This is a genomic window from Holophaga foetida DSM 6591 (genome assembly GCF_000242615.2).
Classification (GTDB): domain Bacteria; phylum Acidobacteriota; class Holophagae; order Holophagales; family Holophagaceae; genus Holophaga; species Holophaga foetida.
Genome location: NZ_KI912268.1, coordinates 999581 through 1114923, shown reverse-complemented (window position 1 = coordinate 1114923; position 115343 = coordinate 999581). Strand labels below are relative to the sequence as shown.

Genomic DNA, 115343 nt, shown 5'->3' with positions numbered 1-115343 from the left:
GGTCGAAGTCCTGTTCAGACCTGAACGAGCTGGAAACGGACATGCTCTAACTCCATGGAGAAGTCCTCTCCGAATTCACGGATCACATCATCGTCTTCTGTGAAGAGCCAGCGGATGGCCACCTTTGTGCCGGAACGGGCGGCGGATTCCAGTATCTGGACCATGTTCATCAGGGCCTTGGCGCTGCTGGTGTTGAAGTAGGCCATCTGGAAGGCTATCAACAGCTCCTGACCCTGGATCGTCTCGCAGTAGGCGGCCAGATCCTTCAGGAGGGGGCCGAAGAAGGCGGCTGCATCCTCGGGGTAGGCCTCCCCCCTCATGGCGAGGTGGTTCTGGTCGTAGCGGAAATCGACTTCGGGGGAGCGCTCTCCGGCAGGGATGAACTTGTTTTCCATGGGAAGCTCCGCTGTCAGATGAATGCTTTCATGCAATAAAAGGTGGTCGATTCGTCAATATCCAGGAAATCGAATTGGATGGGCTCGCTGGAACGACGGGCGATCTCGATGAGCCCCAGATTGGCTCCCTTGCTGGAGGATTCCTCCGGGTCCCTGATCCGTTCCATGTAGTAGGCCTTGATGCCTGCCTGGTCGAGATTCCGGATCTTCTCCAGGCGCTGCTGGAGCGGCGAGGCGTTCTCGCGGTTCATGACATTGCCGCAGATTACGAAGAATCGGCCGTTCTCATTTCCGACGGAGAGGAGTCCGGAGCTGATGCGGTTGGCTTCCTGGCCGTCCTGGACCAGGGTTTCGGCGGAGTATCGGATGATGTTCTGGGCCTGTTCCACGAACACGGAAAAGACCCGCTTCATGGTGCTGACATCGGTTTCTTCGATGGAGAGTTTCTTCTTCAGCGCATCCCCAAGCGCGAAGAGGATGCCTTCCGAGATGAAACCGTTGAAAGAGAAAATGGTCCCCTGCTGGTTGTTCTCGGTTTTCATCCGGTAGTGATTGGCAGCGAGCATTGGGACACTCCAGGAGGCGGCGAGCCTGACTCTCCCAGGCTAGGCGGATCCCGTACCCAGCTCGTGCCTCCCGTGTAACATCCTCCTCAAGTCTTCTGCCGCATCCGCCAGACGATGGAATCCGGTGCCCCCCCGAGGCCCTCCATGAGGGCTTGGTGCGCCCTTTCGATGGCGGGATCAAGGCTGGGGCGGTCCCCTTCCAGGTCTGTCTCCGGATCGCAGAGGGTCGCACCCATGGGTACGGGCGTTCCCAGCAGGGTGCGGACCCGCTTCATCAGGCCCTCCAGGAGCTGGTGGTTGGAGCCGGGCGCCGCCAGGAGGATGTGGTGGTTGCCCAGGTCCACTAGGAGGTCCTCCCCCCGCAGGTGCTGGGTCAGGCTCTCCAAGGCCTGGGCCTCCCCGGGGATCCGACGGCTCTCGAAGATTGCCACGCCGATCTTTTCACTGGATCTCCGTGCCCTGGAAAGGTTCGCCCGGACCCAGATATCAAGGTAGCGGCGGGTGGGGAGCTGGGTCTTGGGATGCTCAAGGGCGTGGTCGTCGGCTACGGCGTTGTGGAGGGCCAGGACCTCGTCCTTGCGGCGCAGCTCCTCCCGGGACTGCTCCACTTCAAGGATTCGTGCAAACAGGGAGGCGATCCCTTCCGCCAGGAGGACCTCCATGGGCTGAAATTCCCTGGGGCTGGCTGATTGCAGGGAGAGGACGCCCAGGGGGTGGCGTCCGACGGGAAGCCCCAGATAGGCGCGGATGCCCAATTCCTGGTGGGCGGGGTGAGCCAGCCAGGCCGGGTCCTGGGTCGCGTCCTGGATGACCAGCCGGGGAGAAGAAGCGCCAAGGGCTGCCTGGCAGTAGGACGTGGCGGGCATGGGACTGTAATCCGGGGCTGTGACTCCCTCCGGGGTGGCCCAGTAAAGGGTTTCCAGGCCATAGGGGGTCTTGGCCGCCAGCATGGCCCGGTCGACTCCGGTATACCGCACGAGCAGGGCGAGCCCCTCCTGGAAGAGATGGCCGGGGTCTGGGCTTCCATCAGCGAAGTACGCCAGGATTTCTTGCAGGGAGTTGGATTCATCTAGCATCATTACCATCCACTACCATCATCCATCGGATCGCGGATCCCGGGCTGACAGTTCCGCGCCTATTTGGAGACAGACGGCTGGCTGTGGTTCGCGATACGCTGGTTTCTGCATTTCGACCCCCCCCACCGACGCTCCGCGTCCAGCTCCCAGGGAGAGCCATAATGTCCGACTCGCAGAAGCCATCCGTTCGTGGATGGGTTGTCGTCCTTGCAGGACTCGGTGTGAATCTCCTGCTGGGTACCCTCTACGCCTGGGGTGTGATGGGGAAGGCCCTGGCCATGCAATGGCACTGGACGAAGACCCAGGCGGCCATGCCCTTTGCGATTTCCACCGCCTCCTTCGCCATCATGATGGTGTTCGCCGGTCGGGCGCAGGACAAGCTTGGACCCCGCCGTGTGGCCTCCCTCGGGGGCCTGCTCTTTGGCCTGGGGATTGCCGCCTCTTCTTTCTCCACCTCCCCCATGCTCATCCTGCTGAGCTTCGGTCTGGTGGGGGGGGCGGGCATCGGTCTGGCCTACTCCGCCACCACGCCTGCGGCAGTGAAGTGGTTCCCCCCGGCACGCAAGGGCCTCATCACGGGCATCGTGGTCAGCGGCGTGGGCCTGGCGGCGGTCTTCATGTCGCCCCTGACCCAGTTCCTGCTGGCGAAGACCTCGATTCCCACGACCTTCCTGATCCTCGGAATCGGCTCTGCCGTGATCATCCTCATCCTGGCCCAGTTCCTCACCGATCCCCCCAAGGGTTTCGTGCCTGCGGGTGCCGCTTCCGGGCCTGCCCGGAACCTTCCCCAGCGCCCGGATGTGGAGTGGCACGAGATGCTGCGCACTCCCCAGTTCTATCTGCTCTGGCTGATGTATGTGCTCACGGCCTCGGCTGGCCTGATGATCATTGCGAACGCTCCGATCATCGCCAAGGGGCAGGCCCACTGGGAGGCCGGCTTCGTGCTCGTGATGCTCCTGGCGGTCTTCAACACCCTGGGGCGCTTCATCAGCGGCGCTGTGTCCGACCGCCTCGGACGCACGACCACGATGCTGATCGCCTTCGGTGCACAGGCCATCAACCTGTTCTTCTTCGCGCGCTATACGGATCCCATGAGCCTCGCTCTGGGAACCTCCCTCCTGGGGCTTTGCTACGGCACGGTCTTCACCCTGATGCCGGCCATCACCGCCGACTACTACGGCCTGCGCAACATGGGCGTGAATTACGGCCTGGTGTTCACGGGGTTCGGCGTGGCGGGTGTGTTCGGTTCCCTCCTGGGAGGAAGGGTGCGGGACCTCTTCGGGTCCTACGACAAGGCCTATCTGATCTGCGGTGTGATGCTTGTGGCCGCCGCCATCCTGGCCTGGTTCCTGCGCGCGCCCAAGGTGGAAACCGCATCAAAGTAGTTCTTTCCTATGGGATTTCCTTGATTTCTCGCTGAGATCCCTTGGATGGGAAGTCCGGAACTAGTGTGGTGGCCCTGAATAACTGGGACCACCCCCTTGGGGGGCCGCCACACTTCCATCGGGGCATGGCCCCTTTGGCGAAAAGCACGCGGTGCGTGCTTTTCTGTCACCCCCTTGGGGGCACTGCCGTGCCCCCAAACCCCTGCCAAGTGTGCTGTCAGAGCCGCTTTGAATGGTTCGCATTTCAACGGGACACCACACTAGCTGTTCACGCGGAGGCGGGGAGGGCGCGGAGAAGAGCCATCAATGGGCTTGCTTTCCTCCGCTTCTCCGCGACTCCGCGTGAGCGCTCTTCCTATGCGAATGCGTTTCCGTTCCACACCCAGCTCAGCTTGTCGGCAAAGATGCTGCCGGAGATTTCCGAGGCGGTGTAGATGCGGGCCAATTCGTCCCCCAGGAGGGTGACCCCCGGCACCAGACTGGTGACGTTGGCCAAGCGGGTCCAGGCGATGTCCTGGTTCGAGGCTGGAAGAGGCAGCGGGATAGGCGAGTAGAAGCCAGCTGTGGCCAGGACCGGGGCCAAAGGCACGTAGAAGGCTCCGGCCACCGTCTGGGGCGAACAGGATGCGGCATCGGCCTTCAATACCTCCCAGTCCGCTGGGGGTACGGCCACGCTGCCGGGGCTCAGGACCCGGGCCACGATGCCGTAGGCTCCGGTGCTGCCCGATGGGCGGGCCAGGGCCAGGGGATCGGTGGCCGGATCCGCGAGGGCTGCGGCGGGGACGAGGGCCAGACCCCTGCCCAAGCAGGGCAGGGGGGTCGTCGGCACGGTGGAGGGTAGTCCGGCATAAGCCGAAAGGAGGGGCAAAGCGCATCCCCTTGCATGGAGGTAGTCTTGGGCGGCCTGGAGACCGGCCAGGAAATCGCTTCGGACTGCTACGGTGAGGGGCGTCATGGGCTGAGCTGCCCCTTCGGGACGGTCGTTGGGCACGGAGACCATGTGCAGGGCCGGCCTGCTTGTGGACCATCCGAGGGGCGGATTGGGTCCCGCTACGCCCAGGATGCCCGCCAGTGTCTGGGAACGCATCTCGCCCTGTCCCAGCTCGCTGAGGAGGTTGATGTAGCCACCGATCTCCGAAATGTTCCTGGGGGCTGGGACCCGGGAGCCCACCACGTCGCCCTGGAGGGCCAGACGGCGCATGAGGATGTTCTGGGCATCCCAGGCCTCCTGGCTTCCGACCTGCTGGATGATGCCCATCAGGGCCTGGAGGGTTCCTTCCTCGGTGAGGGTGGTGCTGGTTGTTTCATCGCTCATATCGACTCCTGTTGGGATGTGGCTGGCTCACTAGTGTCCGCCCGTGGCGCCGCTGGCACCTGTAGCACCGCTGGCGCCTGTCGCACCGGTTGCACCGCTGGCACCCGTCGCGCCCGTGGCTGGCTTGGCGGCGGCGCTTCCGCTTGGCGAGGCGTCGCTCTTGGTTCCGTATACGGCGCTGGCGGCGGTGGAGCCTGCGGTCGGATTGCCCATCTTGCCGCCGATGAGGTTGCCCGCGGTGGCGATGGTCTGGGCGCTGAGGTCCCGGGTGGTCTTGAGGGCATCGGCCCGGGCGCTGTTGGCATTGCTCTGGTCGCCCAGGATGAGCTTGGCAAGCTGTTCAGAGCCCGTGAGGCTGGTGTCGAAGCCCCTCTGGGCCGAGGCCTCCTTGGCCAGGGCCTGGAGGAGCGCCCCGTCGGAACCGGGGATGGTGGGCGTGGCGTTGATATTGTTGATGAGCGGGGTGAGACCCGTGAGGGCGCTGGGGGCCTGGAGTCCGCTGGTGAGGGAGGCCTGGGTGGTGGGCATGGTGACCGCCGAGATTTCGGGGGCGGTGTCCGAGGGGCTGTCGGCCCAGTTCCAGAACCGCGTGAGGTCGATCTTCTCGGCCGAGGGGCAGCTGCCCAGCACCGCTTCGCCCAGGACGCCTCGGGTTGGAAGGGCGACGACGGACTTCTTGGGCGTGAAGCTCCGCTTGTGGAACTCCATCAAGGTGCCTTGCACCTGAGCGTTGTCGAAGTCCATTGAATCAGTGACCTGCTTGGGGATGAAGAAGGGCATGATCATGGAGTTTCCGAAGAAGCCCAGAACCCTGTTTTCCACACAGTTGAGGAGGGGGACCGTCTGGGTTTCGTCCTGGATGCCACCCTCGGGAACGCCGATGGTGAAGCCTTCCAGCATGATGGCCCGCTCCTCTGGGGTGACGGACTGCCATACGGCCTTGGAGTAGAGCACGGTGTTCTGGACCACATGCTGGAGCATCCGCTCGATTTCCAGGAGCTGCGAGTAGCGGAGCACCGGGGCGAGCTGGAGGGCAGGGATGGGGTAGGCGTTGGGCGGGAGAATCTGGGGAGAGGAACTGGAGATGTAGCCGCTTACGTAGGTCTCTTCCCCGCTTCCCCCAAGGGCCTTGATCTTGGCGTCGAATTCCCAGGCCAAGGGGCCTCCCAGAATCGATTCCAGTTTCTGGGGCGTGAGATGGACCGTGCCTGCCACCAGATGGTCGGGTGGATTGTCCGGCATGGCGAACTGGGCCCCGAAGATGGCGTTCAGGAAGACCAGGGACTGGGCTGCGGGGTTGACCAGGTCGTAGTCGAACTGCCGGAATCGGCGTGTCACCTCGAAGCCGACGATCTCGTTGCGGGCCAGGGTGGGTGGCACGGCCATGTCCCCCTGGAGGGTGTACCGGCCTTCGGCTCGACGTCGCCTCAGTTCGCCCACCAGGGCATCCTCCGTGGCGAAGGAATGCTCGTAGTCGCCCATGACGTCGGGGATCGCGTCCACTGTCCCGGTCAGGCGCACTGGACCCAGGCGGGTGCCGCGCTTGGTGACGGCTGAGACGTATATCTCCTCGAAGGGCAGGAAACTCCCCTTGAGCTGGATATGGATGACGTCCTCGGCGGCCCCGCCAGCGACCGAAAAGGTGGCGGTGGGGTCGGCGGCGAACTGGCGCAATAGGGTGAGGCCGTAACGTAAGGCCCGGGGCAGTCGCTGTTCGAGGATGTCAGCGTGCTTGAGGATCTGGCGATAGCGTTCCAGGATCTCTGAGCGGGTATCCACCGGCGTGGTGGAGGCCAGGTGCAGGGTCTGGCCCGCAGCCAGGAAGCGCACCACCTCCAGGGGGACTAGGCAGACCAGGCTCACCCCCTCGACATTGGAGGAGATCTCGTAGAGGCGCTGGACCTCCCAGTACTGCAGGGTCAGGGCCCGGGTGTGGTTGTGGTTGGTGATGACCCGGGTGGTGACATCCATGGACTCGGAGGACGCCGCCAGCCGCATGCCTGTGCGCGTGGCGCGTCGTCGGTCCGAAGCGGCCCGTTCGACGCTGGTATGGACGTTCTCGGCGGCCCGGGAGGCATAGTCCCGCTGTCCTTGGAGCCAGCTGGAGGAACTGCCGCTGGATGAGGAGCTGCCGCCTCCACCGCTGGCGATGATGATGCTCCAGCCTCCCCCGCCCGACTTGGATTTGCTGGAGAAGTTGCTGCCCCCGGATTCCACTTCGCTGAAGGCGGAATCGAAGGTGGCTGCGGTGGAGGCGTCCGTGTCCTGGCTGAATGAGGCGGATTCTTCGACCGACAGGCTTTCGGATTCCGTGACGTAACTCGTGTCCCGGCGCTCGAAGATGGCCACCTTCTGCTGCTCTCCCGGGGCAAGGGGCAGGGAATAGACCAGGTTCCCCAGGCAGAGGCCCTTGGGCGTCCACTGCTGGGCCATGTGGACGAGGTAGCCCAGTCCCAGCGTTCCGGCCATGGCCACGGTCTCATAGGACCCGACGGTGTTGTCGTCCCCCACACCGATCAGCTGGTCGCGGAACCCGTCCACGCTGATCGGCTGGTCCACAGGCACTCGGTCCACGTAGGTCACGTTGACATCGTTGTTCTCGGAGAGGGGATAGTAGTCCGCCACCAGCGTGAAGGTTTCTTTCCCGAACTTGAGGGCAGGAGTGACGATGCTGGTGCGGGGTTCCACGAGCCGGATGAATATGGAATAGGGGAAACGGTCCACGGAGGTATTGGGTCTGTAGACGAGGTTGGCACCCTCCTCGCCCATGCCCACGGTGGGTTGGGTGGCGGCCTCTCCGGAGGAAGCACTCTCGGCGCCACTCGGACTGGATCCAGCAGGGAGGATGGCCTCCAGCTGGGCCACGATGCTGAGGGGCAGAGGGGTCAGGACATGCTTGATTACCAAGTCCCCCACCAGTCCGTTGGTGGCCACATCCTTTTGGGCGAGGGTGAGGCTGAGGGCGGTGTTGGCCCCCCGGATTTCTAGGACCAGTCCGTCCTTGGGGAAGCCCTGGGAAGCTGGGAGGGGAAGGTCAAAGGCGCCTTCGTTGTTGGTGATGATACTCCGGTGGTCCCAGGCCCCGAGGGTGACATTGATCTGGACCCGGGCCGAACTGCTGCCGTCGGGATGGAGGAGTCTTCCTATGAGATGGGCCGGGAGGTTCTTGGGCTTGAGAAGTTCCCCGATTTGCAAAAGGTGTTTCCGGGCTTCCGTGAGTTCGAGGTGGAACCTTGTAGCGGCCTTGACCCGGGCATCCAGGACCGCGGTCTTGGAAATGGCTGAATCCGGGTTCAGGAAGTCGGTACCCCGCACGATGCGGCGAGCGGTTTTCGATGTGAGGGTCACCTTTCTTCCTGCGGCGGGGGCCGCAGTGTTGGCCTGGGTTTTTTGTGGTGCGCGCTTGCTTGGCATATGACTCCTTTCCTGCGGTTGAAGAACCGCAATGCCTGGTTTTCGGATTTGTGGCGCATCAATATTGGGTTTATTTAAATTATTTACAAGCCGTAATTTTCATGTGTGGCATCTTTTTTATCATGAGATAGGCTTGATTGTTTTGAGGTGCTACCCGTCTGATTCGCGGGGCTTTTTGGGTTTTGAAGGCTTTATGGTTATTAATCAAAAATGGTTTAGGCCCAAAATGTAGGGCGTTGTCGCTGCGATTTGGGGGAATCCTCTTCCTTTACGCCCCGGAAGTGAACTGACTTGGCCGAGTCCCAGATGGCCCTCTGCGCTAACCTGGGGGCATGGCTATGCAGAACTGGAAGTTCATTGTGGAACCCGCCCAGGCCGGGCTGAGGCTGGATCAGTTGGTCTCGGTGTGCACGGGGCTCAGTCGGCGCCATGCCCGGGAGGTGCTCAAGCTGGGCGGCGTCCAGGTGGCCCAGAAGCGCGTGCGGGTGGCCAGCCGCACCGTCGCTCCCGGAGTGGAAGTTCGGGTGGCCGTGGACGATTCCCTGGGGGCTCTGCCGGACTTTGAAGTCCCGGTGGTTTACGAGGACGAATGGCTGCTGGTGGTCAACAAGCCCGCCGGGATGCCGACACAGGGAACCCAGGCCTCGGACAGGCACGACCTCCTGGCCCTTCTGGGCCGCCAGAGACCGGGGCAGAAGCTCATCCTCTGCCATCGCCTGGACCAGGGCACCAGTGGTGTGCTGGTGCTGGCCAAGGACAAGGCCGGGGATCTGGGGCGGCACTTCCAGGAGCGGACCTTGCGGAAGGTGTACCTGGCCCGCGTGGACAGGCCCGTGGAAGCGGTGGAGGTCGATCGTCCCATCGGACGGTTGCGGCTGGCCAAGCCCGCCCGCTTCGGGTGTGAGGGGGATCTCCTGGAACCCAAGCCCTCCCAGACGCTTCTCCGCCCTGCCGCGCCCCAAGAAGTCGCCGGTCTCACACCGGGATATTGGGTGGTGGCGGAGCCCAGGACTGGGCGCACCCACCAGATCCGGGTCCATCTGGCTTCCCTCGGGGCTCCCGTGGTCGGAGATGGCCTCTACGGCGGGGCCTCCTCGGAGCAGCTCTGGCTCCACGCCTGGAAGCTGGTGCTGAACCATCCCGTGACTGGCCAGTCCCTGGAACTGGTGGCGGAACCCGCGCGCTTCCTGGAGAAGGCGTGAGTCCCAAGCTCCCCCTGGTCTACAACCCCAGATCCGGCCCACGCGGGAAGGATCCCGACGCGCTGATGTCCCGGCTTTCTCCGGAGTTGCGGGAGCGCATCGAGCCCGCGCCCTTCGGGCCTCCCTGGGACTTTGGGCCCCTCATCGCCCAGGCTCAGGCTGCGGGGGGCCCTCTCCTGGTCTGGGGGGGGGATGGGACGCTCCACCATGCGGGCCGCGCCCTGGTGGCGGCCGGTTGTCCGGTGCCCCTGGCTGCCATTCCCGGGGGGTCTGGCAACGGGCTGGTCCGGGGGCTCCGGACGCCCCTGGAGCCTGCAGGGGCCGTGATGAACCTTCTGCAGGGCCGGGAACTGGTCATGGATCTGCCCAGGCTGGACGGAGTGCCCTTCCTGAATCTCTGCGGCACCGGCTTCGAGGCTGCTGTGGCCCATGCCTTCGAGGCGGTGGAAGGGCGGGGCTTCACCAACTACGCCAAGCTTTGTCTGAGGCTGTGGCGGGACTACCCGGAAACGGAATTCCAGTGGGAGGCCTCCCAGCCGGAATCGCAGGAGCCGGGCCGGTCCCTGGATCGCTTGAGGGCGGCCTGGCGGGGAGCTGAGCCTTCGCTGCCTGACCGCGCCTGGAGCCTCTGCTTCGCCAACCTCCCCCAGTTCGGTTCAGGCTTCTGGATCGCCCCAGGGGCCGATCCTACGGACGGCATCCTGCAGTGGGCCCGCCTCAAGCGTCCCTCTGTCTTTGACCTGCTCTCCGAGGTGCCCCAGTTCTTCCGGGAAGGGGGCCGGACCAGCCTCCGCCAGGAGGGGCGCCTGCTGAGAGCCACCTTGCGCCTGGAGCGTTCTACGTTTTGGCATCTGGACGGCGAGGCCGCCCCGGCCCGGGACCGGGCCGAGCTGACTCTGGAGCGGCGGGCCTTCCGGATGCAGGTCACTTCGAGCTGCCCCTGGTGAAGCGCATGCCCCCGTTGGGAGGGGTCGGGTTGCCGTTCGTCGGGTCGATTCCCACTCTTCGGCGGGAACCTGAATGCAAACATGGTTGGTTGATCTCTTTCGAATGTGCGTCAATAATTGACGCAAGGTGTCTGTTTACCTTGGTTTATGTTTAAATCATATCAAGCAAGGGGAGTTGTGTCTGAAATCTTCGATATCGCCGTGCTGGGAGAGGACGAATCCTCTGAACTGCACCAACTTCTGAATCTCTGTGGTGATGTGGAGCCCCTGCGATATGGCGATGGGGAGTACCTGATCCGCCAGGATGAATCTGATCAGGACCTCTTCATCGTGCTGAAGGGCGTGTATTCGGTGGAACAGCCGCCCTTGATCTCTGGGGCGCGCTCGGTGATCCTCGCTTCGGTGATCTGCGACCCCCAGCGGGTGGCAGTCGTCGGGGAAATGGCCTATTTCGGAGATCTTAGACGCACGGCTTCGGTGCGGAGTTGCGGCGTCACCTATGCCCTCAGGCTCAAGCCCGCCCACATCGATGTGATCATCGGGTGCTTTCCCACGCTCACCAAGGTGATTTGCCAACAGTTCGCGCGGCGCCTCAAGGAGGCCAACGACTCCATCCGGGCCTTCCAGGGCCGTTTCGCCCTGGTGAGCACCAAACGGATGGTCTCGGCGGGAGAACTCCTCTTTTCCGAGGGGGATGAAGCGCCGTATGTCCTGCAGGTGGTGGCGGGGCAGGTGGAGCTGTGCCGGGGAGAGCACCGGACCCTCCGGGAGGCGGAGGATGACTGCTCGGGTTTCCTGGAGCCGGATGCCTACTTCAGAAGGCAGCTCCACCAGGCTTCAGCCATCGCCGTCACCGACAGCATCCTCGTATCCGTGGACCGGGAACACGCCGATACGCTGATCCGCTGCTACCCGGAACTGGCCTCGCGGCTCGGATAAAGCGGAGCTGAAGGGCTCCCCCTTTTCCTGGTGAGAACCGCAAGCGGAAGGGCACAGAGAAAAGCAGGGTCGGTTCCGCTTTTCTCTGTGCCCTCTCTTTTAAAACTCCGTGCCCTCTGCGTTGACTCTTTTAGAGCCCCAGCCCTCAATCCATGCGGTAGTTGGGGGCTTCCTTGGTGATCATCACATCGTGGGCATGGCTCTCCCGCAGCCCGGGGCTGGTGATCTGGACGAAGGTGGCCTTCTGCTGGAAGTCGGGGATGCTGGCGCCGCCCACCAGGCCGATGCCGGCGCGCAGGCCGCCCATGAGCTGGGTCACCAGGTCCGCCACCCGGCCCTTGTAGGGCACCTGGCCTTCGATGCCCTCGGGCACCAGCTTGGTGTCGTCCTTGCCTTCCTGGAAGTAGCGGTCCTTGGAGCCCTCCTTCATGGCTCCGATGGAGCCCATGCCGCGGTAGGACTTGAAGGTGCGGCCCTGATAGAAGATGGTCTCGCCGGGGGCCTCTTCGGTGCCTGCCAGCAGGCCGCCGATCATGACCACGTCAGCACCCGCCGCAATGGCCTTGGCCACGTCGCCGGAGAACTTGATGCCGCCGTCGGCGATGCAGGGCACGCCATGCTCACGGCAGGCCCGGGAGGCCTCGGAGACGGCGGTGATCTGGGGCATGCCGGCCCCGGTGACGATGCGGGTGGTGCAGATGGAGCCGGGGCCGATGCCGACCTTGACGGCGCTGGCGCCCGCCAGGATCAGGTCCTTGGCGCCCTGGTAGGTGGCGACGTTGCCAGCGATGATGCCCACCTCGGGGAAGGCCTCCCGCAGCTTGCGCAACCCGTCGATCACGCCCTTGCTGTGGCCGTGGCTGCTGTCGAGGCAGAGCACGTCCACCTTGGCGTCGACCAGGGCCTTGGCCCGATCCAGCATGTCCTTGCCGACGCCGAGGGCGGCGCCGACACGGAGGCGGCCCATGGCATCCTTGGCGGCGTTGGGGTAGTTGATGGACTTCTCGATGTCCTTGACGGTGATCAGGCCGCGAAGGGCGCCGTTGTCATCCACCACCAGGAGCTTCTCCACCCGGTGCTGCTGGAGCTTGACCTTGGCCTGCTCCAGGGTGGTGCCCACGGGCACGGTCACCAGGGGTTGACGGGTCATGCGCTCGCTCACCAGGAGGTCGAGGTTGGTCTCAAAGCGCAGATCACGATTGGTGAGGATGCCCACCAGTTTGCTGTTCTCGACCACCGGCACACCGCTGATCTTGAACTTGGCCATCAGGGCCTCGGCCTCATGGATCGGCGCGTCGGGCCGGATGGTGATGGGGTTGGTGATCATGCCGCTCTCGGAGCGCTTCACCTTGTCCACTTCCTCGGCCTGGCGCTCGATGCTCAGGTTCTTGTGGATGATGCCCATGCCGCCCTGCTGGGCCAGTGCGATGGCCAGACGCCCTTCGGTCACGGTGTCCATGGCAGCGGAAAGGATGGGGATGGTCAAGTTGACGTTCCGGGTCACGCGGGTCGCCAGATCAACCTGATTCGGATGAACCTCCGAAGGTCCGGGGACCAGGAGTACGTCGTCGAAGGTCAGGGCCTGAACAAGGGGCAAGGTCAGCATGTGTTCCTCGGAAAAAACCGGGCTCCGCATATGCGGAACCTTGCAAGCCATGATTACATGCCGGGCCATTTGATGCCAGGGGCGGAGGGGGGACATGAGGGGCCTTTTCCCTGGAATGTGACGCTTGAACAGCCTGCCCTCTTCCCGCATCCAAAGGTGCATACGAGGCGTATCCGTGCTTCCTTCCCGGTTATTCGCTGTGCTGTTGCTGGCAGGTCTGATTTTCCTGGGACTGGTCTATTCGGATGGCCGGACACATCCACCCCTGAACGAGGGTTCCATGACATCCCCCATTGACCACTCTGCGCTGAAATCCAGGCTCAGCCCCAGGCAGTTCCATGTCACCCAGCAGAATGGCACCGAGCCGCCCTTCGAGAATGAATACTGGAACGAAAAGCGGGAAGGCCTTTACGTGGATGTGGTGGACGGCAGGCCGCTCTTCAGCTCCAGGGACAAGTTCGATGCCGGATGTGGATGGCCCAGCTTTACCCAAGCCCTTCCGGGGGTGCCCCTTACCGAAAGGCGGGACCTGGGCTATGGCATGGTGCGCATCGAGGTGCGCTCTCCCGGGGCCGACTCCCACCTGGGACATCTATTCACCGACGGCCCGGGGCCCACGGGACTGCGCTACTGCATCAACAGCGCCTCCCTTCGCTTTGTGCCCCTGGATGATCTGGAGCGGGAGGGATACGGGGCCTTTCTCGGGCTCTTTGGCAGGGGGGATGGTTCCGAGGTGGCCACCCTGGCTGGGGGCTGCTTCTGGGGGATGCAGGAGCTGATCCGCCAGCAACCGGGCGTGATTTTGACGCGGGTCGGCTACACGGGGGGCAGCTTCCCCTCACCCCGCTACGAGGATGTAAAGACCGGACGGACTGGGCACGCCGAGTCTGTCGAGATCCGCTTCAATCCCAGGGTCACCAGCTACGAGGCCATCCTCAGGTTCTTCTTCCGGATGCACGACCCCACGACCCTGGACCGCCAGGGCAACGATATCGGCAGTCAGTACCGCAGCGCCATCTTCACCTACGGGGAGGAGCAGCGGAAGGTTGCCGAGCGGGTGCGGGCCGAGGTCGAGCGCAGCGGGAAGTGGAAGAAACCCCTGGTGACAGTGCTTGCACCCGCGGGTGCGTTCTACGGGGCCGAGGATTATCACCAGGACTATCTGCAGAAACACCCCAATGGCTATACCTGCCACTGGGTGAGGGACTGAACTACTTGGACACCTGCTCCACCAGCCAATCCAGGGCCTCTCCCCGGGTTTCGGCGAAGCACTGGCCCTTATGCATGGCGTTGGCCAGGATCTTCTGGATGCCACGGATGCCCAGGATGGCCGTGTACGTCTGGCCGAGCACCGCCTCGATCTGGGCATGGGATTCCCCGGCGGCCTTCTTGATGCTGTCATCGGTGGTCGTGTTGGTCACATCCATCACTGTGAGGAGGAGCTTATTGTCCAAGCTCATCTTTGTGATGATGGGGAAGTTGGCCACGATTTCGGCAGGCTTGAGGTTCGAGTTGTCCACAGAAAGGATCTTATGACCTTTGTGGACAATGATCTGGATGCGGTCGGACATGGCTTCCTCCACGGGGATGGGCCCAGAGCCAGATGGTATGGGTGGGCTGATTTGGTTTGGGTGGTGCCCGTAGGGTAGCAGTAATTACTTTGGTTGTCACGACATCTTGATTGGGGAGTCCATTACGTCATGGGCTTGATTCTCAATGCATCCCAGCGTTCGCAGGGATGGAAGCGCCACCGCCAACCCGTCCAGCTCACCCGCTGGAAGCTGATCGCGCCCGGCCAGGGGACGCGGTCGAGGTAGTTCCGCAGCCCGCCCTGGAGGCGAAGTCGCTGGGGGTAAGAAAGGGCCGTGTCCGCAGCCACCCAGGCCCCCTGTCTGCGGGCCTTGACCTCCAGAAGGCGCAGTTCCTCCCCCCGGGTCACGAGCAGATCCAGTTCGCTCTTGCCGAGCTTCAGGTTGGAGGCCACCAGATCCCATCCACGGAGCCACAACAGCCAGAGGGTTGCCCGCTCCGCCAGGCGTCCATAGCGCCTGGCCAGGGTGGCACGGCGGTTTTTTGATTGTCCGTTCATGCTTGTCATTGTAAACGCGTCCCTGGGCTTTGGTGGATAGAATCGAGAATATGGGCATGAATACCGGGGCGATGAGGTTTCCGTGGGTGGGATGGCGGGATGTTCGCCTGGGCGCGCGACTGGCCGTCGTCTCGGTTGCCGCTATGGTTGCCGCCCGGCTCCTGGGGTTGCAGGCCTTCTACTGGGCAGGCATCTCGGCCCTCATCGTCAGCACCGGCAGTCCCGGGGGCAGCCTTGCGGCCGGGCTATCCCGCATGGGGGGGACCGTGGTGGGGTTGGGGGTCGGTGTGGGGACGGCCGCTCTCCTGGGACATACGCTCCTGGCGGCGGGGGTGGGCGTTGCCGTGGCCATCCTGGTCTGCCAGGGGATTGGCCTCAAGGGCGCTGCCAGGGTGGGGGCCCTCACGACCCTCTTTCCCATCAGTGCGGTTTCGGGCCCCCACGCGCTGGGCATGACCCTCAATACCTCTTTCAGCCGGGGAGAGAACGTCCTCGTGGGCTGCGCCGTGGCCCTCCTTCTGGACTGGGTTCTGTGGCCCGAGCGCCCTGCGGAGCGTCTGACGGCGCGGCTACGACAGGATGTGTCCCTGGCGGGGGTTCAGGCCGCAGGTTGGTTGAGGGCCTATGTCCTGGGGGCGGAGCCCCCAGCCGAGCCCAGCCTCCAGGAGCTTTTGGAGGCCCACGCCGTCCATGCCGGGCTTCTGAACGCTCTGGCGGCGGAACCGGAGGAGCGGGAGGCTCCCAGGGCGCACTTCATGGCCCAGATGGAGGCGGTCCACGCCATGGTCGAGCACTGCCACTCCCTGAAGGAGCTGGTGCTTCAGGCTGGGGACGACAGGGTCCAGCACCTTCTCAGGGACGAACTGAAGGAGATGGCTGGTCGTCTGGACGACTGCGGAAAGGCCTTCGGGGTGGGGCGGGATTTCCAGGTGGCCCTGTGGTTCCTCGGAGATGCCCGCCATCGACTGGATGGGGCCTACGCCAAGGTGCGAGGGGATCAGGGCACCCAGGCCTACCCCGTGCAGGAAGTCTTCCACCTCGTGGGGGTCATCGCCGCCTGCCACGGCCTGGAGCGGGCCATGCGCCGTCTGGAATCAGCGTGAGCCGCTCGAACCTGGACCGCAGTCCGACCCTGGCCCGCAAGCTGGGGGATCTCCCCATCCGCCCCGGGGTCTATCTCTACCGGGACGAAGCTGGGAACCTGCTCTACGTGGGCAAGGCCAAGGTGCTGCGCAACCGGGTCAAGAGCTACTTCCAGAACAAGCACCATGACGCCAAGACCCGCCGCCTGGTTGCCAGGATCTGGGATCTTGAGCTCATCGTCTGCGAGACGGAGCTGGAGGCCCTGGTCCTGGAAAACAACCTCATCAAGGAGCACACGCCGCCCTTCAATATCCTCCTCAGGGACGACAAGACCTACCCTTACGTCAAGCTCACTTGGCGGAACGCCTTTCCCCAGGTCTTTGTGACCCGGAAGGTGAAGAAGGATGGCTCCCTCTACTTCGGTCCCTTCTTCCCCGCCAGCACCGCCTACCGGACCGCCGAACTGGTCTATCGCTTCTTCCAGATCCGGGACTGCGATATCGACATCGATGGCAAGCGTGGACGGGCCTGCATGAAGTTCCAGGTCCACCGCTGCACGGGGCCCTGCATCGGCGCAGTCTCTGAAGAGGCTTACCGGGAACAGGCCAAGGAGGCTCGCCTCTTCCTGGAGGGCAAGCGGGACGAACTGAAGTCCCGCCTGGAAGCAGCCATGTGGCAGGCTGCGGAGCATAGCGCCTTCGAGCTGGCGGCCCGCTATCGGGACAGTCTCCAGCAGCTCGACGCCTGGTTCACCAAGCAGAAGGCCGCCACGGTGGACCAGGAGGATACGGATCTATACGGCAGCGCCGTACTGGACGGAAGGGCCTGCGTCCACCGGCTGGTGATGCGGGCTGGGCGCATGGTGGGACGCCACGAATATGTTCTGGAGGAGGTGGAGGCCTTCGATGGCGTTGTGCTGGCCGAAGTGCTCCAGCGGGTCTACACCGAGGATTCCGTGCCCGCCCGCATCCTGGTGGAGTTGGAACCGGAGAATGCGGATCTACTGAGGGATTGGCTGGGATCCATGCGGGGTTCCAAGCCCTTCCTGCACGTGCCCCAGCGGGGCGACAAGGTGGAGCTGCTCCAGATGGCCCAGGAGAACGCCCGTCTGGCTCTGGAGCGCAAGTTCGAACCTGCCCGGCTCAACCAGGCGGTGCTGGAGGGGCTCCAGGCCTTTCTGGGGCTGGCTCACCTGCCACGGCGCATCGAGTGCTTCGACATCAGCCACGGTCAGGGCCGGGAGGTGGTGGCCTCCTGCGTGGTCTTCACCGATGGCGTTCCGGATCGCCAGGCCTACCGCCGTTTCAAAATGACCAATGAGCAGAACGATGACTTCGCCAACATGCACGAGGCCATCACCCGCCGCTTTTCCAGGCTCCAGCGGGAGGGGAAGGAGATGCCGGACCTGCTCCTCATCGATGGGGGCCTGGGTCAGCTCCACGCCGCCGAGGCCGCATTGCTGGCTCTGGGTCTGGACCAGCAGGAACGGGCCTCCCTGGCCAAGAAGGAGGAGCTTGTCTATCGGCCCGGGGCTTCGGAGCCCCTGCGCATCCCGAAATCGAGCCCCGTCCTTCAGCTCCTCCAGCGCATCCGGGACGAGGCCCACCGCTTCGCCATCACCTACCACCGCGCCCTGCGGGCCAAGCGCACCCTCCAGACCGAATTGACCCAGATCCCTGGTGTGGGCGAGGCCACTGCGAAGAAACTGCTACAGGCCTTCGGCAGTGTCCAGGCCGTCCGGGAAGCGGAGATGGAAAAAATCACCGCAGCAGTCGGGGCTGCTGCGGCGAAAAAGATCGAGGCGTGGAGGGGCGGGCAGGGCGCCAGCGTTGAGGGCTGATTCTTCCCACGCCGTTCCTATCCCACCCAGGCCGCCTCTTCCCGTAGGCTCTCCCACAGCCCCGCATGGTTCACCAGGATGTCCTTCAGCCCCGCCTGGACCAGCTTCGAATAGGGTGTGGGCATCCAGGGACTCGATGATGGCGTTCACCAGCTCCTTGGTCAGGTCCGGGGAGTTGGCAGACGGGATTCCCAGGTAAACGAAGAAAGGCACCGGCCTTGTTCCGCCGGCGCCTTTCTTCCGTGGGTTGCTGCCTACTGCTGCCCCGACTTCCCTTCCAGGTTCGCCAGTTCCTTCTGGGCACTGACGCTGCCGGCGTCGGCGGCCTTGTGGTACCAGCGGAGGCCCTCCTTCCGGTTCTGGGGGACGTTCAGGCCGTAGTAATAGAAGTAGCCAAGCATCTGCATGGCGGTGGCGTCCCCGGCGGCGGCCCGTTCCAGGTAGGGCTGGATGGCGGGGGTGGTCTGGGCTTTGGTGCCCTCCTCCGGTGCCCCATCCGCATAGGACGGAGGGGCAGGGCGTTCTCCGAACCAGCCTGCGCGGTAGCCGAAGAAGCCCGCAGCGGCCAGGATGATGACGGCGACACCGGCTCCCACCAGGACACCGGCCCAGAGGCCGGAGCGTTTGGGGGTGACAGGCGCCGGTGCTGGCGCAGCAAGGCGATCAGCCATGGGGATTTCCGGAAGGTGCCCCAGGGTCACTGTCTTGGTGGGGTCGGGGAACAGCACCGGGAGATCCTGGGTGGAGGCTGAGGGGTGGGGCGCCTCGGGAATCGGTCCTTCCTGGGGGAAGGGATGGGTGCTGGCTGCGGATCCCATCATGACTGTCTTGTTGGATTCGGGGCGGGTGGGTTCTCCGGCCTGAAGACGGACCGTCTGGTCGATAGGGTCTTCAGGGGGAGGTGGCCCTTGGGGGGTCACAGGCATCGGTCCGGTCGCAGGCTGTTCGCTCATGTTTTTTTCCTGATCTGGACCTTCAGCATAACCCTTATGGACTGGAATGCCGAGTACCATGAATGACATCTTTCTGGAGCCGTTCATGTCCATCTCTCTCCCTTTCCAGTCTGGCCAGCTTGTGGTGGTGGTGCTCCGGGAGCCCCGGGAGCGGGTCTGGGGGCGCCTGCTTGGGCTTGAGGGGGCTGGGGTGGCTATCCGCGGGGTGGACCTGCATCCCTGGGAGGAGATTCTTTCACTGGTGCGCCGAGGGGAGTCGGATCAAGTCTCCCTGTCCACCCGCTTCATCCCCATGCACCGCCTGGAGACGCTCTACCTGGATGAGCCCAGTTCCGGGGTGCCCAGCCTGGAGGAGGACTTCCGCCGCCGCACGGGGCAGGAGGCTCAGGCCTTCCTGGGTTAACCTGTAGGGCCTGTGTTGTGGGAGTCACATGCGTCGCCTTGCCTTTTTCATCTCCGGGACCGGCGGCAACGCCCTGAACCTGCTGACAGCCTGCCGCGAGGGGCGCATTCCCGGCAAGCCTGTGCTGGGGATTGCTTCCAGTGCCAAGGCCGGGGGCGTGGAGCGCCTGAGGGCCCAGGATCTGGAAGTGGCGGTCCTTGAGCGGAGCGCCTTCGCGGATGACGCGGCTTACTCCGAGGCCTGCTTTCAGCGGGCGGAGCAGGCTGGGGCGGAGGTCATAGCCCTGTGCGGTTGGCTGAAGAAGCTGGTGGTGCCTCCCCGATGGGAAGGGCGGATCCTGAACATCCACCCAGGCCCCCTGCCGCGTTTCGGAGGTGCCGGGATGTTCGGCATGAAGGTCCACCAAGCCGTGATCGCTGCCGGGGCTTCCGAGTCGGCCGTGACCATCCATCTTGTGGACAACGAATACGACCACGGCCGACACCTCGCCGTCCAGACCGTGCCGGTACTGCCCGGTGACACCCCGGAGACTCTCCAGAAGCGGGTCTACGAACAGGAGATGCGGCTCTATCCCGAGGCGTTGGCGGCGTTCCTTCGCACACTCTGACAAAGGAGCCAACGCAGAGGGCGCAGAATTCTAAAAGAGAGGGCGCGGAGGAAAGGCTGGCCGATAATCGGGATCGGTTACCACTTTTCCTCTGCGCCCTTTCTTTTTTCTTCTCCGCGCCCTCTGCGTTGGCCCTTTTCCTTTTCCTTCACGGCTTCAGAACAGTCTCGACACCAGCGCCGCCACGGCGGTCTCGACCCGCAGGATCCTCGGTCCCAGTTCCACGGCCTGGAAGCCGGCCCGGCCAAAGAGTTCCACCTCCTGGGGCAGGAAGCCGCCTTCGGGTCCGATGGCCAGGGTCACCGGGGCTTCCACTGCCCTGGGGCAGGGCGTTCCAGAGCCGGGGTGGGCCATGAGGGGTAAGGTGCCCTGGGCCAGGCTTGGGAGTTCGTCCTCGACGAAGGGGCGCAGGAGCCGCCGGGTGAGCAACTCCGGCAGGATCGTATCCCGGGCCTGTTCCAGGCCCAGGATACGCTGGTGGCGAAGGTTCTCTTCCTCCATCCGGGGGCTCTTCCAGTAGCTCTTCTCCACCTTCCACGCATTCACGAGGACGATTCTCGCCACACCGAGGCTGGTGGCCGAGGCCAGGACCCGGTTGAGAACCTTGGGGCGGGGCAGGGCGAGGATGAGGGTCAGGGGGAGTTTAGGGGGTGGGGGGGTGTCCAGGGCAACCTCCAGTTCCAAGAAACCCTCGTCCATTTGCAGGATCCGACCACTTCCGCACTGGCCTCCCAGAAGGCCCACCTTCAGGTCATCCCCTGTCTTCAATCGATGGATATTCCGGACGTGCTCCATGCGCCGCCCGCTGAGGCGAGCGCGGGTGGGGCTCAGAAAGTCCGTGTCGAACAGGAGAAGCAGATTCATGGTGGATTTCCGTGTAGGAGGCTTTGAAAACTGGGTTTACAGTATGGTCTGCCCTCCTTCCCGACCGACAGTGAGTTTCCAGTTGATCAATCATCCCGCAATAGACTCTGAGGCGCTCCTGGAAGCGTGTCATGTCGTGTCGAAGGGGGCTGCGCTCCTCTTCGACCGGAGCACCCGAGCCTGCGAGTGGGTGGAGGCGGATTATGGTCGGCTTATTGGGTATTCCTCCGCCGAGATCATGGAAGGGGGCCTGGAGGTGCTCCTCAACCGGGTCCACCCCGAGGATCTGCCGACCCTGGGCTGGGTCGGGGATGGGGCGCCTTCTCCCTGCACCCTGCAGGGCCGCGCCATGGTGGCGGTGCAGGAATACCGGGTGCGCCATCGGAATGGCGATTGGCGCTGGCTCCTGACGAACTGGGTTCCCCTGCCGACCGGGGACGCTCCTCGGATCCTTGCGCTGTCCTGGGATATCACGGCACGGAAGATCTCGGAGGAGGAACTCCATCGGAGCCGGGCCCTGCTGGCTGAGGCTCAGAAACTGGTGGGTCTCGGCTGTTTCGAGTTCTATCCCGGGATGGGGGACCACGCCTGGTCCGAAAGCCTCTACGAACTCGTCCAGCGTGAGCCTGCCGAAGGGCCCATGTCCCTTGAGGAGGCTCTGGCGTCCGTGCACCCGGAGGACCGGCAGCGTTTCCTGGAGTGGCGGACTTTCCTGCCCCAGGGGGGATCCCAGGATCTGGAGTATCGCCTGATGCGCAGGGACGGGTCGCAGCGTCAGGTGCACAGCCGTGCCCAGTGGGTGCCCCATCCGGATGGTCGTCATGGAAGGGTCTTCGGTGTCATCCAGGATCTGACTGAGCAGAAGTGCCGGGAAACGGAACTCCAGGAGAGCGTAGAGCGGTTTCATGAGCTGGCCGGACGGCTTCCCCAGACGGTCTTCGAAACGGATCGCAACGGGTTCTTCACCTATGTGAATCATTGCGGGGCCCAGGTTTCCGGGTATCCCGAGGAGGAGCTCCTGGGCAAGGTCGCCACCTCGGTGCTGGCGATTCCGGATCGCTCCCAGGCCGTCCAGGATTTCCTGGAGGTGCTGGGGGGTGGGGTTTCTGGCCACGAATACACCGCCATCCGCAAGGATGGGAGCACCTTCCCCGTGGTGGTCCATTCGGCTCCCATCCTTCGGAATGGGCAGGTGGAAGGCTTGAGGGGCATCCTGGTGGACCTCTCGGAGCAGAAGCGCACCCGGGAGGAAAAGCGGAACCTCCAGGAGCGCCTGGTGCAGGCCGAGAAGATGGAGGCCATCGGCCAACTCGCCGGGGGGGTCGCCCACGATTTCAACAACCACCTCAGCGCCATCATGGGCTTTGCGGAAATGCTCCAGGAACGGCTTAAGGACTCTCCCTTCTGCCGCTACGCCACCAATATCCTCAAGTCCAGCCAGCGATCCGCAGAACTCACGAAGCAGCTCCTCGCCTTCGCCCGGAAGGGGAAATACCTCACGGTACCGGTGGATGTCCACGAGATCGTCGGCGAGGTCCTTCAGATCCTGGAGCACAGCATCGATCGTCGCATCCGCCTCCGGACGGTGCTGAAGGCCTCTCCTGCCAAGATCATGGGGGATCCAACTCAGATCCAGAACGCCCTCATGAATCTGGCCCTCAATGCCCGGGATGCCATGCCGGAGGGGGGGGAGCTTTTCATCCAGACGGATCTGAAGAACCTTGATGAAGACTACTGCGCCACCCTCCCCTACCAGCTCACGCCGGGGAAGTTCCTGGAACTCTCTGTCAGCGACAGTGGTGTGGGCATGGATCGGGAGACCCAGAAACGGATTTTCGATCCCTTCTTCACCACCAAGGAGATGGGCAAGGGCACAGGGCTCGGCCTGGCCTCGGTCTACGGCATCGTCAAGCACCATCGCGGGGCCATCGAGGTGCTCAGCGAGGTGGGCATGGGCTCCAGCTTCACCCTCTACCTGCCCCTGGATGAGGCCGAGGATGAGGCCGCGGTTGCCGAGGATGCCCTGCTCTATGCCTCGGATCGCCGGACGATCCTGGTGGTCGAGGACGAGCCGATGGTGGGCGAGATGCTCCTGGAGATGCTCCAGCAACTCGGGTACTCCGCCACCCTGGTACGGGATGGGCAGGAGGCCGTGGAATACTACCAGCACCACTGGAAGGGCATTGATCTCGTCATCCTGGACATGGTGATGCCCCGCCTCAGCGGCAAGGATACCTTCCGCCTGCTTCGCAGGATCAACCCGGCAGCTCAGGTGCTCCTGTCCTCGGGCTTCAGTGTCGAGGGAGAGGCCCAGATCCTCCTCGAGGAAGGGGCCGTGGGATTCCTCCAGAAACCCTACTACCTTCTGGAACTGAGCCAGTCCCTGTCCCGTCTGTTCTTGCTGAAGGCAGGGGAACCTCCCGTGTTTCCCTGACACTCGTCTTGCTAAACTGATCGTTTGGGCCCCTCCGGGACCCTTTCCTGGAGACGCTCGTGAAGATTCTCATCCTTGGCGTAAATGGTTTCATCGGCTCCCACCTGACTGACCGCATCCTACGGGATACCAGCTGGGAGATCTACGGAATGGATCTGGGCAGCCACAAGGTCGCCGAGCACCTGGACAATCCCCGCTTCCACTTCGTGGAGGGGGATATTTCCATCAGCAAGGAGTGGATCGAATACCACGTCAAGAAGTGCGATGTGGTGCTGCCCCTGGTGGCCATCGCCACCCCCAAGGTCTATGTGACCGATCCCCTGCGGGTCTTCGAGCTGGACTTCGAGGAGAACCTCCGGATCATCCGACAGTGTGTCAAATACAAGAAACGAGTGGTCTTCCCCAGCACTTCCGAGGTCTACGGGATGTGCGAGGACAGCGAATTCGACGAGGAGAACTCCCCGCTGGTCACCGGCCCCGTGCCCATGAACCGCTGGATCTACAGCACCTCCAAACAGCTCCTGGACCGCGTGATCTGGGCCTACGGCTTCCAGCAGGGCCTGGCGTTCACCCTCTTCCGCCCCTTCAACTTCATGGGCCCCAAGCTGGACAGCCTCAACACCGCCAAGGAAGGGAGTTCCCGACTGGTGACCCAGTTCGCATGGAATCTCTTCAACGGTGAGCCCCTGAATCTGGTGGACGGCGGTGTGGCCCACCGCTGCTTCTGCGACATCGAGGATGCCCTCGATGGCCTCATGGCGATCATCGGGAACGAGGGTGGCAAGGCGGATGGCAAGATCTTCAATATCGGCAACCCCGGCAACGACGCCAGCGTCCGTGAGATCGCCGAGATGATGATCGAGATCTGGAAGGAGCACCCCTTCCGCAAGGAGCGGGGTATTGCCGAGGGCTCTGTGGTGGAAACCTCCAGCGGCGACTTCTATGGCAAGGGCTACCAGGACGTGATGCGTCGGACCCCGAGCATCAAGCGCCTCCAGGAGACTTTCGGCTACAGCCCCAAGATCGGCATCCAGGAATCCCTGCGCCGCACCATCGACTTCTTCATCGAGGAGCACAAGGCCCTGGAGAAGGTTGTCGAGACTGAAGCCTAGTCCGGCCCACTCATGACCCGCACCGAACGCTGGCAGTACCTCGGGATCTGGTTCTTCCTGGGCTTCGTCCCTCTGTTGATGCGCTCCCTGTGGCAGCCTGACGAGGCCCGCTATGCCGAGATCCCCCGGGAGATGCTGGCGAGTGGGGACTGGCTGACGCCGCGTCTGAACTACGTCCTCTACTTCGAGAAACCGCCCTTCCAATACTGGCTATCGGCTCTTTCCATGAAGTCCTTCGGCCTGAATGCTGCGGCAGCCCGTCTGCCCCTGGCCCTGGCCACGGCCATCTCCCTCTGGTGCGCCTGGCGACTGGCTCGGCGCCTGGGGGCCAGGCAGCCCATCTGGGCGGTCTTCATGGCCGCCACGGCCCTGATCGCCTACGCGTGCGGCCAGATCCTCACCCTGGACGCCCTCTTCTCCGCCTTTATGGTCCTGGCCCTCACGGCGGGGATCGAGGCGGTGGTGGCCCGCTGCCAGGAACGATCGGCCCTGGGCTGGACTCTGCTCGCCTTCGGCTCGCTGGCCCTGGCGGTGCTGACCAAGGGGCTGGCGGCGCCAGTGCTGCTCGGGGGAACGTTCATCTGCACCCTCCCCTGGGCATGGAAGGAACGGCCCCTGCGTCGGGCCCTCCTCAGAACCTTTTTCCACCCCCTGGGATGGATCCTCCTTCTGCTGATCTCCGTGCCATGGTTCGTGGTGGTGGATCGGGCCAATCCCGGGCACGCCCAGTTCTTCTTCGTACACGAGCACTTCAAGCGCTTCACGACCCACGAGCACGCCAGGCAGGGCTCCAAGAATCCGGTCCTGGACAAGCTCTACTTCGTCCTCCTCCTGGTTCCCGGCCTGATGCCCTGGCTCACCACCTGTCTGAGCGGCCTGGGGCGAAGCCTTGGCTTCCTGCGGCGCAATACCGGTCCCCAATCCGAGGATGCGCCCCTCCATCGCTGGGTGGTTGCGGCTCTGCTGATGGGCATCCTGGTGCCCCTGGCCTTCTTTTCGCTTTCCGGTTCCAAGCTCCCTCCCTACATCCTGCCGGTGGTGGTGCCCTTCGTTGCCTTGGCGGTGGGCTTTGCCCGGGAGGCCAGGGGATGGAGTGCCCGGATGGGCTGGGAGACTCTGGCTCTCGGATTGGCTTTTCTTGTGGCGGCCCTCCTGCCCAGGCTGATCAAGGATAAGAGCCAGGTGGAATGGGTGTTCGTCCTGGCCCTTGCCTACATCGCCCTGGGGCTCTGGGCCCTTCGCCCCCGTGGGTTGACGCCCCCTCGCCTCATGGCTGCCCTTGGGGCCCTCTGCCTACTGCTCACCTGGACGGTCAACCACGCCCTGGGCTCCTCCAAGGCCCTCGACCGCCTGACCCGCCGGGCCCCTGCCAACGCCCAGTGGATCAGTGCCGGCAACTACTTCCAGATCCTGCCCTTCATCAGCCGAAGTCCCGTCACCATCGTGTCCGGAACCGGTGAGCTGGAATACGGAATGCAGCGCCTTGAACCGGAGGAGCGGGATCGACGCTTCTACCGTCGGCCGCGTGAACTGAACAAGGCAGCCCTTCGGATGCAGGCGGAGCAGCCCGATCGACCGGTCTGGGCCCTGCTCTCGGTGGACATCTGGACGTACATTCCCGAGAATCAACGAAGTGCGTGGGAGCTGGTGGACCAGAGTCCCGCTGCCCTCCTTTTGCGTCTTCGCTGATGATATACCTCGACAACAACGCCACCACCAAACCCGCTCCCGAAGTCGTGGGGCTCATGCTGCCCTGTCTCCAGGAATTCTTCGGCAACCCCAGCTCTGGCCATCTCCTGGGCATCGAGGCCGACGGGGCCCTGGTGGTGGCCCGGGAGCGGGTGGCCACCCTCTTGAACGCCTCTCCAGCGGAGATCGTCTTTAACAGCGGTGGGACCGAAGGGCTCAATCATGCCTTCCGGGGGGTCTTCGAGGCCTTCCCGAAGAAGCGGCACTTCGTCACCACCGCTGTGGAGCACAGTGCCACCCTGGCCCTGGGCCGCTGGCTGCGCCGACAGGGGGCGGAGGTGACCATTCTGGGGGTGGATTCCGAAGGCAGGCTGGACTTGGCTGAACTGGAGCGGGCGATCCGTCCGGACACGGCCCTGGTCTCGATCATGGCGGCCAACAACGAGACTGGGGTCATCTTTCCGGTGGAAGAGGCCGGGGCGCTTGTCAAGTCCAAGGGGGTCCTTTTTCACGTGGATGCCACCCAGGCTGTGGGAAGGCTTCCCCTGGATCTGGCGGCGCTGCCGGTGGATCTCCTGAACATCAGTGCCCACAAGTTTCACGGTCCCAAGGGGGCTGGGGCCCTCTTCATCCGCCGAGGTCTACGCATCAGTCCCTTCATGATCGGGGGACACCAGGAACGGGATCGCAGGGCTGGGACGGAAAACCTGCCTGCTCTGGTGGGAATGGGGCTGGCCGCTGAGATGGCTCAGGCTGCGCTGGATGGACTGGCTCTCGTTGAGACCCTCCGGAACCGCCTGGAAGCCGCCATCCTGTCCAAGGTCCCGGAAACCCGCGTCTTCGGGGCGAACGCGCCTCGCCTGCCCAACACCAGCCTCGTGGGCTTCGGGGGCCTGGATGGGGAAGCCCTCCAACTCCGCCTCAGCGAGCGTGGGATCTGCTGCTCCACGGGCAGTGCCTGCACCACCGGCCAGAAGGAGCCCAGTCATGTCCTTCAGGCCATGGGCGTGGGCGCTCCGGCCAAGGGGGCACTGCGCTTTTCCCTCAGCCGGTACACCACCGAGGGGGAGATCGATTCCATGGGATCACTGCTTCCCGGGATGGTTGCGGAAATCCGAGGACTGGGCGGCGGGCTGCGCTGAGTCCTTTTCCCGCCGAGCGCGTCCTGCCTGATCGTGCGGGATCCCTGGAGTGCGAACGCGCCGTCACGCATGGAGACTCTGGGGATCTACAACCGGCATTGGACTACCTTCTTCTGAATGGGATACCAGACGAAAATCCGCGGTAGACTCTCTCCTTATCTAGGTTCCACTCCATGATCGATCACCTCGGCAAATACGAAATCATCCGTTCCCTTGGCAACGGGGCCATGGGCGAGGTCTACCTGGCCCACCATCCGGTGATCGGGCGGGAGGTGGCCATCAAGACCATCCTGCCTGGGGTGGCCAAGGGCGAGGATGCCGAGGCCCGTTTCCGCCGGGAGGCAACGGCTGCCGGAAAGCTCAATCATCCCAACCTGGTGACGATCTATGACTTTGACAAGGACCAGGGGATCCTATACCTGGTGATGGAATTCGTGAAGGGGGATGACCTGGAGGATCTGATCCGGGGCCGGGTCCTTTCCCAGTCCCAGTTCCTGGAGGTGTTGGCCCAGGTATGCGATGGACTGGGCTTTGCCCACCGCAACGGCATCATCCACCGGGACATCAAGCCCGCCAATGTGCGGGTTGTGCGAGACGGCAAGCGTCTCCAGGCCAAGGTCATGGACTTCGGGATCGCCCGGGTCGAGGACAGCAATATGACCTCCACCGGCATCGTCATGGGCACCGTCAGCTACATGGCCCCGGAGTACATCCAGAGCGGGAAGGCCAGCAATCTCACGGATCTCTTTGCTGTGGGGGTGATGCTCTACGAGTGCATCACGGGCATCAAGCCCTTTCCTGGCGACAACACGACGACGGTGCTCTTCAAGATCGTCTCCGAGAACCCCAAGCCTATCGATACGGAGGCTATCCAGGGCATCAGTCACAGCGTCCGGGACATCCTGGACCGCGCCCTCTCCAAGGATCCTGCCCGGCGCTACCAGAGCGCCGAGGAGCTGGCCAAGGCTCTGCGGGCATGCAAGGACCCCAGTTGGGCGGGCACCCTGGAGGAGTTGACTTCGGCCTTGGACCGTCGTCAGACCGCCGTCCTTGACCAGGGCGCAGACCAGGGCACCGTTGTCCTGGGGGCCAGCCCGGCTCAGCCCACCGCCGTCATGGGAGCTCAGCCAACGGCCGCCATGATCCCTCAGGGAATGGTGGCGTCCCCCCCCGCGAAGAATCGAACCGGTATTTACGCTGGTGCTGGCTTGGTGGTACTGGCGCTCCTTGGAGCGGGTGCCTACTTCGGATTGCGGAAGCCTCGGGCTGCGCCCGAATCCCTGGCCCCCGCCCTTCCCGGGGGCACTGCCAGTCCATCCTCGACCCCGCTGCTCCCGCCGACTCGGGGCGCAGAAGCGAAGCCCTCAGGTCCAGAGTCACCCCAGGGGGGCAGGCCCGCCGTGCCGCCATCGGCTGCGCAGGCTCAGGCACCAGAGTCCAGTGCCCAGAGCGGGTCGAAGCCGACTTCGCCCCAGCCCCCCATTGCAACTCCCCCCAAGCCCCCAGCCGAGGACCCTGCGGCCAAGCTGGCCAGGGGGGTGGCCCTGATCCCGTCCGATCCCCGTCAGGCTGCGGCCATCCTGCGGCCCCTGGCCTATGCCCAGCCCGGCGATGCCCAGCTCCAGGGGAACTATCTGGCTGCCCTCTACCGGGGGCGCAACATCGCCGAATTCGAGCGGGTGATGGCAAATGCCAAGAGCAACGGCATCCCCCCGCTCAAGTTGCTCCAGTCCTCTCCGGCCTTCAAGCAGGCCTACCTGGATGAACGGACGGCCCAGAAGGCCCGGAACGGCACCAGCGTCTGGTCCGTCGAGGCCTTCACCAAGCTCATGATGTAGCGTTGGCGGATTTTCAGGGCAGTTCATTACCCTTCTGTTTTTATCCTGCATCCTGTTGGCAAAGACTGGTGAAAAGGCCTTCGCAAACAAAAGAACACCCAATTATCGGCTTGTTTCAGCCAATACCGAAGGGTTGGGAGGACTTTTGGCAGGCACCGAAAAACAATGAATTAGCTGGGATGCAAAAGATGAACAGGATAAAGCAATCAGCGGGCAACGATGGTTCACATAGGCGAACCTGGCCAGAGCGCCGAGCCTCCTATCAGCTGCTTTTCATCCCTTTCATCCTGGGCATCCCAGCTCATGTCTTTTTTGGCTGAGCAAAGTCGATAATCGGGAAAGAACAAATTCCACCAGCAAAGCATGATGCGCTGAACAGGGCCCTCAGGCTTTGGCCCACAACTGGAGGCAATCCACGAGGACTCGCTGCATCTCCTTGATGTGGTAGGGCTTCTGGATGAATCCCGCGGGACCCTCCCCCGTGAACGTGTGGCGGATATCCTGCTCGCTATAGCCGCTGCTCAGGATGACGCAGGCCCTGGGATCGATGGATCGGATCTGGTGGAAGGCCTCCTTGCCGTCCACACGGGGCATGGTCAGATCCATGAGAATGGCCCGGATTTCGTTCCGATAGTTCTGGAAGACTTCCACGGCCTCCTGCCCATCCGCCGCCGTGAGCACCGTGAATCCCAGGGTCTCCAGGGCGATGCAGGCGGTCTCCCGGATGTCCGGTTCGTCGTCCACAACCAGGATCGTTCCCTCCGCCATGATGGGAAGTGAGGGGGAAATGTAGTCCAGCGGAAGGACAGCGTCCTTGGCCGCAGGGAAGAAGAGCTTGAATACCGTGCCACGGTCCACTTCGCTGTAGATCTTGATCCCGGCCCGGTGTCCCCTCAGGATGCCCAGCATGGCCGAGAGTCCCAGCCCCTTGCCATTGCTCTTGGTCGTGAAGAAGGGATCGAAGATGTGGTCCAGGACCTTCCGGCTCATGCCGCATCCATTGTCGCTGACTTCCAGGATCACGAAGAGGCCCGGTTCGATGGCCTGATCTGGGAAGGTTGCGGAGATGAAGCCTTCTGATACTTCGGAGCAGCGGGTTGTGATGCTGATGAAGCCTTCCCGGTCGCCGATGGCGTCGCTGGCGTTGGTCACCAGGTTCATGACGACCTGCTGTATCTGGGCGAAGTCGGCCTCGATGGGGGGGAGATGCTGTGCAAAGCGGTAGTCCAGCCCGATCTTCTTCGGAATGGAGACCTCCAGCAGGTGGGTCATCTCCCCCACCACTGTATTCAGGTCCAGGGGCTTGACCACGAAGTGCCCCCGACCGGAGTAGGCAAGAAGCTGCCGGGTGAGATCCGATGCCCTCAGGACCGTGCGTTCTATATTCTCCAGGAAGTTGGCGGCCGGGCCGTTTTCCCCGAGCTTGATCTGGGCCAGGTTGAGGTTCCCCAGCATGGCCGTGAGGAGGTTGTTGAAATCGTGGGCGATGCCGCCTGCCAGGATTCCCAGGCTCTTGAGTTTCTGGCTCTGCCGGATGGCTTCCTCGGTGGCTCGGGCGTCGGTGATATCCCGGCAGAATCCCACCATGTGCTTGATGCGGCCCGAGGCGCTTCCCAGGGGGATGAGCTGCATCTCCAGGGTGCGTTGGGTTTCACCCTTCCTCATGCTGACCTGGACGGTGCTGGGCTGGCCGGTGGCCATGCACTGCCGGTAGTGGGCCAGGGCGCCTTCCGCATCCTCCGGGGGCAGGACCTCGCCGGGGCGCCGTCCCTGCATGTCCGACTTCCGTGTGCAGTTGATGCGCTCGAAGGCCGGATTCACGTCCTCGTACACGTAGTCGTCTTCCGAAAGGGCTCTGATCCAGAAGACCCCGTCCGGGCTGTACTGCTCCAGGTTCTGAAAACGCTTGGCGATTTCATCCGATTCCGCCTTGGCCTTGTGGAGTTGGCGCTCCCGGATGTCCAGGCGGACGCCGAGGCGTTCGAAGGCCCGGGCGAGGCGGCTGACTTCGTTGGTGCCTTCGGCCAGGCCGGTCTTGACCGTGAAGGCCCCCTGGGCCATTCGCTGGGCGACGACGATGAGGCGGTCGATGGGGCCTGCGATGAGAGATGCGCCGATCCACCATGCCAGGGCGATCAGGGCCAGCGTCAGGGCACCCATGAGGCCCAGATTCCGGTAGAGGCTGGCCCGGGCTTTCTGGAGCAGGGGCTTTTCCGGCATGATGACCCGCAGCCAAGCGGCTTCCTGTCCATCCGGATTCAGATCCAGGCGTCTGACGCGATGGAGGAACACCTCTCCATTCTGAAGATGCCTGAGAGACGCATCGCGTCCTCCCTGGCGGAGGTGGAGCATGTAGGCGGGAGCCTCCTGCTGCCCCCGGAAGCGGGGTGGCCCCTGGGAGCTGTAAAGGAGGCGTCCCTCGTGATCCAGGATCTCCAGGGTCGCATCCTCCACCCAGGTTTCCACCGGGATGGGGTCCTTCAGGGCCTCAAGGGCGATTCCGGCCGCCAGGACACCGATGGGGCGACCCAGATGGTCGTTGACCGGATAGGCGACGGGGAGGACTTGACGCTGGCTTCCCCGGGCCACCATGTAGCCGCCTGCGAAGGGGTGGTGCTGGGTCTGGACATGCTGGAAGTAGGGGCGGTCTCCGATGTTGGAGGGGCCGCCTGGATTGGCTGCGATGATGACATTTCCCTGGGCATCGGCGAAAACGATGTTTTCGAGGTGGGGATTCTGCTGGAGGATCTGGTGGAAGAGGAGTTGGTAGCGTTTCTTGTCAAAGCCCTCCAGCCCCGGAAGCTGTGCCATGGCGTGGAGAATCTGGCGGGTGTTGCTTACCAGGGCTTCTTCCCGGAGTCCCACCGATTCCGCGGTGGTCTGCATTCTGCGCTGGGCGGTCTGCAGAATGTCTCTCTGCTGCTGCATCTCGCCATGGATGATCAGCCCCAGGGATGGGAGAATCACCAGGGCAACGAACACGAGCAGGTGAGTCCGGATGGACCATGAGGTAAAGGACTTCAAGGATGGCTCCGGGGTGGTTGGAAATTCCATTGGAATGTCTAGATATTATCCTAATCCGATGGGGCCCGATCGCCAAGGAGAGAGGTTGGATGTAGGGTGGTTTTATGGTGATTAACTCATATGTTCCCTTGGCAGAACGGATGCGTCCCAGGCGTCTGGAGGATGTCGTGGGCCAGTCCCACCTCCTGGGACCCAAGGGGGCCTTGCGTCGTCTTACTGGAGGTGGTCGCCTGCCTTCCATGGTCCTGTGGGGGCCCCCGGGAACGGGGAAGACAACCCTGGCGAGACTCATGGCCCAGGCCACGGGCCATGAATTCATCGAGTTCTCAGGGGTCACCGGGAGCGCGGCGGAGCTCAAGAAGTTCCTGTTGGACCACCGTGATCTGCCCCTCTTCCAGCGGATGCCGCCGGTGGTCTTTCTTGACGAGATCCATCGATTCAACCGGAGCCAGCAGGACATCCTTCTCCCCTTTCTGGAGCGGGGGGACGCGATTCTGGTGGGGGCCACCACCGAGAACCCGGCCTTCTACCTCAACCCGGCCCTCCGGAGTCGCTGTCAGCTTGTCGCTCTCAAGCCCCTGGCTCCGGAGGCCATCCGCAAGGTGATGGCCCGGGCCTGGGCTGCGGAGCGTCCGGATGTGCCTGAGGAAACCGAGATCCTTGACTGGCTTTCACAGTGGGCCGGGGGGGATCTGCGGGCGGCTCTCACGGGGCTTGAGACCTGGATGAACCTGGAGGATGGGCACCGGGATCTGGCGAGCCTCCAGGAGACCCTGGGGGGCCGGGTCATGTACGACCGGGCCGACGGGCACTACGATCTGGCCAGCGCCTTCCAGAAGAGCATGCGGGGTTCGGACCCCGACGCGGCCCTCTACTATCTCTCCCGGATGATCCGGGGGGGGGAGGATCCCCGCTTCATCGCCCGCCGTCTTATGGTCTGTGCCTCAGAGGATGTGGGGAATGCCGATCCCACCGCCTTCATCCTGGCAGAGGCCGCCAGCCGCGCTGTGGAGCAGATCGGCTGGCCCGAGGCCCGGATCCCCCTGGCCCAGGCGGTGGTGTACGTGGCCCAGGCTCCAAAGTCTAACGCTTCATATTTTGCCATGGACGCGGCCCTCGAGGCTCCCGATGCTCCGGTGCCGGAGTCCCTGCGGGATGCCCACACCAGCACCAGCCGTCAGGCCGGGCGGGGGAAGGGGTACTTCTACTCCCATGACGACTATGAACGGCCCCAGGATTTCCTGCCGGATGCCTTGAGGGGGCGGCGTTTCTTCGAGCCCCGGCGTCCCCAGGAGCGGAACTGGCGGGACCGTCAGGAGCCCGATGCCCAGGCATTCCTCCGGGTGTGGGAGCCATGGCTGGAGGATCATCCAGAGGGAGGGGAACCCCCGATGGAGGTGTGGTGCACATCCCTGGCTTGCAGTCGGGAGGCATTGGCCCGGGTCGTGGCCAAGGCCTGTGGCACCCGCTTTCGCCTCCGGCGGACGGTCATCGTCCAGGCCTTGCCGGAGGGGTGATGCCGGTTCCCGAGGCCGCTTCTTCAGGTCGAAGATGGTCGTTTCAGGCCGGATACAGGAGGGCCACCCGGGTCCCCTGGGTCAGCAGGGTGTGGTGGAGCATCCTCATCCGGACACGGTCCATGTGAAGGGCTTCCAGGCTCCGTCGAGTCTGTTCCAGGTCGGTCGTGTCGCCCCCCTCGCCCATCAGGCGCCCCAGTCCATCCACCAAGCGCAGGACGTGGGTTTCGGTGCAGTCCTCCCCCTCTGGGAGAAGAACCTCGTGCTGGCGTCGGCACAGATCCACCAGGCGAGAGGGGAGGCCCCAGATGCCCAGGGCCTCGCAGCCGATTTCGGTGTGGACCTCTTCGAGCAGAGCGTCCACCTCGGCGCTCGGGAGTTCCGGATTCACCTGGCCTGCCATGATCAACCGGGCCAGGGAACGCAGGGCCAGGGTCTTCCCGATATCCACGAACATGCCCCCCAGGAAGATCCTGTCCGGGCGTCCGTGGTGCTGCTCGAAGGAGAACTGGCTGGCGGCGAAGGCCGTGGTCATGGTGGCGAGGAAGAGCTTCTGCCAGCGATCAGGAAAGGTCTCGTATTCCACCCGCACCGCGACATCGAAGAGAGAGCGTCCCGCCACCCCGGCGGCGATCTCCCCCACGCCCCGGACTCCGATCTTCATGACCGCGGTGCGAAGGTCCAGTACATCCTGACCCCGGTGGTAGAGGGCTGAGTTGGCCACTCGCATGAGATGGGCTGAGATCGCTGGGTCGGGACCGATGGTCTTCAGGAGTTCATGGATCTCTACCTCGGGCTGGGAGACCAAGTCCATGATCTGGATGGCCAGGGCTGGGAAGGACGAGGGGGCGGGCTTGTTCCGGGTGAAGTGGGCCCTCACCCGGTCCGCCAGGGGGCTTTGCTTTTCTGGGGGTGCCTGGGTTGTCCCGATTTCAGGGCCGATGAGCTGGGCCCAGATGGCGTCGAAAGGGCTCTCGCCCCCCTGGGGGCTCTCCGGTCCAGGCAACGGGGCGCTCATCTGGGGAGGCGCAGATGGAGCCTGCCCCGCGGGGACGGGATGGCCTCGGAAAATAGAGTGGAGCCAGGAGAACACCCGTCGAGCTTAGCCGGGTACCGCAAGGCAAGCTACCTGGACTGTTGAACCTACTCGTATTCGATGGTCGCAGGGGGCTTGCTGGTGATGTCGAAGACCACGCGGTTGATGCCCTTGACCTCGTTGACGATGCGCTGGGCCACCTTTTCCAGGAGTTCATGGGGCAGGCGGGCCCAGTCGGCGGTCATGAAGTCCTCGCTGGTGACGGCCCGGATGGCGCACATGTTCTCGTAGGTGCGCTCGTCGCCCATGATGCCCACGGTCTGAACCGGCAGGAGGACGGCAAAGGCCTGGCTGCTGAGCTTGTACCAGCCGCTCAGCTTAAGCTCCTCGATGAAGATGTCGTCGGCGTTCTGGAGGATCTTCACCCGATCGGCACTGATGGGGCCGGGGATACGGACCGCCAGGCCGGGGCCGGGGAAGGGGTGGCGCCAGACCATGTCCTCGGGGAGGCCCAGGGCCAGACCGGCGCGGCGGACCTCATCCTTGAAGAGCTCCCGCAGGGGCTCCACCAGCTGCATGTTCATGCGCTCCGGCAGGCCGCCCACGTTGTGGTGGGACTTCACCAGCACGGCCCCGCCGATGCCGCTGGATTCGATGACATCGGGGTAGAGGGTGCCCTGGCCCAGGAACTTGGCGTTGGTGGCCTTGGCTTCCTTCTCGAAGGTCTCGACGAAGAGTCGGCCGATGATCTTGCGCTTCTGCTCGGGGTCACTGACGCCGTGCAGCTCCTTCAGGAAGAGCTCCGAGGCGTCCACCCACTTCACCTTGAGGTCGAAGGGGGCGAAGGCTTCCTGGACGTGCTTCATCTCATCCTTGCGCATTAGGCCTGTGTCCACGAAAACGCAGGTCAGGCGGTCGCCGATGGCCTTGTGCAGCAGGAGGGCAGCCACGCTGGAATCCACGCCGCCGGAGAGGCCCAGCACCACGGTGCCGTTCCCCACCTGCTTGCGGATGGATTCGATCTTCTGTTCGATGAAGTGGCCTGCGTTCCAGTCCAGCTTCATGCTGCAGACGTGCAGGAAGTTGAGCAACAGGGCATTGCCGTGGACGGTGTGGGTGACCTCGGGGTGGAACTGGATGCCGAAGCGACGCCGGGCTCGGTCCTCCATGGCGGCCACGGGCACGCCGTGGGTCCTGGCAACGGTCTTGAAGCCTTCGGGGGCCTCCTCAACGTGGTCGCCGTGGCTCATCCAGACGACCTGCTCGGAGTTCATGCCCTGGAAGAGCACGCTGTCGGCATCGGTCACCTCGATGGTGGCCTTGCCGTACTCACGCTTGGCGGCGCGGTGGATCTGGCCGCCGAAGTCGCGGCTCATGAGCTGGAGGCCGTAGCAGACGCCCAGGACGGGGACACCCAGCTCGAAGATCCTGGGATCGACACCGGGGGCGCCGTCCTCCAGAACAGAATTGGGACCGCCGGAGAGGATCACACCCCGCAGGTCGGCGCCACCGATCTCCTCGGCAGTAGCGTTGGGGCCATAGACGAGGCCGAATGCACCCAGTTCGCGCAACCTACGGGTGATGAGCCGGGTGTACTGGCTGCCGTAGTCGAGAATCGCGATCCGCTCGTGGTGCATGGGGGCTCCTTCTAGAACCATCCAGCATAACGGAATGAGCGGTGAAGGAGGAGGGGCGCTCTGGATGGAGGATTCCCGGTCGGCGCTTCTGCTTTTGCAACCGGTCCATGGTCCATTGTGGGGGGGGTGGATGTCTATAAGTTTTGTTATGAATATAGATGGGATTGTTGGTGGGCCTAGCACCTGTGCTTGTCCGATAGGCATCAAGATAGTGTCAATATTTCATCAAGTTTTCGTCAAGATTGCTCTGACGGTGTGGAATGGCGGGTCTGGGCCTGGATAATTCGAGGTTCAACTTGTGTAAGGTGTCCATGCTCGACCTCAGACGTGCCCTCCTCGGTCGCCGCCTCGCCAGCGACGAATCCCAACACACCAAGGTCAACAACTTCGTTGGCCTTTCCGTGTTCAGCTCGGATGCCCTCTCCTCCGTGGCCTACGCCACCCAGGAGATCATGGCGAGCCTCTCCAGCAATGTGCATATGGCTGGAGCCGCAGCGGGCGGAGCGGCCCTCGCCCTCTTCGGGCTCTCCATCCCGGTGGCCCTGGGCATCGTGGGACTCCTGCTGATCCTGGGCATCGGCTATCGTCAGACGGTACTGGCCTACCCCGGCGGGGGCGGGGCCTACATCGTGGCCAAGGAGAATCTGGGGGAACTCGCCGCCCTCACGGCGGGTTCGGCGCTTCTCACGGACTACATCCTGACGGTGGCGGCCTCCGTCTCCTCGGGCGTCGCCGCCATCACCTCGGCCTTTCCCGCCATGGCGGGCTGGAACGTGACCATCACCATCGCCTGCATCATCTTCATCGCCATGGCGAACCTCCGCGGCGTGAAGGAGTCCGGGGCCCTCTTCGCGGTGCCCACCTATGGCTTCATCGCCCTCATGCTGCTCCTGCTCGCCACGGGCTTTGTGAAGGTGATGCTGACGGGCGGTCCCTCACCGGTCCAGGTCCACGAATCCGTGAGGACCGCCACCCATGCCTCGGCCTTCGGGGTCGTGTGGATCTTCATGCGGGCCTACAGCGCCGGATGCACCGCCCTGACCGGCGTGGAGGCCATCTCCAACGGGGTGCAGGCCTTCAAGGAGCCCTCCTCCAAGAATGCCGCCAAGACCATGGTCTACATGATCGGCCTCCTGGGGGTCATGTTCCTGGGGATCACCCTCCTGGCCCACAAGTTCGGGGTCACCTACTCCCACAGCACCGACGCCTCCCATGTGGCGGAGACCCTCCTCTCCAAGCTCATCAAGGCCATCTACGGGGCCCCCGTGGCGGGTATCCCCAAGCTGCTCTACTACATCACCCAGGGCTTCACCTTCGCGATCCTGGTGGTGGCCGCCAACACGGCCTACGCTGACTTCCCGCGCCTGGCCGCCATCCAGGCCAGGGACGGATTCCTCCCCAAGCAGCTGGCCAGCCAGGGGGACCGTCTGGTCTTCAGCAACGGCATCATCTTCCTGACCGTGGTGAGCTGCCTCCTGGTGTGGGCCTGCCACGCCAATACGGACCTGTTGCTGCCCCTCTACGCCCTGGGCGTGTTCATCGGCTTCACCATCAGCCAGACCGGCATGGTGATGCACTGGATCAACTACCGCCTCACGGAGAAGTCCTGGCGCCTCAAGGCCATCATCAATGCCGTCGGCGCGGTGGCAGCAGGCATCGTGATGCTGGACATCGGGCTCACCAAGTTCGTCCACGGGGCCTGGATCGTGGTGGTGCTCATCCCTGCCATGGTGATCCTCTTCTTCCGCATCCATCGCCACTACATCTCTGTGCGCTCCCGTCTGGCCGCCAGCCGCACGGAAGAGATCCACCCGAGGCCTAACCGAGTGGTGATCTTCGTCTCCAAGATCCATCGTGGGACCTTGGAATCCCTCCGCTACGCCAAGGCCATCGCAGGCGATCGCGAGGTCGAGGCCCTCACGGTGGACTTCCCCGATGAGCATGGGCGCCCCAGCGCCGAGCGGGGCAAGCTGGAGGCCGATTGGCACAAGTACTGTGAGGACATCCCTCTGCGGGTCCTGAACAGCCCCTTCCGCAAGGTGGTGGAACCCATCGTTGAGGAACTGGACCGCATGTCCAGGCTGGATCCGGAATACACAACCACCATCCTGCTCCCCGAATTCGTGCCGGACCGCTGGTGGGGGAACCTCCTGCACAATCAGACCGCCTGGAGGCTCAAGGCTGTGCTCCTCACCCGGCCCCGCACGGTCGTGGTTTCCATCCCCTACCAGCTGGATGCGCCGGGGGAATGACCGGCTGTTTCGCCTATCCCAGCAAGTCTTGAAGGGCTCCTCCCAGGTTGGGGTATCGGAACTCGAAACCCTGGGCCAGCAGGCGGGTGGGTCGCACAAAGGCACCCCCCAGAAGCATCTCTTCGGCCAGGGAGCCCAGGACCAAGCGCAGTGCCGAGGCTGTGACCCAGCCCGGCACTGGCAGGATGGGGCGGTGCAGGACCCGCCCCAGGGTTTCGGTGAAGGCAGCGTTGCTCACCGGATTCGGGCTCACGGCGTTGTAGGCACCTTCAAAGCTCGGATCCAGAGCCGCATCGACGAGAAGGCGCACCAGATCCTCGATGTGGATCCAGCTCATGCCCTGGGTGCCGGGGCCCAGCCTGGCGCCGAGCCCCCAGCGGACTGTGCGGGCCAGGCGGGGCAGGGCGCCCCCCTCTCGGGCCAGCACCATCCCCAGGCGCAATCTGACCACGCGAATTCCCCGGGCCGCATCGGCTTCGGCCTCCCAGGCCCGGCAGACTTCCGCCAGGAAGCCTTCTCCGGAGGGACTGCCCTCGTCCATGGGGTTCCGGCTCCGGTAGCCGTAGTAGCCGATGGCGCTGGTGTTCACCAGGGCGCAGGAGCCGCGGCTTCGTCCCAGGGCCTCTACGATGCGCCGGGTGCTCAGGGTGCGGCTCTCCAGGATGCGAAGCCGCTGGCTGGGGGTCCATCGATGATCTGCGATGCCCTCTCCCGCAAGGTTGATGACCGCTGCCGCGCCTTCCAGGGCTGCATCCAGTTCCGTCCAGGGCTGCGGGGAGACCCCGGGCGGGAAGTCGAGTCGGGTGCTCCGGACGAGCAGCGCCACCTCGTGTCCCTTCTCCCTCATCGCCTGCCATAGGGCCGTTCCCACCAAGCCTGTCCCCCCGGCAATGACGATCTTCGCGGGGGGGACAAGCATGGGGTGCCTCGCGGATGGTTTGGTCAGGCACACTCTATCGCGTTTGATGCGGTGCTGCTTCACGGTGATGCGGTGAGTGGCTTCGTATCGATTCAGGGGACGATGGCCGAGTCCTGATGTGACAATAATGCTGGTCTCCGCATCGAAACCGTCATAAGTAATTGTCTGGTCTATCCCCTGGAGGGCCCTGCATGCACGGACTGGATCGCGCGCTTCGCTTTGTCCTGCCCCTTGGGATCCTGGCGCTGCTTGCCACGGTGCTTCTGGTGGGATGGTTCGTCCAGCCTGACCGCTATGCCCAGGGGCGAAGCGTCCCCCAGCCAATTCCATATTCCCATGCTCTTCACGCCGGGACTCTTAAGATCCCCTGTCTCCACTGCCACTCCGGGGCCACCCGCTCCCGGATGGCGGGCGTACCGGCGGTTTCGGTCTGTATGAGCTGCCACCAGGTGACCCGCACGGAGCGCCCGGCCATCCAGCTCCTGGCTGAACTCCAGCGCACGGGAAAGGTGCTGGCATGGAACCGTGTCCACTCCCTGCCGGATCACGTCTACTTCGATCACCGTCCCCATGCGGGTGCCGGGATCGCCTGCCAGACCTGCCACGGAGAGATCCAGACCCTGAGCGTGGTCTCCCTGAGGATGTCCATGAGGATGGGCAATTGCCTGGGCTGCCACCGGGATCCCAGGACGGCGCTCCCCAAGGAGTCCCCGATCCGCAGGGGCCCCGAACACTGCAATGCCTGTCACCGGTGAAGGACGGAGCGAGACCATGGACCCCAATCCCATCGATCCCACCCCGCGTCCCTGGCGTTCCCTGGAGGAACGGGCAGGCCTTCCGGGCGAACCGGAAGAGTTCCCCGCCGGGGCCTCCGAAGCACCCGCCGGGCTCGGTCGTCGCCGCTTCCTTCAGTTGCTTGGCGCTTCCGCTGCCCTGGCCGCTACCGTGGCCTGCGACCGCAAGGGGGTGCCCCTGGTGCCTTACACGAGACGGCCCACGGAAGGGGTGCCGGGGGTCACGAACTTCTATGCCAGCGCCTTCCCGGAGGCGGGAAAGGCCCATCCGGTCCTGGTGAGGACCCGGGAAGGCCGTCCGGTCCATGTCTCTGGCCACGACCTGGGGGGCAAGGCGCCCCTCAGGGCCACGGCGGATCTTCTGGGGCTCTACGATCCGGATCGCCTGCGGGGACCGCTGGCCGACGGGAAGCCCATCTCCTGGGATCAGGCTCTGGAGCGCCTGGCTCGGGGGTTTAGCAATGGAAGGCCCGTGCTCCTGGTGACCGGGGCTTCCGCTTCTCCCACGAGGGAGTGCCTCCTCCGGGATCTGGGCGAGGCCGTACCCGGCCTTGAGTGGCTCTCCTGCGAAGGTCTGCCGGGTGCGCCAGTGGATCTGCGGGGCTGGAAACCCCGTCTTGAGCCGGTCAAGGTGCTGCTCTCTCTGGGCTCGGATTTCCTGGCGGGAGACGATCCCTCCCTCGTCGAGGCCTATGCCAGGCGGCGGGAGCCCGGCGAAGGGATGCTGCGCCTCTGGGCGGCCGAAGGCTCCATGAGCCTCACCGGCGCGAATGCCGACCACCGCATCCTTCTCAAGCCAAGCCAGGTGGCGGCCTTCGCCTCGGCCCTCGCCCAGGCTCTGAAGGCTGGCCAGGGTGTCCATCCAGCCCCGTCTGACCTGGAGTCCGGAGTGTGGGGGGCTCTTGTGGAGGACCTCCGTTCGGCAGGCCCCAGGGCGCTGGTGCTCTGCGGCCCGGCTTTGCCGGAGGCCGCGCATCGGGCCGTCCATGCCCTCAACCGGCAGATGGGATCCCTGGGGCTGGCTTTCGAGCCGGAAGGGGTCGCCTCTGGGCTGAGGGCTTCCCAGGTGCTGCCACGGCTTGAGTCCGGGCACTACGGTGCGGTGCTCTTCTGGGGATGCAATCCGCTGTACACCTCACCCGAGGCGGGGCGGTGGAGGAGCGCCCTGGCGCGGGTTCCTTTCCGCTGCTGGATGGGCCTCCAGCAGGACGAGACCTCGACGGCCTGTTCCCTCCTGCTGCCCGAGCACCACTGGCTGGAGGCCTGGGGCGACCACGCCCTGTCCGGGGGGCGGCTGGCCCTCCAGCAGCCCGTGGTGGGCGCTCTCCATGACTCCCGCCAGGGCGAGGATGTGCTCCTGGCCCTCCTGCGGACCCGGGGGAAGAGCGCGTGCTCAGGCTACTTCGACTACCTGAAGGAGCGCTGGCGCCGGGAGGTCCAGCCTCCTGGGAGCGCCGTGCCCTTCGAGCGCTACTTCGCTTCGGCCCTGCATGAGGGCTTGGTGAAGGCCAGGGTCCTCATCCCGCCCATTCCGGCAGCGGTCCGGGAATCCACACCCGTGCCAGAGTACGGGGCCGACGCTTTCGAGCTCCTGCTGGCGCCGGATCGCCGTATCTTCGACGGGCGCTACGGCAACAACGGCTGGCTCCAGGAACTGCCGGAGCCCGTCTCCAAGACCGCCTGGGGCAATCCCCTGATGATCTCCCCCGCCGATGCCCATCGGTTGTCGCTGGCGGATGGGGATATGGTCCGCCTGGATGCCGGGCCCGAACACCTGGAACTGCCGGTCTGCATCCAGCCCGGCCAGGCTCCGGGCGTCCTCTCCCTGACCCTGGGTTATGGGAGGAGTCATGGGCGGGTGGCCAAGGGCGTGGGGGTCAATGCCTTCCCGCTCCTGGATCCAGCCGGGAGCGGGCTGCGGACGGGCGTCGCATTGCGCAGGCTGGGGGCGCGAATGGAGCTTCCCCGAACCCAGGGACACCATCGCATGGAGGGCCGGGATATCCTCCGGATCCAGGAGGGTGGGCACGCCCATTCCTCCCATGCCCCCCACGAGCTTCCTTCCCTCTATCCGCCCCAGGTCTTCGGAGAACAGCGCTGGGGCATGGTGGTGGACCTCAACCGTTGCGTGGGCTGCAGCACCTGCGTCCTGGCCTGCCAGAGCGAGAACAACATCCCCGTCGTGGGCCCGGAGCAGGTGGCCAGGGGTCGGGAAATGCACTGGCTGCGCATCGACCGCTACTATGAGGGCGATCCGGCCAACCCCAGGGCGGCGCACCAGCCCATGATGTGCCAGCACTGCGATCACGCCCCCTGCGAAAACGTCTGTCCGGTGAACGCCACCAACCACAGCCCCGATGGCCTCAACCAGATGGTCTACAACCGCTGTGTGGGCACCCGGTACTGCGCCAACAACTGCCCCTACAAGGTGCGTCGGTTCAACTTCCTTGAATACAACTACGCCAGGAAGGAGCCGGAGCTCCTTGCCCATAATCCCGAGGTCACCGTCCGGCCCCGGGGCGTGATGGAGAAGTGCACCTTCTGCATCCAGCGCATCCAGGACGCCCGGGTCCGGGCCAAGCTGGAGAAGCGGCCCCTGAAGGACGGGGACATCACTCCGGCCTGCGTTGCGGCCTGCCCTGCCGGGGCCATCGTCTTCGGCGATCTCAAGGACCCCCATTCCCGGGTGGTCCACCTGGCAGAGGATCCCAGGGGGTACAAGGTCCTGGAGGAACTGGGTGTCCGCCCGGCAATTACCTACCTCGCCGCTCTCCGCAACCCCCTTCGGGGAGGGAAGTCATGAGTGATCAGCTGACACTGCCCGAGGTCCTGCGGGAACCCGCCCTCACCGTGGGCACCGTGACCCCCGGCTCCCTGGATGACCAGGTTCTGGCCTTTCCCGAACGCCGTCCGCCCCTCAAGTGGTTCGTGGCCATCGCCTGCACAGCCCTCATCGCCGCCATCGGCATGGGCTTCATCGGCTACACCGTCGCAACGGGCATCGGGGTCTGGGGCAACAACAGCCCGGTCTTCTGGGCCTTCGACATCATCAACTTCGTGTTCTGGGTGGGCATCGGCCACGCCGGAACCCTGATTTCCGCCATCCTCTTCATCTTCCGGAAGCGGTGGCGGAACGCCATCGCCCGCTTCGCCGAGGCCATGACCATTTTCGCGGTCATGTGCGCCGGGCTCTTCCCCCTGATCCATGTGGGACGCCCCTGGCTGGCCTTCTGGCTCTTCCCCTATCCGAACCAGCGGGCCCTCTGGACCAACTTCCGCTCACCCCTGCTCTGGGACGTATTCGCGGTCAGTACCTACTTCGCTGTGTCGGCCATGTTCTGGTATCTGGGACTTGTGCCGGATATCGCCTCGTTGCGGGACCGCACCACCTGCAAGTGGCGCAAGCCCATCTACACCGTGCTGGCCGTGGGCTGGCGGGGGGCGGGCTCCCACTGGCAGCACTACGAGAAGGCCTACCTGCTCCTGGCGGGGTTGGCCACGGGGCTGGTGCTGTCGGTGCACAGCGTCGTCTCCTTCGACTTCGCCACTTCCCTGGTGCCGGGCTGGCACATGACCATCTTCCCGCCCTACTTCGTGGTGGGCGCCATCTTTGCGGGCTTCGCCATGGTGGTGATGGTGCTCATCGTGGTGCGGGAGTCCATGGACCTCCAGAACCTCATCACCGACTACCACCTCGAGGTCATGAACAAGGTCATCCTGGGGATGTCCTGCCTCATGGGCTACGCCTACCTGATGGAGGGCTTCACGGCCTGGTACAGCCAGAACGAGTACCTCCACCACACCTTCATCAACATCATCTCCGGCACCTACGGCTGGGCCGGCTGGCTCACCATCGCCTGCAACGTGGTGATACCCCAGCTGCTCTGGTTCAAGCGCTGCCGCACCTCCTACTTCTGGATGATCCTGGTGGCGGTGGGCGTGACCGTGGGCATGTGGTTCGAGCGCTTCGTCATCATCGTCATCTCCCTGCACCAGGACTATCTCCCTTCGGCCTGGCGGATCTACAAGCCCACCCTGGTGGACTTCGGCATCCTCTTCGGTTCCCTGGGGCTCTTCTTCACCCTGGTCCTGATCTTCGCCCGGGTCCTGCCGGTCATCGCCACCACCGAGGTGAAGGGCATCCTGCCGGGGGCCCAGCCCAAAAAGCATTAGTTGATCCCGACGATAGGCTTGCCTCAGCCAAATCCGGGGAACCCAGGGGATTATGTTCAGGCTACGGAAAACAATAAAAAACAGGATGGACAGGATGGACAGGATAAAGCGAACAGCGGGCATCCATGGTTCACAGAGGCGCTACCTAGCCAAGCCTATCCCCGTGCATCCCCGTTTATCCTCGGCCAATGATCTTTTGAGCCGGGGATGCACGGGGATAAACGGGGATAGACCTTACCCTGTCCCGGGGGCGAACCCGATCGATATGCGCAGCTCCGCGCAGGTGTCTCCGCAGCCAAGCCTGTGTTTCCCTCACTTGTCACATCCTTCAGCCAGCGATGGACAGCGATGAACAGCGAAAAAAGACAAACGATGGGTCCTGCGGCCGTCCTCGGCCTCTTCGATAGCGCCGATGCCCTGCTGCACGCCATTCCCAAGGTCCGGGAAGGGAAGCTGGGGCGCCTGGAGACCTATACGCCCTATCCCATCCACGGACTGGACGAGGCGCTCCAGTTGCGCCGCTCACCCCTGGCGGGAATGGTCGTGGTGATGGCCTTCCTGGGGGCCATTGTGGCCCTCGCCATGCAGGGGTGGATGAGCGCGGTGGACTACCCGGTCATCACCGGCGGCAAGGCGCCCTTCTCCTGGCAGGCCTTCGTGCCCATCATGTTCGAGCTGATGGTGCTCTTCGCTACCTTCACGGCGGGACTGGGGATGCTCTTCCTCCTCAACCGCCTCCCCTTCTTCGGTCATCCCGTGCTTTCCTCCAGGGCCATCCGGGGCATCACCCGGGATCGCTTCGCCCTTTCGGTGGAGGCGGAGGGCGGAAGTCTGGATCCTGAAGCCGCTACCGCCTTGCTGAGCGCTGCCGGGGCCAAGGATATTGAAGTCCTGTCTTTGCCTGCCCGGGCGGAAATCCTGGATTCCGCCTTCATCCTGCGGGCCCTCGGGGGGATCGTGGTGGCCTGCGTGGTGGCAGGGGGGCTCATGTTCGCGGCCATCAAGCTCTTCCCGGTGCTGCCCCCCATGTCCCACATGCAGGAGCAGGCCAAGCTCAACCCTTACAAGCCAAGCACTTTCTTTAAGGATGGCCACGGGATGCAATACCCGGTGCCGGGCACCGTGGCCCGGGGCTACCTCCCCATGGGCCCCCGGACCCCGGAAGAGGCCAATGGCCTGGTGAATCCCCTTCCGCGCACCCGGGAGAACCTGGAAAGGGGCCGGGAGGCCTATACGAATCGCTGTGCGGTTTGCCATGGCCCCCTGGGGGATGGGGTGCCGACCCTGACGGCGGCCTACAACGCCAAGCCCGCCAACTTCGTTTCGGAGGAATTCCGCAAGGCCCCGGACGGCCGGTACTACTGGGCCATCGTGATGGGGAAGAACGCCATGCCCTCCCAGGCGGCGGACATGCCCGAGGAGGATCGCTGGGCCGCCATCCATTATGTGCGGGTCCTCCAGCGGGCCCAGAACGCCAAGGATTCGGATCTTGAGGAGACCAAGCCATGAGCCTCAATGCCAAGCGTCTTTGGGGCGTCACCCTGCTGGGCCTGGCGGGCATCCTGGCGGTTTATTTCGTGGCCGGGCCCGCGCGGTTCTGGCTCAACTGGGTGTTGTGGTTCGTCTTCCTGCTGACCCTGGCCTTGGGTTCCCTGTTCATGGTGGCCCTCGAACACCTGGTTTCCTCCCGCTGGAGCGTGCCCATCCGGCGCATCCCTGAGCGGCTCTCAACCCTGCTCCTGCCCCTGGTGCCGGTTGGCATGATCGCCCTGGGTGCTGTCCCGGTGCTCTACCCCGGGGCCCGCCCCGAAGCCCTGGCCAACAAGCTGCTGGCGGGGAAGGCCTTCTGGCTGGGACTGCCCTTTTTCTCGCTGCGGGTGGCCCTGTGCTTCCTGGCCTGGCTGCTGGCCCTGAGTGTGCTGGTGAGGGGCTCCCTGCGCCAGGATGAGAGCCGGGACCCCCAGTTCAATGTCCGCGCGCGCCGCTTCGCACCCCTGGCCATGGTCTTCTTCGGGTTGGGGATCACGGTGGTGGCCTTCGACTGGATCTCTGGGCTTGAGCCTGAGTGGTACAGCGACATCTTCGGCATCTACCTCTTTGCCGGGGCCTTCCTGTCGGCCCTCTCGGGCACCCTGCTCATGGTGCTCCACCTCCAGGGGCGGGGTCGGCTTCCGGAGGTGCGGAGGGATCATCTCTACAACCTGGGCGGCTTCATCTTCGCCTTCACGGTCTTCTGGTCCTACATCGGGTTCGCCCAGTACATGCTCATGTGGTACGCCGATCTGCCGGAGGAGGTGGTCTGGTACCAGAAGCGGACCCAGGGGGGCTGGCTGGCCGTCGTGATCCTCATGGGGCTCCTGCACTTCGTGATCCCCTTCTTCGCCCTGCTCACCCGGGATGCCAAGCAGGCGGGCCGCCGCCTCCACTGGGTGGCCTGGTCCATGCTCGCGGCCCATCTGCTGGACCTCTATTGGCTGATCTTCCCCGTTCTCATGCCGAACCCCGTCCTGTCCTGGCCGGAACTGAGCTTCGCCCTCTTCTTCCTGGGTGGGGCCTTCCTCTGGGTTCACAGGGTCAGGGAGCTTGGGGCGGACCTGCCGGTGGGTGACGCCTTCCTGAAGCAGGGATTGGAGTTCCGCCTATGATCGAGCGCTACCTCTCCCCCTCCGAACTCCGGCGACTGCTCTCCGCCCTGCTGGTGGTGGCGCTCTTCCTCTGCATCCTGACCCTTTTCGCCTTCCTCATCGTGCCCGGGACCCGCAACGCCAACGCTCCGGCGGCCGAGGTGCCTGTGGCTGCGCCCCAGGGCCAGTCCGGTTGGCTGGACCCCACGGCCTACCTGGCGGAGAAGGGGCGTACCGTTCCTCCCATCGATCCCAGGACCGTGATGAGCCCCAATCCCGAGCTGATGGCCCGGGGGAAGGCCATCTATGTCCAAACCTGCGCCACCTGCCACGGGGCGGAAGGGCAGGGGGACGGGCCCGGTGCCAAGGGGCTCAATCCTGCCCCCCGTCGATTCACTCAGAAGGAAGGCTGGAAGAATGGCCCGGGCATCCCGGAGATCTTCCAGACCCTGGAGAAGGGCGTTCCCGGATCCTCCATGGTTTCCTACAACTACCTCAGCAAGCGGGATCGCATGGCTCTGGTGCACGCGGTCCAGTCCCTGGGGCGCTTCGCGCGGGCCCAGGAGGACCCAAAGGCCTTGGAAGGTCTGGCCCGGCTCTTCGCCACCGCCGGGGAAACCATCCCGAACCGCGTTCCCGTGGCCAAGGCCCTGACCCTGATTGCGAAGGAGTCCCAGCCTGTTGCGAGGCTCGATCTCCGTGATCCGGCCGTCCGGGCCGCCGTCCTGGATCCCGAGCGAGCCGCCCAGACCCTGGCCCTCCTGCCGGGTTGGCGCCAGAGCGTCGAGCGCCTGGCTTCGGGTCTGTCCCAGGGGCTTCCGGGGAACGGCTTCTCGCCCATGGTGGCCACCTACTCCCGGGAGGAGTGGGGGGTGCTGCATCGGGCTCTGGTGACGCCATGAGACGATTTTTCGATAAAGATAAAAACGACTTCCACCACCAAGACTCCAAGGGCACCAATGAATCACCAAGGGCCTGCCACCGGTCAGCCGTAATGCCCAGGGCGAGTGCGAAAGCCAGCCCGTGTTACCAAGTTCCCCAGGGCTGGACCCTCCGGCCGCCCCGCTACGCGGGGGCGCGCCCGCAGGCGGACCCGGCAAGCCGCCCGCGTTCCGGGGGGGATAGGCGGCGAAGGCATGCGGGCGTGCCATGGCCGCCTATCCCTCCCGGAACCAGGCCTGAGGGTCCCGGTTCGCGCATCAGGCTTTTCTTGGTGTTCTTGGTGTCTTGGTGGTGGAATTTTTTCTTTTGCTCGCAAACGCGTATGAAGCCCCTTTCCCTTCGGAGTCTTTCCATGAATCGATTGGCTTGGCTGCTGCCGCTTTTCCTCAGCTTGGTCCCGCTCCAGGCCCAGAATGCCTATACGCCGCTGGAAGCGGGGGTCGAAGAGAAGCTGGGTCAGCCTGTCCTGGCGGATATGGTGCTGAACGATGAAGACGGCAGGCCCGTCAAGCTGGGCAGCCTCATCGACAAGCCCACCATTCTCACCCTCAACTACTTCCGGTGTTCCGGCATCTGCACCCCCCAGCTCATTGGCGTGCTGGAGGTGGCCAATCTGGTCCAGGCTGAGCCCGGCAAGGACTTCCAGATCATCACTGTCAGCTTCGATGAACGGGACACCCCGGAAATGGCTTGGCAGAAACGCAGCAACTTCCTCAAGGAAATGACCCGGCCCTTCCCGCCCACGGCTTGGCGCTTCCTGACGGGCAAGGCCGCTGACACCAAAGCCGTCTGCGATTCGGTGGGCTTCCGATTCAAGCGGGAAGGGGACAGCTTTGCCCACGTCGGGGTGCTCATGATCCTATCGCCCAAGGGGAAGATCACGCGCTACATGTACGGCGTGAATTACTTGCCTGCGGAGCTTCAGATGGCCATCACCGAGGCCGCCCGGGGCGAAGCCCGCCCCTCGGTCAACAAGTGGCTGAAGTTCTGCTACACCTCGGATCCGGCCGGGAAGAACTACGTGTTCAGCGCCACCCGCCTGGTGGCTGTCATCACGCTTCTGGCCGTCGCCCTCTTCGTCGGCGTCCTGATGATTTCCAGCCGCCGAAAGTCCCGTCGCAACCATGGGGATCGCCTATGAACAGCAGTACCACTTCAGCCGGTATGGGCTTTCTCGCGGACGAAGGGCCTCGCAGAGGCTTGATGGCCTGGCTGACGTCCACGGACCACAAGCGCATCGGTATCCTCTACCTCTGGTCCATGCTGGCCTTCTTCATGGTGGGCGTCGGGGTAGGTGTCCTCATGCGCCTGGTGCAGTTGGATACCTTCCACCACCTGGTGACGGCCCGGACCTATAACGCCCTCTTCACGGTCCATGGCGTCATCATGATCTTTCTTTTCGTGGTGCCGGGGCTGCCCGCCGTCTTCGGCAACTTCTTCCTGCCCATCCTCATCGGGGCGAAGGACGTGGCCTTTCCCCGCCTGAATCTGGCGAGCTGGTATTTCTACATTGCCGGGGCCATCCTCGCCCTCCTCTCCCTGTTTACCGGGGGTGGGGCACCGGATACAGGGTGGACCTTCTACGCCCCTTTCAGTCTCCAGACCGGCACCAATGTCACCCTGGCGGTCTTTGCAGCCTTCGTGCTGGGTTTCTCCAGCATGCTGACCGGCATCAACTTCATCACCACCATCCACCGCCTGCGGGCTCCGGGGATGTCCTGGTTCCGCATGCCCCTCTTCTGCTGGTCTCTCTACTCCACTTCCTGGATCCAGATTCTGGCCACCCCCGTCCTGGCCATCACCCTGATCCTCGTGATGCTGGAGCGCCTATTCGGGATCGGCATCTTCGACCCCACCAAGGGAGGCGATCCGCTCCTCTACCAGCATCTCTTCTGGATCTACAGCCACCCGGCGGTCTACATCATGATCCTTCCGGCCATGGGGGCCATTTCGGAGATCATGCCCACCTTCAGTCGCAAGCCCATCTTTGGATACACGGCCATCGCCTTCTCGAGCATGAGCATCGCCGGGGTCGGGAGCCTGGTCTGGGCCCACCACATGTTCACCAGCGGCATGAGCGAGTTTGCCAACATGGTCTTCTCGCTCCTGACGATGATCGTGGCCATTCCCAGCGCCATCAAGGTCTTCAACTGGGTCAGCACCCTCTACAAAGGCTCCATTGACGTCCAGCCCCCTCTCTTTTATGCCCTCACCTTCATCTTCCTCTTCTGCATCGGAGGGCTCACCGGGGTCATGCAGGGGGCCCTTTCCATCAATGTCCACGTCCACGACACCTACTTCATCGTGGGGCACTTTCACTACGTGATGTTCGGAGGGACGGGCTTCGCCTTCTTCGCGGCCCTGCTCTACTGGTTCCCCAAGATGTTCGGGCGGATGTACTCCAAGAAGCTCATTATCGCGGCCTGGTTCCCGCTCTTCGTGGGCTTCAATATGCTCTACTTCGGCATGCTGGTGCTGGGGATGCAGGGCATGCCCCGGCGCTACTATGAGCATCTCCCCATGTTCCACGCCGGGCACCAGGTGGTTACGGTGGGCTCCTGGCTGCTGGCCCTGGGTCTGGTGATCTATCTGGTGGCCCTGATCTGGGCGGCCCGGAAGGGCCCCCGTGCGGAGGGGAATCCCTGGGGCGGTGTGACCCTTGAGTGGACCTTGCCATCCCCCCCCATTACGGAAAATTTCGAGGAGATCCCGGTGATCGACCATGGCCCCTACGAGTTCCGGAAGGGAGGTCAGCATGGTTGAGCATCGGGACGATTTTGGCTCCAAGCTGGGCATGTGGCTCTTCCTGGTGACGGAGATCCTGCTTTTTGGTGGGTTATTTATAGCTTATTCATATATGCGGGCCCGCTATCCGGTGGAGTTCCACCATGCGGGAGCTGAGCTCAATGCCACCCTGGGCGTGACCAATACCTTCATCCTGCTGACCAGCAGCCTCAGCATGGCCCTCGGCATCGTGGCCATGCAGCGGGGACAGGAACTCTGGTCCAGGATCCTGGTGGGGTGCACGGTCCTTCTGGGCCTGGTCTTCCTCTGCATCAAGGGCGTCGAATGGGCGGCCAAGTTCCACCACGGCCTCTACCCGGATTCAGCCCGGATCCTTACCCTGCCTCAGGGCGAGCGCATCTTCTACGGCCTCTACTTCAGCATGACTGGGCTCCATGGGCTCCACGTGATCGCTGGCATGGGCGTGCTGTCCGTCATGCTCGTGATGATGCTGCGGGGACGCATCCATCCCGGGCACTACACGCTCCTGGAAAACGGTGGCCTCTACTGGCATCTGGTGGATGTCATCTGGATCTTTCTGCTTCCCCTCTTCTACCTGGCGGCCTGAATGGATACCTCCCACCCTTCCACTGAGCATGGCCACCCGGGCTACGGCACCTTCATTGCTGTATGGATCTGTCTGGTCGTCTTCACCCTCGTTCTGGTAGGCCTCAGCCACCTGGGGCAGGGGGCTGCGGTCTGGGGGCTGCTCACGTTGACCCCCCTCAAAGCAGCGCTGGTCTTCTACTTCTTCATGCACCTGCGCTATGAGGGTCCCCTGCTCAAGGGGGTGGTCTTTGTGGCCCTGGGCACCCTGCTGATCTTTTTCGCGCTCATGTTTTCCGATGTGGCGTTTCGCTAGGAGGTCCCATGGACTGGATGACCCAAGCCTCGACCTCGGCCCAGCGCTCAGACCTCGTTTTCCTGGCTGTGCTGGGGATTTCTGTCCTGGTGCTGCTGATCATCACCCTGGCCATGATTTATTTCGTGATCCGGTACAGCCGGAAGCGGCACCCTGTCGCGGATCAGATTGAGGGAAGCACCCCGCTGGAAATCACCTGGACGGTCATCACCGGAGCGATCTTCCTGGCGATCTTCTACTTCGGCTGGACCAACTTCGACTACATGCGCTCCGCCCCCAGGGATTCCATGGTGGTGGAGGCAACAGGTCGCCAGTGGAGCTGGTCCTTCAAATACCCCAACGGCAAGCAGACCGGCGTTCTGTACGCGGTGCTGGGCAAGCCCATGAAGGTGGAGATCCGGTCTGCGGATGTGATCCACGGATTCTTTGTCCCGGCCTTCCGTCTCAAGATGGATGCGGTGCCTGGGAGGGTGAACACCACCTGGTTCGAACCCACCAAACTGGGGGCCTTCGATATCGAGTGCACGGTCATCTGCGGCGTGAGCCATTCGGTAATGCTCTCCAAGGTCGTGGTGGTCTCCGAAGACGACTTCAAGGCCTGGTATTTCGGGGATGAGAGCGCACCCGAACCCGGGCGGAAGGCCCTGGCCCAGGGATCCACGGCACCTCCCCAGGCCATGGACCCCGGTATCAAGGTCATGCAGGCCAATGACTGCCTCTCCTGTCACTCCCTGGATGGCACGCCCATGGTGGCGCCCACCTTCAAAGGGATGCTGGGGCGCAAGGAGGAAATCCTGATCGACGGAAAGCCGCGCCAGGTGGTGGTGGACGAGGCCCAGATCCGGAAGGCCATTCTGGATCCCCAGGCCCAGCCGGTTCGGGGTTATCCACCCTCCATGCCCCCTTACGCCCTGGATGCCAAGGACCTGGACGCGGTGGTCGCCACCATCAAGGCCGCCAAGTGAGGGGCTGCGGGGTGGACCCACTGCTTATCCTGCCTGCGGGTGGAGGGCTTGCGGTCATCCGTCACTGGGCGGTGCTGACCAAGCTGCCCATCGCCATGGCCTCTACGCTGACGGCCCTCATCGGATACCGGCTGGCGGGGGGGGCATGGAGCTTGGCTTGCCTCACCCTGTCGGCGGCCACGCTCTTTCTGGCCATGGGGGCGGCTGCGCTGAATGAAATCCAGGAGCGGAGCTGGGACGCTCGCATGGACCGGACCCGGCATCGGCCGCTGCCCAGTGGGTCAATCTCAGTGAACAGGGCCGGGGGCGGGGCTCTGGTGATGGTGGTTGTCGGGATGGGCGGATTGATGGCTTTCGGTCTGGGCTCCGCCGGGGCGGGCCTGCTCGCCCTGGTCTGGTACAACGGGGTCTACACCCCTTTGAAACGCCATACGGCCTGGGCGGTCCTGCCGGGAGCGCTCATCGGGGCCATCCCCCCCTTCATCGGGTGGATGGCGGCAGGCAGGGGCCCCCTCGCGGCCCCGGTCCTGGTGTTCGCCGTGGTGATCTTCCTTTGGCAGGTACCCCACTTCTGGGCTCTGGTGCTCATCCACAGCCGGGACTACGCACGGGGGGGATTCCCAACCCTGGATCAACGGCTCTCCGGTCCTGGATTGGCTCGTCTGACCTTTGCCTGGGTCTTGCTCCTGGCGACTTCCTCTGTGCTGATTCCGGGTTCAGGCCTGATCGTGAGTCCGGCAGGTATGGCGCTCCTGGTCATCGCGGACCTTGTCCTCCTGTGGGGAGGGTGGGGGATATTCCGGGACACCCCTGGGAAGGCCGGGCGGGTGTTCCATGCTGTGAATGCCTTTGCCCTACTGCTTGCTGCCCTTGTCCTGCTGGACCCATGGTTGCGCTGAATGGTCAGCGCCCCAGGGGGATCTTGAAGTCCGGGGGGAGCGGGGGCTGCTGGGGAGACTGCTGAGTCGGCACGGGCGGCGGGGTGCTGAGGGGAGGGGCGGCGATGGGAGGGGCAGCCAGCGACCCGCCGGCTTCACGGCCCCCACCGGCGCTGATGGCCATGCCGCGCTCCATGTTGGAGCGGGACATGTCTGCGGTGGAATTGATGCCTTCGAGCTTGAGCTTGAATTCCCCGACATTGGTGGCCCGCTTCATGGCCTCGTCGACTGTGATCAGGCCCTCGCCCAGGAGGAAATAGAGGCTCTGGTCGAAGGTCTGCATGCCGTACTGGCTGGTGCCCTGGGCGATGACATCCCGCAGGCCCTTGGTCTTGTCCTTGTCTTCGATGCAGGATCGGACCGTTTCCGTGGCCACCAGGAGCTCCACAGCAGGCACGCGGCCCTGGCCATCGGCCCTGGGCACCAGGCGCTGGCTCACCACGGCCTTGAGGACCTGGGAGAGTTGCAGGCGGATCTGCTTCTGGTGGTGGGGCGGGAAGACTGAGATGATGCGGTTGATGGTCTCCGTGGCATCCAGGGTGTGGAGGGTGGAGAAGACCAGATGACCGGTTTCCGCAGCATGGATGGCGGTTTCGATGGTTTCGTAGTCGCGCATCTCACCCACCAGGATCACGTCCGGGTCCTGACGGAGGGCGGCCCGCAGGGCTGTGGCGAAACTCTTGCAGTCCGCCTCGACCTCCCGCTGGTTCACGATGGAGAGGTTGTCCCGATGCAGATACTCGATGGGGTCCTCGATGGTGAGGATGTGCTCGCTGCGGGTGGCATTGATGAGATCGATCATGGCCGCCAGGGTGGTGGACTTGCCGGAGCCTGTGGTGCCCGTCACCAGCACCAGGCCGCGTTGTTCCTCGCAGATCTTGGTGAGGGCCTTGGGCAGCATCAGATCCTCGATGCTGAAAATGCGCCTGGGAATGACCCGGAGCACCATGCCCACGGTGCCACGCTGGTTGAAGATGTTGCAGCGGAAGCGGCCCAGGGCCGGCACCGAATAGGCGATATCCAGGTCCAGGTTCTCCTTGAACTTGGACTTCTGGCGTTCAGAAGCCATGATGCTGTACGCCATGGCGATGGTGTCCTCCTGCACCAGCTTCTTGAACTGGGTGAGGGGGGTCAGGCGGCCCTTGACACGGGCGATGGGAAAGTTTCCCACCTTCAGATGGAGGTCCGATCCGCCAAGATCGACAACCGTGGTGAGCAGTTCATTGATGTGCATGGCGGACTCCGATGGGCTGGGCTATTCCGATCTTCACAGGCTGGGTGCCCCCATTTTAGGCCAGGAGCGTGGAGGGCCAAGGGAAAAGGCGGGGTGTCTGCAAAGCTTTCTCTGGGGGCCCGATCGCCCGAAGGCTGATCGAAGCGGCCAGAACGCTCACGTGAAAGAAGTATGGGCCCATCACGGCCCCAAGGGCTCGTGCGCACGCACAAAGAATCCTTTCTCGGAATTTTTGCCTTCGGCTGGTAAAATCAGGGGTTCGGCCAGTCCAAGGCTGGCGGTGCCCCCCCGATGTGGGGGTGGTTCGGCGCGGCCCGTTCTTTCCAGGAAACGCATGACTCCCATCGACAAGATCCGTAATATCGCCATCATCGCCCACGTGGACCACGGCAAGACCACGCTGGTGGACGCCCTCTTCAAGGGCGCCCACATGTTCCGGGACAACCAGCGGGTCCAGGAACGCGCCATGGACTCCAACGATCAGGAGCGTGAGCGCGGCATCACCATCCTGGCCAAGACCACTGCTCTGCACTGGGGCGGCTACCGCTTCAACATCGTGGACACTCCCGGTCACGCCGATTTCGGCGGTGAAGTGGAGCGGGTGCTCTCCATGGTGGACTCCGTGCTGCTGGTGGTGGATGCCTTCGACGGCCCCATGCCCCAGACCAAGTTCGTGACCCGCAAGGCCCTGGCCCTGGGCCTGCGCCCTATCGTCGTCATCAACAAGGTGGATCGCCCCGGCGCCCGCCCCCACTGGGCCCAGGACCAGGTTTTCGACCTCCTCATCGAGCTCGGTGCCACCGACGAGCAGCTCGACTTCCCCTGTGTCTTCGCCTCCGCCAAGGAAGGCTACGCCATGATGGACGTCAATGACGCGTCCGACACCATGGATCCTCTCTTCGACGCCATCGTGAAGAACTGCCCCAAGCCCACCGGCAGCGCCGAGGCCCCCCTGCAGATGCTCCTGACTCTCATGGACTGGAGCGACTTCGTGGGCCAGATCGGCATCGGCCGCATCGTCAACGGCACCCTCAAGGTGGGTGAGACCGTCTCCCTTGTGAAGCGTGACGGCAGTGTCCAGCAGCACCGGGTGACCCAGCTCTACGGCTTCGAAGGCCTCCAGCGCATCGCGGCCACCGAGGCTGCCGCTGGCGAGATCGTCGCCCTGGCCGGTATCCCCGACATCCGGGTGGGTGAGACCATTGCCAGCCTGGAGAACCCCCAGGCTCTCCCCTACGTGGAAATCGACGAGCCCACCATCTCCATGATGTTCATGGTGAACAATGGTCCCTTCGCCGGTCAGGATGGCAAGCTGGTCCAGAGCCGCCGCATCCGCGAGCGCCTGACCAAGGAGTTGCAGTTCAACGTGGCCCTGCGGGTGGAGGATACCGAGAGCCCCGACTCCTGGAAGGTCAGCGGCCGTGGCGAGCTTCATCTCTCGGTGCTCATCGAGACCATGCGTCGTGAGGGCTTCGAGCTCTGCGTCAGCCGCCCCGAAGTGATCATCCACACGGATCCTGTGACCGGTGAGAAGCAGGAGCCCTACGAGGATGTGACCATCGACGTGCCCGAGGCCACCATGGGTGTGGTCATGGAGCAGATGGGTCTCCGCAAGGCCGAGATGCAGGACATGGGCAACGAGGGTGGGCGCGTTCGCCTGCACTTCAAGATCCCCAGCCGTGGCCTCATCGGCTACCGCTCCCAGCTCATGACCGACTCCCGCGGCGAGGGCATCATCAACACCCTCTTCAGCCACTACGGCCCCTACAAGGGTGACCTGCCCGGCCGCAAGAACGGTGTGCTCATCTGCATGGAACAGTGCGAGTCCGTGGGCTTTGCCCTCATGAACCTGGAAGAGCGCGGCGTCATCTTCATCCACCCCCAGACCAAGTGCTACGAGGGCATGATCGTGGGCGAGCACGCCCGGGAGAACGACCTGGTGGTGAACGTTGCCAAGGGTAAGAAGCTCAGCAATATGCGTACGACTTCCAGCGATGAGGCCACCCGTCTGACGCCTCCCCGGGAGTACACCCTGGAGCAGGCTCTCGAATACATCGAGTCCGATGAGCTGGTGGAGGTGACCCCGAGCTTCATCCGCATGCGCAAGCGCGTGCTGGACGAGAACGACCGCAAGAGGGCTGAGCGGAAGGGGTAATACTATTCCGGGGGACCGCCCGGCCGCTCTGCGGCCTCTACGTCCCCCGGACCCCGCTCTTCGCTCGGCGGAGCCGAGCTCCTCGCCGAGACTATTCCGGGAGACCGCCCGGCCGCTCTGCGGCCTCTGCGTCCCCCGGACCCCGCTCTTCGTTCGGCGGAGCCGAGCTCCTCGCCGAGACTATCCCGGGGGACCGCCCGGCCGCTCCGCGGCCTCTGTGTCCCCAGGACCCCGCTCTTCGCTCGGCGGAGCCGGGGGGGTCAGGTGGAGAAGTGCGGCGAGCACCTCTTTGAGTTCCCCGTCATAATCCGTCGGTTTCGCCTGGACATGGGCGATGCCGACGGATTTGGCCATCAAGGTGGTCTTGATGCTGGGGCTTTCGGACAGCAGAACGATGGGAATCCTTTCCCAGTCTCCCTGGGTGCGGAGTTTTCCAAGGAATTCCGAGGCTTCGGTGTTGCCGATCAGCTGTTCGATGATGACAAGGTCGGGGGGAGCCTTCCGGCAGGCCTGGAGGGCTTCCAGTAGGTTCCCGGCCTCCAGGACGCGGGTGTAGCCATCCACGAAAAGGGTGCCGGAAAGGATGGCCCGATCCATCTCGTCCTTGACGACCACCAGGATGCGCTTGCCCCGCTTCCGGATGGCGAGAAGGCGCTGGTGGGGAGCCAGGGGATCCGGGGCTACGGTTTCTTCATGCCCCGGTTCCGATGCCAGGCCGTCGTCGTCCGGATCTTCGGTGTCCTCTTGTGGCCGAGCTGCTTCCAGTGGATCGATGTGGAGCTCCGACCATCGGCGCTTCACCGGGAACCCCCGTCCGAAGCTGGGCAGGCGGCGAGTCATGACCTGCTCGAGAATCTGCTGCTCTGACTCGCCGAGACACTCCAGGCGCAAACCCATCAGGACCCCGGCCGGGGTTGAAGAAATGTGGGCCACGGTCGCGCCACACTCGATCACGGGTGTATGGGGCAGGTTCTGGATGCGGACGATGGGAAGACTCCTTCCCACGGGGAAGATTTCTGAGTTCACGGGAAGCTTCCGGTCCTCCCTGATGGAAATCGCCCGCTCAATCTTCATGCAGAGGCCTTCCATGCTCAGGTTTACGAGACCTCCCGTAGCGCCGGTCCCGTCGAAAAATCCCTCCAGGACCGTGGCGGAGGCCCTCTCCCGGTGGCTGAACCGGGTTCTCAGCTTGCAGCGCCGTTCTGCGTGGCGGATCACTTCCGGAATCTGGAAGCAGGCTTTCATGTAAGAATCGCGGGCCTTGAAGCGGATCTGGGTGCGGAAGCGCATCCCGTCGATCATGAAGATCATCTCCATGGCGGAAGGGGGCGTGATGTCCCCAGGGATTGAGCGCTGGAGAGTCAGGACCATGATTCCTTCCTCCTCCCGAAGCAGGTCTACCCTGGCCATTGCGGGCGCCAGATCCCCTTTCCTCATCCATATCTGGACAGGGGTGCGTATACGAATCAGTTCTTCGATATACGCCAATATCGTGGGGCGATCCCTGAGTACGGGCTCGCCAGCCTCATCCTCCCTGGATTTGATAAATCCAAGCAATGCCATGGCCCACCGATCAAATAAGTTGAAGGGATGATAAGTGGTTTTGAAATGGAAGTCATTAAGGAATTCATCTTCCGCGTGAGCTGGCCGTCCGTTCCCGATGTGACCGACGTACAGAAAATGTCACAAGTTGATCTGGTTTGTGACAAATATGTCGTTTTAGGTGAAGAGCGATTCCGGGGCCTCCTTGAGACGTCTGGCTTTCCCGGTACCGACTGCGATGGCACCAATCGTGCTGGTCCCATACGGGAGGCCGCATGGTTCGGGGTTCGGATGATACACACAGGATGGAGCTGGAAGCGCTCCATGCCATTTCCCGGCTACTTTCGGCCACTTCCATGCAGAGAGAGAGTCTGAGGGAGATTCTCAAGGTTCTGGACGAACGGCTTCACCTCAAACGGGGCACGGTGACTCTGCTGACGATGGATGATGCTGAACTCGTGGTGGAGGCCGTGGGTGAAGTCGAGGTTACGCCAGAGCAGATGGCGGCGACCTACCGCGAGGGTGAAGGCATCCTGGGGCATGTTCTGGCGACGGGCCGGGCAGAGGTCGTTCCGGTCGTTTCCCGGGAACCGCGCTTCCAGAACAGGATCCATAAGCGGGGACCAGGGAAGGGGGAGTTCAGCTTCATATGCGTACCGATCTCACTGGGCAGCGAGGTGCTGGGAACCCTTTCCTGCGACTTGATGCACAGCGTGCAATTCGGCTTGGACAATGCTGAACGCTTTCTTGGGATCGTGGCCAGCATGATCGCCGGAGACATGCAGAACCGCAGGGTGCTCCGCCTCCAGCGGGAAGCGCTGGAGAGTGAGAACCGGCGCCTCAAGGATGCCCTGATCTGCGACTACCATCCCGAGAACATCATCGGGAATGCCCGGGAGATGCGTCAGGTCTATCGCAAGATCAAGCAGGTGGCTTCCTCGGACACCACGGTATTGATCCGGGGGGAATCGGGTACCGGCAAAGAGCTGGTGGCTTCGGCTCTCCACTACAGCGGATCCCGGGCCGATGGGCCTCTGGTCAAGGTGAACTGCGCCGCCCTCAGTGAGAACCTTTTGGAGAGTGAGCTTTTCGGTCATGAGAAGGGTGCCTTCACGGGGGCCTACCAGTCCCGGAAGGGGCGCATCGAGGAGGCCGAGGGTGGCACCCTGTTTCTGGATGAGATCGGCGAGTTCTCCCCCCTGACCCAAGTCAAGCTCCTGCGGGTCATCCAGGAGCGGGAATACGAGAGCGTGGGCAGCAATCGGACCAAGCGGGCCAATGTCCGCATCATCGCCGCCACCCACCGGGACCTGGAGGCAGCTGTGGCAGACGGTTCCTTCCGGCAGGACTTCTACTATCGGATCAATGTCTTTCCCATCCTCCTCCCCTCCCTGCGGGCCCGGAAGAGCGACATCCTCCTTCTGGCCAACCATTTCGCGGAGAAGTGCGGCAAAACCCTCGGCAAGCCTATTCACCGCATCAGCACCTCGGCCATCAACATGCTGCTTTCCTACCATTGGCCCGGCAACGTCCGGGAATTGGAGAACTGCATGGAGCATGCTGCTTTGGTGTGCGGTGGAGAGGTGATCCAGGGCCAGGATCTGCCGCCAACCCTCCAGATGCCTGGAATCGAAGAACAGGCTACGGACTCCAGCAATCTCAAGCAGCGGGTCGCCATGCTGGAACGGGAGATCATCATCGACGCCCTCAAGCGATGCAATGGAAGGGTGGTGGAGGTGGCCGGGGAGCTGGGCATCACGGATCGCATGGTCCGATACAAGCTCAAGAACCTGGGGATAGATGTGAAGGCCATTACACGGCAGCACTGAGTTCCGGTTGAGGCGAAGCGGGGGTGGAAGACGTTAGGAAGCGTCGTCCACCCCCGTCTTTATCTTCGGCGTTCAGGTGGATTTTCTTGATCTGGATGCATCCAATTCATCCGGGGCCAACATGTTTCTCTCTTCGGGGAAAGCGCGAGCCGTGGCTCTCGAGCTGAATAGCGACCATTCGGAAATCTATTTCCGAATGGCCAAGTCTTGGAAATGTATTTCCATATGTATGTAAATGTTGATTTAATTGGATATGTTTTGGTTTGTTCGCTGGGAATGCATCGGGTATCGCCATTTGTTTCCAATTATAGGCGCCTGTTACGAACGCTGATTTTGCTTTAAGTGTTGATGTGGTTGTTGTTGATTGACGATTTTCAATCTGGCACGGCTCTCGCTCTAGGAAAGTGCCGCAGAGGCGAAGGAGAAGCCAGATGAGAAAAGTTGCAATCTACGGGAAGGGTGGCATCGGCAAGTCAACGACCACTCAGAACACTGTCGCGGGCCTGGCTGAAGCTGGCAAGAAGGTGATGGTTGTGGGGTGTGATCCCAAGGCCGACTCGACCCGCCTGCTGCTGGGCGGCCTGGTTCAGAACACGGTGCTGGACACCCTTCGGGAAGAGGGCGAGGACGTGGAGCTCGACGACGTTCTGAAGGTGGGATTCAAGGGCACCAGCTGCACTGAGTCCGGCGGCCCCGAGCCGGGCGTCGGCTGTGCCGGCCGCGGCATCATCACCAGCATCAACCTCCTGGAGCAGTTGGGAGCCTACGATGCGGACAAGGCTCTCGATTACGTCTTCTACGATGTGCTGGGTGACGTGGTCTGCGGCGGTTTTGCCATGCCTATCCGGGATGGCAAGGCCGAGGAAATCTACATCGTGTGCTCCGGCGAGATGATGGCCATGTATGCGGCCAACAACATCTGCAAGGGCATCATGAAGTTCGCCGAGTCTGGCACGGTCCGCCTGGGTGGCCTGATCTGCAACAGCCGCAACGTGGACAACGAGCGGGAGATGATCGAGGAGTTCGCCAAGCAGCTGGGTACCCAGATGATCCACTTCGTGCCCCGCGAAAACCAGGTTCAGCGCGCTGAGATCAACCGCAAGACCGTCATCGAGTTCAGCCCCGAGCACAGCCAGGCCGACGAATACCGCGCCCTGTCCCAGAAGATCGACCAGAACAAGATGTTCGTGGTTCCCACGCCCCTGCCCATCGATTCCCTTGAGAAGCTTCTCATCGATTTCGGTATCGCCAACTAAGAACATGATTTTCATCTTTTATCCTGGCCATCCTGTAAATCCTGTTTCAAAAAAGCAATTAATCAGGATGGGCAGGATGTATAGGATGAATAAATAAAAAAATTAATTTAATCCTGTAAATGCTTAGGAGAAATCATGTTGATGATCCGTTCCATCATCCGCCCCGAGAAGGTGGATGCTGTCCTCGCCGCCCTCATGGAAGCTGGCTTCCCTGCGGTGACCAAGATGAACGTTGTTGGCCGTGGCAAGCAGCGCGGCATCAAGATCGGCGAGATCGTCTATGACGAGATTCCCAAGGAACTCCTGATCACTGTCGTTGCCGACAAGGACAAGGATCTCGTGATCAAGACCATCACCCAGGCTGCCCGCACTGGCTCCAAGGGGTCCTTCGGCGATGGCAAGATCTTCGTATCCCCCGTGGAGGAGGTTTACACCGTGTCCTCTGGCCTCAAGGAGACCGGGGCCGCCCTCTCGGAGGTCGGCGTATGAAAGAGGTCATGGCAGTTGTCCGCATGAACATGATGAACAAGACCAAGCGCGCCCTCGCGGATGCCGGCATCAGTTCCATGATGGCCAAGGATGCCCTGGGTCGCGGCAAGGGTCTGGTGGACTTCAAGCTCCTGGCAGGTGCCGAAAAGGGCTACGAAGAAGCCATCGCCCAGTTGGGTCAGAGTCAGCGCCTCATCCCCAAGCGTGTCATCAACGTGATCGTTCCCGATGAGCTGGTGTCCAAGACGGTGGAAACCATCATGGCTGCCAACCAGACCGGCAAGCCCGGCGACGGCAAGATCTTCGTCATGCCGATCCTGGACGCCTGCCGTATCCGGGTCAGCGAGCCCGGCGAATCCGTCCTCGACGAGGCGTAGAGAAAAGAAGGCCTTCTTTCTCCGCGCACTCCGCGGCTCCGCGTGATCAGAAAAGCTGCTGCACGCGGAGCCGCGGAGAGGCGGAGAAACGCAAAAGAGCCTTTTCTCCCTTCCTCCTCCCAGAACCAGACACACGAAACACCAGGAGTTACCATGCCCTCGAAGCTCACACCCGAGGAACTGAAGCAGGAGCTGCTCAAGGCTTATCCTGCCAAGGTCGCCCGGAAGCGCGAAAAGCAGATCATCATCAACAAGCACAAGGATCCGTCTGCCAACGGTCTGCCCACCACCAATGAAGTCCTTGCGAACGCGCGCACCATCCCTGGCATCCTCAGCATGCGTGGCTGTGCCTACGCCGGCTGCAAGGGCGTGGTGCTCGGTCCCACCCGCGACATCCTTCACATCGTCCACGGCCCCATCGGCTGCAGCTACTACGCCTGGCTGACCCGTCGGAACCAGACCCGCCCCGTGTCCGATGAAGACCCCAACTTCATGACTTACTGTTTTTCCACGGACATGCAGGAAGAGGACATCATCTACGGCGGCGAGAAGAAGCTGAAGAAGGCCATCGACGAGGCCATCGCCATCTTCAAGCCCAAGGCCTTGGACATCTTCTCCACCTGCCCCGTGGGCCTGATCGGTGATGACGTCCATGCCGTCGCCCGGGAGATGGAAGCCAAGTACCCCGACGTCAACATCTTCGGCTTCAGCTGCGAGGGCTACAAGGGCGTTTCCCAGTCCGCCGGTCACCACATCGCCAACAACAAGGTCTTCACCGACGTCCTCGGTCTGGGCGACCTCAAGAAGCCCGGCAAGTATCGGGTCAACCTCCTGGGTGAGTACAACATCGGTGGGGATGCCTTCGAGCTCGAACGCGTTTTCGAAAAGTGCGGCATCACCCTCCAGGCCACCTTCAGCGGCAACTCGACCTACGAGGAATTCACCTCCGCCCACAACGTGGATCTGAACCTGGTCATGTGCCACCGCTCGATCAACTACATGGCCGACATGATGGAGACCAAATACGGCATCCCCTGGTTCAAGGTGAACTTCATCGGTGCCGAGTCCTCCGCCAAGTCCCTGCGCAAGATCGGCCAGTACTACGGTGACCAGGAGCTCATCGACCGTATCGAGGCCGTGATCGCCGAGGAGATGCCCGCCATCGAGGCCGCCAGGGCTACCCACCGTCCCTCCCTGGAAGGCAAGACCGCGGTCCTCTTCGTGGGTGGCTCCCGGGCCCACCACTACCAGGACCTCTTCCACGAGTTGGGCATGGAGACCATCAGCGCCGGCTACGAGTTCGCCCACCGGGACGACTACGAAGGCCGTCACGTTCTCTCCAGCATCAAGGTCGATGCCGACAGCCGCAACATCGAGGAGATCGAGGTCCACCCCGATGCCGAGCTCTACAAGGAGCGCGTCACCCCGGAGCGCAAGGCCGAACTGCTGGCCATGGGCATCGAGATGAACGGCTACGAGGGCATGATGCCCGAGATGAAGGAAGGTGCGCTCATCATCGACGACCTGAACCACCACGAGGCCGAGGTCCTGATCGAGAAGGTCAAGCCCGCGATCTTCGGTGCCGGCGTCAAGGAGAAGTACGTCATCCAGAAGAGCGGCGTGCCCCTCAAGCAGCTCCACAGCTACGACTACAGCGGCCCCTATGCCGGATTCAAGGGTGCCATCAACTTCTACGCCGAGATTGACCGCCTGGTGAACGCAAGCTGCTGGGGTCTGGTCAAGGCCCCCTGGCAGTCCAGCCCCGAGCTGAGCGCTTCCTACGCCTACGTCGGTTGAGAACGGAGAGACCATGCTACTGAGACACACCACTGCCGAAACGATCGTCGAGCGTGAAGCCCTGACCATCAACCCAGCCAAGACCTGTCAGCCCATCGGGGCCATGTATGCCGCCCTTGGCATTCACAAGTGCCTGCCCCACAGCCACGGCTCCCAGGGTTGCTGTTCCTACCACCGCAGCATGCTGACCCGGCACTTCAAAGAGCCGGTGATGGCCGCCACCTCTGCCTTCACGGAAGGCGCCTCCGTCTTCGGCGGCCAGGCCAACCTGGTGGAAGCCCTGGGGAACATCTTCTCCATCTACAACCCCGACATCGTGGCCATCCACACCACCTGCCTCTCCGAGACCATTGGTGACGATTGCGGTCAGATCGCCTCCAAGGCCCTTGAGTCCGGCAAGATCCCCGCTGGCAAGGTGGTCATCAACACCAGCACCCCCAGCTATGTGGGTAGCCACATCACCGGCTTCTCCAACATGGTCAAGAGCATGGTGACCTCCCTCTCCGAGAGCACCAAGCCCGGCAAGGACAACGTCGTCAACATCATTCCCGGCTTCGTGGATCCCTCCGATATGGAAGAGATCAAGCGCCTGGCCGGCGAGCTGGGGGTGAAGACCATCCTCTTCCCCGACACCAGCAACGTGGTGAACGGCCCCATGACCGGCAAGTTCCACATGTATCCCGCCGGGGGCACCACCATTGAGGAACTCAGGGCCACCGGCGACAGCAAGGCCACCCTCGCCCTGGGGCCCAGTGCCTCCGGTGCTGCCGCCAAGGCCCTCGACACCAAGTGCAAGGTGCCCTGCCAGGAACTGGAGCTTCCCATCGGCCTCCAGGCTACGGATCGCTTCGTTGATGCCCTGCGCAAGGTCGCTGGAGTCACGGTTCCCGAGAGCATCAACCGCGAGCGCGGTCAGCTCCTGGACATGATGACCGACATGCACCAGTACACCTACGGTCGCAAGGTCGCCATTGCCGGTGACCCCGATCATCTGGTCTCCCTGGTGGAGTTCCTGGTCAGCCTGGACATGAAGCCCATCCACATTGTTACCGGCACCCCCGGCAAGAAGATTGCTCCCCGCTTCAAGGCCTCTCTGGAGAAGATGGGCCGCCCCGGCAACCTCAAGGCCCCCGGCGACCTCTTCCACCTCCACCAGTGGATCAAGCAGGAGCCCGTGGATCTGATCCTGGGCAACACCCACTGCAAGTACATCGCCCGGGACGAGGACACCCCCCTCGTGCGCGTCGGCTTCCCCATCATCGACCGGGTCGGCCACCAGTACATGCCCACCCTCGGCTACCGGGGCGCCATCCGCCTCCTGGAAAAGATTCTCAGTGCCCTCATGGACCGCCAGGACCGGGACGCGCCGGAAGAATCCTTCGAACTCGTGATGTAAGAGAACACGGAGTTGATGCAGAGATACCTGAGGAAAGTGCTTATCACGTAGCTTTACCTCCGCGCTCTCCGCGGCTCCGCGTGAATCCAATCTTTTCTTTCAAAAGAAAGTCTCACGCGGAGTCGCGGAGGAGCGGAGAAAAGGCAAATCGATAAGCACTCTTTCCTCTTGCTTCTCTTTTCAACTCCTTTGATTTTAAGGGATTAAAATGACTGGCCTCAAACTGCTCGACGAAAGACGCCGCCAGGTCTTCGAGAAGGGCTCGGAGCCAGCGGATTTTGAGATCGCCTGCGGCAAGCCGAGCCTTTCGGGCGCGGTGAGCCAGAGGGCATGTGTTTTCTGCGGTTCCCGGGTGGTGCTCTATCCCATCGCCGATGCCCTCCACATCGTCCATGGCCCCGTGGGTTGCGCCGCCTACACCTGGGACATCCGGGGCTCCCGCTCCTCGGGCCCGGAACTCCACCGCATGAGCTTCACCACGGACCTTCGGGAGACCGACATCATCTATGGTGGGGAGAAGAAGCTGGAAGCCGCCCTGCGCCAGCTCATCGCCCGCCACAATCCCAGGGCGGCCTTCGTCTACGGCACCTGCGTCGTGGGTGTCATCGGTGATGATGTGGATGCCGTCTGCCGCAAGATGACCGCCGAGTGCGGCATCCCCGTGATCGCCGTCCACTCCGAGGGCTTCAAGGGCACCAAGAAGGACGGCTACAAGGCCGCCTGCGATGCGCTGTGGCGCATCGTCGACTCCGGGGAAACGACGGAAAAGCGCCCCTATTCCATCAACATCCTCGGGGAGTTCAATATCGCTGGGGAGGCCTGGATCCTGAAGGAATACTTCAGGAAGATGGGGGTCGAAGTGGTCTCGACCTTCACCGGGGACGGCCGGATCGATGAGATCCGCAACGCCCGTCAGGCTTCCCTCAACCTGGTCCAGTGCTCCGGCTCCATCACGGCCCTCGCCTCCCGGATGAAGTCGGAGTACGGGATACCCTTCATCCGGGTCTCCTTCTTCGGCATTGAGGACGTCTCCAAGGCGCTCTACGCCGTTGCTGACACCTTCAAGGACAACAAGGACATCATGGCCCGGACCCGGGCGCTGGTTTCCGAAGAACTATCGGTCCTGCTGCCCCAACTCGAAAAATACCGCAAGGATCTGACCGGCAAGAAGGCCGCCATATACGTGGGTGGCGCCTTCAAGGCCTTCTCCCTGATCGTGGCCCTGCGCCACCTGGGGATGTCTGTGGTGCTGGCCGGATCCCAGACCGGCAACAAGGACGACTACGAGACCCTCAAGGAGATCTGCGATGAGGGGGCCGTCATCGTGGACGACACCAACCCTGTGGAACTCTGCAAGTTCATGCTGGAGAAGGGCGTCGACCTTCTCATCGGCGGCGTCAAGGAGCGCCCCATGGCCTACAAGCTGGGCGTGGCCTTCTGCGACCACAACCACGAGCGGAAGATCCCCCTCGCGGGCTTTGAGGGCATGGTGGCCTTCGCCAAGGAGGTTCACGCCTCGGTCATGAGCCCTGTCTGGAAGTTCGCGCCGCGGATGGAGGCGAAGCCATGAGCACCAAGACCAAACTCATCACTGAACCCGGCCGCGAGGTCACCCAGGATGCCTGCCGCGTCTGCGCCCCCCTCGGGGCCTGCCTGGCATTCAAGGGGGTCGAGGGCGCCGTGACCCTGCTTCACGGTTCCCAGGGCTGCGCGACCTATATCCGCCGCTACCTCATCAGTCACTTCCGGGAGCCCATCGATGTGGCCTCCTCCAGCTTCACCGAGGAGACCGCCGTCTTCGGCGGCAAGGCCAACCTCCTGGCGGGCCTGGACAACATCTCCCGGCAGTACACCCCACAGCTCATCGGTGTGGCCACCACCTGCCTCTCCGAGACCATCGGAGACGATGTGGCTGCGGTCCTTCGCGACCGGGTTCCCGCCGATCCCGAAGAGAAGTGCAAGGTCCTCAACGTCTCCACGCCCAGCTACAGCGGTTCCCACGCCGATGGCTTCTACCGGGCCGTTCGGTCCCTGGTGAGCGCGCTTACGGAGGAGACCTCGGAAGTCTTCACTCAGCGTCTCAATGTCTTCCCTGGCATGGCCACCCCGGCCGATATCCGCTGGCTGAAGAGCCTCTTCAAGGCCTGGGGCCTGGAAGCCGTGGTCCTACCGGACTACTCGGACACTCTGGATGGCGGCCTCTGGGATACCTATCAGCGCATCCCCTCCGGCGGCACGTCTCTGGCGGCCATCCGGGGCATGGGAGGGGCGGAGTGCTCCCTGGAGTTCGGCCATGCCCTCAATCCCGCTGACTCCGCCGCTGTCTGGCTGGAGGAGTGCCGGGGTGTGAAACGTCTGCTCTTGGGTGCTCCCGTGGGCGTTGCGGCCTCGGATCTCTTCTTCCACCGCCTGCAGGCCCTCACTGGCCGCGATTTCCCTGCGGACCTTTCAGCCGAGAGGGGCCGCCTCATCGACGCCTACGCCGATGGCCACAAGTATGTCTCCGGCAAGCGGGCGGCGGTCTATGGCGACGCCGATCTGGTGGCCACCCTGGCGCTCTTCCTGCTGGAGATCGGTGTCACCCCCGTGGTGTGCGCTGCGGGCGGTCCGGTCAGCGCTTTCCGGGAGGTGATGAAGGGTCTGGTGCCGGACTTCGAGGAACGCGGCATGGAGGTCCTGTCCGATGTCGACTTCGATCACATCGAGCAGGCCACGGCTCGGGTCGGTGTCGACTTCATGATCGGCAGCAGCAAGGGCTACAAGGCCGCCAAGCGCCTGGGGGTTCCCCTGGTGCGGGTCGGGTTCCCGATCCACGATCGCTTCGGCGCGGCGCGTCAGCGCCTGATGGGCTATGACGGCACCCAGCGGCTCTTCGACGAGCTGGTGAACACCCTCCTCTCCCACACCCAGGAAGCCACGGGCCTGGGCTATTCGTACATGTAATGAGGCTGACCATGAGCAAGAAAACCCACCCCTGTTTCGACGCCGACTGTGCGGGCACCCACTCCCGCCTGCACCTCCCCGTGGCCCCCAAGTGCAACCTCCAGTGCAAGTTCTGCGACCGCAAGTTCGACTGTCTCAACGAGAGTCGGCCCGGCGTGTCCAGTGCCCTGCTTACCCCTTGGGAGGCTGCGGACTATGTGGATCGCATGGCCAACAAGCTCCCCAACCTTTCGGTGGTCGGCATCGCCGGTCCCGGTGACCCCTTCGCCAACCCCGACGAAACCCTGAACACCTTCCGCCTGGTGGCGGCCCGCCACCCCGGCATGAGCCTCTGCGTGGCCACCAACGGGCTGGAGCTGCTCCAGTATGTGCCGAACCTCAAGTCCATCGGCGTCAGTCACGTCACAGTCACGGTGAACGCCGTGGATCCCGAGATCGGCCAGAACGTCTACAGCTGGTTCCGGGTGGGCCGCCGGGCCCTCACGGGGGTCGAGGGGGCCACGGTCCTGCTGGAGCGCCAGGAGGCATCCATCAAGGCTCTGAAGGAGGCCGGGATCCTGGTGAAGATCAACTCCATCGTCATTCCCGGCGTCAACGAGCACCACATTGAGGCCATCGCTGCCCGCATGAAGGAACTGGGCGCCGATCTCATGAACTGCATGCCCATGCACCCCAGCCCTGGCTCCACCTTCGCTCCCCTGGGTGAGCCGACGCCCGAGATCATGACCCACATCAAGGAGCTGTCGAAGCGCTACCTGGGACAGATGGAGCACTGCAACCGCTGCCGTGCGGATGCCGCCGGCATCATCGGCCAGGATGACACCGAACTGGTGCACCAGGAGATGATGGCTGCCAAGGCCTCTGCCCGGGCCACGAACGAGGATCTGGTCTTTGACAAGGCCGACACCGATCACCCCTGCATTGCCGTGGCAACCCGCGAAGGTCTCCTGGTCAACCAGCACCTGGGCGAGGCCGAGAGCCTGCGCATCTACCGCCTGGAAGGGGACAGGATCGTGCTCAGTGGTGAGCGGGCCACCCCAGAACCCGGCGGGGGACAATCCCGCTGGCAGGCCCTGGGTGCCAGCATCTCGGACTGCCAAGTGGTTCTCTGCAGCGGCATCGGCGAGATGCCGAAGACGGCCTTGGAAGCATGCGGTCTCAAAGTCCTGGTCCTGGAAGGCTTGGTGGACGGTGCTCTCAAGTCCATCTTCGCCAACGAACTCCCCACCCACATGCTGGCCCGCTGCTCCACCAAGTGCGGCGAGAAGTGCTCGGGGACCGGGGCCGGGTGCGGTTGAGACGCCCACACCACAAAAAGAGTCAACGCAGAGGGCGCAGAGGATGAAAAGAAAGGGCGCAGAGGGAAAAGCAAGAAAAGCAAATGGGCCGTCCTCTACCAGCTTGGCTTTTCCTTCATCTTTTCTCGCTTTTCAGCTTTTCTCTGCGCCCTTGCATTTCCATCTCCGCGCCCTCTGCGTTCCAGCATTTTTTTCACCACAAGGAGCCCACCATGGAAAAACCTGAACACCACATCATCGTCTGCTGCGGCTTCCGCACCACGGGTTCGCCCCAGGGCTTCTGCCACAAGAAGGGGGCCATCAACCTCCTGGGCTACCTGGAGAACGAGATCAACGACCGGGGCCTCGAGGGGGTGCAGGTCACCAGCTCGGGCTGTCTCAAGGCCTGTGACCGGGGACCGGTGATGGTCATCCATCCCGAGAACGTATGGTACGGCAAGGTCGAGAGCGAGGATGCCATCGACCAGATCCTGGACGCCATGGAGGCAGGCTCCGTAGTGGAGGATCTGGTCCTGAGCTGAATCCGTTTCCTGCGGTATCCCTTTCATCCCCTTCATCCTGGCTAACTTCACTTTTTTGAATAAAATTTCGCCAGGATGAAGGGGATGAGGAAGAACAGAAGAGGTTGGCCATGGCTGTTGAATTCCCGAGCATGACGTTTGATCACCCCACCTTCGATCCCGCCCGGATCTGGATCACGGATGCGACCTTCCGGGAGGGGCTGCAGGCCATGGCGCCGCTCTCCCTGGTCCAGGCCGCGACAATCTTCGGGCTCATTTCGCGCATCGGCGGGTCTTCGGGGCTGATCCGGGAGTCCGACTTCTTTGTCTACACGGCAGCGCAGCGGGAGCGCCTGGAGGCCTGTCTGGAACTCGGTCTGGAATTCCCCGAGGCCTGTATGTGGATCCGCGCTGCCGCCGAGGATGTCAGGCTGGTGCGCCCCTACGGCGGCGGTCGGGTCAGTGTGGTCATGCCCTGCTCAGACCTGCAGATCCACGAGAAGCTGGGCTTCACCCGGGTGCAGGCCATCAAGCATTACATGGGCCTGGTGGCGACCCTGCTGAGCCTCGGGTTTTCCGTGAAGTGCTCCATGGAGGACATCACCCGGGCGGACATCCGGGGCTTCGCAGCTCCCATCATGGAGTGTCTTTCGGCCCTGGGTCGGGATCGGGTCTCGTTCCGCCTCTGTGACACCCTCGGCCTGGGGGTGCCCATGGAGGGGGCGGGGATCCAGCGCAGTGTGCCGACCCTGATCCGCTGTCTCCAGGAGGACTACGGCATTCCCGGAGATGCCCTGGAGTGGCACGGGCACAATGATTTCCATATGGCCGTGGCGAACTCGACGGCCTGCTGGCTGGCCGGGGCATCCAAGGTCAACGGCTCCTTCCTTGGTCTGGGGGAGCGCAGCGGCATCGCCCCCCTGGAGGCCCTGGTGATGCAGGCCTTCCAGCTGAAGGGCGCGGTCGATCCCGGATCCATGGCGGCCATCGTGGGACTCCGTGACTACATGAAGGCCGAACTTGGGGTTTCCCTGGAGCGGTGCTATCCGATCCTGGGGGAGGAATACCTCAAGGTCCGCTCGGGCATCCATGCGGATGGGTTGGCCAAGAGTATCAGCGCCTACTACCCCTTCGACCCCCGCCAGCTCCTGGGTGCCTCGGTCCATCCTGTCATCACCGATATCTCAGGCCTGGCTGGGCTGGCGGCCTGGCTTCGCGCCACGGGGCGGAAGGGGCCCCACTACCGGGGACGGAAGGACGAACGCCTGAAGGCCATGAAGGCCGAGATCGATCAGGCCTTCGCCGCTGGGCGGACCCGGGAATACAGCGATACGGAACTGGCGCTCCTCTTTGATCGGCACTTCCGCAACGTCCCAATGCACGCAGCTGGCTGACATGAGGATCTCCCATGCCGAACCGAAGGATATCCCCGCCATGGTGGAGCTGCTGGGCGATCTGTTCTCGATCGAGCCGGATTTCATGGTTGATCCTGCGCGGCAGGAAGTGGGGCTCAAGGGGCTTCTCGAAGACCCCCTTCGGGCTCTGGTCCTGGTGGCCCGTGCGCCCGGGGCGGAGCAGGCGGTGGGGATGGTCACCCTTCAGGTCCTGGTATCAACCGCCGAAGGAGGCCAAGTCGGATTGGTGGAAGATCTGGTGATCCACCCGGAGTGGAGGGGGCAGGGCCTTGGTGCGGCGCTTCTGGCGGAGCTGCAGCATCAGGCCCGACTCCGGGGGCTCACCCGATTGCAGCTCCTGGCCGACCAGGAGAATACCCCGGCCCTGGAGTTCTATGGACGCCAGGGCTGGGATCGCACCCGAATGATATGTTTGCGGTTGAAGGAGGATCGTGATGCAAAAGCTCTTTGATCTCGGACGGGTCCAGAATGCCGTCAAGGTCGCGACCGGCCTGGAAGTCACCCACGCCTACGAGGATCTGGTCTTCGTGGAGCAATCCGCCTTCCTGATCCAGTTCGATGCCACGGACCTGAAGCGCTTCCTCTGCCACTTCAACGAGGAATGCCCCTCGGCTGACCGCGCCAAGCTCCTGACCCACCTCCAGGCCGCCGCCCTCAAGGAGGGGTTGGTCTGCGCGGAGGGGAAGGTCTTCAAGTTTGAGCAGGTGCCGGACAAGGAAGAGATTCAGATCCTCTTCCACTGAGTTGGTCTCATACCCGTTTGCCATCAATCGTAAAGCTTCAAAAGCCACTTCCACCACCAAGACAGGAAGACACCAAGGATTCACCAAGGGCTTACCAGCGGACCATGGCTTTGCCCCAGGGCGAATGTGAAAGCCAGCCCGTGCCATATCGCTCCACTAGGCTGGACACTCAGGCCGCCCCGCTGCGCGGGGGCGCGCGGCAAAGCCGCACGCGTTCCGGGAGGGACAGGCGGCGAAGGCACGTGAGCGTGCCATAGCCACCTGCCCCTCCCGGAACCAGGCCCGAGTGTCCTGGTCGACGCATCAGGCTTTTCTTGGTGAAACTTGGTGCCTTGGTGGTGGAATTTATGCTTTTGTTTGCGAATGCGTATCAGTCCTTCTTCTTATATACCTCGTCCGTCTCCTGGAGGATCCACTTGCGGCCTTCCTTCTTATAGGTCGCGTGGCGTTCGGTGGTGCCTCCGATGCGGGCCTTGTGGAGCTGGGCATAGAGCTCGAAGTGCTCGGTGGGCTTGGCCAGGCGGATCTGGTAGGTGACCTTCGCGCCATCCCGGGTGGGTTCGAGCTTGAGGGCCTTCACGAACTCGGCCTGGGCGGTGGGGACTTCATAGCCCTTGGGGGCGGTGATCACGCTCTTGGGGGCGCTGGGCAGGAGCTTGAATTCGAACTGCTCCCGATCCCCCCGGGGGGTGCGGAAGACCATGAACCAGCCGTTCTTGGTCAGGGCCTCGGACATGGCCACCAGCTTGGCGAACTCGGGAGATCCCTTGATGGCGCTGGTGGAGCTGGGCACCCGCAGCGAGACGGTGACTGGATAGTCCTGCTTGATGTCGCTTTCGGCCTCCCGCTTGGAGAGCTGGCCGTTGGTTGAGCCGCAGGCGAGGGTGAGGACGAGGGTTGGGACGAAGAGAAGGCTTTTCATGGCTACACCAGATCAAAGGCGCTGAAGAAGTAGTGGACTTCGCGCTCGGCGCTTGCAGGCGCGTCGGAGCCGTGGACGGCGTTGTGGGTGATGCCTCGACCGAAGCGATTCCTGAGGGTGCCGGGGGCGGCCTTCGAGCTGTCGGTCACCCCCATGAGCTCCCGCCAGCGGCGAATGGCGTCCTCGCCCTCCAGGACCATGAGGACCACGGGGCCTTCCATCATGAACGTCTCCAGCTCAGGGAAGAATCCCTTGTGGATGTGCTCCTGGTAGAAGCCTTCGATGAGCTCCTTGTTGAGGTGGACCATGCGAAGGCCATGAATCGTGAACCCCTCCCGCTCGATGGCGCTGATGATCTCCCCGATGTGGCCATCCTGAACCGCATTGGGCTTGATGATGGCGAAGGTGCGTTCCAGTGCCATGGGCTCTCCGGGTTGTGAAATGAGTGTGACCCAGGTGGCAAGGGGGCTCAAGGGCTCTGGGAATCGTGGCTGTATAGGGATACACTCAATGGTTTGACGCGATTGGATCCAGAATGCTCGACAACCTGTTGAAGAAACTCATCGGCTCCAAGAATGATCGGGAGCTCAAGCGCCTGTGGACCAAGGTCCAGCAGATCAATGCTTTGGAACCAGAGATTCAGGCGCTTAGCGATGAGGCTCTCAAGGCGATGACACCCCGCCTCAAGGAGCGCCTGGCCAATGGGGAGACTCTGGACGACATCCTGCCCGAGGCCTTCGCAGTCTGCAGGGAGGCCTCCCGGCGCGTCCTCAAGATGCGTCACTTCGATGTGCAGCTGGTGGGCGGCATGGTGCTCCACGAGGGCAAGGTCTCCGAGATGCGCACCGGTGAAGGCAAGACGCTCACCGCCACGCTTCCCCTCTATCTCAACGCCCTCAGCGGTCGGGGCGCCCATCTGGTGACGGTGAACGACTACCTGGCCCGCCGCGATGCCGAGTGGATGGGGCGTCTCTACAACTGGCTGGGGCTCAGCGTGGGCATCATCCAGCACGGCCTCTCCGACGAGGAACGTCGCGAGGCCTACGGCAGCGATATCACCTACTGCACCAACAACGAACTGGGCTTCGACTACCTGCGCGACAACATGAAGTGGTCCCTGGAGGACTTCACCCAGCGCGGCTTCGCCTTTGCCATCGTGGACGAGGTGGACTCCATCCTCATCGATGAGGCCCGCACCCCCCTGATCATCGCCGGCTCCAGCGAAGAGGACACCTCCAAGTACTACCGCATCGACTCCATGGTTCCCAAGCTCAAGGTGGACGTGGACTACAAGGTCGACGAGAAGGATCGTCAGGTCATGCTCACCGATGATGGCATCCGCCAGGCCGAGCAGCTCCTGGGGGTGGCCAACCTCTACGACCCCAGCGCCATCGATACGCTTCACGGCCTGAATCAGGCCCTGCTGGCCCACAATCTCTACAAGCTGGATGTGGACTACATGGTGCGCCCCAAGGAGGACGGTCGGGGGCAGGAGATCGTCATTGTGGACGAGTTCACGGGCCGCATGATGCCCGGCCGCCGCTGGTCCAACGGTCTGCACCAGGCCATCGAGGCCAAGGAAGGCGTGGAGGTCAACGCCGAGAACCAGACCCTGGCCACCGTAACCTTCCAGAACTTCTTCCGGATGTACGAGAAGCTGGGCGGCATGACCGGCACCGCCGAGACCGAGGCCCGGGAGCTGCTCCAGATCTACAAGCTTGAAGTGGTCATCATCCCCACCAACAAGCCCATGGTCCGCAAAGACTTCGCCGATGTGGTCTACTCCACCAAGAAGGGCAAGGTAAAGGCCATCGTCGAGGAGATCAAGGAGCTGCATACCAAGGGGCAGCCCATCCTCGTGGGCACCGCCAGCATCGAGTCCAGCGAATTCCTGGCCGAGGAGCTCAAGCGGGCCAAGGTGCCCCATGTGGTCCTGAATGCCAAGCACCACGAGAAGGAAGCGGAAATCATCGCCCAGGCCGGTCGCAAGGGGGCCGTCACCATCGCCACCAACATGGCGGGTCGCGGCACCGATATCCTGCTGGGTGGCAATCCTGAAGGCCTGGCCCGGATCGAGGCTCGGAAGAAGGACATCGAGCTCTACGATGAGGATGGTCTGGAGACCCCCGAGTTCTCCGCCCTGGTGGAGGCCATGGCCGCCCAGACCGAGGCCGAGAAGCAGGAAGTGATCGCTGCCGGTGGTCTGCACATCCTGGGCACGGAGCGTCATGAGAGCCGCCGCATCGACAATCAGCTGCGTGGCCGTGCGGGCCGCCAGGGCGACCCCGGCTCCTCCCGCTTCTACCTCAGCCTTGAAGATGACCTCATGCGTATCTTCGGCGGGGATCGCATCAAGAACATGATGTCGACCCTGGGCATGAACGACGAAGAGCCCATCGAAGCCGGCATGGTGACCCGGGCCATCGAGCGCAGTCAGAAGCGTGTGGAGACCCACAATTTCGAGATCCGCGAGCACCTCCTCAAATACGACGATGTGATGAACAAGCAGCGCATCTTCTTCTACAACCTGCGCTGTGACATCCTCAAGGGCAACACCAAGGAATACGTGCTCCGCATCGCCGGGGAAGTCTGCGAAGGTCTCGTGCACGACTACCTGCCCGAGAAGGGGGAGAGGGATATCGAGGGTTTCAAGGAACGCTTCGAGCAGCTCTTCGCCACCTCGGATCTGGATTTCGAGGCCCTGGCCTCCACGTCCCAGGCTGAATCAATCGACACCCTCACCGAGATGGTCCGGGCCGCTTACCAGGAGAAGGAGACCCGTCTGGGCAGCGAAGAGGTCCTGCGCTGGCACGAACGGGTGGCCATCCTCCAGATCATCGACTCCGCCTGGAAGCGCCACCTCCTGGTCATGGACCACCTGAAGGAGGCCATCGGCTTCCGCGGTTACGGCCAGAAGGATCCCCTGGTCGAGTACAAGAAGGAATCCTACGAATACTTCGAGCAGATGCGCTTCGGCTACGAGGACGAGATCATCTCCTACCTCTACCGCGTGGAGCCGCAGCCGGCCTATGTGCCGGACGGCGACTACTTCCGGGAGCCCGGCGATATCCATGAGCTCGGGCCCGACGAAACCGGGACTCTGGTGGATCTGGGCGAGGGTGGCCAGGATGGCGTCCAGCGGGTGCTGCGCTTCAACGTCGGGGGCATCGACGGGGAGTAGGCACCATGGAACTGGTGGTTGTCACAGGGCTGTCGGGAGCCGGGCGTCGCTCGGTGCTGAGTTCCTTGGAGGACGCCGGGTGTACGGCCCTGGACAATGTCCCGGCAAGGCTCCTGGAGCCCCTGCTCGAACTGGAGTCCAAACTCAATCCGACTCGCGTGCGCCTTGCGGTCGGTATGGACAACCGCCATCCGGAATTCGCGGAGGAGTTCGCGCCGCTGCTTCAGCGCCTCAGTGCTGGCGGCGTGCCGGTGCAGGTGGTCTTCGTGGAGGCGGATGACGCCGTGTTGCTGCGCCGCTTCTCGGAATCCCGGCGCCCCCACTACCTCGCCCAGGACGGGGATGTGGCCGCCGCCATCCAGGAGGAACGGGCCCTCCTGGCCCCGGTGAAGCATGCCGCCAGCGCTGTCATCAACACGAGCCATCTCACGCTTTCCCAGTTGCGGCGCACCATCTCGGAGCTCCTGCCGGATCTTCCGGTCCAGGGCACCACGCTGCGCCTGGTGAGCTTCGGCTTCAAGCATGGCCTGCCCGCCGATGCGGACATGGTGCTGGACGCCCGCTTCCTGCCGAACCCCTTCTATGTCCAGGAGCTCCGCTCCCTGACCGGCAAGGATCTGCCGGTCCGGGAATACCTCCTGAAGTCCGATCTCTTCGGCACCTTTGTGGCCATGGCCGAGAACTGGATCCGCTGGACTTGGCCCTACATCGAGAGCGAGGGGCGCGCCTACCTTACGGTGGCCATCGGCTGCACCGGAGGCCAGCACCGCAGCGTGGCCCTGGTGGAGAGCCTGGCCCAGAATCTGCGCGAGGCCATGCCCAGGTTGGTGGTGCAGCACAGGGAACTGAGCTAGTGGCCCGATCCCCTGTTTCGTTTCGATTCCTGGTGGCCACCCTGCTCCTGGCCCTTGTTCCGGGCTCGGCCCTGTGGACCCTGAAACGCCGGGGTCCCCTGGACCGGCAGGCCACGGTGCTCGTCAGGAAGGGGGCCACCCTGGACCAGATCGCCCTGCAGATGGAGCGGGAGGGCGTCATCCGTTCCGCAACCCTCTTCAAGATCTGGGCCAGGGCTCGCAAGCTGCAACTCCTCCGGGGTGAATACACCTTTTCCCCGAGGGCCAGTCTCTCAGATGTGGCTGGCAAGCTGAAGCGGGGTGATATCCACTACACGAATGTGGTGCTGGTGCCGGGCATGCACGCCTGGAGCGTCCAGCGACGTCTGAAGGAATTCGTGCCCGCGCAGGTCTTCTGGACCCTGTGGAAGAGCGACCGTCTGGCGCGGGCTGCAGGTTTCGCTGAAGCCGAGAGCCTGGAGGGCCTCCTGGCCCCGGCGACCTACCGCCTGCATCACGCCATGGAACCCGAAGAGATCATGCTGATGATGGTGGAGGCCTTCCGGGACAAGGTCTATCCCGGCCTGGAGGGAGGCGCTCTCTCCCCTTATGACACCCTGAAGTTGGCTTCCCTGGCGGAAAAGGAGACTTCCCTGGAGGAAGAGCTTCCGAGGGTCGCCGGGGTCTACTTTCAGCGCCTTAGAATCGGGATGCGCCTCCAGTGTGATCCCACCAGCCAGTACGCGCGGTGGATGACCGGCGATCTCAGATTCACTGCCCCGACCCGGGAGGATGTGCGACGTCCCCACCGCTTCAATACCTACACCCGGGAAGGCCTGCCACCGACCCCCATCGCCATTCCGGGCCCCCTCGCCATCAAGGCCGCCAAGGCCCCGAATGTGACCGGCGATCTCTTCTTCGTGGCCACTGGGCACGGTGGCCATCGCTTTGCGCCATCCCTGAAGGAGCACAACCGGAATGTGACGGCCTATCGGCGGGAGCTGGGGAAGAGGTAGGAAATCCTCTGGGGTGTCCGGGAGGCTTCCCCTATGCTGGAGAGATGAAGCCTCTCCATGCACTGTTCCTCATTCCCAGCCTCATATGGGCGACCCCTGAAGCGGATACCCGGGACCTATTCCTGGCCAGATCGGCGCTCAAGTCGGCCCTCTGCTTCGCTGAGCTCAGGCCCGAGCTCTTCCAGAAGGGGCGGGAGCCCCGGATTCTCAGACGGGAAGATAAGCTGGCCATATGGGGCGCCTGGAGCACCGTGCTGGAGAGCGAAGGGGCTCTGGATCGCCTCTTCCACAGGACTCGCAAGGGGAATGCCCAGGGTTCTGCCCTTGCGAACGCTGCCTTTCTCGCTGGATACCGTCATGCTCTCCAGTGGATCGAACTGACCAATCGCAATCCGGATCTCCAGCCTATCCTTGACGACGCCGTGCCTGAAATGGGACTGCCAAGAGGCACCTTTTCCCGGTTCAAGCTCCGCTTCCTGAACGTGGCCATCGCCACGGAATTCGCTGCCCTCCAGGCCATCGACCGGAAGGGTGGCTCTCCGGAGCTCCGGGCAGCCATCGAGGAGGACCGGGCCCTGATCTGGAAAATGGGAAAGGGGAGGGGGCCCGCCATGACCCTGAAGAATGCCCTGACGGTCCTGAAGCAGGCCGGTTTCAAGGCCTGGTTTCCCCTCCAGAAGGGGGTTTCGGGGTGGATGGGGGACACCAAGGTCCATCGTCGGCACGAGCATCTGATTTCTCCGACCCAGGTCGAGAACCTGAAGGCTGTCCTCCGTCCGGGCGATATCCTTTTCGAACGTCACGAGTGGTACCTGTCGAACCTGGGCCTGCCGGGCTTCTGGACCCATGCGGCACTCTATGTGGGAACCCCGGAGGAGCGGAAGGCCTGGTTCCAGGACCCCGGGGTGGTGGCCTGGGTGAAAGCCCAGGGAGGGGCGGATGGTGATTTCGAGGCACTCCTGAGGACGCGCTACCCCCAAGCCTACGGGCGGAGCACCGCCCCCTTCCAGGGGGCCGAGCCCCGGGTTCTGGAAGCGATTTCAGAGGGGGTCACCTTCACCTCTCTTGAATTCAGTGGTGCTTCGGATTCGCTGGCTGTGGTGCGTCCGGGGCTGCCCCGGCGGGAGATCGCCCAGGCCCTTTTCCGGGCCTTCCACTACAGCGGGCGCCCTTACGACTTCAATTTCGACTTCCAGACGGACGCTTCCCTCGTATGCTCCGAGCTGATCTACAAAGCCTACGAGCCTGGGGCCGGGATGGGTGGTCTTCGCTTTCCTGTCAGCGAGGTTCTCGGGCGGAAGGTGAGCACCCCCAACGCCATGGTGCGCCAATTCGATGAAGAACCGGGGATTGCGGAGCATTTCGTGGTCTTTCTGGACGGCTTCGAGAAGGAGCGATGCGCTCTGCCGGTCGGCGAGGACACCTTTCGGGCAAGCTGGAAGCGCCCCAACTGGCACATCCTCGTTCAGGAGAAACGGCCCGGAGACTCGGCTGCGCAGTGATCGGGGTCCGCAGGCAGGCTGCCTGATATGATGGACGCTCGCCCCCGGTTCGTTGCGGGGCCTAGGAGAGTCGGATGAGAGCAGTCATTACGGTGCTGGGTTGCGATCGGGTGGGCATCATCGCCGGGGTGACGGCCGTGCTTGCCGAGTCGGGCACCAATATCCTGGACATTTCCCAGACCATCATGGGGGATATCTTCACCATGATCATGATGGTGGACGCTTCGGTGGACTGCCTGGAACTCCAGGAGAAGCTGAGCGCGAAGGGCAAGGAGCTTGGTGTGGAGATCCGCCTTCAGCGCGAGGATATCTTCCAGAGCATGCACCGGATCTAGCGATCCGATTCCCATCGTTGTCTGGCCAGCATGAAGACTGTTTTAAAGGGATTTTGAATGTTCAATCGCAACGAGATCATTGAAACCATCAGCATGATTGAACAGGAGAACCTGGACATCCGCACCATCACCATGGGCATATCCCTGCGCGATTGTGCTGCGGAGAGCTCCCTGACCTCCCGGCGCCGGATCTACGAGAAGATCACACGCTATGCCGAGAAGCTGGTGAGGACGGGTGAGGACATCGAGCGGGAGTTCGGGATCCCCATCATCAACAAGCGGATCTCGGTTACGCCCATCTCCATGGTGGCGGAGAGCAGTGACGAGCTGGACTATGCCCGCTTCGCCGAGACTCTGGACCAGGCGGCCAAGGCCGTGGGCGTGAACTTCATCGGGGGGTTCTCGGCGCTGGTGCACAAGGGCTACACCAAGGGGGATCGCGCCCTGGTCCGGGCCCTGCCCGAGGCCCTTGCCAACACGGAACGGGTTTGCGCCTCGGTCAACGTGGCCACCACCAAGGCTGGCATCAATATGGATGCCGTGCGGGACATGGGGCTGACCATCCGGGAGGCCGCTCGGCTCACCGCCGACCGGGGTGCCATCGCCTGTGCCAAGCTGGTGGTCTTCGCCAATGTGCCTGAGGACAACCCGTTCATGGCTGGCGCCTTCCATGGCGTGGGCGAGCCCGAGTGCGTCATCAATGTGGGCGTCAGTGGGCCCGGCGTGGTGGCCAACGCCGTGAAGCGCACCAAGGGGGCCGACTTCGGAGTCGTCTCCGAGGCCATCAAGAAGACCGCCTTCAAGATCACCCGCGTGGGGCAGTTGGTGGCCCAGGAGGCCTCTCAGCGTCTGAACGTGCCCTTCGGCATCGTGGACCTCTCCCTGGCTCCGACCCCCGCCGTGGGTGACAGCGTGGCCTACATTCTGGAAGCCATGGGTCTTGAGAAGTGCGGTGGTCCTGGCACCACCGCTGCCCTCGCCCTCCTGAACGATGCGGTCAAGAAGGGGGGGGTGATGGCCTCTTCCTACGTGGGTGGGCTCTCCGGCGCCTTCATTCCCGTCAGCGAGGATGCGGGCATGATCGAGGCCGTCAAGTGCGGAGCCCTTACCCTGGAGAAGCTGGAGGCCATGACCTGCGTCTGTTCCGTGGGCCTGGACATGATCGCCATTCCCGGGGACACCAGCGCCTCCACCATCTCGGCGATCATCGCCGATGAAGTGGCCATCGGCATGGTCAATCAGAAGACCACCGCCGTGCGCCTCATTCCAGCCCCCGGTACGGTGGTGGGGGACGTTGTGGAATTCGGCGGCCTGCTGGGCTCTGGCCCCGTCATGAAGGTGAATCCCTTCTCCGCCGAAGCCTTCATCGCCCGTGGCGGTCGCATCCCGGCGCCGCTGCACAGCTTGAAGAACTAAAAAGAAAATTCCACCACTAAGCAGCCCCGCCGCGCGGGGTTGCTTGGTAAAGAGAAGGACCGAATGCGAATACGCGGCTTCAGGGGGCGATGTAAACCCAAGGGTTTACAGGGTAGGCACTAAGGACACCAAGGAAGAGAAAAGAAAGAAAAGAAGGGCAGTCTTTTCCTGGTTTTTTCTTCTGTTCTTGGTGCCTTGGTGGTGGAATTTCTTTTTTAGAAAACCGGTCCGGGTTCCTTCTCCAGCCAGCGCTGGACGATGGCAGAGGAAACCCCGAGCTTGACGAGGTGCTCGGAGGCCATCTTGAGACTCTGCCCTTCATCCCGGCAGATCAGCAGGCGCTGTTTCCAGGCTTCGACGGCCCGCTCCTTGAGCTGGGGTTCTCCTTCGGACATGCGCTTCTCCAGCAGGAATCCAAGGTTGTTGGCGGCCTTGCGATGCTGGGGGGCGAGGGCCAGTGCCTTTTCATAGGCTTCGGTGGCCTCGGGCAGACGCCCCTGGACTTCCAGGGCGACACCCTGGGCGTTCCAGACATCAGGGTCTTCCGGGGCCAGGGTCATGGCCTCACGCACCATCCGGCACTGGTCCTCGCTGCGCTGCAGATGCCTGTAGCACTCTGAGAGCCCCAGGTAGGCGCTGTACTCGCTGGGGTCCGCCTCCAGACCTGCCAGGAAGCAGGTCTCAGCCTCTTCGGCCTGGCCGACGTGCAGCAGAACATACCCAAGCTGGACATGAACGTCTGCAGCCTCGGGATCCCGGGCCAGGGCTTCGCGATAACAGCGCAGGGCATCCTCCCAGCGCTCCTCTTCCCGCGCCAGATCTCCCATGGCGGACCATGGATTGGGATCCTCGGGATCGGTCTCGGCGGCGAGGGCGAAGTAGGAGATGGCCGTCTCGGTGTCCCCCATGTCCTTCCTGATCTCGCCCATGAGACTGTAAGCTTCTGCCAGGGTTGAATTTCCAGGGGCCAGGAGGACGAGCTTGTGCATCTCCGCCAGGGCCATCTCGAGGTGACCTTGTTCGGAGAAGAGTTCCGCCAGGAGGAAGTAGCTTGTGGGTTCCATGGGCATGAGGGCCCGGGCGCGATGGATGCAGCGGAGACCGTCCAGGAGCTCACCCTGCTTGATGAAGAGTTCCCCCAGGCTATGCCAGCCCCAGAAGAAGTTGGGATCCGCACTCAGGGCGGCCATGAAGTTGGTCTCCGCGCCCTTGTAGTCCTCCAGAAGTTCACTGACCAGTCCCAGGAGGCGCAGGGTGCGACCATCCTTGGGCTGGAGGCTGAGGGCCTTGAGAATCCAGGTTCGTGCCTCTCCCGGGTGGTCGCGGTGGAGGCACAGGAGTCCCACGAGCTCCAGGGTTTTGGGATCCTGGCCATCCAGCTCCAGGGCCAGCTTCAGGGCCCGTTCCGCCTCGTCGTTGCGATTGAGGAGGAGCCGGATATACCCGAGATTCCGCAGATGGGCCGCTTCCTTGGGATACTCTGCCCTCAAGGCCTCAAGGTCCTCGTGGAAGATCTCCAGATCCTCGACTGAAGCCCGGCCGCCGATGGCGAGGAGGCGCTCAAACCAGAGCTCTCCATCGCAACGGTTGTCCGCCAGGAGCAGGTCCAGCACCTCTGCAGCCTCTTCATGGCGGCATCGCGAGTTCAGGGCCCGGGCAAAGCGCAGGCGGTCAGCGGGGGAGTGAACTGCCACGTGCTGCAGGTCGTGAATCTCAGGATCCAGAAGGCGGAGCCAGGGTCGGGGCATGATGTACCTCGTCTGATTGAAGGATAGCTTAGCAGCCTCAGGAAATTATCGCTGCAGAGCCTTGAGGGCGATCCGGATGGCCTGGTCGAGGGGGGGGCGATCGCTTTTCAGCTCCTTCACCAGGGGCAGCACCCGATCCTCCTTGAACCCAAGGTTGGTGAGGGCGGAGCACAGATCGGACTCCCAGGTGTCCAGGGGAACCCGGGAGCCATCGAGGCCGTCCAGGCCCCCCAGCCCACCCAGTTTCTCTGAGAGTTCGAAGCAGAGCTTCTCCGCTGTTTTCTTCCCCACCCCGGGGATGCGGGTGAGGGTCTTCACGTCCCGGCCACGGATGGCCTGGAGCAGATCCTCCAGGGGGAGGGCCCCCAGGGCCGCCAGGGCCAGCTTGGGGCCGATGCCGTCCACCTTCACGAGCAGACGGTAGAGCTCCTGCTCTGGATGGGTGGCGAAGCCGATGAGGGAAAGCTCGTTTTCCCGAAGGATCAACTCCGTGTGGAGGATCGCTTCGGCACCCTCTTCTGGCAGCAGCCCGTATGTTCCCAGGGAGATGGCACAGACGTAGCCGACTCCGGCGCATTCCAGGATGGCCCTATTGGGCTGTTTGCGTATCAGGGTTCCCCGCAGTCGTCCGATCATCCCCCTAGTGTGCCCCGTAAGGAGCCAATCCACCAATCGCCAAGGTGCATGATCCCTGTCAGCTCTCCGGCAGAACCGGGGGGGCGTCCAGGATTCTCCGAACCTTGCGGTTCAGATCCCTCATGTTGAAGGGCTTCTGGAGGAAGGCCGCATTCCTGAGTCCGCCTTCCTGCTGGATCACTGCGCCGTCCGTATAACCCGAGATGAAGAGCACCTGCACTTCGGACCGTCGTGCCAGGATGCGCTGCGCGAGTTCCAGACCATTGAAATGGGGCATGACCACATCGCTGATGAGGAGATGGATGGGGCCGGGATAGGCCTCCGAGATCTCGATGGCCGCCAGCGGGTCCGCCGCCTCCAGGACCTGATAGCCCCAGTTCCCCAGGGCGCCCAGGACCACGGAGCGGACGGTGGCATCGTCCTCCACCAGGAGGATCGTCTCCCAGCCGGGCTGCTGGGACAGGGTGGATGCCTCTTCCGGGGCTATCTGTTCGTCGGTGTTCAATGGGAGGTAGATCTTGAACTGGGTGCCTCGGCCCGGTTCGCTGTAGACCCATATGTGGCCGCCGCTCTGCTTGACGATCCCGTACACGGTCGCGAGGCCAAGCCCGGTCCCCTTGCCTTTATCCTTGGTGGTGAAGAAGGGTTCGAAGATATGCGACAGGGTGGTCTCATCCATGCCGGAGCCCGTATCGGCCATGGCGAGCACCGCGTAGATGCCTGGAAGCACGTTCTGGTGCCGGGCCCGGACATGGTGCTCCTCCACCTGGAATCTGGACGTCTCCACCAGGAGGTGCCCCCCATGGGGCATCGCATCGCGGGCGTTGATGGCCAGATTCATCATGACCTGGGAGAGCTGGCCGGGGTCCACGATGACTAGCACGGGATCCGGTGTCAGGGTCATCTCCAACTGGATATGCTCCCCGATGATCCGGTTGAGCATCTTGCCGGTCTCTCCCACCATCTGGTTGAGGTCGCAGAGCTGGGGCTCCATATTCTGTTTGCGGCCAAAGGCGAGGAGCTGTCGGGTCAGATCCTGGGCCCGCTGGGCTGCCAGCAGGATCTCTTCCAGCCCCTGGGGCGTGGGCTCCAGCTCGCCCCCCAGCATCTCGGCATTCAGGTTGATGATGGTCAACAGGTTGTTGAAGTCATGGGCCACCCCCCCCGCCAGCTGCCCGATGGCCTCCATCTTCTGGGCCTGCAGAAGCTGGGCCTGGAGCTGTTCCCGATCCTCCTGGGCTCGCTTCCTTGCGGTGATATCAATGGCCATGAAGAGCACGCATCTCTGTCCGTCGACTTCAATGGTCGCCATGGAGCTGAGGGCTTCGATGGAGGAGCCGTCCCTCCGGTGGAGGGGAAATTCAAAGAGATGGATGGACCCCGCTGAATCAAGCCTGGTCATCACGCGTTCCCGCGTTTCCGGGTCAGGCCAGATGCCCAGTTCCGTGGAGGTCTTTCCAACGGTTTCCTCAAGGGTCAGTTCCAGGGTCTGGAGAAAGGTCTGATTGGCTTCCAGAAGGCGACCATCCTCCCTCTTCGAGATGGCCATGAGGGCCGGACTGGCCTGGAATGCCAGGGAGAACTTATGCTCGCTGGCTTCCAGTTGCTGGATTCGCTGCTGAAGCTCCGCGAAGTGGCTCTTGTGGATCGAGTCCTCTCCGAGCCCCAGGATCTTCTGGCGCAGACGATTCCGGCTCTCCGGTTCATCAAAGCGCTGCGGCATAGATCCCCTCGATTTCGCTCCGGTCTGGGTGTCGTGGGTTGGTGACCAGGCAGGGATCCCGGAGGGCTTTTTCGGCCAGGGGGGGGATGTCGCTTGGGCTCACGCCGAGCTGCCCCAGGGTTTGGCGGATTCCGACCTTCTCGTTGAGGGTGTGCAGTGCATCGATCAGTGCCCGCCGGGCTTTGCCCGCAGCGTTGGGTTCCAGCCCGAGTCGGAGTCCCAGTCTCCCGAAGGCGATGGGAGCCGCTTCGTAGTTGTAGGCCACCACATGGGGCAGGAGGATGGCATTGCAGAGCCCGTGGGGCAGGTCCAGGAGCCCGCCCAGGCTGTGAGCCATGGCATGGACAGCGCCCAGACTGGCATTCGAGAATGCCAGTCCCGCCAGGAGGCTGGCCTGCATCATCTGCTCCATGGGCTCGTGGGCCTTGAGGGCCTCCGTGGCATTGGGAAGGTTGGCGGCGGCCAGTCCTGCTGCCTCCAGGGCATAGAGGTCTGTCAGAGGGCTGGAGGCGTTGGACACCAGGGCCTCTATCGCGTGGGTAAGGGCGTCTATTCCGGTGCAGGCCCGGAGGTAGGCGTCAGCAGTTTCCAGGGTCTGGGGGTCGATGAGGGCAACATCCGGAACCACCTTGCGGCTGATGATGGCGAACTTCCGGAGCTCCTCATGATTGGAGATGATGGCGAACTGGGAAACCTCCGCAGCGGAACCGGCGGTGGTCGGAAGGCAGATGAGGGGGGGGCCGGGATTCCGGACCTCGTCGACGCCCTCGTAATCCGTGATGGCGCCCTTGTTCGAGGCCAGGACGGCGATGCCTTTGGCGCAATCCATGGGGCTGCCCCCACCGATGGCGACGATGAGGTTCGAACCGGTGGAGCGGAAGCAGTCGACACCCCTTGCGCACTCATGGGTTCGGGGATTGGGGCTGACCTCGTCGAAAAGGGTCCATTCGAGGCCGACCGCATCAAGGACCTTGGTGACTGCATCGGTCCACCCTGCGCTGCGCACACCCGGATCCGAGACCACCAGCACTCGCTCGCCCCCCAGGTTGAGGGCATAGCGGCCCACAAGTCCAAGGGCACCAGGGCCTTGGATGAACTCGGGGGCCAGGAACTTGCGCAATTCGGTTCGGCTCTGGGGCTCTTGGCTCATCGGAAACCTCGACCTTCCATCGGCGCTCCGGGCGGTAGGCTGAAGTTCCGCGAGGCTTCCCTGGCCAGGGCTCGCAACGTCTGATGGCTGCCTGGGCCATAGGTTGCCAAGTCCACTTCGTCCGCCAGCCTGAGGAGCCGTTCCTGCTGTGTCGGGGCCAGGGCGGCCAGGCGCGAGAGCCAAGCCCGGGCTGTTTCACCTGGGGCTGGTGGGCAAATCCGGCGAGTTCTGCGAAGAAGGGGTGTCAGCTCCCGTATGCCGCTCGGGCTCCGGCGGCTCCCCTTGAACCTCCTCATGATCCAGAGGGCCAGCCCCAGGCCACCCGCGGCGATGAGGACCTCCAGGGGACGGCGCCACCGGTCGGGGCTGGCCGTCAGTGCTTCCCCCTGTCTCTGGAGCCAATCCAGTCCTGTCGCCTGATCCTCCCCGGAAAACCTGAGGATGTAGCGGTCCCAGCGGTAGATCAGGGCGTCCTGGAGGTGGCGGAGACGGGTCATGAGGGGGTAGGCACTGCCTCCCGCAGCCGTCGGGGTTGGATCCGCGATGCGCCAGCACCGGGCGGCGGCATCGTAGTATTCCACCCAGCTGTGGGCCTCGTTCTGGGTGACCAGCCAGTACCCTCCTTCAGGGATCCACGGCCCCAGGCGATAGCCCACGGCCACCCTGGCGGGGATCTGGCGGGAGCGCAGGGCGCAGGCCAGGGCTGAGGCAAAGTATTCGCAGTGTCCGGCCTGGGTGCGTTCCAGGAAGTCCTCCAGGGGATCAGCGGCGCGGCCGGAAGGGTTGCTCAGGGTATACCTGTAGCTGCGCAGCTCCGCGGTGAGCAGGGCTGCCATGGCAGCGGCCGGGAGATCCTCCGGAGCGATTCTCCGGCTCCAACGATCAGCGGACTTTGTGTCCCCACTTGTCTGGGTGAGAAAGATCCGCCGCTCTTGGCCGAGGGGCTCCGTTTCCAGCGGACCCCCTTCCATGGCGAGTTCCATGGAAACGGTATGGCGGGGCGGGGGTTCCCATCCGATGCCCCCACCCGGTTGGGGTTCCAGAAGCCATGCCCGGGGACCGCGCAGGATGAGGGTGCCATAGGGCAGGGGGATGAGGCTGGTGCTTGTGGGTGCGAGCTGGAATTCCAGGCCGATGCCAGGGGATAATTCGGGATCGGTTGGCTTTGCCACCCGGATTCTATTCCGTTGGGGTGTCTGGGGGGCGACCTCCCATCGCGCTCCCTCCAGGGCCTCCAGGCAGAACCCCTTCAGGAGCTCCATGCGCCCGGCAAGCTGCTCCCGATGGCTGGGGCTCAGGGTTCCCCGGGGGGCCACTCGCAGGGCCACTCCCGTCTGATTCCGCAGGGGACCTCGTTCCGAGAGGTCCAGGGCTTCCGCGAGCCCGATGCCAGACCCGAAGCCCCGGATTCCCCAGGCGGAGAGCCGATTGTCTGCCTTCACCCGGGGCAAGCCCATGAAGCAGGCTGCGGCGATCAGGAGGATGGCCAGGGTCCAGGCCCCCAAGGGGCGCAGGGGGGGGCGGCTGGCCGGAATTGACCAGGCCTGATGAATTAAGCATGCTGCGGCCCCAGCGGTCCACAGGATGGCCCAAAGGGCGAAATCCAGTGAGGGCAGACTCATGGCTGCCATCAGAAACACCAGGAAGCCCATGAGCAGGATCTGCCGACGCTGGGGCAGGGTGCGGGGCAGGACCAGTCGGATTCCGCAGAGGATGAAGATCAGATAGCCCAGGAGTTGGAGAAGACCGATATGGGCTGCTCCCATCAGCAGGACCGACGCAAGGGCACCCAGTTCCAGCGCCCTCCGCCACCTGTCCAGAATCCACTGTCGCCACTCGACCACTGCGGCCAGGATCAGGGGAACAACCATGACCGCAAGGTCCCCCGGGGCAAAGAGACCGGAGGGGGCCAGGGCCAGGAGGGAAAGCCAGGGCGGAAGGTGGTCCAGCCAGCGATCCATCTTCACCGGGGATCTCCCCCAGTCGCCATGCGACTCGGGGCGGGAGTCCCGCTGAAGACGGTGAGAAAGTGTGAGTGCACGTCGACCACCCCGGGGCTATATCATGCCTCCTGGTGCATGATACAACTGTGTCCGGTGTGAACTCACGAGGAAGGTCTTGTTCACAAAGCGATCAGAATTAAACTTTGGAGTGATATTTTCCAGATCAGGCCCCAGGTAGTAGTGTGGTTCTTGGTCTATGCTTGACTAATCCTTGGGCTTTTTGCCCAATCTTGAAGGAGGTACCATGCGGAAATTGGCTGTTCTACTCACTCTCGGAGCTTCCCTGGGCCTGATGGCCCAGGAAGGCCAGAAGTGGGGCGTGGCCCATGTGGTGGGTGACCGCTTTGATAACACGTCCGATCTGAAGAACCGGATCGGTGGTGGCCTCGGTGCCGGTATGTGGACCGACAACCTGATCGGTCTGGACCTCCGGGGGATCTACATGCCCCAGAAGTCCGAGGCTGGGACCAAGAGCAAGGAGATCCATGCCCTGGTCTCCGTCATGTTCAACCTCCGCCCCGGTGCGGACAACTGGTACCCCTACATCGCCGTCGGCCCCGGCATCACCCGCGCTGGACGCGGTGTTGACAGCAGCAGCTACACCGGAAAGCTGGAAACCGTTTTCAACTACCACGGCGGTGTTGGCCTGATGGGGCGCATCACCGAGAACCTTCTGGTCCAGGGCGATGTGAAGCTCATGCGGGTTGATCTCCCCAATCCCGTCGATCGGAACGAGCTTCTGGCGTCCCTGGGCGTGGGCTACACCTGGGGCGGCCGCAAGGCGACGCCCGTGACGGTTTCGGCTCCTGCCCCGGCTCCCGAGCCTGTGGTGGTTCCCGCTCCCGCCCCTGCTCCCGAGCCTGTGGTGGTCCCTGCCCCCGTTCCTGAGCCCGTTCCCGAGCCCGTGGTGGTCAAGCCTGCCCCCGCTCCCGAGCCCATCAAGATCGTGTTGGATGAAGCCACCCTGCACTTCAAGAATGGCAAGTCCGACCTCAGCCCCAAGGCTGTCGAGGCCATTCAGCGCGTGGCGACCAGCATCAAGTCTTACAGTGGCGACTACACCATCGTGGTCGGCGGACACACCTCCAGCGTGGGCAGCCTTGCCATGAACAAGGCCCTCAGCAAGCGCCGGGCCGATGCTGTGGCCAAGGTCCTGGTGGACAGCGGCGTGAAGGCCTCTGCTGTGAGCACGGAGGGTTACGGTCCTGATAAGCCCATCGCCGACAACGCGACGGTCGCCGGTCAGAACAAGAACCGCCGCGTGGAGATCGATGTGAACCTCCTCGGCGCCAAGGCTGAGGTTCGGGAGCATGTCGTGGGTCTGGAGGAAGCTCCTGTCGCCGCCGCTCCCAAGGCCAAGGTCAAGGCCAAGAGCAAGAAGAAGTAACAGTCTCTTTCGAGAGCACAGCAGGCGGCGGGGGTATCCCGCCGCCTTTCTTATGCTTCGATCACGGCTCTGAGGGCATCCCTATCCTCGCCTCGCCTCTCATCCGCCATGACCTGGGCGAGGATCTCCAGGGCCTCCGGTGTCCGGGTGGCTTTGAGGGCCCTGGCCGCCGCCAGTCGGATCTCCCGGGGTTCGGTGCTTGTGAAGATGCGTCCCTTGCGCTGGATCAGGGCGGCCAGCAAGGGGGTCGCCGTCGGGTGTGCCATCATGCCCAAGGTTTCTGTAGCCTTGACCCTCAGGGCAAGGGGGGCTCTGCTATCCGCTGCGAGGGTGCCAATGGCCGGGATGGCACCGACCGCCTGGATCTGCCCCAGACCGAAGATCACTTCCATCTGGGTTTCGGGGTCCGTTTCCGGGAGCATGGCCTGGAGCGGCGCTCCCGCGGCTGGACCCGCCAGCTTCCATGTGGCGCGCACCGCCGCTTGACGGACGCGACGGTCGGAATGCTTCATGCATGTGGATACGGCCTGGGCTAGTCCAGCGTCGCCCAGGTCCGCCAGCAGGTTGAGGGTGTTGCGGACCAGGTACCAGGCCGGTGCACGGAGGCTGCGCTCAAGGGCCGGGAGGGCCTTGCTTCCCATGGCTCGGATGGTGTTCATCAGGAGAGCGCGCCGACGGCGGTCGGGTTCTTCCCCAAGGCGTTCAATCAGGTGATCCACTCCCGGATCACCAAGGTGCTCGAAGTAGGGGACCGCGACCTGGATCAGTTGCTGGGGGTCCCAGAAGCCTGGGCTCTGGATGGCCAGGTTCATCAGCTCTCGGCTGCTCAGATGGTCCTTGATCTGCTGGATGCCAGAGAGTCGCCAGTCCTGAGCTTCTTCGCTGAAGGTGCAGAAGGCTTCCAGATCCCCAATGAGGGACAGGGGGGAGGCCAGCTCTCCCTTGGATAGGAGCCCGGTGCATATGGCCGCCAGGGCCTCGGTGGTGGAGCGGTGGATGTGGGGAAGGGGCTCCCAGCCGAAGTGGGCGGTCAATCCATGGATAAGGGGGCCTTCCTCTTCCCGCGGGAAACTGGGCAGCCCCATCCAATGGGCCACCCCCGCGAGGCTCTGGGCTGAAATCTCCCGCCGGGCCGTATCCTCCATGGTCAGAGCTTCCAGCAACAGATCGAGAAAGCGGGTGAAGAGCTCTTTGCGTCCCGAGTCCAAAAGGTCCTTGAGGAGGGCCAATCGCTGATCCAGGCTCAGATCCCAGAATAGTCCTCCCTCCACGATCCTCTGGATCCGTGTCTCCAGGGAAAGACTGCCCCATTCAAGGCGCTGGAGCAGGGCGTGAAGGGCGTTTCCCTGCAGTCCTGGCAGGCTTCCCATGGTTTCAGCCAGAGCCAGTCGGAGTCCGGCGGGGGATTGGGGGGCCGAGGGAAGACCTGCGGCGATCGAGAGCTGGGCTTCAGATGGCAGGCTCCGGAGGGCGCTCCTGAACCCTTCCAGGCTCAGCGCATCTGGAAGGGCTTCTCCCCATCCCAGGGTCAAGGCCACTTGGCCCATTGGACTCAAGTCTGCGGGAGGACCCCCTGCCAATGCGGCTTCGAGGGCTTCTTTCCACACGGATGGGTCATCGGGTGGCTGGGAGATCACCCGGGAAGGGGCCGCATCAACCTCCTCCTCTTCTCCCTGGCCACCCTGCACAGCCTTGTACTGCGTCTGGCTCAGGCTGACGAATTTCAGGTTCCGCAGGGCCAGGACGGCGGCAACACCTCCCTGTTCTTCAATCCGCGCTGGCTTAAGGATGAGGACTTCCAGGAGTGCCTGGAGTTCTTCCGGGGGAACGCCCTTCTGGATGACGACTCCGCTGATCTGGCGTTCCGCGAACTGCCGCTGGAGGGCCGCGAGGTGCAGGCTCTGGGCTTCGATGGGGTTGCCGTCCACAAAGACCTTCTGGGCCGAGGTCGCGATATGGAGGCTGGGCTTTTCCTGAAGCCAATCCCCCAGCATGGAGGCGAGGTTCTCGAGGGCGGATCGGGACCGGGGGTGGGCCCCGGTATACATCTGGAGGGCCTTGAGGGTTGCCTGGAGGGCCGTGGCCACGTCCTGGAAGCTGCTCATGCTTGGCTCGTTTTCATGGGATCGCTCCATTCCCGGCGCAACTGGCGATAGTGGTTGGAGATGAACGCGAAGCGCCGCTTCGCTTCCTTCCTGGCAGCCTTGGTGTTCATGCTCTTGACGATGCCCTGGGCCAGTTGGAGCCATGCTTCGCCGCGCTCGAGAATCCTTTCGGTGGTGGTGGGCTGGAAGGCCCCCGAGATGCTGGTGAAGTGGACGAGACTCGCAGCGCCCAGCTTGCTCAGCTTGTCTGCATCCCACAGGCAGGCCGTTTCGATGGGCTTGAGCCGCTTGGTGAGCTTCAGCCCCACATGATGCTCGATGGCATGGCGCACTGCGGGGATCTTCTCCCGGGGGAAGTCCGAACCCGCCAGGATTTCCTCTACAGCGGCACTGGCTGCCTCGGCGTGGGCATCCTTGCCCTGGGCATCCTTGAGATACTTGCGGACATCGTGAAGCCAGGCCGCGCATTCCACGACCTCCGGATCGGCCTCAACCTGGGGAGCCAGCCAGCGGGCGACCTTCACGACAGCCAGGGTGTGCTCGAACCGGTAGTCGAAGACGGGCTCCTGGCAACCCCCGACCTCGTGGCTGATACGCCAGAACCTCAGGGCATCCGCAGCCGAACTGGCCCGGATCGCCGCTTCGCACGCCTCACGCCACGCTCTCATCTGAATGCTCATCCTCAGGAATGTACATCGACTTGGATGTCGGTTCCCTGAAAAACGTTTTTTTCAGCCTCGTTTCAGGATGATCAAAGTCAGTTCCGGGGGCACCAGAAGCCGGTTGGGAGGGCCCCAGAACCCAGTTCCCACACTCGTGTAGACCCACATGGCGCCTTCCCGGCTTAGGCCTCTGGGATGATCGAAGATGGCCGAGACCGCCATGTTCCATGGAAAATACTGGCCTCCGTGGGTGTGACCGGAAAGCTGGAGATCCACTCCGGATCGGGCCGCAGCTTTGGTTCCGGTTGGGGGGTGATAGAGCAGAACCAAGGGCATGTCCGAAGGGGCATTCGCCAGGGTCTTCCGGAGATCCGGTCCCTTGTGCCCCGGTAGGGACCGAGAGGCCGGGTCAGGCATTCCTGCCACCGCGAGACCGGCACTTCCATGTTGTATGATTTGGCACTCATTATCCAGCACCTTCCAACCCATGCCCCGGATCACCTCCAGCCACCGGGTTACGCCAGAGTAGTACTCATGATTGCCGGTGATGAAAAAGACGCCGTGGCGGGCATGCAGAATCCGCATCCGCTCAGCCAGTGGCCGAACGCCATCGGCTTCTCCATCCACAAGGTCCCCGGTGATCGCGATGAGATCGGGATGCAGGGCATTGCTCTGGCTGACCACATGGTCGACCTGGGCCCGGCGTACCAGGGGGCCCAGGTGCAGATCGGATATCTGTACGATGCGGAAGCCTTCCAACTCCTGGGGAAGGCCCGTGATCGGGATTTCCACCCTTCTGACCTCCACGGGTCGAAGGGCCATCACCGCTCCCCATCCGCAGGCGAGGAGGGTCACTCCAAGGGCGCACCCGACGGCCCAGGGGCCGATGCGCCAGCCTCCGAACCTCAGCAAACCCTGGACGATGTCTGCCATTAACAGGGTGACAAAGTAGGTGGAGACGAGGCTGAAGAGGATGTGGGCCAGCCAGAAGAGGGGGGCCACGTGGGAGTCCAATCCCGGCACCCGCTGAAGGATCGGGGCCAGAAAGAGGAGCAGGGTGAAGGCCCCGAAAAAGCCCCAGACCCATGAGGGATGCCGTCCCAGGGGCGGGCACAGGGCCATGGAGCGGAGCGCCATGTAGGAGCCTGCGCCCCCCAGGACTGCGAGAAGGACACCCAGGAACAGGACGATGCGCCAGGCCAAGGAAACGAGCTACTTGGCGGCCAGGACCACCCTGAACCCTGTGCGGTCCGTGGCGGTCGCCGGGGTCAGAAGTGAGCGGGAAGCGGAGCTGCAGGCCTCACCTGACTGGGCCCAGGATCCTCCCCGGACGATCCTGAAGGCCCCGGAGGCGGGGCCCGCCGGGTCGGTCTGGGCGGCATCAGCATAGGGCCCGAACCAGTCCTGGCACCATTCGCTGACGTTGCCATGCATGTCCTGGAGTCCCCAGGCATTGGCTTGCTTTCTGCCCGTGGGTTGGGTGGTATACGACGCATTCACTTCGTACCAGCCCGCGGAGCCCATCAGGTTCGGGCTATCCCCGAAGCTGAAGGCGGTGGTGCTGCTGGCCCGGCAGGCGTACTCCCACTCGGCTTCGGTGGGCAGACGGAAGGCGAGGTCGGCTGGACGTGCGGTCGCTGTGTTCTGGTTGAGGGCCTTGATGAAGGCCTGGGTGTCCTCCCAGCTCACGTGTTCCACGGGCCGCTGGGGATCCCCGGCGAACTGGCTCGGGTTCCCGCTCATCAGTGCCTGCCACTGGCCCTGGGTGACCTCGCACTGAGCCATGTGGAAGGCTTGGGTGAGGGTGACCCTGTGGGGCGGCTGTGCTGTGCCCTCGGAGCCCATGGTGAAGCTTCCTGCGGGGATGGCTTTGAGCACCAGGGCGGAAGCTCCAGGGATGGGAATGGAGAGATCCGCCCCGAAGGCCACGATGGAAACCCCCAGCAGGGGCAAGGCTGAAGCACGCTTGAGGCTTTTCATGAAAAAGGCTCCCCGGAAGGCTGACTCGGATTGCAGTCTCAGTTTACGAAGGACGCATAACTGTCTGATCCATTCTAGTGGTGCCCACGTGAAAAAACTGGATCATTCAAGAAATGAACGGGCACTGCGGGAGAGGGGGCGAGTCGGGTGCCGTCATTGTCCGGTTCCGGCTTCCATGACCTGCAGGAACAGCTCCAGGTTGGGGTTGGTGACTTCTTTCGCCCACAGGGCTCCGTATTCCGAGCGGCAGTCTTCGTCTTCTATCGGAACGATGCGGACGCGCGGGGAGGCGTTCTCCTCCACCACCTGCTGGGCATAGAACGCAATTCCCACCCCAGCTTCCACGGCCATGAACAGGGTCATGAAGCTGGGAAAGGACTGGACGACGTTCATGTGGAAGCCCCGTTTCCTGCACAGCTTCTTGCGCCACTCCAGAGCTTTGTTCCCCAGCATGGGATGGATGCTCACGAAGTGCTGATCCTTCAGGTCGGCCAAATGGAGGCTGGTGCGGGAAGCCAAGGGGTGGTCCGCATGCATCGCTGCCACAGATGGGTCCGAGAGGAGGGGGTGACAGCGCATGTGGGGTGGCCGCTCTCCCTCGAAGAGCATCGTGAAGCCAAGGTCGATCTCGCCCTTGTCGATGGCCTCGGGAATGAAGTCCACCCAGTAGTGGGATATCTTGACCTCCACTTTCGGGTAGCGGTGGGAGAATATGTCCAGCCAGTGGGGCAGGGGCTTCATCTCATACCCCCCCACGACTCCGATGGAAAGTTTTCCGGTCACTTCCGTCCCCAGGAGACGGGTCTTCAGGACGATCTCATCGTAGCTGTCGACCAAGTCCCGGATGGCTCGGTGGTAGTAAACACCGGCCTCCGTCAGCTTCATGGCTCTGGGGCTGCGATGGAAGAGCTGGACCCCCAGACTTTCCTCCAGCGAGGCGATCTGGTAGCTGATGCCGGACTGGGTGATGAAAAGGACGGAGGCCGCTTTGGTGAAGTTCAGATGTTCCGCCGCAGCGAGGAAACAGCGCAACTGCCGGATATCCACTGAGATTCCTCATGGAAAGGTTTAGATGCATTTGATTTGAAATTATCAAATGAGACGGTTTGATTCGGTGAGCTTGTCCAAAGAGCATAGCGGAGGGATGCCTGAGTGGCTATCTCCCTCTTTTTGGGTGCTCTCGTTAAGTGACTGTGAGATGGGTTGTTTGTGCACGTTTGTGAAACTGGTCATATGGTAATTTGTTCTCTTCTATCTAAAAAACAGGGTGTGACACCCAGGATTTCCCGTTTTGGAGTGTTTGGGATTCCCCATAGGCTTGGGCATCAACTCAATAACCCATGGAGGAAAAATGTCTGCCACACAGATGACAGCAGAGGAGCGCCTTGTCGCAAGCATTGCGCTTCAGCCTGTAGACCGCGTTGTTTGCGCTCCCATCATCGAGCAGTATGCGGGGCAGTACGCTGGGATCACCAACCGGGAATTCATGTGGGACTGGGATAAGTGCATGGCCGCCACCCACAAGGTCTGGGAGGACTTCCCGGTCTGGGACAGCAACCCGATCCTGATCCACGGCCGTCACGCGCCAGTGGGCCAGAAGTGCGGTCCAGGCCAGCTCAAGATGCCCGGCACCGATCTGGCGGAGAACGAGCAGTACCAGATCCACGAGTACGAGGCCATGACCCGGGACGACTATGCCATTGTCCGGGAGAAGGGCTTCATGGAGTATCGGATGACCTTTCTGGAGCGCATTCATCATGCGACCCGGGAGGAGGTTCTGGCGGGCATGAAGCAGGCGGCTGTGCTTCGCAAGGATGAGATCGACCGGAGTCTGGCCCGGGGGCAAAGCGTGACCTGGGGCGCCATCATGGGGGTGCTCCCTTTCGATGCCTACTCTCTCATGCGCTCCATGACGGCCTTCTACAAGGATGTCTTCCAGATGGGGGACCAGCTGGAGGAGCTCCTCTGGGCCGTCAACGATGCCGTCATCGCTGGCAGTGAAGCCGTCACGAAGATGGTGGGCAACAACCGTGTCTTTGTCGGGGGAGTGCGGGGGGCCGGGGAATTCATCTCCATCCGCCAGTTCAAGCGCTTCGTGTGGCCCATGCTCAAGGTGATGGTGGAGAAAATGGCGGAGAAGGACATCGTTCCGGTGCTCCACTTCGACGGTGACTGGACTGCCAATCTGGAGTTCTTCCTGGAGCTTCCCAAGGCCAAGTTCATCCTGGAGCTGGATAGCGCCACGGACATCTTCAAGGCCCACGAGATCCTCAAGGGGCACTGCTCCATCAAGGGCGATGTCCCGCCGGCGCTCTTCACCTCCGGCACTGCGGATGATGTGGACAATTACGCCCGCAAGCTCCTGGGCACCTTCAAGAACGGGGATGGGTTGCTCTACTCCTCCGGCTGCAATCTCCCCATGAACGCCAAGCTTCCCAATGTGAAGGCCTTCTTTGAAGCCGTCGAAAAATACGGCCGCTACAACTAGCCCTGAATGACCGCCTTCCCCAACCCCCGTACTCCTCCATTGAGGAGACCCTTCCAAGGAGCAGTTATGAAGACCCGAATGGCCCTTCTTCTTGCAGCAGGAGCACTTGCCTTTCCCGCTTCTGCCGAGGATCTGAACTGGAAGTTCTACGGCACCTTGATGACCTTTGTCGACAATGTCCAGACCACAGGTGTCACCAAGGACACTGCGGCAAACAATTCGTTCGTCACCATCAACCCCGCTGCCACCAACGCTCCCTCCCGGAACCGGATGACCTGCGGAACCTCCAATCTGGGTTTCAAGGGCGACTACAAGGTCAACAGCGATCTCAAGGTGACCTGGCAGTACGAGAGTTCGGTGAGCCCTGACGGCGACGCTCCCAACACCTGGGGTGGCCGGAACTGCGGCCTTGGATTGGCCAGCCAGTCATGGGGCCAGGTTCTCGTCGGGCAGTGGGATACCCCCTACAAGATGCCGATCCTGATGACCGGAGCCATTCGCGGTCTCGACCCCTTCGACAACAACATCACGGGCAATCCCGGCTTCAACGTGCAGGGGACCGTCACCGCGACGGGGCGGGTCGGCGGTACCGGTGCCACGACCAAGTACGACGCGGCTTTCAACCGCCGCCAGGGCAACAGCATCCAGTACTGGTCCCCCACCATCTCCGGATTCTCGGGTCGCCTGATGTACTCGGTGAACGAGGGCAAGACGACGGCGAGCGCCACAGCGGCCTCGATCAATCCGACCCTGCTTTCGGCACTGCTGACATACAAGATCGGCACTTTGACCGTGGCCTACGCCTACGAGCAGCACAAGGACTACTTTGGCCTGACCGCGATGTGCAGCACCACCGCCGCGGGTGTCACCACGCCGACGGGGGTCACCAGCAACGCGGCCATCCTGGCCAACCCCCATTCGAAGGATGAGGGCCACGAACTGGGCATCTACTATGTGATCCCCTCCACCGGGACCCGCCTTGTGTTCCTCGGTGAGCAGCTGAAATATCACAATGACGACACGGTCGCCGGCAAGATCAACGAATACAAGCGATTCGCCTGGTTCGCCTCCGTGCAGCAGACTTTCCTCCAGGATCACAAGGTCTGGTTCAACTACGGGCAGGCCCAGGAAGGGGATGGCACCTTCGTGGGTGGCGCCTCCGCCAACACCAACGGTCTGGGAGCCAAGCAGTTCGCCCTCTGCTATGCCTATGCATTGGGCAAGCAGGCGGATGTCTTCGCGTCCTACTACACCGTGAAGAACGACAAGGCTGGCACCTACGGCCCCTTCCCCCAGCTGTCCATGGGTAACGGGGTCAACGCAGGCGGCGAGGTCAAGGGCTTCGGGGTGGGCATGCTCTACACCTTCTAGCGGGTGACGCTGTGACCAGGGGATTCGAACAGGGAAAAGGGTGGGAGCCGACAGGCATGGGTCTGGTCCCTTGTTCAAATCCCTATGGAAGGCCAGACCGCTGGTCGTGAATTGGCTGACGGTCTGGTTTGTTTTGCATGTGTTGTTTGAATGCTTATCGTTGCGATTCAAGGTGAATGGTTTGGATTGATTTTGTTATTCATTTTTCATTTAAAACCAGGAGGTTGACCTATGGGCAGATCCGTTTCGATAACTCAAATACTGGACGACAATCCCTTCTCGATGTACCAGGTCTGGGTTTGCGCCTTGTGCTTCGTCATCATGTTCTGCGAAGGCTACGACATGATGGTCATTGGTGTGACCATGCCCAAGATCGCCGATTTCCTGCACTGCAAGCCCAGTGCCTTGGGTTTGGCAGTGAGTGCCGGGCAGCTGGGGCCTCTGATCGGTGCTGCAGCCCTGGGGGTGGTGGCGGACAAGTTTGGCCGCAAGCGGACGCTGATCGTCTCCACCTTCATATTCGCATTCTTCACCTACATGATCACCTTCATCACCTCTCTTGAGACACTGGCCCTCTATCGCTTCCTGGCGGGTATCGGCCTGGGTGGTGCCATTCCCAACGCCCTGTCCTATGGCAGTGAGTGGGCGCCCAGTAACAAGAAGGCCACCCTTGCGACCACCATGTATGCCGGTGTGGCCGTGGGCTCCATGGCCACGGGTTTCCTCGCCGCCTCGGTGCTGCCCAGGTTCGGATGGCAGACCATGTTCCAGCTCGGTGGCATCGTACCGGTCCTCATCGCGCTGGTCCTGATCTTCCTCCTGCCGGAGACCCTGGAATATACGATCAAGGGCGGTGACAAGGAGAAGCTCCTCAAGATCGTTTCCAAGATCGCGCCTTCTCTGGGCAGGGAGGAGGGCCTGGAAATCTACTCCACTGAGAAGAAGATCGTGGGCTCCCCGGTCGTCCAGCTCTTCCGCGAAGGTCGTTCCTTCACCACGGTCATGATCTGGCTGGCCTTCCTCTGCAGCTTCTTCCTCCTCTGGTTCATCGCCGCCTGGGCCCCCAGCCTCCTCCGCAAGAGCGGCGCCACACCCCAGCAGTACGGCATCGCCTTCGCCTGCATCAACATCGGTTCGCTCATCGCGACCCTGCTGATCGGTCGCCTGATGGACAAGTTTAACAAGTTCAATATCCTCAAGGTCTTCTTCATTGTCGCCTTCGTCAGTGTGGTGGTCTTCGGTCTCTCCTCCAGTGCTGGCCTGATGACCCTCTCTGCGCTGTGCGTGGTCATGGGCTTCTTCGTGATCGGTGGCAATTCCGGCTGCATGGGCCTGGCCACCCTCTCCTACCCGACAGATCTTCGTGGCACGGGCATCGGCTGGGCCTACGGCGTAGGCAAGATCGGGTCCCTCCTGGCCCCGGCGGTCGGAGGTATGCTCCTGGCCCGTCAATGGTCCGTGAGCAAGATCTGCAACGTCATGGCCTTGGCCGCACTGCTGGTGGTGGTGGTGGTGTTCGTCCTGCAGGTCTATGTGAGGAACTCCATGGTCAAGGGCACAAACGCTGCGGGGGCGGGTGCCAAGTAGCAGACTTCGGCCGCCAGTCATGTCTGGCGGATGACGAGAACCCAGGCCCTTCATCGCTTCGGCTGTTGGGAGGCCTGGGTTCTTCACTTGGGGCAATTGCCGGTGTCGCTTGCCGGCTCTCCTTCCGGGAATGAACATGTGGACTGATCGTTTGAGAGGATTGGGTTGGGCTGCCGTCGGTTCAGTCCTTCTTCTGGCTGGTGCAACGCTTGGTGCCCAGGCTCCCCACCGCGGCCCTCTGCGGGCCGAAGGCGGAGAGTGCCTGGTGATCACCATGTCCATCCTGAGCGAGGTGTATTCGAGCAGGACGCCAGGCTTCCAGCTGGAGGTCAGGGGGGTGCCCGAAAGCAAGGCGATGCAGGATCTCACTTCGGGCACCATACAGATCGCCTTGATGGCCAGGGATGCCGCTCCTGAGGAACTGGCGGCCTTTACCGCCAAGTGGGGGTATCCCCCGACGCGGGTTGCCTTGGCCATGGATGCTCTGGTCGTGGTGGTGCACAGAGACAACCCCATCCAGTCGATGCGGGTCGAAGAGACCAATGCCGTCTTCACTGAAGACCGCGAGCTGGGCTGGCCTAAGGATATCCTGACCTGGGGGGATGCGAATGTCCGAGACCCGGCCTGGGCCTCCAGGCCCATTGTCATATTCACCAGGGCCCGGGATTCCAGTGTGAAGAATCTCATCACCCAGTTCCTGCACCCCTCAGATCGCCGCAGGCCGGCGAAGGCGATGCCAGACGCCATGGCGATGACCGAGGCCATTGCCGCAGAGCCCGCGGGGATATGCTGCGCCAATATGATCGATGTCTTTTCTTCCCTGAAGGCGATCGGGATTACGCCCATCGGTTCGAACAAGCCCATTTGTAGCCGTTCAGCCCCCTCCGCATGGAGGGGGTTTCTGATTCCACGGGGACCGCATCAGGCTGTGAAATCCGGTGCGGCGATTCCGACGAGGCTGGCCTTCATGGCCTGAGTCAGCCACTCCAGCAGGTCCACGCCGCGCTTCCGGGCCGTGCCTGCCAGGGTCAGCATGCGCTCCACAAAGCGGGCGCCATGCTCGCTCTCCACCCCCAGGCTCACCTTCCGCCACAGCACCGCCTTGCGGATCGCCCTCTCGGCTTCATTGTTGGTCGGCACCACCCCTTCATGGGTCAGGTAGGTCCAGAGTCGATCCCATTGCCGGAGCAGATCGTTGGCTGTCCCCCGTGCTTTCTTGGTGGTATCGGGGTGCTTCGCCAGGATCTCGAACCGCTCCCGCATCTCCGCCTGGATCGACTGTGTCCCCTTGGCCAGTTCCTCCCGACTGATTTCCTCTTGCTCACACTGGTGCCACAGATGGAAAGCCTTGTCGCTGGCCAGCTTCAGCATGCAGCCCTGGGTTCCCGTCTCACCCTTGCTCTCCAACATCCCCTGCACGTCACGTCGAATGTGGCTGTGGCAGAGCTGGTGCTTGGCCTTGAGGAACTTCTCGTAGGGCTTCCATCGGTCGCGCTGGATGATGCCCGGGTAGTCCTCGCCGAGGATGTCCTTGGCCTGCGCTTGGCCCCGTCCTGGCAGAAGTCGGAAGGCTTCGGCCTCCGCCGTTGCGGCGACCCAGAGCCACATCCGATCCTCTCCGCAGCGACCGAACCCCGTTTCATCGGCGTGCACCACTGGGGAGGCCTTCACCTCTTCGTGGATCGCTCTGGCAGTCGGGGCCACAGCCTCGCTCACCGACTTGCAGCAGGCCGCCACGGAACCCAGGGACATCCGCACGCCAAAGACGGATCGGTGCATCACCATGATCTCCCGCTTGGTCAGCCGGAAGCGCCCCGAGAGCACCCCGGTGAGCGCCTGGAGACGGGGGCCGAAAGCACCCTTTGGGGTCCCCACCGGCGCAGCCGCGCGGGTGACATGCCCGCACCGGGGGCAAGCTTTGGACCACTGCCTCAGCTCCGTGATGAAGGCCCGGAACGCTGGCGACTCGCAGAACTGCCGGATGATGGCATCCCGCCGGGGGGCCTGCTCCAGGGATTCCCCGCAACGCTCGCAGGCCTCGGGATCGGCGTCCTTCACCTCATCCACCTCCTCGGGCGGAACCTGCTCCCGGGTCTTTCCGGCGTGACCCGGCTGACCGCCGCGCTTCCGTCCACTCGGATCTACCGGTGGCTTGCGCTTCCTACCCATGTCCGAACTGGGGGGCTTGGAGCTGTTGCCGGAGTTCTGGGTGATGCGCGCCTCCAGATCCGCCACGCGCCCCAAAAGCTGTTCCACCATTGCCTTTAGGGCCTGGTTTTCAGAGATCAGCTGACGCTCGTTCTCGCTCATTCCATGAGCATGGCCACCCTGAACGAAAAGTACAACCTAATGGCTCATATGGACTGAATTTGTAAGCGTCCATCCCCCTGCGGGGGCTGAACGCTTACGCCCATTTTTCCTACACCTCAAAACGTTTCCTGCGGTGCATACCCCTGGTCCCGCTTCCTTTCGGTGTACGTGAATATTCCCCCCAAGCAAGGGCTTGATGCGACGTTGAGAGCCTTTCTCGCCTTCAGTCTGTCTCCCGAAGGTCAGGAGGTTGTCAGGGCTGTTGGGCAGGCACCTCTCCCGGCAGACATTACGGCGCTCAATCTCCTCAAAGTGACTGGTGTCTTTGATTCCTCAGCAGCTTCGATCCGGTGAGAGGCCTGGAAGAGCCTTCCCCCTTCAGTTCATAACATCCCTTCGTGAGGTGCCCCATGGCAGCGATGACCATCATCGACAACCCCAACATCACCCTCTGGTTCCACCCGGAAACCAAGATCGTGCACCACCAGATCCATAAATACACTTCGGGTTCACTCCTGCGGGACGCCCTCACCAAGGGGGCGGAACTCCTTGAGAAGCACCAAGCCTGCAAATGGCTCTCGGACGACCGTCTGTCTGGTCCTGTTGCGCCGGAAGACAAGGACTGGAATGCCGTCAATTGGGTTCCCAGGGTAATCAAGGCTGGGTGGAAATACTGGGCCATCGTGACCCCAGACAAGGTGGTGGCCCAGATGAACCTGAGGCGCCTTCAGGAAGAGTTCGCCAGGTCCGGGGTGACCGTGAAGACCTTCACAGACCCCGAGGCTGCGATGCATTGGCTCACGAGTCTCTGAGCGGAAGGTCTCCGCCGGGCGGCGTTCTGGCTATTCCCAGGCCTGTCCTTCCCCCACCAGGGGCAGTCCCATGGGTGCCAGGTCGCCCGAAGCCCGCGTTGATTCAGTAGTTCTTTCGAGTCCAGGACGGCGTTATCATCAATTTGAATCACGCGGGGAGCCCGGCAAGGCCTTTCGTGTCATATCCGTTCCAGCCCAGGGGAGGGCAGATGGCAAGTCCCGGTTCCAAGAAGGCCCTGCTCTGTGTGGTCACACTGCTTTTCTGGTTCGCCCAGTACATCTACATTCCCTTCCTGACCCCCTACCTGATGACCCTCGCCATCTCGGCGACCGTCGTGGGGGCCATCATCGGGGCCTACGGCCTGACGCAGTTGCTCCTGCGGATCCCCCTGGGCATTAGTCTGGATATTCTCAGGAACCACAAGCTTGTGATCCTCGTGGGCGTCTTCCTTTCCGGGATCTCATCCGTCGGCATGCTCTTCTTTCCCTCGCCGGTGATGCTTTTCATCTCCAATGCCTTGTCCGGCGTGGCCTCCTCTACCTGGATCTCCTTCACGATCCTCTACGCCTCCTACCATGAGAGCCAGCAGAGCACCAAGGCCATCGGCATCATCAACGTCTGTTTCCAGACGGGCATCCTGCTGGCCTTCATTGTCGGGGGCTTCCTTTTCGGGCGTTATGGAATCCACTCGCTGTTCAAGACGAGCTTTGCCTCGGGCATGCTCGGGACTCTACTGGCCCTGTGCATCCCCCATGAGGCATCGGCCAAGGGCACGAATGTCACCGTGGCGAGCCTGCTCAAGGTGGTCAGGGACCGGAGGGTGATCTGCTTCTCGCTCCTCTGTGGTGTGGCCTGGTTCGTGGTCTTTGCCACGGTGTTCTCCTTCTCCACCAGTACCGCCAAGGCGCTGGGGGCCACGGGACTCCAGTTGGGCGTCCTCTCGATGCTCTACAGTGTGGGCACCATCGGGGGCTCCTATTTTGTCGCCACCCGGATCGCCCACACCGTGGGGGAGAAGTGGCTGTTGAGCACGGCCTTTGCGATCCTGGCCCTCTACTGCGCCTGCATCCCCCTCGCCACCCATCTGAGCCTCTTCTACCCCCTGCAGCTGATCTGCGGGCTTGGAAACGGCGTGCTGCTCGCGGCCACGATGGCCTTCGCGGTGAAGGAGGTCGAGCCCGAGAAGAAGACCACCGCCATGGGCTTCTTCCAGTCCATCTACTGCATCGGGATAACCATGGGGCCAGTGGTCATGGGAATGCTGATCGACCACGGCGGCAAGCTGGTGGCCTTCCTTGCGGTGGCGGCCATGGCTCTGGCCTGCGCTGTCCTGGTGCCCCTGATCTACCGTTCGGGCTTTCTGGACCACCGGGGCGCTTCCAGCCCGCTTCGGTCTAATCCATCAACCGATTGAGGGCGGCGATCAACTCCTGCCGGATGTACGGTTTGCGGATGAAATCGCAGCGGCCCTTGGATTGGAGGACGCGGACCTCGTCACCCCTGGAGAAGCCTGAGGAAATGAGGATCCGCAGCTCCGGGTTGATCTTCCGAAGCTCCTCCAAGGTCTCTCTGCCGTTCATCCGCGGCATGATCATGTCCAGGATCACCAGATCAATGCTGGCTGCCTTCGCGCGGTAGCTGTCGAGGCCTTCCAGCCCATCCGATGCCGTCAGGACCTGATGACCCAGGCTTTCGAGCATGGCCTGGAGGGTCGACCGGATCATGTCCTCGTCGTCGATGACCAGGATGCATGCCTTCCTGTGGCAGACCTCCATTTCTGGATGAGTCTCCGGACTGGCTCCTGTGGCGAGAGGCAGGTAGATGTGGAAAACGGTTCCCTTGCCGGGTTCGCTGTAGAGGTTGATGGCCCCACTGTGGCTCTGGATCGTGCCATAGACGGCGCTGAGCCCAAGGCCGGTACCCTTGCCCTGCTCCTTCGTCGTGAAGAATGGCTCGAACACCTTTCTGAGGTTCTCCGGGGGGATTCCGACGCCTGTGTCCCGAACCTCCACCTCGATGAAATCGCCCGGCGTCAGATCGAAGGGGCTCGCCTCGCAATAGCCTTGGTCCAGGAAGACGTTCCGGGTGCTGAAGTCGAGGCTTCCACCATCGGGCATGGCATGACTGGCGTTGATGCCCAGGTTCAGGAATGCGTTCTGCAGCTGGGAGTCATCTCCCGTAATGATGCTCAGAGGGGCTTCGTTCTTGATCTGGATGATGATCTTCTTGTCCACGGTATGAGAGAGCAGCGACGCCGTGTGGTTGAGCAGGGCATGGGTGTCCACAGGGGCCATGACCAACTGTTTCTTCCGGCTGAAGATCAGAAGGCGGCTCGTCAGGCTGGCCGCCCGGCGGGCGGCGTCCCTGATGATGTTGAGGAAACGTTTCCCCTCTTCTGATGTTTCCGATTCGAGGATCTCTGCAGCGCCACTGATGCCCATGAGGACATTGTTGAAATCGTGTGCAATGCCGCCAGCCAGTTCCCCCACCGAGCGGAGCTTCTCTGACTGGCGAAGCTTCTCCTGGAGGGCGAATTCCTCCGTGGCGTCACGGAGCACCACGACCGCACCCTGGATCCGGTTCTCTTCGTCACGGATGGGAGAGCAGCTGTCGGCGACGTGCCGCTTCTGCTGGTCCTGTGTGAGCAGGAGCGAGAAGCTGTCCAGGTAGGTCACGGTTCCGCTCTGGATAACCCCTGTGACCGGTGAGGGTATGGGCTCATCTGCCCCAGATCTGTACAGGACGCAGACCTCGTCGAAGGGCTTTCCTGCTGCTTCCTGGATGCTGCAACCTGTGAGCCTTTCCGCCGCTGGGTTCATGCTGGTCACGCTGCCGCTGATGTCGGTGGTGATGACGCCTTCGTCGATGGAGTCCAGGGTGATGGCGAGGTTTCTTCGGCTCTCGATCAATTGGGCCTTGGCGGTCTGCAGCTTCCGACGGTTGATCACTAAGGTGATGATCATGACCAGAAAGACGATGATGATGCTTGTGACACCCCAGACCAGGCCTTTGTAAGCCTCGTAGAATGAGAACGGGCGGTGATGGATGTTGCTGCCGGGGGGCAGGGCCGATTCGGGGATACCGAAGCGCACCAGTTGTCGGTAATCGAACAGGTACTCATTTCGGCTTTGGGTGATGATCGGCATGCTTGCGGGGGTGGCCTCGCCCTTGAGGATTCTGAGGGCCATTGCCCCAGCTTCCCGGCCCTGGGTCTTTCCACTGTTCATCTTGCCGCCGACGATGCCCAGGTCGATGAGCATGTCGATCATGCCGAAGATGGGCACGGGGCAGTTGCGGGACATCATGGGGTTGATGTCTTTATAGGCGATGAAACTGCCGTTCTTGTCCTGGAACCATACATTCATGAATACGGCGCTGGTCCTGTCCAGCTTCCGGAGCTGCTGGATGAGCTCATCCGTGCTCAGTTCCTCACCCTTGAGGTAGATGAATCGGATGTCCGGGAAGTCCCTTGCGGCATCGCCCATCAGGCGGCGCAGGGCAATGCCCGTGGTGGTGCTGTCGCTCACGACATAGATCTTGTCGGTTTCCGGGCAAAGCCTCCGGATCAGCTCCAGGTTGGGCTTGACGTCGAGCACTTCCAGCAGGCCTGTGAAATGCTGGCGGGGGATCCCCCGCAGGTTCTCTTCGCCGTTGACACCGCAGAAGACAACCGGGACGCCTGGGAAAAGCCCGTCGTGGAAGCGACGCATGAACAGGAGGGCGTCATCGTCGGAGGTGACGATGATATCGATCCGGGTATTCCGGTATTTGAGTTTCAGGTTCTGGAGGAGGTTCTGGGTGAGGGCTTCGCTATGCAGGCGTTTGGCGTCCAGGCTTTCGATGTAGAACTCCACATCCTGGAAGTGAGGGGCGATCTGGTTCCGGACCGCATCGGTGATCTGATCGGTCCACAAGTAGCCCTGATGGTAGGAGTTCAGGATGAGGATCCGCCGGAAGGAGGTCTGGGTCACCTCCGCGCCAAGCGGTCGACAGAACATCAGGCAGCACGCAAGCAGACACAAGAAGACAAGAACCCGCGAGTTGCGGGAGTGCCAACAAGGGAAGGCGCTGGACTGCATGATTGCGGGGGCCTTTGGGAAGGGTTGCATCAAGATTGGCAGAATTGATTCATCGGGGAAACAGCAACGCACTGGGGTCCATCTTCTGAAGCCTCTGGTCAGGGCGGTCCGGAGTGGAGAGAATCGCACCAGGATCCCATGTGAACGTCATCCCCGAACCCCAACAACTGATGGAAGCCTTTGCCGCCTTCACCGCGGCCTCAGAGCAGCTCCAGAACCGCTATGAGGCCCTCCAGGGCCAGCTGGCACGGCTCCAGGACGAGATCCAGACCGTCATCGAGGCCGTTCCCTTCGCGATATGGGTGCTGGGGAAGGAAGGTGAACTCCGCTTTTCCAACCGTCCGGAGGGGATGGAAGGCGAGTTCCTCAATGGTCCCGCCCCTTGGGTGGTCGGTTCGCCCACTGGATTGAGGCAGCTCCGGGATGCCAAGGGGAGGGACCGCTTCTTCGAGCAGGAGGTCCGGCCGACGGCCGAGGGCAAGATCATCACCCTGCGGGATGTGACCGAGGCCCACCTGCGGGCTCAGCAGGCCACCCGGGAGGAGCGCCTCCAAGCCATGGGCCTCATGGCGGCGGAGTTGGCCCACGAGATCCGCAACCCCCTGGGCAGCCTCGCCCTCTTTGCCGGGATGCTGGTGGAGGACCTCCAGGCCCAGGCCGACCAGCTGGAGCTGGCCCAGCGCATCCAGGAGGGGGTCCACCGCCTCAACACCCTGGTGACCAACACCCTCACCTTCAGCCGGGATCTGATACCCCACCCCAGCTCCATTCCTCTCGCCGGGTTCTGGGAGGAGGTTCACACGGGCATCCATCTTGGGGAAGGGGTCCGATGGGAGAATCGCATTCCGAAGCAGGCCACCTGGTACGGCGACCCGGCCCTGATGCGTCAGGTGGCCGTGAACCTGATACAGAACGCCGCCAGGGCCATGGAAGGACGCCCGGAGCCCCGCCTGCGGCTGATGGCTTCCAAGGAGATGGTGGACGGGCGGCTCCACTGGCATGTGACGGTTCAGGATAACGGCTGTGGAATCGCGTCCGAATCCCTGGGACGGATATTCGACCCCTTCTTTTCGACGTTCGGCGGCGGAACTGGCCTGGGCATGGCGGTGAGTCACCGTATCCTCGTGGCCCATGGAGGACTCCTGTTTCTCGAAAGTGAAGTGGATCAGGGCACCAAGGTCCATCTCAGGCTTCCGGCCCAGGAATCCTGATCCGAATCTGCGCGGGATACCGAAAAACGGAGCTTGGGAAAAGCCCGGCTGGCTCCTAGAATCATCCGTATACATGTCTCTGCACCCTGAGCTCTGCCACTTCATTGAACTCTTTCACCGGGCCTTGATGGCCCAGATGCACTACGTGCAGGACCACCCCGAGGTGCTCCGGCATATGGAAGCGTTCCATGGATGCCTGATGGAGCTTCTTCTGCAGGAGACGCCCCTCTTCCTGACCCGGGAGGGGGATGGACTCCTCTACAAGGGGGCGCCCCTTGAAGGGGCACCTCATGCGGCCCAATCCCTGGCCCAGAACATGGCCTCCCGGGGGATTGCCGCCATGGCCTTCCACGCCGGTCTTGAGGCCGATGATCTCCAGCTTCTTTTCTTCGCCCTGCTGATGCCTCCCCAACGGGTCATGGAGATGGGGGGGGCGTCCATCCTCCTGGCGGAGGGCGGACACGTCCAGGTACTCCCATCCCTGGACATGGCAAGACCCGACAGCTGGGTTGCCGATGGGGCGGAGGGCTATGCGGCAGGCTCGCTGGATTCCCACGAGGACACCAAGATCACGACGCCTTTGGAATCCGACTCTCCCCCCACTCCCACGGTGCTTGCAGGGGATTTCCTCACCCTCTTTTCTTCGATCCTCCAGACCATGTCTGCCCCGCCGGAGGGCGGTTCGAGGTCTCCCTGGTCCAGGGAACAGCGGGAGTCCCTGATCAGCGCTGCCTTTGTCCAGCCCGACTTCTCAGTCCTGTCCGGGGCGGGGGGACAGCTTGGCCTGGGGGGCCTGGATGTTCAGACCATCCGCTCCGCCCTGCGCATCGCACTCTCCTCTCTGGACCCGGTCCACCAGGGGTCGATTGTCCTGGGGCTGAGCTCCTTCCCTAGCAGCGAACAGGCTCTCAAAAGCGCTCTGGACTACCTCGCTCCGGAACTGCTGGCCCAGGCCGTGGCGGATGTGGTCCTCCGGAATCGCGTTTCCCTGTTCGAGCTGGCCCTGATGATCTCGGCCATGTTCGAAGGGATCAAGGACCGGGTGGTTGCGCTGGAGGCCATCCGGGGACGCATGCAACTTGAAGGCTGGACTCTGGAGGATCTGGATTCCCTTCAGGAGGCGATTCTCTGGGAGTGCCAGGGGACGGACACCAAGGTGCGGCTCACGCTCTTGAACAAGGGCCTCTTCGATCTGGTTCCCCACCAGGCCATGACCTTCACTCGGCAGCTGGTGCGGAGCAAGGCCCTGGAGCCGATCCGGGACCTGGTTGCCCAGCTGGAGTCCGGGTTCGCGAGCCCAGATGTCCCCCGTCGCCGCTTCGCGGCACAGATTGTGGCGGACCTGGCGGAGTGCGTGGAAGATCCCGGCCTTCCCGCAGAGCTGGGGCGGCGCCTCCAGAAGGTTCTCCACGAACACATCTCCCGTGACTGCGATGAGGAGGCCGTCCTCTGGAGCGCCCAGGGACTGGAATCCATGCTGATCCACTGGATGCATGTCGCGGATTTCGAGGGCATCTACCAGGAGATGATGGCCCTCAGCGAGATCATCCTGCTTCAGCGCGATGGACCCCCGTGGAAGTCCATGGCTATCCGCAACCTCCTCTCCCGCCTCGCCAGTCCGCTGAACCTGGCGATCCTGACGCCCTCGCTCCACCAGCGGGAGGATCGGCGGGCCCTTACCCAGCTCCAGGCCCTCCTGTCGCTCATGGGGCGTCCTGCGGCGACCTACCTGATGGTCTGCCTGGAGATCGAGGAGAACCGGGAGCGTCGGGCTCAGTTGCTCGATGCCTTGAAGGCCATCGGCCGGAATGCTGTTCCGGCTCTGATGGAGGCCCTCGGGTCCCCCAGCTGGTTCCAGGTTCGCAATGCCGTCATGCTCCTGGGGGAGGTCGGAGACGATTCCGTGTTCCCGGATGTGGCGCTGGTGCTCGATCATCGCGATCCCCGGGTGCGCCGGGCCGCCATGGCATCCCTTTCCGCTCTTGGTTCCCGGGACAAGGCGGCGGCGGCCATTGCCCCCCATCTGGCCCACTGGGATACCTCTTCCCAGTTGGACGCCCTGGCCGTCCTGGGAGAGCTGCGCTCTGCTGCGGCCATTCCCGCCATCGCCGAGATTATCCGCCAGGGCAAGCCTCAGCAGGAGGAGAATGCCCGGGTGCGTCTGCGGGCCGTGGAGGTCCTGGGCCTCATCGGCACCTCCGAGGCCGTGGATCCCCTCAAGGAGCTCTTCAAGAAGAAGGGGCTCCTGGGGGGGAGGGAAAGCACCGCCGTGCGCCTTTCGGCGGCCAAGTCCCTCTCGGCAGTCAACACCCGCGAGGCTCGGGAGGCCATTGCCCTGGCTCTGGACACGGAACCCCACGAGGATGTCCGAAGCATCCTGAGGCAGTTCCTGGTCAACTGAGCCAATGGGCCATGCCTCGATGGAAGTGTGGTGGCCCGCCTTGGGGGTGGTCCCAGTTATTCAGGGCCACCACACACTAGATCCCGGAGCGCTTTCGCGACCTCTTCGATGACAGCTGGCCAGGTGTCCATGCCGACTTGCCTGAAGAGGCGCATGGTGCCGGGGTACCAGGGAGAATCCTCGCGATCCGTCAACCAGCGGGCATCGGTCTTGTAATAGGGCAGCAGGGTCCAGCAGGGCTTTCCGAGGGCTCCTGCCAGATGGGCGACCGCCGTATCGACGGAGATCACCAGGTCCAAATTGGTTACCAGGGCGGCCGTATCGGCGAAGTCCTCGATCCAGGGGCTGGGATCGAAAAGCGCCATCCCGGCGGGGGGATGCCTGGCTTCGTCCTCCCCAACCCCTTTCTGCAGGCTGATGAAGTGGACACCTGCCACCGCAGCCAGGGGGCTCAACATCTCCAAGTTCGGAATGGAACGATGGGGATCGTTCTCGAAGTTGGGATTGCCCCTCCACGCCAGCCCCACCCGGAGGCCCGATCCGGGGATCCGCGAACGCCACGCCGCGATCTCGTCAGGAAGGGCTCGCAGGTAGGGGATCGGCGCAGGAATGGAATCGACCCGCGTTCCGCAGTGGAGGGGGATGCTGAAGGGCAGGATCCAATAGTCCCAATCCGCTTCGCTGATTGCCCCCCCCATGGGCACAACCTCATCGAGCCCGGTCAGGGTGGCGAAAAGTCTCGTCAGAGGCGCGTGGCAGACGAAGGCGATCCGTGCGGCCCCTCGCTCCTTGAGCACGGATACGAAACGGGAATACTGGATGAGGTCGCCGTAACCGGCCTCGATGGGGATGAGCAGGGATTTGCCGACCAGAGTCTCCCCGCGCCATCTTGAATCGGGAAAGTGGGCCATCATGTCGAGGTTCCTGGCACGGGACTCCAGGGCCTGCAATCCCTCTTCGAAGTCGCCGCGGCGCATCAGCAGGTAGCTGAGATTGAACCTGGCCTTGTGATAGTTCCCGTCCAGGCTCAAGGCTGTCCGGAAGCAGCGCTCCGCTTCCGCCTCGCGCTTCAGGCAGGCGTGGAGGAATCCCAGGTTGGACCAGAGGATCGCGGAATCTGGGAAGGCCCGCATTGCGGCTTCGTAGACCTCCTCGGCCTCCTGGAACCGCTTCCGGCGGACCAGCAGAGCCCCGAGATCCACGTAGGCTTCAACGCACTCGGGATCGAGTGCCAGAGCCCGGAAATAGGACGACTCCGCTTCCCCCAGCACACCCCTGTTCTCGAGGGCCAGGCCCAGGTTGACATGGACCTCGGCCAGATCCGGTGCGATCTCGATGGCCCTGCGGAAGCAGCTTTCCGCACTGGCAAAGTCCTTGGCTTCCAGATGCTGATTCCCTCTGGAGAAAAGCTCTTCCGCATTGTCAAAATCCGCTTTCATCGGGGCTTCAGCTCCTCAGCGAAAGAATGGGGAGTGCTTGCGCCATCCCCCGGGCAAAGACCCCGAGGGGCGGAAGCAGGCTCAGGACCAGATAGTTTTCGCCCGGGAGATCGAAGAAGTGCCCAGGGTGCACCAGCACCTGGGCTTCCTCAAGCAGGCGCAAGGCGCAGCTTTCTGCGGAATCCAGGGCTGGTCGGCGCAGAAGCACCGACCAGCCCCCTTCTACCGGCAGGCGGGAGATGGCTGGATAGGACAGGAGCTGACGATCCAGTTCCTCCAGATTGCTCTTGAGGCGCCTGCGGATCTGGGCCTGGATGGCAGGAGCCGCTTCCAGGGCCGCCAAGGCCGCCGATTGGGCGGACGCGGAGACGGACAGGAACTGGTCGGCGATGAAGCCCAGGGGCTCCAGGAGAGCCTTGGCATGCGCTCCGCGGGCGACGATCCAGCCCAGCTTGACCTGGGGGAGGCCCGCCACCTTGCTGAGGCCCGAGAGCACGAAGAGGGGGCAGGGGGGCTCCAGGGTCTCCAGAGCCGTGGGGAGGTGCTCCTCCGGGGCCTCGAGGCCATAGTCCGCGAAGACCTCGTCCACGATGAGGGCCAGCTTCCACTGGGCGCAGAACTCCAGGACCTGCTCCCATTCCGATCGGCTCAGGAAGTGTCCTGTGGGGTTGTTGGGGTTGACCAGTATCAGGGCGCGGGTCCGGGGGGTGCAGGCTTCTTCCAGGGCCACCAGATCCAGGTGCCAGCGCTCATGCCAATAGGAGGGGGTTGCATTGGCGGCGATGCCCTCCAGGCGGGCCAGCCACTCGAAGAGCGGATAGCTGGGGGAGGGGACCAGCACCTCGTCCCCCGGATCACAGAGCAGCTTGAAGAGCCAGGTGTAGGCTTCGGAGGTCGAGGCGGTCAGCAGGACATCTTCGGGCGCGACGGAGTGGCCATGCCAGGCCGCAACGGCTTCCCTGGCCTTCGCCGAGCCCCGGTTGTCTGGCCGGTAGCCAAGGACCTCGGGAGCGCCCAGGGCACCCCTAAGGGGCTCCGAGGGGTAGTCCAGTCCGCAGTCCGTGGGATTGGAGAGGGTGAGATCCAGGATCTCCTTCCCCTCTGCCCGGACCTTCGACAGGGCAAGGGTGAGCGGATTGGGGGCGAAGGAGGCGGGGAGGCGGTGGCTGTGGCGCAGATGCATGGGTCTATTGTAGGAGGCTGCCCCCGGATCCGCTCGTTTCAGTAGACTGTTGAAAGCCATCTTCGCGCAAATAGGAGGGCGGATGCTCCGCATTAGAACGGTCGTCACGGGAACCGGAAGCTGCATTCCACCGAGGCGGATCCCCAACGAATCGTTTTCAGGCCACGCCTTCTTCCAGGATTACGGTCAGCCCTATCCCGCTGGGGAGATTGCCAAGATCATCTCCAAGTTCAAGGACATCACGGATATCGCCGAGCGCCGCTACGCGGCCGAGGATCAGGTGGCCTCTGACCTCGCCTTCGAGGCCGGCCGGGCGGCGATTCTGGACGCTGGCATCGATCCCGAGACCCTGGACTACATCATCGTGGCCCAGAATTTCGGGGATGTGCGTCCGGACAGTCTCCGCACCGACCAGGTCCCCACCCTGGCGGCCAAGGTCAAGGCGAAGCTGGGGATCGCCAATCCCGAGTGCGTCGCCTACGATCTGCCCTTCGGGTGTCCGGGCTGGGTCCAGGCCGTCATCCAGGCCCACTACTACCTCCAGTCAGGGGACGCCAGGCGGGCCCTGGTGATCGGGGCCGAGACCCTTTCCCGGGTGTCCGATCCCTTTGACCGGGATAGCATGATCTACGCCGATGGCGCCGGGGCCGTCGTCCTGGAGGCCCAGGAACATGCCGGGGAAGTGGGGATCCTCGCCCACGCCACCCGTTCCGACACCCTGGAACACGTCGGCCTGCTCTGGCTGGGGCCCTCCTTCAACCAGGAGACGGAAGACGAAGAGCTCTATATCAAGATGAAGGGCCGGAAGCTCTACGAATACGCAGTCAGCCACGTTCCGGGCGTCGTGCGCCGGAGTCTTGAGAAGGCGGGGCTCACCCTTTCCGATGTGGACAAGGTGCTGATTCACCAGGCCAACGGCAAGATGGACGAGGCCATCCTCAAGCGCATCGGCCGTCTCTACGGGGTCAGCGAACTTCCGGAGGGCATCATGCCCATGACGGTCTCCTGGCTGGGCAACAGCTCCGTGGCCACGATCCCCACCCTCCTGGACCTGGTCCGCAAGGGAAAGATGGAAGGGCACAGCCTGGAGAGCGGCGATGTGACCGTTATCGCCTCCGTGGGGGCAGGGATGAATATCAATTCGATCGTGTACCGGATGCCGTAAAAGCAGGATAGCTCACGACAGATGCCGTCCTAATATTCGAAGTTTTGGATAATATAACGGTGCAAATCTGTCAGATGTGAAGCAAATTATGGACTTATTGTCCATTATTCGTGAGTATGTATGGTTTTTTATCGTTGAACGAAGCCGCTCCGCGGCGGGGGTGGCGCCGTGTGGCGGGCCCGCGCAGTAAGAAAGCTAGCAATTCCATGTAAATGAAGGCTCCTTGGTCATCGCGATGTTGACGCATCGCCAGACGACTGTCAAGCGACATGAAAATTAACCCACCCGGCGACACGAATATTGACCCCTTGTTGTATGAGCCCGTGGGGTGTCTGGAGCGTAGGCCGTAGGCCGAAG

The 115343-nt window shown here is 63.0% G+C and carries 90 protein-coding genes; 58 read left to right on the top strand and 32 right to left on the bottom strand.

What is annotated here, in order from left to right:
* Positions 1-14 precede the first annotated feature (14 nt).
* From HOLFODRAFT_RS0204800 to HOLFODRAFT_RS0204790, 3 genes are all read right to left on the bottom strand, one after another.
* Positions 15-395, bottom strand: coding sequence for a DUF1987 domain-containing protein (locus HOLFODRAFT_RS0204800; RefSeq protein ID WP_005034146.1), 381 nt, complete (start codon positions 393-395; stop codon positions 15-17).
* Positions 396-409: 14 nt separating this feature from the next.
* The gene (locus HOLFODRAFT_RS0204795; RefSeq protein ID WP_005034148.1) at positions 410-961 is read right to left on the bottom strand and encodes a SiaB family protein kinase; all 552 of its coding nucleotides are present in this window, start codon (positions 959-961) and stop codon (positions 410-412) included.
* Positions 962-1047: 86 nt separating this feature from the next.
* Entirely contained in the window at positions 1048-2037 is a 990-nt protein-coding gene (locus HOLFODRAFT_RS0204790) for a GAF domain-containing protein (RefSeq protein ID WP_158412919.1), read from the bottom strand.
* Between the two features lie 161 nt (positions 2038-2198).
* Between HOLFODRAFT_RS0204790 and HOLFODRAFT_RS0204785 the strand changes: the two genes are divergently transcribed.
* Positions 2199-3422 (top strand): L-lactate MFS transporter, encoded by a 1224-nt coding sequence (locus HOLFODRAFT_RS0204785; protein WP_005034151.1) that lies wholly within the window; start codon positions 2199-2201, stop codon positions 3420-3422.
* A gap of 355 nt (positions 3423-3777) precedes the next feature.
* Here HOLFODRAFT_RS0204785 and HOLFODRAFT_RS19420 read toward each other — a convergent pair whose 3' ends face one another.
* Together HOLFODRAFT_RS19420 and HOLFODRAFT_RS19415 are read right to left on the bottom strand one after the other, a co-directional pair.
* Positions 3778-4737, bottom strand: coding sequence for a hypothetical protein (locus HOLFODRAFT_RS19420; protein ID WP_005034153.1), 960 nt, complete (start codon positions 4735-4737; stop codon positions 3778-3780).
* Positions 4738-4767: 30 nt separating this feature from the next.
* Positions 4768-8085 carry a collagen-like protein gene (locus tag HOLFODRAFT_RS19415; protein ID WP_052572465.1) on the bottom strand — a complete coding sequence of 1106 codons (3318 nt, stop codon included), beginning with the start codon at positions 8083-8085 and terminating at the stop codon, positions 4768-4770.
* Between the two features lie 398 nt (positions 8086-8483).
* Here HOLFODRAFT_RS19415 and HOLFODRAFT_RS22635 point away from each other — a divergent pair, with 398 nt between their 5' ends.
* The 3 genes from HOLFODRAFT_RS22635 to HOLFODRAFT_RS0204760 all read left to right on the top strand — a co-directional run bounded on the left by HOLFODRAFT_RS22635 (position 8484) and on the right by HOLFODRAFT_RS0204760 (position 11239).
* Positions 8484-9353, top strand: coding sequence for an RluA family pseudouridine synthase (locus tag HOLFODRAFT_RS22635; protein WP_084053328.1), 870 nt, complete (start codon positions 8484-8486; stop codon positions 9351-9353).
* Positions 9350-10300 carry a diacylglycerol/lipid kinase family protein gene (locus HOLFODRAFT_RS0204765; RefSeq protein WP_005034168.1) on the top strand — a complete coding sequence of 317 codons (951 nt, stop codon included), beginning with the start codon at positions 9350-9352 and terminating at the stop codon, positions 10298-10300. Before HOLFODRAFT_RS22635 ends, HOLFODRAFT_RS0204765 begins: the two co-directional genes overlap by 4 nt.
* A 177-nt stretch (positions 10301-10477) precedes the next feature.
* Entirely contained in the window at positions 10478-11239 is a 762-nt protein-coding gene (locus tag HOLFODRAFT_RS0204760; protein WP_005034170.1) for a cyclic nucleotide-binding domain-containing protein, read from the top strand.
* 145 nt (positions 11240-11384) lie between these two features.
* Here the strand turns inward: HOLFODRAFT_RS0204760 and guaB are convergent, their stop codons facing one another.
* Positions 11385-12845 carry an IMP dehydrogenase gene (guaB, locus tag HOLFODRAFT_RS0204755; RefSeq protein ID WP_005034173.1) on the bottom strand — a complete coding sequence of 487 codons (1461 nt, stop codon included), beginning with the start codon at positions 12843-12845 and terminating at the stop codon, positions 11385-11387.
* A gap of 280 nt (positions 12846-13125) precedes the next feature.
* On the opposite strand from guaB, the gene HOLFODRAFT_RS0204750 reads away from it, so the two are divergent.
* Entirely contained in the window at positions 13126-14055 is a 930-nt protein-coding gene (locus HOLFODRAFT_RS0204750; protein WP_026939052.1) for a bifunctional methionine sulfoxide reductase B/A protein, read from the top strand.
* A 1-nt stretch (position 14056) separates the two neighbouring features.
* Here HOLFODRAFT_RS0204750 and HOLFODRAFT_RS0204745 read toward each other — a convergent pair whose 3' ends face one another.
* Both HOLFODRAFT_RS0204745 and HOLFODRAFT_RS19405 read right to left on the bottom strand, forming a co-directional pair.
* Positions 14057-14416: a hypothetical protein gene (locus HOLFODRAFT_RS0204745; protein ID WP_005034178.1), complete on the bottom strand. Its 360-nt coding sequence runs from the start codon at positions 14414-14416 to the stop codon at positions 14057-14059.
* 122 nt (positions 14417-14538) lie between these two features.
* A complete protein-coding gene (locus HOLFODRAFT_RS19405) occupies positions 14539-14934 on the bottom strand; it encodes a YraN family protein (protein WP_158412918.1) in 396 nt (131 codons plus the stop codon).
* A gap of 50 nt (positions 14935-14984) precedes the next feature.
* Between HOLFODRAFT_RS19405 and HOLFODRAFT_RS0204735 the strand changes: the two genes are divergently transcribed.
* Together HOLFODRAFT_RS0204735 and uvrC are read left to right on the top strand one after the other, a co-directional pair.
* Positions 14985-16037: an FUSC family protein gene (locus HOLFODRAFT_RS0204735; protein ID WP_026939051.1), complete on the top strand. Its 1053-nt coding sequence runs from the start codon at positions 14985-14987 to the stop codon at positions 16035-16037.
* Complete coding sequence (gene uvrC / locus HOLFODRAFT_RS19400; protein ID WP_005034184.1) at positions 16034-17857, top strand: excinuclease ABC subunit UvrC; 1824 nt, start codon at positions 16034-16036, stop codon at positions 17855-17857. The genes HOLFODRAFT_RS0204735 and uvrC overlap by 4 nt, the downstream gene beginning before the upstream one ends.
* Positions 17858-18111: 254 nt before the next feature.
* Here uvrC and HOLFODRAFT_RS0204720 read toward each other — a convergent pair whose 3' ends face one another.
* Positions 18112-18810, bottom strand: a complete 699-nt coding sequence (locus tag HOLFODRAFT_RS0204720) for a tetratricopeptide repeat protein (protein ID WP_005034188.1) — start codon at positions 18808-18810, stop codon at positions 18112-18114.
* A gap of 85 nt (positions 18811-18895) precedes the next feature.
* Between HOLFODRAFT_RS0204720 and HOLFODRAFT_RS0204715 the strand changes: the two genes are divergently transcribed.
* Both HOLFODRAFT_RS0204715 and purN read left to right on the top strand, forming a co-directional pair.
* Entirely contained in the window at positions 18896-19213 is a 318-nt protein-coding gene (locus tag HOLFODRAFT_RS0204715; protein WP_148300361.1) for a hypothetical protein, read from the top strand.
* Between the two features lie 28 nt (positions 19214-19241).
* Positions 19242-19820, top strand: a complete 579-nt coding sequence (gene purN / locus HOLFODRAFT_RS0204710) for a phosphoribosylglycinamide formyltransferase (RefSeq protein ID WP_005034192.1) — start codon at positions 19242-19244, stop codon at positions 19818-19820.
* A gap of 156 nt (positions 19821-19976) precedes the next feature.
* On the opposite strand, the gene HOLFODRAFT_RS0204705 is transcribed toward purN, so the two are convergent.
* The gene (locus HOLFODRAFT_RS0204705) at positions 19977-20684 is read right to left on the bottom strand and encodes a 16S rRNA (uracil(1498)-N(3))-methyltransferase (protein ID WP_005034193.1); all 708 of its coding nucleotides are present in this window, start codon (positions 20682-20684) and stop codon (positions 19977-19979) included.
* Between the two features lie 136 nt (positions 20685-20820).
* Between HOLFODRAFT_RS0204705 and HOLFODRAFT_RS22630 the strand changes: the two genes are divergently transcribed.
* The 5 genes from HOLFODRAFT_RS22630 to HOLFODRAFT_RS22625 all read left to right on the top strand — a co-directional run bounded on the left by HOLFODRAFT_RS22630 (position 20821) and on the right by HOLFODRAFT_RS22625 (position 28899).
* Positions 20821-23118: a hybrid sensor histidine kinase/response regulator gene (locus tag HOLFODRAFT_RS22630; RefSeq protein ID WP_052572463.1), complete on the top strand. Its 2298-nt coding sequence runs from the start codon at positions 20821-20823 to the stop codon at positions 23116-23118.
* Between the two features lie 59 nt (positions 23119-23177).
* Positions 23178-24230, top strand: coding sequence for a bifunctional UDP-4-keto-pentose/UDP-xylose synthase (locus tag HOLFODRAFT_RS19390; RefSeq protein ID WP_005034195.1), 1053 nt, complete (start codon positions 23178-23180; stop codon positions 24228-24230).
* 12 nt (positions 24231-24242) lie between these two features.
* On the top strand, positions 24243-25919 hold the full coding sequence (locus tag HOLFODRAFT_RS0204690; RefSeq protein WP_005034197.1) for a phospholipid carrier-dependent glycosyltransferase: 1677 nt from the start codon (positions 24243-24245) through the stop codon (positions 25917-25919).
* Positions 25919-27061, top strand: coding sequence for a cysteine desulfurase family protein (locus HOLFODRAFT_RS0204685; RefSeq protein ID WP_005034199.1), 1143 nt, complete (start codon positions 25919-25921; stop codon positions 27059-27061). The genes HOLFODRAFT_RS0204690 and HOLFODRAFT_RS0204685 overlap by 1 nt, the downstream gene beginning before the upstream one ends.
* Before the next feature lie 173 nt (positions 27062-27234).
* The gene (locus HOLFODRAFT_RS22625) at positions 27235-28899 is read left to right on the top strand and encodes a serine/threonine protein kinase (protein ID WP_005034201.1); all 1665 of its coding nucleotides are present in this window, start codon (positions 27235-27237) and stop codon (positions 28897-28899) included.
* A 384-nt stretch (positions 28900-29283) separates the two neighbouring features.
* Here the strand turns inward: HOLFODRAFT_RS22625 and HOLFODRAFT_RS22620 are convergent, their stop codons facing one another.
* Positions 29284-31923, bottom strand: a complete 2640-nt coding sequence (locus HOLFODRAFT_RS22620) for a hybrid sensor histidine kinase/response regulator (RefSeq protein ID WP_005034203.1) — start codon at positions 31921-31923, stop codon at positions 29284-29286.
* 140 nt (positions 31924-32063) lie between these two features.
* Between HOLFODRAFT_RS22620 and HOLFODRAFT_RS19375 the strand changes: the two genes are divergently transcribed.
* On the top strand, positions 32064-33440 hold the full coding sequence (locus HOLFODRAFT_RS19375) for a replication-associated recombination protein A (protein ID WP_211237933.1): 1377 nt from the start codon (positions 32064-32066) through the stop codon (positions 33438-33440).
* A gap of 43 nt (positions 33441-33483) precedes the next feature.
* Here the strand turns inward: HOLFODRAFT_RS19375 and HOLFODRAFT_RS0204665 are convergent, their stop codons facing one another.
* Together HOLFODRAFT_RS0204665 and guaA are read right to left on the bottom strand one after the other, a co-directional pair.
* On the bottom strand, positions 33484-34446 hold the full coding sequence (locus tag HOLFODRAFT_RS0204665) for an HDOD domain-containing protein (RefSeq protein ID WP_026939046.1): 963 nt from the start codon (positions 34444-34446) through the stop codon (positions 33484-33486).
* A gap of 137 nt (positions 34447-34583) precedes the next feature.
* Positions 34584-36113, bottom strand: a complete 1530-nt coding sequence (gene guaA / locus HOLFODRAFT_RS0204660) for a glutamine-hydrolyzing GMP synthase (protein WP_005034209.1) — start codon at positions 36111-36113, stop codon at positions 34584-34586.
* 311 nt (positions 36114-36424) lie between these two features.
* On the opposite strand from guaA, the gene HOLFODRAFT_RS0204655 reads away from it, so the two are divergent.
* Positions 36425-38365, top strand: coding sequence for an APC family permease (locus tag HOLFODRAFT_RS0204655; protein WP_005034211.1), 1941 nt, complete (start codon positions 36425-36427; stop codon positions 38363-38365).
* 13 nt (positions 38366-38378) lie between these two features.
* Here HOLFODRAFT_RS0204655 and HOLFODRAFT_RS0204650 read toward each other — a convergent pair whose 3' ends face one another.
* Positions 38379-39284 (bottom strand): TIGR01777 family oxidoreductase, encoded by a 906-nt coding sequence (locus tag HOLFODRAFT_RS0204650; RefSeq protein ID WP_005034217.1) that lies wholly within the window; start codon positions 39282-39284, stop codon positions 38379-38381.
* 191 nt (positions 39285-39475) lie between these two features.
* Here HOLFODRAFT_RS0204650 and HOLFODRAFT_RS0204645 point away from each other — a divergent pair, with 191 nt between their 5' ends.
* The 12 genes from HOLFODRAFT_RS0204645 (at position 39476) to HOLFODRAFT_RS19350 (ending at position 53327) form a co-directional block, all read left to right on the top strand.
* Positions 39476-40039 (top strand): cytochrome c3 family protein, encoded by a 564-nt coding sequence (locus HOLFODRAFT_RS0204645; RefSeq protein WP_005034220.1) that lies wholly within the window; start codon positions 39476-39478, stop codon positions 40037-40039.
* A 16-nt stretch (positions 40040-40055) separates the two neighbouring features.
* Positions 40056-42881, top strand: coding sequence for a TAT-variant-translocated molybdopterin oxidoreductase (locus HOLFODRAFT_RS19370; protein ID WP_005034223.1), 2826 nt, complete (start codon positions 40056-40058; stop codon positions 42879-42881).
* Positions 42878-44251, top strand: a complete 1374-nt coding sequence (gene nrfD, locus HOLFODRAFT_RS0204635) for an NrfD/PsrC family molybdoenzyme membrane anchor subunit (protein WP_005034226.1) — start codon at positions 42878-42880, stop codon at positions 44249-44251. Before HOLFODRAFT_RS19370 ends, nrfD begins: the two co-directional genes overlap by 4 nt.
* A 372-nt stretch (positions 44252-44623) precedes the next feature.
* Entirely contained in the window at positions 44624-45760 is a 1137-nt protein-coding gene (locus HOLFODRAFT_RS22615; RefSeq protein ID WP_052572459.1) for a quinol:electron acceptor oxidoreductase subunit ActD, read from the top strand.
* Positions 45757-46896 (top strand): hypothetical protein, encoded by a 1140-nt coding sequence (locus tag HOLFODRAFT_RS0204625; RefSeq protein ID WP_005034230.1) that lies wholly within the window; start codon positions 45757-45759, stop codon positions 46894-46896. Before HOLFODRAFT_RS22615 ends, HOLFODRAFT_RS0204625 begins: the two co-directional genes overlap by 4 nt.
* Complete coding sequence (locus HOLFODRAFT_RS22610; protein WP_005034232.1) at positions 46893-47777, top strand: c-type cytochrome; 885 nt, start codon at positions 46893-46895, stop codon at positions 47775-47777. The genes HOLFODRAFT_RS0204625 and HOLFODRAFT_RS22610 overlap by 4 nt, the downstream gene beginning before the upstream one ends.
* Positions 47778-48169: 392 nt before the next feature.
* On the top strand, positions 48170-48958 hold the full coding sequence (locus HOLFODRAFT_RS19355; protein ID WP_005034239.1) for an SCO family protein: 789 nt from the start codon (positions 48170-48172) through the stop codon (positions 48956-48958).
* A complete protein-coding gene (locus tag HOLFODRAFT_RS0204610) occupies positions 48955-50580 on the top strand; it encodes a cytochrome c oxidase subunit I (RefSeq protein WP_005034241.1) in 1626 nt (541 codons plus the stop codon). The genes HOLFODRAFT_RS19355 and HOLFODRAFT_RS0204610 overlap by 4 nt, the downstream gene beginning before the upstream one ends.
* Positions 50573-51169: a cytochrome c oxidase subunit 3 family protein gene (locus HOLFODRAFT_RS0204605; RefSeq protein ID WP_005034244.1), complete on the top strand. Its 597-nt coding sequence runs from the start codon at positions 50573-50575 to the stop codon at positions 51167-51169. Before HOLFODRAFT_RS0204610 ends, HOLFODRAFT_RS0204605 begins: the two co-directional genes overlap by 8 nt.
* Complete coding sequence (locus HOLFODRAFT_RS0204600; protein ID WP_005034246.1) at positions 51170-51463, top strand: cytochrome C oxidase subunit IV family protein; 294 nt, start codon at positions 51170-51172, stop codon at positions 51461-51463.
* Between the two features lie 8 nt (positions 51464-51471).
* Positions 51472-52428: a cytochrome c oxidase subunit II gene (gene coxB / locus HOLFODRAFT_RS0204595; protein ID WP_005034248.1), complete on the top strand. Its 957-nt coding sequence runs from the start codon at positions 51472-51474 to the stop codon at positions 52426-52428.
* 11 nt (positions 52429-52439) lie between these two features.
* Complete coding sequence (locus HOLFODRAFT_RS19350; protein ID WP_005034250.1) at positions 52440-53327, top strand: protoheme IX farnesyltransferase; 888 nt, start codon at positions 52440-52442, stop codon at positions 53325-53327.
* 4 nt (positions 53328-53331) lie between these two features.
* Here HOLFODRAFT_RS19350 and HOLFODRAFT_RS19345 read toward each other — a convergent pair whose 3' ends face one another.
* Positions 53332-54600, bottom strand: coding sequence for a type IV pilus twitching motility protein PilT (locus HOLFODRAFT_RS19345; RefSeq protein WP_005034251.1), 1269 nt, complete (start codon positions 54598-54600; stop codon positions 53332-53334).
* Between the two features lie 334 nt (positions 54601-54934).
* Between HOLFODRAFT_RS19345 and typA the strand changes: the two genes are divergently transcribed.
* Positions 54935-56755: a translational GTPase TypA gene (typA, locus tag HOLFODRAFT_RS0204580; RefSeq protein ID WP_005034253.1), complete on the top strand. Its 1821-nt coding sequence runs from the start codon at positions 54935-54937 to the stop codon at positions 56753-56755.
* 180 nt (positions 56756-56935) lie between these two features.
* Here the strand turns inward: typA and HOLFODRAFT_RS0204575 are convergent, their stop codons facing one another.
* Complete coding sequence (locus tag HOLFODRAFT_RS0204575) at positions 56936-58126, bottom strand: response regulator (protein ID WP_005034258.1); 1191 nt, start codon at positions 58124-58126, stop codon at positions 56936-56938.
* Positions 58127-58602: 476 nt separating this feature from the next.
* Here HOLFODRAFT_RS0204575 and HOLFODRAFT_RS0204570 point away from each other — a divergent pair, with 476 nt between their 5' ends.
* The 13 genes from HOLFODRAFT_RS0204570 (at position 58603) to HOLFODRAFT_RS19335 (ending at position 72340) form a co-directional block, all read left to right on the top strand.
* Positions 58603-60126 carry a sigma 54-interacting transcriptional regulator gene (locus tag HOLFODRAFT_RS0204570; RefSeq protein ID WP_211237931.1) on the top strand — a complete coding sequence of 508 codons (1524 nt, stop codon included), beginning with the start codon at positions 58603-58605 and terminating at the stop codon, positions 60124-60126.
* A 431-nt stretch (positions 60127-60557) separates the two neighbouring features.
* Complete coding sequence (gene nifH, locus HOLFODRAFT_RS0204565) at positions 60558-61382, top strand: nitrogenase iron protein (protein WP_005034263.1); 825 nt, start codon at positions 60558-60560, stop codon at positions 61380-61382.
* Positions 61383-61517: 135 nt separating this feature from the next.
* Positions 61518-61871 (top strand): P-II family nitrogen regulator, encoded by a 354-nt coding sequence (locus tag HOLFODRAFT_RS0204560; protein WP_005034265.1) that lies wholly within the window; start codon positions 61518-61520, stop codon positions 61869-61871.
* Entirely contained in the window at positions 61868-62248 is a 381-nt protein-coding gene (locus HOLFODRAFT_RS0204555) for a P-II family nitrogen regulator (RefSeq protein WP_005034266.1), read from the top strand. The genes HOLFODRAFT_RS0204560 and HOLFODRAFT_RS0204555 overlap by 4 nt, the downstream gene beginning before the upstream one ends.
* Positions 62249-62401: 153 nt before the next feature.
* Positions 62402-64045, top strand: a complete 1644-nt coding sequence (gene nifD, locus HOLFODRAFT_RS0204550) for a nitrogenase molybdenum-iron protein alpha chain (protein ID WP_005034268.1) — start codon at positions 62402-62404, stop codon at positions 64043-64045.
* A 13-nt stretch (positions 64046-64058) separates the two neighbouring features.
* The gene (gene nifK, locus HOLFODRAFT_RS0204545) at positions 64059-65441 is read left to right on the top strand and encodes a nitrogenase molybdenum-iron protein subunit beta (protein WP_005034270.1); all 1383 of its coding nucleotides are present in this window, start codon (positions 64059-64061) and stop codon (positions 65439-65441) included.
* Between the two features lie 208 nt (positions 65442-65649).
* Positions 65650-67011 carry a nitrogenase iron-molybdenum cofactor biosynthesis protein NifE gene (nifE, locus tag HOLFODRAFT_RS0204540; protein ID WP_005034272.1) on the top strand — a complete coding sequence of 454 codons (1362 nt, stop codon included), beginning with the start codon at positions 65650-65652 and terminating at the stop codon, positions 67009-67011.
* Entirely contained in the window at positions 67008-68384 is a 1377-nt protein-coding gene (locus HOLFODRAFT_RS0204535) for a nitrogenase component 1 (RefSeq protein WP_005034274.1), read from the top strand. The genes nifE and HOLFODRAFT_RS0204535 overlap by 4 nt, the downstream gene beginning before the upstream one ends.
* 11 nt (positions 68385-68395) lie before the next feature.
* Positions 68396-69682: a nitrogenase cofactor biosynthesis protein NifB gene (nifB, locus tag HOLFODRAFT_RS0204530; RefSeq protein ID WP_005034281.1), complete on the top strand. Its 1287-nt coding sequence runs from the start codon at positions 68396-68398 to the stop codon at positions 69680-69682.
* Between the two features lie 212 nt (positions 69683-69894).
* On the top strand, positions 69895-70203 hold the full coding sequence (locus HOLFODRAFT_RS0204525) for a (2Fe-2S) ferredoxin domain-containing protein (protein ID WP_005034284.1): 309 nt from the start codon (positions 69895-69897) through the stop codon (positions 70201-70203).
* A 110-nt stretch (positions 70204-70313) separates the two neighbouring features.
* Positions 70314-71576 carry a beta/alpha barrel domain-containing protein gene (locus HOLFODRAFT_RS19340; RefSeq protein WP_005034286.1) on the top strand — a complete coding sequence of 421 codons (1263 nt, stop codon included), beginning with the start codon at positions 70314-70316 and terminating at the stop codon, positions 71574-71576.
* 1 nt (position 71577) lies between these two features.
* Positions 71578-72048 (top strand): GNAT family N-acetyltransferase, encoded by a 471-nt coding sequence (locus HOLFODRAFT_RS0204515; RefSeq protein WP_043485770.1) that lies wholly within the window; start codon positions 71578-71580, stop codon positions 72046-72048.
* Positions 72032-72340 (top strand): hypothetical protein, encoded by a 309-nt coding sequence (locus HOLFODRAFT_RS19335; RefSeq protein WP_005034290.1) that lies wholly within the window; start codon positions 72032-72034, stop codon positions 72338-72340. The genes HOLFODRAFT_RS0204515 and HOLFODRAFT_RS19335 overlap by 17 nt, the downstream gene beginning before the upstream one ends.
* 370 nt (positions 72341-72710) lie before the next feature.
* On the opposite strand, the gene HOLFODRAFT_RS0204505 is transcribed toward HOLFODRAFT_RS19335, so the two are convergent.
* Both HOLFODRAFT_RS0204505 and ndk read right to left on the bottom strand, forming a co-directional pair.
* On the bottom strand, positions 72711-73262 hold the full coding sequence (locus HOLFODRAFT_RS0204505; RefSeq protein WP_005034293.1) for a hypothetical protein: 552 nt from the start codon (positions 73260-73262) through the stop codon (positions 72711-72713).
* 2 nt (positions 73263-73264) lie between these two features.
* Positions 73265-73684 (bottom strand): nucleoside-diphosphate kinase, encoded by a 420-nt coding sequence (gene ndk, locus HOLFODRAFT_RS0204500; protein WP_005034295.1) that lies wholly within the window; start codon positions 73682-73684, stop codon positions 73265-73267.
* Between the two features lie 113 nt (positions 73685-73797).
* Here ndk and secA point away from each other — a divergent pair, with 113 nt between their 5' ends.
* From secA to HOLFODRAFT_RS0204470, 6 genes are all read left to right on the top strand, one after another.
* A complete protein-coding gene (secA, locus tag HOLFODRAFT_RS0204495; RefSeq protein ID WP_005034296.1) occupies positions 73798-76443 on the top strand; it encodes a preprotein translocase subunit SecA in 2646 nt (881 codons plus the stop codon).
* Positions 76444-76448: 5 nt separating this feature from the next.
* Complete coding sequence (rapZ, locus tag HOLFODRAFT_RS0204490) at positions 76449-77297, top strand: RNase adapter RapZ (protein ID WP_005034298.1); 849 nt, start codon at positions 76449-76451, stop codon at positions 77295-77297.
* Between the two features lie 32 nt (positions 77298-77329).
* Positions 77330-78292, top strand: a complete 963-nt coding sequence (gene mltG, locus HOLFODRAFT_RS22605; protein WP_158412916.1) for an endolytic transglycosylase MltG — start codon at positions 77330-77332, stop codon at positions 78290-78292.
* A 44-nt stretch (positions 78293-78336) separates the two neighbouring features.
* Complete coding sequence (locus HOLFODRAFT_RS19325; RefSeq protein WP_005034303.1) at positions 78337-79794, top strand: YiiX/YebB-like N1pC/P60 family cysteine hydrolase; 1458 nt, start codon at positions 78337-78339, stop codon at positions 79792-79794.
* Positions 79795-79868: 74 nt separating this feature from the next.
* Positions 79869-80129, top strand: coding sequence for an ACT domain-containing protein (locus HOLFODRAFT_RS0204475; RefSeq protein ID WP_005034305.1), 261 nt, complete (start codon positions 79869-79871; stop codon positions 80127-80129).
* 57 nt (positions 80130-80186) lie between these two features.
* Positions 80187-81545, top strand: a complete 1359-nt coding sequence (locus HOLFODRAFT_RS0204470; RefSeq protein ID WP_005034308.1) for a PFL family protein — start codon at positions 80187-80189, stop codon at positions 81543-81545.
* Between the two features lie 215 nt (positions 81546-81760).
* Here the strand turns inward: HOLFODRAFT_RS0204470 and HOLFODRAFT_RS0204465 are convergent, their stop codons facing one another.
* From HOLFODRAFT_RS0204465 to HOLFODRAFT_RS0204445, 5 genes are read right to left on the bottom strand one after another with little or no spacing between them, the layout of a single operon-like run.
* On the bottom strand, positions 81761-83293 hold the full coding sequence (locus HOLFODRAFT_RS0204465; RefSeq protein ID WP_005034310.1) for a tetratricopeptide repeat protein: 1533 nt from the start codon (positions 83291-83293) through the stop codon (positions 81761-81763).
* A 45-nt stretch (positions 83294-83338) separates the two neighbouring features.
* Positions 83339-83929 (bottom strand): Holliday junction branch migration protein RuvA, encoded by a 591-nt coding sequence (gene ruvA / locus HOLFODRAFT_RS0204460; protein WP_005034312.1) that lies wholly within the window; start codon positions 83927-83929, stop codon positions 83339-83341.
* 58 nt (positions 83930-83987) lie between these two features.
* The gene (locus HOLFODRAFT_RS19320; protein WP_005034315.1) at positions 83988-85652 is read right to left on the bottom strand and encodes an ATP-binding protein; all 1665 of its coding nucleotides are present in this window, start codon (positions 85650-85652) and stop codon (positions 83988-83990) included.
* Positions 85636-86802 (bottom strand): alcohol dehydrogenase-like regulatory protein ErcA, encoded by a 1167-nt coding sequence (gene ercA, locus HOLFODRAFT_RS0204450; RefSeq protein WP_005034318.1) that lies wholly within the window; start codon positions 86800-86802, stop codon positions 85636-85638. Before ercA ends, HOLFODRAFT_RS19320 begins: the two co-directional genes overlap by 17 nt.
* The gene (locus HOLFODRAFT_RS0204445) at positions 86799-88763 is read right to left on the bottom strand and encodes a transglutaminase TgpA family protein (protein WP_244432643.1); all 1965 of its coding nucleotides are present in this window, start codon (positions 88761-88763) and stop codon (positions 86799-86801) included. Before HOLFODRAFT_RS0204445 ends, ercA begins: the two co-directional genes overlap by 4 nt.
* 286 nt (positions 88764-89049) lie before the next feature.
* Between HOLFODRAFT_RS0204445 and HOLFODRAFT_RS22600 the strand changes: the two genes are divergently transcribed.
* Entirely contained in the window at positions 89050-90192 is a 1143-nt protein-coding gene (locus HOLFODRAFT_RS22600; RefSeq protein ID WP_005034324.1) for an OmpA family protein, read from the top strand.
* Between the two features lie 50 nt (positions 90193-90242).
* Here the strand turns inward: HOLFODRAFT_RS22600 and HOLFODRAFT_RS0204435 are convergent, their stop codons facing one another.
* From HOLFODRAFT_RS0204435 to HOLFODRAFT_RS0204415, 5 genes are all read right to left on the bottom strand, one after another.
* Positions 90243-92297, bottom strand: a complete 2055-nt coding sequence (locus HOLFODRAFT_RS0204435) for a HEAT repeat domain-containing protein (RefSeq protein ID WP_005034326.1) — start codon at positions 92295-92297, stop codon at positions 90243-90245.
* The gene (locus HOLFODRAFT_RS22595; RefSeq protein ID WP_005034328.1) at positions 92294-92965 is read right to left on the bottom strand and encodes an HD domain-containing protein; all 672 of its coding nucleotides are present in this window, start codon (positions 92963-92965) and stop codon (positions 92294-92296) included. The genes HOLFODRAFT_RS0204435 and HOLFODRAFT_RS22595 overlap by 4 nt, the downstream gene beginning before the upstream one ends.
* A gap of 63 nt (positions 92966-93028) precedes the next feature.
* Positions 93029-94162, bottom strand: coding sequence for a metallophosphoesterase (locus HOLFODRAFT_RS0204425; RefSeq protein WP_005034329.1), 1134 nt, complete (start codon positions 94160-94162; stop codon positions 93029-93031).
* A 9-nt stretch (positions 94163-94171) separates the two neighbouring features.
* Positions 94172-94939 (bottom strand): formylglycine-generating enzyme family protein, encoded by a 768-nt coding sequence (locus HOLFODRAFT_RS19305; RefSeq protein WP_005034331.1) that lies wholly within the window; start codon positions 94937-94939, stop codon positions 94172-94174.
* A gap of 153 nt (positions 94940-95092) precedes the next feature.
* Complete coding sequence (locus HOLFODRAFT_RS0204415; RefSeq protein ID WP_005034333.1) at positions 95093-95986, bottom strand: LysR family transcriptional regulator; 894 nt, start codon at positions 95984-95986, stop codon at positions 95093-95095.
* A gap of 304 nt (positions 95987-96290) precedes the next feature.
* Here HOLFODRAFT_RS0204415 and HOLFODRAFT_RS0204410 point away from each other — a divergent pair, with 304 nt between their 5' ends.
* The 4 genes from HOLFODRAFT_RS0204410 to HOLFODRAFT_RS0204395 all read left to right on the top strand — a co-directional run bounded on the left by HOLFODRAFT_RS0204410 (position 96291) and on the right by HOLFODRAFT_RS0204395 (position 101361).
* Positions 96291-97427, top strand: coding sequence for a uroporphyrinogen decarboxylase family protein (locus HOLFODRAFT_RS0204410; RefSeq protein WP_005034335.1), 1137 nt, complete (start codon positions 96291-96293; stop codon positions 97425-97427).
* A 66-nt stretch (positions 97428-97493) separates the two neighbouring features.
* Entirely contained in the window at positions 97494-98798 is a 1305-nt protein-coding gene (locus tag HOLFODRAFT_RS19300; RefSeq protein ID WP_005034337.1) for a porin, read from the top strand.
* Between the two features lie 231 nt (positions 98799-99029).
* Positions 99030-100385 (top strand): MFS transporter, encoded by a 1356-nt coding sequence (locus tag HOLFODRAFT_RS0204400; protein WP_005034340.1) that lies wholly within the window; start codon positions 99030-99032, stop codon positions 100383-100385.
* A 136-nt stretch (positions 100386-100521) separates the two neighbouring features.
* Positions 100522-101361 carry a PstS family phosphate ABC transporter substrate-binding protein gene (locus HOLFODRAFT_RS0204395; RefSeq protein WP_158412915.1) on the top strand — a complete coding sequence of 280 codons (840 nt, stop codon included), beginning with the start codon at positions 100522-100524 and terminating at the stop codon, positions 101359-101361.
* On the opposite strand, the gene tnpC is transcribed toward HOLFODRAFT_RS0204395, so the two are convergent.
* Entirely contained in the window at positions 101307-102695 is a 1389-nt protein-coding gene (tnpC, locus tag HOLFODRAFT_RS0204390) for an IS66 family transposase (protein WP_005031572.1), read from the bottom strand. The two genes, HOLFODRAFT_RS0204395 and tnpC, sit on opposite strands and share 55 nt — an antisense overlap.
* A gap of 410 nt (positions 102696-103105) precedes the next feature.
* On the opposite strand from tnpC, the gene HOLFODRAFT_RS19295 reads away from it, so the two are divergent.
* Entirely contained in the window at positions 103106-103507 is a 402-nt protein-coding gene (locus HOLFODRAFT_RS19295; RefSeq protein ID WP_005034345.1) for a hypothetical protein, read from the top strand.
* Positions 103508-103716: 209 nt separating this feature from the next.
* Entirely contained in the window at positions 103717-104922 is a 1206-nt protein-coding gene (locus HOLFODRAFT_RS0204380) for an MFS transporter (RefSeq protein ID WP_005034347.1), read from the top strand.
* Here HOLFODRAFT_RS0204380 and HOLFODRAFT_RS22590 read toward each other — a convergent pair.
* Positions 104903-107479, bottom strand: coding sequence for a hybrid sensor histidine kinase/response regulator (locus HOLFODRAFT_RS22590; RefSeq protein ID WP_052572450.1), 2577 nt, complete (start codon positions 107477-107479; stop codon positions 104903-104905). The two genes, HOLFODRAFT_RS0204380 and HOLFODRAFT_RS22590, sit on opposite strands and share 20 nt — an antisense overlap.
* A 248-nt stretch (positions 107480-107727) precedes the next feature.
* On the opposite strand from HOLFODRAFT_RS22590, the gene HOLFODRAFT_RS0204370 reads away from it, so the two are divergent.
* Both HOLFODRAFT_RS0204370 and HOLFODRAFT_RS0204365 read left to right on the top strand, forming a co-directional pair.
* Positions 107728-108798 (top strand): sensor histidine kinase, encoded by a 1071-nt coding sequence (locus tag HOLFODRAFT_RS0204370; RefSeq protein WP_005034352.1) that lies wholly within the window; start codon positions 107728-107730, stop codon positions 108796-108798.
* Positions 108799-108871: 73 nt separating this feature from the next.
* Complete coding sequence (locus HOLFODRAFT_RS0204365; protein WP_005034354.1) at positions 108872-111199, top strand: HEAT repeat domain-containing protein; 2328 nt, start codon at positions 108872-108874, stop codon at positions 111197-111199.
* A gap of 56 nt (positions 111200-111255) precedes the next feature.
* Here HOLFODRAFT_RS0204365 and HOLFODRAFT_RS0204360 read toward each other — a convergent pair whose 3' ends face one another.
* A complete protein-coding gene (locus tag HOLFODRAFT_RS0204360; RefSeq protein ID WP_005034355.1) occupies positions 111256-112638 on the bottom strand; it encodes a tetratricopeptide repeat protein in 1383 nt (460 codons plus the stop codon).
* Between the two features lie 7 nt (positions 112639-112645).
* Positions 112646-113821: a pyridoxal phosphate-dependent aminotransferase gene (locus HOLFODRAFT_RS0204355; RefSeq protein WP_026939041.1), complete on the bottom strand. Its 1176-nt coding sequence runs from the start codon at positions 113819-113821 to the stop codon at positions 112646-112648.
* A gap of 82 nt (positions 113822-113903) precedes the next feature.
* Here HOLFODRAFT_RS0204355 and HOLFODRAFT_RS0204350 point away from each other — a divergent pair, with 82 nt between their 5' ends.
* A complete protein-coding gene (locus tag HOLFODRAFT_RS0204350) occupies positions 113904-114986 on the top strand; it encodes a 3-oxoacyl-ACP synthase III family protein (protein ID WP_005034359.1) in 1083 nt (360 codons plus the stop codon).
* Positions 114987-115343 lie beyond the last annotated feature (357 nt).

Bases quoted from the DNA above. Each gene is read 5' to 3' on its own strand.
- HOLFODRAFT_RS0204800 (WP_005034146.1), bottom strand. From the start codon at position 395: ATGGAAAACAAGTTCATCCCTGCCGGAGAGCGCTCCCCCGAAGTCGAT.
- HOLFODRAFT_RS0204795 (WP_005034148.1), bottom strand. From the start codon at position 961: ATGCTCGCTGCCAATCACTACCGGATGAAAACCGAGAACAACCAGCAG.
- HOLFODRAFT_RS0204790 (WP_158412919.1), bottom strand. From the start codon at position 2,037: ATGCTAGATGAATCCAACTCCCTGCAAGAAATCCTGGCGTACTTCGCT.
- HOLFODRAFT_RS0204785 (WP_005034151.1), top strand. From the start codon at position 2,199: ATGTCCGACTCGCAGAAGCCATCCGTTCGTGGATGGGTTGTCGTCCTT.
- HOLFODRAFT_RS19420 (WP_005034153.1), bottom strand. From the start codon at position 4,737: ATGAGCGATGAAACAACCAGCACCACCCTCACCGAGGAAGGAACCCTC.
- HOLFODRAFT_RS22635 (WP_084053328.1), top strand. From the start codon at position 8,484: ATGGCTATGCAGAACTGGAAGTTCATTGTGGAACCCGCCCAGGCCGGG.
- guaB (WP_005034173.1), bottom strand. From the start codon at position 12,845: ATGCTGACCTTGCCCCTTGTTCAGGCCCTGACCTTCGACGACGTACTC.
- HOLFODRAFT_RS0204750 (WP_026939052.1), top strand. From the start codon at position 13,126: ATGACATCCCCCATTGACCACTCTGCGCTGAAATCCAGGCTCAGCCCC.
- HOLFODRAFT_RS0204745 (WP_005034178.1), bottom strand. From the start codon at position 14,416: ATGTCCGACCGCATCCAGATCATTGTCCACAAAGGTCATAAGATCCTT.
- HOLFODRAFT_RS19405 (WP_158412918.1), bottom strand. From the start codon at position 14,934: ATGAACGGACAATCAAAAAACCGCCGTGCCACCCTGGCCAGGCGCTAT.
- HOLFODRAFT_RS0204735 (WP_026939051.1), top strand. From the start codon at position 14,985: ATGGGCATGAATACCGGGGCGATGAGGTTTCCGTGGGTGGGATGGCGG.
- HOLFODRAFT_RS0204720 (WP_005034188.1), bottom strand. From the start codon at position 18,810: ATGAGCGAACAGCCTGCGACCGGACCGATGCCTGTGACCCCCCAAGGG.
- HOLFODRAFT_RS0204715 (WP_148300361.1), top strand. From the start codon at position 18,896: ATGTCCATCTCTCTCCCTTTCCAGTCTGGCCAGCTTGTGGTGGTGGTG.
- purN (WP_005034192.1), top strand. From the start codon at position 19,242: ATGCGTCGCCTTGCCTTTTTCATCTCCGGGACCGGCGGCAACGCCCTG.
- HOLFODRAFT_RS0204705 (WP_005034193.1), bottom strand. From the start codon at position 20,684: ATGAATCTGCTTCTCCTGTTCGACACGGACTTTCTGAGCCCCACCCGC.
- HOLFODRAFT_RS0204690 (WP_005034197.1), top strand. From the start codon at position 24,243: ATGACCCGCACCGAACGCTGGCAGTACCTCGGGATCTGGTTCTTCCTG.
- HOLFODRAFT_RS0204685 (WP_005034199.1), top strand. From the start codon at position 25,919: ATGATATACCTCGACAACAACGCCACCACCAAACCCGCTCCCGAAGTC.
- HOLFODRAFT_RS22625 (WP_005034201.1), top strand. From the start codon at position 27,235: ATGATCGATCACCTCGGCAAATACGAAATCATCCGTTCCCTTGGCAAC.
- HOLFODRAFT_RS19375 (WP_211237933.1), top strand. From the start codon at position 32,064: ATGCGTCCCAGGCGTCTGGAGGATGTCGTGGGCCAGTCCCACCTCCTG.
- guaA (WP_005034209.1), bottom strand. From the start codon at position 36,113: ATGCACCACGAGCGGATCGCGATTCTCGACTACGGCAGCCAGTACACC.
- HOLFODRAFT_RS0204655 (WP_005034211.1), top strand. From the start codon at position 36,425: ATGCTCGACCTCAGACGTGCCCTCCTCGGTCGCCGCCTCGCCAGCGAC.
- HOLFODRAFT_RS0204650 (WP_005034217.1), bottom strand. From the start codon at position 39,284: ATGCTTGTCCCCCCCGCGAAGATCGTCATTGCCGGGGGGACAGGCTTG.
- HOLFODRAFT_RS0204645 (WP_005034220.1), top strand. From the start codon at position 39,476: ATGCACGGACTGGATCGCGCGCTTCGCTTTGTCCTGCCCCTTGGGATC.
- HOLFODRAFT_RS19370 (WP_005034223.1), top strand. From the start codon at position 40,056: ATGGACCCCAATCCCATCGATCCCACCCCGCGTCCCTGGCGTTCCCTG.
- nrfD (WP_005034226.1), top strand. From the start codon at position 42,878: ATGAGTGATCAGCTGACACTGCCCGAGGTCCTGCGGGAACCCGCCCTC.
- HOLFODRAFT_RS22615 (WP_052572459.1), top strand. From the start codon at position 44,624: ATGGGTCCTGCGGCCGTCCTCGGCCTCTTCGATAGCGCCGATGCCCTG.
- HOLFODRAFT_RS0204625 (WP_005034230.1), top strand. From the start codon at position 45,757: ATGAGCCTCAATGCCAAGCGTCTTTGGGGCGTCACCCTGCTGGGCCTG.
- HOLFODRAFT_RS22610 (WP_005034232.1), top strand. From the start codon at position 46,893: ATGATCGAGCGCTACCTCTCCCCCTCCGAACTCCGGCGACTGCTCTCC.
- HOLFODRAFT_RS19355 (WP_005034239.1), top strand. From the start codon at position 48,170: ATGAATCGATTGGCTTGGCTGCTGCCGCTTTTCCTCAGCTTGGTCCCG.
- HOLFODRAFT_RS0204610 (WP_005034241.1), top strand. From the start codon at position 48,955: ATGAACAGCAGTACCACTTCAGCCGGTATGGGCTTTCTCGCGGACGAA.
- HOLFODRAFT_RS0204605 (WP_005034244.1), top strand. From the start codon at position 50,573: ATGGTTGAGCATCGGGACGATTTTGGCTCCAAGCTGGGCATGTGGCTC.
- HOLFODRAFT_RS0204600 (WP_005034246.1), top strand. From the start codon at position 51,170: ATGGATACCTCCCACCCTTCCACTGAGCATGGCCACCCGGGCTACGGC.
- coxB (WP_005034248.1), top strand. From the start codon at position 51,472: ATGGACTGGATGACCCAAGCCTCGACCTCGGCCCAGCGCTCAGACCTC.
- HOLFODRAFT_RS19345 (WP_005034251.1), bottom strand. From the start codon at position 54,600: ATGCACATCAATGAACTGCTCACCACGGTTGTCGATCTTGGCGGATCG.
- typA (WP_005034253.1), top strand. From the start codon at position 54,935: ATGACTCCCATCGACAAGATCCGTAATATCGCCATCATCGCCCACGTG.
- HOLFODRAFT_RS0204575 (WP_005034258.1), bottom strand. From the start codon at position 58,126: ATGGTCCTGACTCTCCAGCGCTCAATCCCTGGGGACATCACGCCCCCT.
- HOLFODRAFT_RS0204570 (WP_211237931.1), top strand. From the start codon at position 58,603: ATGGAGCTGGAAGCGCTCCATGCCATTTCCCGGCTACTTTCGGCCACT.
- nifH (WP_005034263.1), top strand. From the start codon at position 60,558: ATGAGAAAAGTTGCAATCTACGGGAAGGGTGGCATCGGCAAGTCAACG.
- HOLFODRAFT_RS0204560 (WP_005034265.1), top strand. From the start codon at position 61,518: ATGTTGATGATCCGTTCCATCATCCGCCCCGAGAAGGTGGATGCTGTC.
- HOLFODRAFT_RS0204555 (WP_005034266.1), top strand. From the start codon at position 61,868: ATGAAAGAGGTCATGGCAGTTGTCCGCATGAACATGATGAACAAGACC.
- nifD (WP_005034268.1), top strand. From the start codon at position 62,402: ATGCCCTCGAAGCTCACACCCGAGGAACTGAAGCAGGAGCTGCTCAAG.
- nifK (WP_005034270.1), top strand. From the start codon at position 64,059: ATGCTACTGAGACACACCACTGCCGAAACGATCGTCGAGCGTGAAGCC.
- nifE (WP_005034272.1), top strand. From the start codon at position 65,650: ATGACTGGCCTCAAACTGCTCGACGAAAGACGCCGCCAGGTCTTCGAG.
- HOLFODRAFT_RS0204535 (WP_005034274.1), top strand. From the start codon at position 67,008: ATGAGCACCAAGACCAAACTCATCACTGAACCCGGCCGCGAGGTCACC.
- nifB (WP_005034281.1), top strand. From the start codon at position 68,396: ATGAGCAAGAAAACCCACCCCTGTTTCGACGCCGACTGTGCGGGCACC.
- HOLFODRAFT_RS0204525 (WP_005034284.1), top strand. From the start codon at position 69,895: ATGGAAAAACCTGAACACCACATCATCGTCTGCTGCGGCTTCCGCACC.
- HOLFODRAFT_RS19340 (WP_005034286.1), top strand. From the start codon at position 70,314: ATGGCTGTTGAATTCCCGAGCATGACGTTTGATCACCCCACCTTCGAT.
- HOLFODRAFT_RS0204515 (WP_043485770.1), top strand. From the start codon at position 71,578: ATGAGGATCTCCCATGCCGAACCGAAGGATATCCCCGCCATGGTGGAG.
- HOLFODRAFT_RS19335 (WP_005034290.1), top strand. From the start codon at position 72,032: ATGCAAAAGCTCTTTGATCTCGGACGGGTCCAGAATGCCGTCAAGGTC.
- HOLFODRAFT_RS0204505 (WP_005034293.1), bottom strand. From the start codon at position 73,262: ATGAAAAGCCTTCTCTTCGTCCCAACCCTCGTCCTCACCCTCGCCTGC.
- ndk (WP_005034295.1), bottom strand. From the start codon at position 73,684: ATGGCACTGGAACGCACCTTCGCCATCATCAAGCCCAATGCGGTTCAG.
- secA (WP_005034296.1), top strand. From the start codon at position 73,798: ATGCTCGACAACCTGTTGAAGAAACTCATCGGCTCCAAGAATGATCGG.
- rapZ (WP_005034298.1), top strand. From the start codon at position 76,449: ATGGAACTGGTGGTTGTCACAGGGCTGTCGGGAGCCGGGCGTCGCTCG.
- HOLFODRAFT_RS19325 (WP_005034303.1), top strand. From the start codon at position 78,337: ATGAAGCCTCTCCATGCACTGTTCCTCATTCCCAGCCTCATATGGGCG.
- HOLFODRAFT_RS0204475 (WP_005034305.1), top strand. From the start codon at position 79,869: ATGAGAGCAGTCATTACGGTGCTGGGTTGCGATCGGGTGGGCATCATC.
- HOLFODRAFT_RS0204470 (WP_005034308.1), top strand. From the start codon at position 80,187: ATGTTCAATCGCAACGAGATCATTGAAACCATCAGCATGATTGAACAG.
- HOLFODRAFT_RS0204465 (WP_005034310.1), bottom strand. From the start codon at position 83,293: ATGCCCCGACCCTGGCTCCGCCTTCTGGATCCTGAGATTCACGACCTG.
- ruvA (WP_005034312.1), bottom strand. From the start codon at position 83,929: ATGATCGGACGACTGCGGGGAACCCTGATACGCAAACAGCCCAATAGG.
- HOLFODRAFT_RS19320 (WP_005034315.1), bottom strand. From the start codon at position 85,652: ATGCCGCAGCGCTTTGATGAACCGGAGAGCCGGAATCGTCTGCGCCAG.
- ercA (WP_005034318.1), bottom strand. From the start codon at position 86,802: ATGAGCCAAGAGCCCCAGAGCCGAACCGAATTGCGCAAGTTCCTGGCC.
- HOLFODRAFT_RS0204445 (WP_244432643.1), bottom strand. From the start codon at position 88,763: ATGGATCGCTGGCTGGACCACCTTCCGCCCTGGCTTTCCCTCCTGGCC.
- HOLFODRAFT_RS22600 (WP_005034324.1), top strand. From the start codon at position 89,050: ATGCGGAAATTGGCTGTTCTACTCACTCTCGGAGCTTCCCTGGGCCTG.
- HOLFODRAFT_RS0204435 (WP_005034326.1), bottom strand. From the start codon at position 92,297: ATGAGCAGCTTCCAGGACGTGGCCACGGCCCTCCAGGCAACCCTCAAG.
- HOLFODRAFT_RS22595 (WP_005034328.1), bottom strand. From the start codon at position 92,965: ATGAGAGCGTGGCGTGAGGCGTGCGAAGCGGCGATCCGGGCCAGTTCG.
- HOLFODRAFT_RS19305 (WP_005034331.1), bottom strand. From the start codon at position 94,939: ATGAAAAGCCTCAAGCGTGCTTCAGCCTTGCCCCTGCTGGGGGTTTCC.
- HOLFODRAFT_RS0204410 (WP_005034335.1), top strand. From the start codon at position 96,291: ATGTCTGCCACACAGATGACAGCAGAGGAGCGCCTTGTCGCAAGCATT.
- HOLFODRAFT_RS19300 (WP_005034337.1), top strand. From the start codon at position 97,494: ATGAAGACCCGAATGGCCCTTCTTCTTGCAGCAGGAGCACTTGCCTTT.
- HOLFODRAFT_RS0204400 (WP_005034340.1), top strand. From the start codon at position 99,030: ATGGGCAGATCCGTTTCGATAACTCAAATACTGGACGACAATCCCTTC.
- HOLFODRAFT_RS0204395 (WP_158412915.1), top strand. From the start codon at position 100,522: ATGTGGACTGATCGTTTGAGAGGATTGGGTTGGGCTGCCGTCGGTTCA.
- tnpC (WP_005031572.1), bottom strand. From the start codon at position 102,695: ATGAGCGAGAACGAGCGTCAGCTGATCTCTGAAAACCAGGCCCTAAAG.
- HOLFODRAFT_RS19295 (WP_005034345.1), top strand. From the start codon at position 103,106: ATGGCAGCGATGACCATCATCGACAACCCCAACATCACCCTCTGGTTC.
- HOLFODRAFT_RS0204380 (WP_005034347.1), top strand. From the start codon at position 103,717: ATGGCAAGTCCCGGTTCCAAGAAGGCCCTGCTCTGTGTGGTCACACTG.
- HOLFODRAFT_RS0204365 (WP_005034354.1), top strand. From the start codon at position 108,872: ATGTCTCTGCACCCTGAGCTCTGCCACTTCATTGAACTCTTTCACCGG.
- HOLFODRAFT_RS0204360 (WP_005034355.1), bottom strand. From the start codon at position 112,638: ATGAAAGCGGATTTTGACAATGCGGAAGAGCTTTTCTCCAGAGGGAAT.
- HOLFODRAFT_RS0204355 (WP_026939041.1), bottom strand. From the start codon at position 113,821: ATGCATCTGCGCCACAGCCACCGCCTCCCCGCCTCCTTCGCCCCCAAT.
- HOLFODRAFT_RS0204350 (WP_005034359.1), top strand. From the start codon at position 113,904: ATGCTCCGCATTAGAACGGTCGTCACGGGAACCGGAAGCTGCATTCCA.